General features: G+C 75.5%; 100 protein-coding genes, 1 tRNA gene and 1 pseudogene (1 of these 102 cut by a window edge). 75 read left to right on the top strand and 27 right to left on the bottom strand.

Annotated features, from left to right (window positions below; all coding sequences use genetic code 11):
* Positions 1-168 precede the first annotated feature (168 nt).
* Positions 169-867, top strand: a complete 699-nt coding sequence (gene cmk / locus ACI8AK_RS13590) for a (d)CMP kinase (RefSeq protein ID WP_456956638.1) — start codon at positions 169-171, stop codon at positions 865-867.
* Positions 864-2,210: a ribosome biogenesis GTPase Der gene (gene der, locus ACI8AK_RS13585; protein ID WP_387988070.1), complete on the top strand. Its 1,347-nt coding sequence runs from the start codon at positions 864-866 to the stop codon at positions 2,208-2,210. Before cmk ends, der begins: the two co-directional genes overlap by 4 nt.
* A gap of 5 nt (positions 2,211-2,215) precedes the next feature.
* Here the strand turns inward: der and ACI8AK_RS13580 are convergent, their stop codons facing one another.
* Positions 2,216-3,739: an MDR family MFS transporter gene (locus ACI8AK_RS13580; RefSeq protein WP_387988071.1), complete on the bottom strand. Its 1,524-nt coding sequence runs from the start codon at positions 3,737-3,739 to the stop codon at positions 2,216-2,218.
* 175 nt (positions 3,740-3,914) lie between these two features.
* Between ACI8AK_RS13580 and ACI8AK_RS13575 the strand changes: the two genes are divergently transcribed.
* The 7 genes from ACI8AK_RS13575 (at position 3,915) to ACI8AK_RS13545 (ending at position 13,432) form a co-directional block, all read left to right on the top strand.
* A complete protein-coding gene (locus ACI8AK_RS13575; RefSeq protein WP_387988072.1) occupies positions 3,915-5,339 on the top strand; it encodes a cytochrome ubiquinol oxidase subunit I in 1,425 nt (474 codons plus the stop codon).
* Positions 5,340-5,341: 2 nt separating this feature from the next.
* Positions 5,342-6,376, top strand: a complete 1,035-nt coding sequence (cydB, locus tag ACI8AK_RS13570) for a cytochrome d ubiquinol oxidase subunit II (RefSeq protein WP_387988073.1) — start codon at positions 5,342-5,344, stop codon at positions 6,374-6,376.
* A 2-nt stretch (positions 6,377-6,378) separates the two neighbouring features.
* On the top strand, positions 6,379-8,031 hold the full coding sequence (gene cydD / locus ACI8AK_RS13565; RefSeq protein ID WP_456956637.1) for a thiol reductant ABC exporter subunit CydD: 1,653 nt from the start codon (positions 6,379-6,381) through the stop codon (positions 8,029-8,031).
* The gene (cydC, locus tag ACI8AK_RS13560) at positions 8,028-9,659 is read left to right on the top strand and encodes a thiol reductant ABC exporter subunit CydC (RefSeq protein ID WP_456956635.1); all 1,632 of its coding nucleotides are present in this window, start codon (positions 8,028-8,030) and stop codon (positions 9,657-9,659) included. The genes cydD and cydC overlap by 4 nt, the downstream gene beginning before the upstream one ends.
* Before the next feature lie 77 nt (positions 9,660-9,736).
* Positions 9,737-9,810, top strand: a tRNA-Pro gene (locus ACI8AK_RS13555).
* A gap of 248 nt (positions 9,811-10,058) precedes the next feature.
* Entirely contained in the window at positions 10,059-10,361 is a 303-nt protein-coding gene (locus ACI8AK_RS13550) for an alpha-L-rhamnosidase C-terminal domain-containing protein (protein ID WP_456956633.1), read from the top strand.
* A gap of 32 nt (positions 10,362-10,393) precedes the next feature.
* Complete coding sequence (locus ACI8AK_RS13545) at positions 10,394-13,432, top strand: ATP-binding protein (RefSeq protein ID WP_456956631.1); 3,039 nt, start codon at positions 10,394-10,396, stop codon at positions 13,430-13,432.
* 507 nt (positions 13,433-13,939) lie between these two features.
* On the opposite strand, the gene ACI8AK_RS13540 is transcribed toward ACI8AK_RS13545, so the two are convergent.
* Complete coding sequence (locus ACI8AK_RS13540) at positions 13,940-15,649, bottom strand: IlvD/Edd family dehydratase (protein ID WP_456956629.1); 1,710 nt, start codon at positions 15,647-15,649, stop codon at positions 13,940-13,942.
* Positions 15,650-15,880: 231 nt separating this feature from the next.
* Here ACI8AK_RS13540 and ACI8AK_RS13535 point away from each other — a divergent pair, with 231 nt between their 5' ends.
* The 4 genes from ACI8AK_RS13535 to ACI8AK_RS13520 all read left to right on the top strand — a co-directional run bounded on the left by ACI8AK_RS13535 (position 15,881) and on the right by ACI8AK_RS13520 (position 19,092).
* Positions 15,881-16,732 carry a fumarylacetoacetate hydrolase family protein gene (locus tag ACI8AK_RS13535; protein WP_456956642.1) on the top strand — a complete coding sequence of 284 codons (852 nt, stop codon included), beginning with the start codon at positions 15,881-15,883 and terminating at the stop codon, positions 16,730-16,732.
* Positions 16,729-17,760: a zinc-dependent alcohol dehydrogenase gene (locus ACI8AK_RS13530; protein ID WP_387988080.1), complete on the top strand. Its 1,032-nt coding sequence runs from the start codon at positions 16,729-16,731 to the stop codon at positions 17,758-17,760. Before ACI8AK_RS13535 ends, ACI8AK_RS13530 begins: the two co-directional genes overlap by 4 nt.
* A gap of 74 nt (positions 17,761-17,834) precedes the next feature.
* Positions 17,835-18,260, top strand: a complete 426-nt coding sequence (locus ACI8AK_RS13525; protein WP_456956627.1) for a nuclear transport factor 2 family protein — start codon at positions 17,835-17,837, stop codon at positions 18,258-18,260.
* Between the two features lie 91 nt (positions 18,261-18,351).
* Positions 18,352-19,092, top strand: coding sequence for an SDR family NAD(P)-dependent oxidoreductase (locus ACI8AK_RS13520; protein ID WP_456956625.1), 741 nt, complete (start codon positions 18,352-18,354; stop codon positions 19,090-19,092).
* A 447-nt stretch (positions 19,093-19,539) separates the two neighbouring features.
* Here the strand turns inward: ACI8AK_RS13520 and ACI8AK_RS13515 are convergent, their stop codons facing one another.
* Positions 19,540-20,268: an enoyl-CoA hydratase/isomerase family protein gene (locus ACI8AK_RS13515; protein ID WP_456956623.1), complete on the bottom strand. Its 729-nt coding sequence runs from the start codon at positions 20,266-20,268 to the stop codon at positions 19,540-19,542.
* Positions 20,269-20,435: 167 nt separating this feature from the next.
* On the opposite strand from ACI8AK_RS13515, the gene ACI8AK_RS13510 reads away from it, so the two are divergent.
* Positions 20,436-20,963 carry a hypothetical protein gene (locus tag ACI8AK_RS13510; protein WP_456956622.1) on the top strand — a complete coding sequence of 176 codons (528 nt, stop codon included), beginning with the start codon at positions 20,436-20,438 and terminating at the stop codon, positions 20,961-20,963.
* Between the two features lie 32 nt (positions 20,964-20,995).
* Positions 20,996-21,964 (top strand): SDR family oxidoreductase, encoded by a 969-nt coding sequence (locus ACI8AK_RS13505; RefSeq protein WP_387988085.1) that lies wholly within the window; start codon positions 20,996-20,998, stop codon positions 21,962-21,964.
* Between the two features lie 20 nt (positions 21,965-21,984).
* Here the strand turns inward: ACI8AK_RS13505 and ACI8AK_RS13500 are convergent, their stop codons facing one another.
* A complete protein-coding gene (locus ACI8AK_RS13500; protein ID WP_456956620.1) occupies positions 21,985-22,845 on the bottom strand; it encodes a helix-turn-helix transcriptional regulator in 861 nt (286 codons plus the stop codon).
* 234 nt (positions 22,846-23,079) lie between these two features.
* Between ACI8AK_RS13500 and ACI8AK_RS13495 the strand changes: the two genes are divergently transcribed.
* From ACI8AK_RS13495 to ACI8AK_RS13345, 31 genes and pseudogenes are all read left to right on the top strand, one after another.
* The gene (locus ACI8AK_RS13495; protein WP_456956618.1) at positions 23,080-24,117 is read left to right on the top strand and encodes a zinc-binding dehydrogenase; all 1,038 of its coding nucleotides are present in this window, start codon (positions 23,080-23,082) and stop codon (positions 24,115-24,117) included.
* 383 nt (positions 24,118-24,500) lie between these two features.
* On the top strand, positions 24,501-26,342 hold the full coding sequence (locus ACI8AK_RS13490; RefSeq protein WP_456956616.1) for a GMC family oxidoreductase: 1,842 nt from the start codon (positions 24,501-24,503) through the stop codon (positions 26,340-26,342).
* A gap of 114 nt (positions 26,343-26,456) precedes the next feature.
* Positions 26,457-26,864 (top strand): YciI family protein, encoded by a 408-nt coding sequence (locus tag ACI8AK_RS13485; RefSeq protein WP_387988089.1) that lies wholly within the window; start codon positions 26,457-26,459, stop codon positions 26,862-26,864.
* Positions 26,861-28,018, top strand: a complete 1,158-nt coding sequence (locus tag ACI8AK_RS13480; RefSeq protein ID WP_456956614.1) for an RNA polymerase sigma factor — start codon at positions 26,861-26,863, stop codon at positions 28,016-28,018. Before ACI8AK_RS13485 ends, ACI8AK_RS13480 begins: the two co-directional genes overlap by 4 nt.
* Before the next feature lie 116 nt (positions 28,019-28,134).
* The gene (locus ACI8AK_RS13475; protein WP_456902409.1) at positions 28,135-29,400 is read left to right on the top strand and encodes an ROK family transcriptional regulator; all 1,266 of its coding nucleotides are present in this window, start codon (positions 28,135-28,137) and stop codon (positions 29,398-29,400) included.
* A gap of 109 nt (positions 29,401-29,509) precedes the next feature.
* Complete coding sequence (locus tag ACI8AK_RS13470) at positions 29,510-30,778, top strand: ROK family transcriptional regulator (protein ID WP_456902410.1); 1,269 nt, start codon at positions 29,510-29,512, stop codon at positions 30,776-30,778.
* 266 nt (positions 30,779-31,044) lie between these two features.
* A complete protein-coding gene (locus ACI8AK_RS13465) occupies positions 31,045-32,286 on the top strand; it encodes an ABC transporter substrate-binding protein (RefSeq protein WP_456956612.1) in 1,242 nt (413 codons plus the stop codon).
* A 76-nt stretch (positions 32,287-32,362) separates the two neighbouring features.
* Positions 32,363-33,304 (top strand): carbohydrate ABC transporter permease, encoded by a 942-nt coding sequence (locus ACI8AK_RS13460; RefSeq protein WP_456902411.1) that lies wholly within the window; start codon positions 32,363-32,365, stop codon positions 33,302-33,304.
* A 13-nt stretch (positions 33,305-33,317) separates the two neighbouring features.
* Positions 33,318-34,151, top strand: a complete 834-nt coding sequence (locus ACI8AK_RS13455) for a carbohydrate ABC transporter permease (protein WP_387988095.1) — start codon at positions 33,318-33,320, stop codon at positions 34,149-34,151.
* Between the two features lie 177 nt (positions 34,152-34,328).
* The gene (locus ACI8AK_RS13450) at positions 34,329-35,408 is read left to right on the top strand and encodes a Gfo/Idh/MocA family protein (RefSeq protein WP_456902412.1); all 1,080 of its coding nucleotides are present in this window, start codon (positions 34,329-34,331) and stop codon (positions 35,406-35,408) included.
* Positions 35,405-36,304: a thioredoxin family protein gene (locus tag ACI8AK_RS13445; protein ID WP_456902413.1), complete on the top strand. Its 900-nt coding sequence runs from the start codon at positions 35,405-35,407 to the stop codon at positions 36,302-36,304. The genes ACI8AK_RS13450 and ACI8AK_RS13445 overlap by 4 nt, the downstream gene beginning before the upstream one ends.
* Positions 36,305-36,332: 28 nt before the next feature.
* Positions 36,333-37,454, top strand: a pseudogene (locus tag ACI8AK_RS13440) (ABC transporter ATP-binding protein); the annotation flags it as partial.
* Positions 37,455-37,575: 121 nt separating this feature from the next.
* Positions 37,576-38,583, top strand: coding sequence for a sugar phosphate isomerase/epimerase family protein (locus ACI8AK_RS13435; protein WP_456902414.1), 1,008 nt, complete (start codon positions 37,576-37,578; stop codon positions 38,581-38,583).
* Positions 38,583-38,969 (top strand): C-glycoside deglycosidase beta subunit domain-containing protein, encoded by a 387-nt coding sequence (locus ACI8AK_RS13430; protein WP_387988100.1) that lies wholly within the window; start codon positions 38,583-38,585, stop codon positions 38,967-38,969. Before ACI8AK_RS13435 ends, ACI8AK_RS13430 begins: the two co-directional genes overlap by 1 nt.
* Positions 38,970-38,980: 11 nt before the next feature.
* Positions 38,981-39,391: a C-glycoside deglycosidase beta subunit domain-containing protein gene (locus ACI8AK_RS13425; RefSeq protein WP_387988101.1), complete on the top strand. Its 411-nt coding sequence runs from the start codon at positions 38,981-38,983 to the stop codon at positions 39,389-39,391.
* A complete protein-coding gene (locus tag ACI8AK_RS13420) occupies positions 39,388-40,419 on the top strand; it encodes a sugar phosphate isomerase/epimerase family protein (RefSeq protein WP_387988102.1) in 1,032 nt (343 codons plus the stop codon). Before ACI8AK_RS13425 ends, ACI8AK_RS13420 begins: the two co-directional genes overlap by 4 nt.
* Positions 40,416-41,969: a GMC oxidoreductase gene (locus tag ACI8AK_RS13415; RefSeq protein ID WP_456902415.1), complete on the top strand. Its 1,554-nt coding sequence runs from the start codon at positions 40,416-40,418 to the stop codon at positions 41,967-41,969. The genes ACI8AK_RS13420 and ACI8AK_RS13415 overlap by 4 nt, the downstream gene beginning before the upstream one ends.
* Entirely contained in the window at positions 41,966-43,492 is a 1,527-nt protein-coding gene (locus tag ACI8AK_RS13410; RefSeq protein ID WP_387988104.1) for a GMC oxidoreductase, read from the top strand. Before ACI8AK_RS13415 ends, ACI8AK_RS13410 begins: the two co-directional genes overlap by 4 nt.
* 45 nt (positions 43,493-43,537) lie before the next feature.
* On the top strand, positions 43,538-44,320 hold the full coding sequence (locus ACI8AK_RS13405) for a nuclear transport factor 2 family protein (RefSeq protein WP_387988105.1): 783 nt from the start codon (positions 43,538-43,540) through the stop codon (positions 44,318-44,320).
* Complete coding sequence (locus ACI8AK_RS13400; RefSeq protein ID WP_456902417.1) at positions 44,320-45,789, top strand: MFS transporter; 1,470 nt, start codon at positions 44,320-44,322, stop codon at positions 45,787-45,789. Before ACI8AK_RS13405 ends, ACI8AK_RS13400 begins: the two co-directional genes overlap by 1 nt.
* Before the next feature lie 108 nt (positions 45,790-45,897).
* A complete protein-coding gene (locus tag ACI8AK_RS13395) occupies positions 45,898-46,866 on the top strand; it encodes a sugar phosphate isomerase/epimerase family protein (protein WP_387988107.1) in 969 nt (322 codons plus the stop codon).
* Positions 46,863-47,837 carry a sugar phosphate isomerase/epimerase family protein gene (locus ACI8AK_RS13390; protein ID WP_456956611.1) on the top strand — a complete coding sequence of 325 codons (975 nt, stop codon included), beginning with the start codon at positions 46,863-46,865 and terminating at the stop codon, positions 47,835-47,837. The genes ACI8AK_RS13395 and ACI8AK_RS13390 overlap by 4 nt, the downstream gene beginning before the upstream one ends.
* Positions 47,834-48,799 carry a sugar phosphate isomerase/epimerase family protein gene (locus ACI8AK_RS13385; RefSeq protein ID WP_387988109.1) on the top strand — a complete coding sequence of 322 codons (966 nt, stop codon included), beginning with the start codon at positions 47,834-47,836 and terminating at the stop codon, positions 48,797-48,799. Before ACI8AK_RS13390 ends, ACI8AK_RS13385 begins: the two co-directional genes overlap by 4 nt.
* On the top strand, positions 48,796-49,788 hold the full coding sequence (locus ACI8AK_RS13380) for a sugar phosphate isomerase/epimerase family protein (protein ID WP_456902419.1): 993 nt from the start codon (positions 48,796-48,798) through the stop codon (positions 49,786-49,788). Before ACI8AK_RS13385 ends, ACI8AK_RS13380 begins: the two co-directional genes overlap by 4 nt.
* A complete protein-coding gene (locus tag ACI8AK_RS13375) occupies positions 49,788-50,198 on the top strand; it encodes a C-glycoside deglycosidase beta subunit domain-containing protein (protein ID WP_456902420.1) in 411 nt (136 codons plus the stop codon). Before ACI8AK_RS13380 ends, ACI8AK_RS13375 begins: the two co-directional genes overlap by 1 nt.
* Complete coding sequence (locus ACI8AK_RS13370; protein ID WP_456956609.1) at positions 50,195-51,253, top strand: sugar phosphate isomerase/epimerase family protein; 1,059 nt, start codon at positions 50,195-50,197, stop codon at positions 51,251-51,253. The genes ACI8AK_RS13375 and ACI8AK_RS13370 overlap by 4 nt, the downstream gene beginning before the upstream one ends.
* 1 nt (position 51,254) lies before the next feature.
* On the top strand, positions 51,255-52,031 hold the full coding sequence (locus ACI8AK_RS13365; protein ID WP_387988113.1) for a TIM barrel protein: 777 nt from the start codon (positions 51,255-51,257) through the stop codon (positions 52,029-52,031).
* Positions 52,028-52,945, top strand: coding sequence for a ThuA domain-containing protein (locus tag ACI8AK_RS13360; protein WP_387988114.1), 918 nt, complete (start codon positions 52,028-52,030; stop codon positions 52,943-52,945). The genes ACI8AK_RS13365 and ACI8AK_RS13360 overlap by 4 nt, the downstream gene beginning before the upstream one ends.
* A gap of 26 nt (positions 52,946-52,971) precedes the next feature.
* The gene (locus tag ACI8AK_RS13355; protein WP_456956608.1) at positions 52,972-54,237 is read left to right on the top strand and encodes an ROK family protein; all 1,266 of its coding nucleotides are present in this window, start codon (positions 52,972-52,974) and stop codon (positions 54,235-54,237) included.
* Positions 54,234-55,343: an FAD-dependent monooxygenase gene (locus ACI8AK_RS13350; RefSeq protein ID WP_387988116.1), complete on the top strand. Its 1,110-nt coding sequence runs from the start codon at positions 54,234-54,236 to the stop codon at positions 55,341-55,343. Before ACI8AK_RS13355 ends, ACI8AK_RS13350 begins: the two co-directional genes overlap by 4 nt.
* Positions 55,344-55,787: 444 nt before the next feature.
* Positions 55,788-56,165 (top strand): amphi-Trp domain-containing protein, encoded by a 378-nt coding sequence (locus ACI8AK_RS13345; protein WP_456902423.1) that lies wholly within the window; start codon positions 55,788-55,790, stop codon positions 56,163-56,165.
* A 34-nt stretch (positions 56,166-56,199) separates the two neighbouring features.
* Here ACI8AK_RS13345 and ACI8AK_RS13340 read toward each other — a convergent pair whose 3' ends face one another.
* Positions 56,200-56,508 carry a hypothetical protein gene (locus ACI8AK_RS13340; protein WP_456902424.1) on the bottom strand — a complete coding sequence of 103 codons (309 nt, stop codon included), beginning with the start codon at positions 56,506-56,508 and terminating at the stop codon, positions 56,200-56,202.
* Positions 56,509-56,705: 197 nt separating this feature from the next.
* Here ACI8AK_RS13340 and ACI8AK_RS13335 point away from each other — a divergent pair, with 197 nt between their 5' ends.
* Positions 56,706-57,191 (top strand): universal stress protein, encoded by a 486-nt coding sequence (locus ACI8AK_RS13335; protein WP_387988119.1) that lies wholly within the window; start codon positions 56,706-56,708, stop codon positions 57,189-57,191.
* A 25-nt stretch (positions 57,192-57,216) separates the two neighbouring features.
* Here the strand turns inward: ACI8AK_RS13335 and ACI8AK_RS13330 are convergent, their stop codons facing one another.
* Entirely contained in the window at positions 57,217-57,714 is a 498-nt protein-coding gene (locus ACI8AK_RS13330; protein WP_387988120.1) for an Lrp/AsnC family transcriptional regulator, read from the bottom strand.
* 155 nt (positions 57,715-57,869) lie between these two features.
* Here ACI8AK_RS13330 and hppD point away from each other — a divergent pair, with 155 nt between their 5' ends.
* Positions 57,870-59,075, top strand: coding sequence for a 4-hydroxyphenylpyruvate dioxygenase (hppD, locus tag ACI8AK_RS13325; protein WP_387988121.1), 1,206 nt, complete (start codon positions 57,870-57,872; stop codon positions 59,073-59,075).
* An 87-nt stretch (positions 59,076-59,162) separates the two neighbouring features.
* A complete protein-coding gene (locus ACI8AK_RS13320) occupies positions 59,163-60,368 on the top strand; it encodes a cupin domain-containing protein (RefSeq protein ID WP_456956606.1) in 1,206 nt (401 codons plus the stop codon).
* Here the strand turns inward: ACI8AK_RS13320 and ACI8AK_RS13315 are convergent.
* Together ACI8AK_RS13315 and ACI8AK_RS13310 are read right to left on the bottom strand one after the other, a co-directional pair.
* Complete coding sequence (locus ACI8AK_RS13315) at positions 60,329-60,859, bottom strand: hypothetical protein (protein ID WP_456956604.1); 531 nt, start codon at positions 60,857-60,859, stop codon at positions 60,329-60,331. The two genes, ACI8AK_RS13320 and ACI8AK_RS13315, sit on opposite strands and share 40 nt — an antisense overlap.
* 262 nt (positions 60,860-61,121) lie before the next feature.
* Positions 61,122-61,694, bottom strand: coding sequence for an N-acetyltransferase family protein (locus tag ACI8AK_RS13310; RefSeq protein ID WP_456956602.1), 573 nt, complete (start codon positions 61,692-61,694; stop codon positions 61,122-61,124).
* Between the two features lie 93 nt (positions 61,695-61,787).
* Between ACI8AK_RS13310 and ACI8AK_RS13305 the strand changes: the two genes are divergently transcribed.
* The 17 genes from ACI8AK_RS13305 to ACI8AK_RS13225 all read left to right on the top strand — a co-directional run bounded on the left by ACI8AK_RS13305 (position 61,788) and on the right by ACI8AK_RS13225 (position 76,789).
* A complete protein-coding gene (locus ACI8AK_RS13305) occupies positions 61,788-62,039 on the top strand; it encodes a hypothetical protein (protein ID WP_387988125.1) in 252 nt (83 codons plus the stop codon).
* 92 nt (positions 62,040-62,131) lie between these two features.
* Complete coding sequence (locus ACI8AK_RS13300; protein WP_387988126.1) at positions 62,132-62,635, top strand: copper chaperone PCu(A)C; 504 nt, start codon at positions 62,132-62,134, stop codon at positions 62,633-62,635.
* 90 nt (positions 62,636-62,725) lie between these two features.
* On the top strand, positions 62,726-63,694 hold the full coding sequence (locus ACI8AK_RS13295; protein ID WP_456956600.1) for an NADPH:quinone oxidoreductase family protein: 969 nt from the start codon (positions 62,726-62,728) through the stop codon (positions 63,692-63,694).
* A gap of 108 nt (positions 63,695-63,802) precedes the next feature.
* Positions 63,803-64,258: an RDD family protein gene (locus tag ACI8AK_RS13290; protein ID WP_387988128.1), complete on the top strand. Its 456-nt coding sequence runs from the start codon at positions 63,803-63,805 to the stop codon at positions 64,256-64,258.
* A gap of 299 nt (positions 64,259-64,557) precedes the next feature.
* Positions 64,558-64,704 carry a LapA family protein gene (locus ACI8AK_RS13285; RefSeq protein WP_387988129.1) on the top strand — a complete coding sequence of 49 codons (147 nt, stop codon included), beginning with the start codon at positions 64,558-64,560 and terminating at the stop codon, positions 64,702-64,704.
* A gap of 7 nt (positions 64,705-64,711) precedes the next feature.
* Positions 64,712-65,137 carry an ester cyclase gene (locus tag ACI8AK_RS13280; protein ID WP_387988130.1) on the top strand — a complete coding sequence of 142 codons (426 nt, stop codon included), beginning with the start codon at positions 64,712-64,714 and terminating at the stop codon, positions 65,135-65,137.
* A 79-nt stretch (positions 65,138-65,216) separates the two neighbouring features.
* Complete coding sequence (locus ACI8AK_RS13275) at positions 65,217-66,083, top strand: MEDS domain-containing protein (protein WP_456902430.1); 867 nt, start codon at positions 65,217-65,219, stop codon at positions 66,081-66,083.
* Positions 66,080-67,015, top strand: coding sequence for an anti-sigma factor RsbA family regulatory protein (locus tag ACI8AK_RS13270; RefSeq protein ID WP_456956598.1), 936 nt, complete (start codon positions 66,080-66,082; stop codon positions 67,013-67,015). Before ACI8AK_RS13275 ends, ACI8AK_RS13270 begins: the two co-directional genes overlap by 4 nt.
* A 94-nt stretch (positions 67,016-67,109) precedes the next feature.
* Positions 67,110-68,327, top strand: coding sequence for a Gfo/Idh/MocA family protein (locus tag ACI8AK_RS13265; protein ID WP_456956597.1), 1,218 nt, complete (start codon positions 67,110-67,112; stop codon positions 68,325-68,327).
* A 133-nt stretch (positions 68,328-68,460) separates the two neighbouring features.
* Positions 68,461-69,435 (top strand): substrate-binding domain-containing protein, encoded by a 975-nt coding sequence (locus ACI8AK_RS13260; RefSeq protein WP_387988134.1) that lies wholly within the window; start codon positions 68,461-68,463, stop codon positions 69,433-69,435.
* 72 nt (positions 69,436-69,507) lie between these two features.
* Complete coding sequence (locus ACI8AK_RS13255) at positions 69,508-70,560, top strand: ABC transporter permease (protein ID WP_387988135.1); 1,053 nt, start codon at positions 69,508-69,510, stop codon at positions 70,558-70,560.
* A gap of 2 nt (positions 70,561-70,562) precedes the next feature.
* Positions 70,563-71,378, top strand: coding sequence for an ATP-binding cassette domain-containing protein (locus ACI8AK_RS13250; protein ID WP_387988136.1), 816 nt, complete (start codon positions 70,563-70,565; stop codon positions 71,376-71,378).
* A 151-nt stretch (positions 71,379-71,529) separates the two neighbouring features.
* A complete protein-coding gene (locus ACI8AK_RS13245) occupies positions 71,530-73,803 on the top strand; it encodes a cytochrome P450/oxidoreductase (RefSeq protein WP_456956595.1) in 2,274 nt (757 codons plus the stop codon).
* Positions 73,800-74,819 carry a Gfo/Idh/MocA family oxidoreductase gene (locus tag ACI8AK_RS13240; protein ID WP_456956594.1) on the top strand — a complete coding sequence of 340 codons (1,020 nt, stop codon included), beginning with the start codon at positions 73,800-73,802 and terminating at the stop codon, positions 74,817-74,819. The genes ACI8AK_RS13245 and ACI8AK_RS13240 overlap by 4 nt, the downstream gene beginning before the upstream one ends.
* Positions 74,816-75,592: a TIM barrel protein gene (locus ACI8AK_RS13235; RefSeq protein ID WP_456956592.1), complete on the top strand. Its 777-nt coding sequence runs from the start codon at positions 74,816-74,818 to the stop codon at positions 75,590-75,592. The genes ACI8AK_RS13240 and ACI8AK_RS13235 overlap by 4 nt, the downstream gene beginning before the upstream one ends.
* A gap of 139 nt (positions 75,593-75,731) precedes the next feature.
* Positions 75,732-76,460, top strand: a complete 729-nt coding sequence (locus ACI8AK_RS13230; protein WP_387988140.1) for a GntR family transcriptional regulator — start codon at positions 75,732-75,734, stop codon at positions 76,458-76,460.
* 125 nt (positions 76,461-76,585) lie between these two features.
* On the top strand, positions 76,586-76,789 hold the full coding sequence (locus ACI8AK_RS13225; protein WP_387988141.1) for a hypothetical protein: 204 nt from the start codon (positions 76,586-76,588) through the stop codon (positions 76,787-76,789).
* A 17-nt stretch (positions 76,790-76,806) separates the two neighbouring features.
* On the opposite strand, the gene ACI8AK_RS13220 is transcribed toward ACI8AK_RS13225, so the two are convergent.
* Both ACI8AK_RS13220 and ACI8AK_RS13215 read right to left on the bottom strand, forming a co-directional pair.
* A complete protein-coding gene (locus ACI8AK_RS13220) occupies positions 76,807-77,397 on the bottom strand; it encodes a hypothetical protein (protein WP_456956590.1) in 591 nt (196 codons plus the stop codon).
* Positions 77,398-77,470: 73 nt separating this feature from the next.
* Positions 77,471-77,731, bottom strand: coding sequence for a hypothetical protein (locus tag ACI8AK_RS13215; RefSeq protein ID WP_456949251.1), 261 nt, complete (start codon positions 77,729-77,731; stop codon positions 77,471-77,473).
* Positions 77,732-77,827: 96 nt separating this feature from the next.
* On the opposite strand from ACI8AK_RS13215, the gene ACI8AK_RS13210 reads away from it, so the two are divergent.
* Together ACI8AK_RS13210 and ACI8AK_RS13205 are read left to right on the top strand one after the other, a co-directional pair.
* A complete protein-coding gene (locus tag ACI8AK_RS13210) occupies positions 77,828-78,547 on the top strand; it encodes an MBL fold metallo-hydrolase (RefSeq protein WP_456956588.1) in 720 nt (239 codons plus the stop codon).
* 84 nt (positions 78,548-78,631) lie between these two features.
* A complete protein-coding gene (locus tag ACI8AK_RS13205; protein WP_456956587.1) occupies positions 78,632-79,447 on the top strand; it encodes a DUF899 family protein in 816 nt (271 codons plus the stop codon).
* A 10-nt stretch (positions 79,448-79,457) separates the two neighbouring features.
* Here the strand turns inward: ACI8AK_RS13205 and ACI8AK_RS13200 are convergent, their stop codons facing one another.
* The 12 genes from ACI8AK_RS13200 to ACI8AK_RS13145 all read right to left on the bottom strand — a co-directional run bounded on the left by ACI8AK_RS13200 (position 79,458) and on the right by ACI8AK_RS13145 (position 91,904).
* Positions 79,458-80,951 (bottom strand): CoA-acylating methylmalonate-semialdehyde dehydrogenase, encoded by a 1,494-nt coding sequence (locus ACI8AK_RS13200; protein WP_456956585.1) that lies wholly within the window; start codon positions 80,949-80,951, stop codon positions 79,458-79,460.
* Positions 80,952-80,974: 23 nt separating this feature from the next.
* Entirely contained in the window at positions 80,975-81,928 is a 954-nt protein-coding gene (locus ACI8AK_RS13195) for a sugar phosphate isomerase/epimerase family protein (protein ID WP_456956584.1), read from the bottom strand.
* Positions 81,925-82,998 carry a Gfo/Idh/MocA family protein gene (locus ACI8AK_RS13190; protein ID WP_387988148.1) on the bottom strand — a complete coding sequence of 358 codons (1,074 nt, stop codon included), beginning with the start codon at positions 82,996-82,998 and terminating at the stop codon, positions 81,925-81,927. Before ACI8AK_RS13190 ends, ACI8AK_RS13195 begins: the two co-directional genes overlap by 4 nt.
* Entirely contained in the window at positions 82,995-83,957 is a 963-nt protein-coding gene (locus ACI8AK_RS13185) for a TIM barrel protein (RefSeq protein WP_387988149.1), read from the bottom strand. Before ACI8AK_RS13185 ends, ACI8AK_RS13190 begins: the two co-directional genes overlap by 4 nt.
* A gap of 20 nt (positions 83,958-83,977) precedes the next feature.
* Positions 83,978-85,903, bottom strand: a complete 1,926-nt coding sequence (iolD, locus tag ACI8AK_RS13180) for a 3D-(3,5/4)-trihydroxycyclohexane-1,2-dione acylhydrolase (decyclizing) (RefSeq protein WP_387988150.1) — start codon at positions 85,901-85,903, stop codon at positions 83,978-83,980.
* Positions 85,900-86,877, bottom strand: a complete 978-nt coding sequence (gene iolB, locus ACI8AK_RS13175) for a 5-deoxy-glucuronate isomerase (RefSeq protein WP_456956582.1) — start codon at positions 86,875-86,877, stop codon at positions 85,900-85,902. Before iolB ends, iolD begins: the two co-directional genes overlap by 4 nt.
* The gene (locus ACI8AK_RS13170) at positions 86,874-87,809 is read right to left on the bottom strand and encodes a class I fructose-bisphosphate aldolase (RefSeq protein WP_456956580.1); all 936 of its coding nucleotides are present in this window, start codon (positions 87,807-87,809) and stop codon (positions 86,874-86,876) included. The genes iolB and ACI8AK_RS13170 overlap by 4 nt, the downstream gene beginning before the upstream one ends.
* A complete protein-coding gene (gene iolC / locus ACI8AK_RS13165) occupies positions 87,802-88,803 on the bottom strand; it encodes a 5-dehydro-2-deoxygluconokinase (RefSeq protein ID WP_456956578.1) in 1,002 nt (333 codons plus the stop codon). Before iolC ends, ACI8AK_RS13170 begins: the two co-directional genes overlap by 8 nt.
* A gap of 129 nt (positions 88,804-88,932) precedes the next feature.
* Positions 88,933-89,313 carry a hypothetical protein gene (locus tag ACI8AK_RS13160; protein WP_387988154.1) on the bottom strand — a complete coding sequence of 127 codons (381 nt, stop codon included), beginning with the start codon at positions 89,311-89,313 and terminating at the stop codon, positions 88,933-88,935.
* A gap of 191 nt (positions 89,314-89,504) precedes the next feature.
* On the bottom strand, positions 89,505-90,704 hold the full coding sequence (locus tag ACI8AK_RS13155; protein ID WP_456956576.1) for an MFS transporter: 1,200 nt from the start codon (positions 90,702-90,704) through the stop codon (positions 89,505-89,507).
* Between the two features lie 58 nt (positions 90,705-90,762).
* A complete protein-coding gene (locus ACI8AK_RS13150; RefSeq protein WP_387988156.1) occupies positions 90,763-91,317 on the bottom strand; it encodes a TetR/AcrR family transcriptional regulator in 555 nt (184 codons plus the stop codon).
* The gene (locus ACI8AK_RS13145; RefSeq protein ID WP_387988157.1) at positions 91,314-91,904 is read right to left on the bottom strand and encodes a sugar O-acetyltransferase; all 591 of its coding nucleotides are present in this window, start codon (positions 91,902-91,904) and stop codon (positions 91,314-91,316) included. The genes ACI8AK_RS13150 and ACI8AK_RS13145 overlap by 4 nt, the downstream gene beginning before the upstream one ends.
* Before the next feature lie 120 nt (positions 91,905-92,024).
* Here ACI8AK_RS13145 and ACI8AK_RS13140 point away from each other — a divergent pair, with 120 nt between their 5' ends.
* Positions 92,025-92,903 (top strand): alpha/beta fold hydrolase, encoded by an 879-nt coding sequence (locus ACI8AK_RS13140; protein WP_456956574.1) that lies wholly within the window; start codon positions 92,025-92,027, stop codon positions 92,901-92,903.
* 86 nt (positions 92,904-92,989) lie between these two features.
* Positions 92,990-93,187 carry a DUF1918 domain-containing protein gene (locus ACI8AK_RS13135; protein WP_387988159.1) on the top strand — a complete coding sequence of 66 codons (198 nt, stop codon included), beginning with the start codon at positions 92,990-92,992 and terminating at the stop codon, positions 93,185-93,187.
* A gap of 399 nt (positions 93,188-93,586) precedes the next feature.
* Here the strand turns inward: ACI8AK_RS13135 and ACI8AK_RS13130 are convergent, their stop codons facing one another.
* From ACI8AK_RS13130 to ACI8AK_RS13120, 3 genes are all read right to left on the bottom strand, one after another.
* Positions 93,587-94,366 carry a PadR family transcriptional regulator gene (locus ACI8AK_RS13130; RefSeq protein ID WP_456956572.1) on the bottom strand — a complete coding sequence of 260 codons (780 nt, stop codon included), beginning with the start codon at positions 94,364-94,366 and terminating at the stop codon, positions 93,587-93,589.
* Between the two features lie 59 nt (positions 94,367-94,425).
* Positions 94,426-94,881: a hypothetical protein gene (locus ACI8AK_RS13125; protein ID WP_456956570.1), complete on the bottom strand. Its 456-nt coding sequence runs from the start codon at positions 94,879-94,881 to the stop codon at positions 94,426-94,428.
* Positions 94,882-94,945: 64 nt separating this feature from the next.
* On the bottom strand, positions 94,946-95,935 hold the full coding sequence (locus ACI8AK_RS13120) for a serine hydrolase (RefSeq protein WP_456902449.1): 990 nt from the start codon (positions 95,933-95,935) through the stop codon (positions 94,946-94,948).
* Between the two features lie 248 nt (positions 95,936-96,183).
* On the opposite strand from ACI8AK_RS13120, the gene ACI8AK_RS13115 reads away from it, so the two are divergent.
* Complete coding sequence (locus ACI8AK_RS13115) at positions 96,184-96,771, top strand: hypothetical protein (RefSeq protein WP_456956568.1); 588 nt, start codon at positions 96,184-96,186, stop codon at positions 96,769-96,771.
* A gap of 180 nt (positions 96,772-96,951) precedes the next feature.
* Positions 96,952-97,536 carry an AAA family ATPase gene (locus ACI8AK_RS13110; protein ID WP_456956566.1) on the top strand — a complete coding sequence of 195 codons (585 nt, stop codon included), beginning with the start codon at positions 96,952-96,954 and terminating at the stop codon, positions 97,534-97,536.
* Here the strand turns inward: ACI8AK_RS13110 and ACI8AK_RS13105 are convergent.
* Positions 97,484-100,042, bottom strand: a complete 2,559-nt coding sequence (locus ACI8AK_RS13105; RefSeq protein ID WP_456956565.1) for an HAD-IC family P-type ATPase — start codon at positions 100,040-100,042, stop codon at positions 97,484-97,486. The genes ACI8AK_RS13110 and ACI8AK_RS13105 overlap by 53 nt on opposite strands.
* A 114-nt stretch (positions 100,043-100,156) precedes the next feature.
* On the opposite strand from ACI8AK_RS13105, the gene ACI8AK_RS13100 reads away from it, so the two are divergent.
* Entirely contained in the window at positions 100,157-101,677 is a 1,521-nt protein-coding gene (locus ACI8AK_RS13100; protein WP_456956563.1) for a sensor histidine kinase, read from the top strand.
* Positions 101,678-101,754: 77 nt separating this feature from the next.
* On the opposite strand, the gene ACI8AK_RS13095 is transcribed toward ACI8AK_RS13100, so the two are convergent.
* Positions 101,755-101,964, bottom strand: a complete 210-nt coding sequence (locus ACI8AK_RS13095; protein ID WP_387988167.1) for a hypothetical protein — start codon at positions 101,962-101,964, stop codon at positions 101,755-101,757.
* A gap of 158 nt (positions 101,965-102,122) precedes the next feature.
* Between ACI8AK_RS13095 and ACI8AK_RS13090 the strand changes: the two genes are divergently transcribed.
* Entirely contained in the window at positions 102,123-103,022 is a 900-nt protein-coding gene (locus ACI8AK_RS13090) for a PP2C family protein-serine/threonine phosphatase (RefSeq protein ID WP_456956561.1), read from the top strand.
* Between the two features lie 125 nt (positions 103,023-103,147).
* A protein-coding gene (locus ACI8AK_RS13085; RefSeq protein ID WP_456902455.1) for an elongation factor G-like protein EF-G2 crosses the window boundary here: on the top strand, positions 103,148-104,504 show its 5' portion. It continues 713 nt past the right edge of the window; only the first 1,357 of its 2,070 coding nucleotides appear in the window; its start codon is at positions 103,148-103,150; its stop codon lies beyond the right edge, outside the window.

Here is a 104,504-nt window from a genome sequence, read left to right as displayed (position 1 = left end):
ACCACTGCGCGGAGCGACAGCGCAGTGAGCGAGCGTCAGCGAGCGGAGACCACTGCGCGGAGCGACAGCGCAGTGAGCGAGCGTCAGCGAGCGGAGACCACTGCGCGGAGCGACAGCGCAGTGAGCGAGCGTCAGCGAGCGGAGACCACTGCGCGGAGCGACAGCGCAGTGAGCGCGCGGGGGTTCCGGGGGCAGGTGACCCTCGACGGGCCGTCGGGCACGGGCAAGTCCAGCGTCGCGCGCGCGGCGGCGACCCGGCTGGGCGCGGCCTACCTCGACACCGGTGCGATGTACCGGGCCGCGACCGTGGCCGTCCTCGACGCCGGCGTCGACCCCGAGGACGCCGAGGCGGTGGCCCGCGTGGTCGCCGGTGCGCGCATCGAGGTGGGGACCGCGGCGGACATCGAGCGGGTGGAGGTCGACGGCACCGACGTCGCGGTGCGGATCCGCGGCGCCGAGGTGACCCGCAACGTCTCGGCGGTCTCGGCGGTGCCCGCGGTGCGCCGGCAGCTGGTCGACCAGCAGCGCGCCCTGGTGGCCGCCGCCGACGCCGTCGTCGTCGAGGGCCGGGACATCGGCACCGTGGTGCTGCCGGACGCGACCGTGAAGGTCTACCTGACCGCCGCGCCGGAGGCGCGCGCGCAGCGGCGCGCCGCCCAGCTGGGGTTGACCACCCCGGACGAGATCGCCGGCCTGGCCGCCGACCTGCGCCGCCGGGACGAGTACGACAGCAGCCGCGCGGACAGCCCGCTGCGGCCGGCCGCCGACGCGGTGGTCGTGGACAGCACCGACCTGGACCGGGAGGGCGTCGTCGACCGCATCGTCGAGCTGGCGCTCTCGGCGGTCGGTGCGGGGGAGAGGGCATGAGCGAGGAGGGCACCGGCGGCCCGCTGCCGGTGGTGGCGATCGTCGGCCGGCCCAACGTGGGCAAGTCGACGCTGGTCAACCGCGTCCTGGGCCGGCGCGCCGCGGTGGTGCAGGACGTCCCCGGGGTCACCCGGGACCGCATCTCCTACGAGGCGCTGTGGAACGGCCGGCGGTTCACCGTCACCGACACCGGCGGCTGGGACCCGAAGGCCGAGGGGCTGGGCGCGTCGATCAGCCGGCAGGCCGAGCACGCCATGCGTACCGCCGACGTCATCGTGTTCGTCGTCGACAGCCAGGTGGGCGCCACCGACACCGACCTGGCCGCCGCGCGCATCCTGCGGCGCAGCGACCGGCCGGTGATCGTCGTCGCCAACAAGGTCGACGACGAGCGCAGCGAGGCCAACGCCGCCGAGCTGTGGTCGCTGGGCCTGGGCGAGCCGCAGCCGGTCAGCGCGCTGCACGGGCGGGGGAGCGGCGACCTGCTCGACCTGGTGCTCGACGCCCTGCCCGAGGCGCCGCGCGAGCAGCCCGAGGAGGGCGGCCCGCGGCGGGTGGCGCTGGTCGGGCGGCCCAACGTGGGCAAGTCCAGCCTGCTCAACCGGCTGGCCAGGGAGGAGCGCTCGGTCGTCGACTCGGTCGCCGGCACCACCGTGGACCCGGTCGACTCGATCATCACCCTCGGCGGTGAGGAGTGGCGCTTCGTCGACACCGCGGGGCTGCGCCGCAAGGTGAACACCGCCAGCGGCACTGAGTACTACGCCAGCCTGCGCACCGAGGCCGCCATCCAGGCCGCCGAGGTCGCCGTCGTGCTGCTGGCCGCCGACGAGGTGATCAGCGAGCAGGACCAGCGGGTCATCACCCAGGTCATCGAGGCCGGGCGCGCGCTGGTCATCGCGTTCAACAAGTGGGACACCCTCGACGAGGACCGGCACGCCCAGCTCGAGCGCGAGATCGAGCGAGACCTCGCCCGCGTCAGGTGGGCCAGCCGGGTCAACATCTCGGCTGCCACCGGCCGCGGGATCGGCAAGCTGCCCGACCACCTGCACGCCGCGCTCGCCTCGTGGGAGACCCGGGTGCCGACGGCGGAGCTCAACGCCTACGTCCGGCAGCTGGTGCAGGAGACGCCGCCGCCGGCCCGCGGCGGTCGCGCACCGAAGATCAAGTACGTGACGCAGGCCGACGTCCGGCCGCCGCGGTTCGTCGTCTTCTCCACCGGGTTCCTCGAGGCCGGCTACCGCCGGTTCCTCGAGCGCAAGCTGCGCGAGCGGTGGGGCTTCCAGGGGACGCCGCTGGACATCTCGGTGAAGGTCCGCGAGGGCCGGGGGAACGACCGGCGCGGCTGACCGCGTCAGCCCGCCGGGGCCGGGTCGTCGTCGAAGCGCAGCGGCTCGGTCCGGCGCGGCATGGCCAGCACCGCCAGCGCGATGACGACGGCGGTCACGGCAGTGGCGACGAACACGCCGTGCGAGGCCGCGTGCAGGCTCTCCCGCGCGAACTCCGCGACGGCGCCGCCCTGCGACAGCGCCGCGGTGGTGCTGTCGACGTCGGTGGGGACCTCGCCGTCCAGGCCCGGCGGAGGTGAGGCGAACCGGGCGGCCAGCGTGGTGTTGGCGATCGCTCCGAACACTGCCGCGCCGACCGCGGACCCCATCGACCGGGCGAACATGTTGGTGGCGGTGACGACGCCGCGCCGGTCCCAGCCGACCACCGACTGCACCGCGACGATGAGCGGCGACGACGACAGCCCGAGGCCCGCGCCGGTGACGAACATCCACGCGCCGACCTGCCACAGCCGGGCGTCCGCGCCGAGCAGCGCCGTCCCGGCGGTCCCGGCGACGGCGAGCGCGACGCCGAGCAGCGCGGTGTTCCGGAAGCCGATCCGCAGGTAGAGCCGGCCGGCGAGGCTCGCCGCGACCGGCCACCCGAGGGTCAGCGCGGCGAGCGCGAAGCCCGCCTCGAGCGCGCCGGCGCCGAGGACGCCCTGCGCCCAGGTCGGCAGGTAGGAGCTCAGCCCGATCAGCAGCGCGCCGAGGCCGAGCGCGGCCACGTTGCCGGACAGCAGGATGCGGCGGCGCAGCACCCACGGCGGCAGCACCGGCTCCGCGGCCCGCCGCTCGACGAACGCGAAGGCCGCGAGCAGCACGACCGCCGTCGCGAGGACCGCGATCGAGGTCCCCGACGTCCACGCCCACGCGCTGCCGCCCTGCAGCAGCCCGAGGATGAGCAGCGCGAAACCGGCCGACAGCAGCACGGCGCCGGCGACGTCGAAGCGGTGGGTGCGGCGCTCGACGCGCTCGTTCCACCGGCGCAGCAGCGCGACGAACGCCAGCGCGCCCAGCGGCAGGTTGACCAGGAAGATCCAGCGCCAGGACAGGTAGTCGCTGAAGACGCCGCCCAGGGTGGGCCCGAGCACCGAGGAGACGCCCCACACCGAGGCGAGGTAGCCCTGGACCCGGGCGCGCTCCTCGACGGTGTAGATGTCGCCGATGACGGTCATGCCGATCGGCTGGACGGCGCCGGCGCCGATGCCCTGCAGCGCCCGCCCGACGATCAGCGCCGGCATCGACCAGGCCAGGCCGCAGAACAGCGAGGCGGCGACGAACACCGCGATGCCGAACAGCAGCACCGGCTTGCGCCCGAGGACGTCGGCGAGCTTGCCGTAGACCGGCACGGTCACCGCCTGGGTGAGCAGGTAGACGCTGAACAGCCAGGGGAACTGGCTGAACCCGCCGAGGTCGTCGACGACGGCGGGGACGGCGGTGGCGATGATCGTGCTGTCGAGGGCGATCAGCGCGGTGCTGAGCATGACGGCGCCGAGCACGGGGCCGCGCTCGGAACGGAGCCCGACGGAGGCGCGGGTCACGGTTGTCACGGACAACCACCAACGCGGGCCGGCGCGGGGCATTCCCGCGGGGCCCGGCCCGGGCGCCACCACTCGCCGTCCGTGGTGCAGGTCACAGAGTTGCGTGCAACCCTGAGGCCCGGGAGCCCGGCCCGCGCCAGCCCGGCGCGCTTCCCCACCGGGCCCCGACCGAGGTGGTGTCCGCGTGGACGTGGTCGAGCTCTCGCGCTTCCAGTTCGCCTCGACCAGCATCTTCCACTTCTTCTTCGTCTCGCTGACCGTCGGTCTCGCCTTCCTCATCGCGGTCATGGAGACGATCGCCTACGCGCGCCGGGACCGGCGCGAGGTCTACGGGAAGATGACCAACTTCTTCGGTCACCTCTTCCTGATCAACTTCGCCGTCGGCGTGGTGACCGGGATCGTGCAGGAGTTCCAGTTCGGGATGAACTGGAGCGAGTACTCGGACTTCGTCGGCAACATCTTCGGCGTCCCGCTGGCGCTCGAGGTGCTCATGGCGTTCTTCCTCGAGAGCACCTTCATCGGGCTGTGGTGGTTCGGGAAGGACCGGCTGCGGCCCTGGATGCGGCTGGCCAGCATCTGGCTGGTCGCGATCGGCACCCAGATCAGCGCGTTCTGGATCGTGCTGGCCAACGCCTGGATGCACCACCCCGTCGGCTACGAGGTCGTCGACGGCCAGGCCCGCCTGACCGACTTCGGCGCCGTCGTCTTCAACTACAAGGCCTGGCTGTACTTCGCCCACGTCCAGGGCAGCGCCTGGGTCGTCGCCGCGTTCTTCGTGCTGGGCATCAGCGCCTTCCACCTGCTGCGCCGGCAGGACACCGACGTCTACTCCCGGTCGCTGCGCATCGGACTGGTCTTCGCCGCCGTCGGCACCGTGTTCTCCGTGGTCAGCGGGCACACCGAGGCCCAGGTCGCCCGCGAGGACCAGCCGATGAAGTTCGCGGCCATGGAGGCCCAGTGGGAGACCTCGGACTCGCCGGCCCCGTGGTCGTTGTTCGCGGTCATCGACCAGGGGCGGCGGGAGAACCCGTTCAACGTCGAGATCCCCTACGTCGGCTCGATCCTGGCCTACAACAGCCTCGAGGGCCGCTACGACGGGATCAACCAGATCGAGGAGCAGTACGACGAGGCCTACGGGGAGGACGACTACACCCCGCCGGTGGCCTGGGTGTACTGGTCGTTCCGGATCATGGTCGCGATCGGCTCGCTGCTGCTGGCCACCGCGTTCCTCGGGCTGTTCCTCTGGTGGCGGCGCAAGCGCGGACTGGACACCACCCGCTGGTTCCTCCGGGCGCTGGTCCTGTTCATCCCGCTGCCCTGGATCGCCAACTTCACCGGGTGGATGGTCACCGAGATGGGCCGCCAGCCGTTCATGGTCTACGGCGAGCTCACCGTCACCGAGGGCGTCAGCCCCAACACCGCCGGGGAGGTGCTGGCCGGACTCGTCGGCCTGTGGGTGGTGTACCTGGCCCTCATCGGCCTGGACGTCTACCTGCTCAGCGTCACCGCCCGGGCGGGCATCCACCGCAGGCCGGAGGCGCAGCTGGTGGCCGCGCCGGCGCCGGACTACGAGGGTGCCGGCTTCCAGGGGTACGAGAAGAGGGACTGACGGTGGACCTGGTCACGCTGTGGTTCTGGCTGATCGCGCTGACGTTCACGCTCTACTTCTTCCTCGAGGGCTTCGACTTCGGCGTCGACATCCTGCGGCCGACGCTGGCCCGGACCGAGGCCGAGGAGCGGGCGCTCACCGGCACGATCGGGCCGTTCTGGGACGGCAACGAGGTGTGGGTCATCGCTGCGGCCGGGCTCATGTTCTCGACGTTCCCGGTCTGGTACGGCGCGGTCTTCAGCGGCATGTACCCGCTGTTCGTGCTCATCCTGCTGGCGCTGCTGCTGCGCGGTGTCTCCTTCGAGTACCGCAACCAGGTCGACAGCGAACGGTGGCGGGCGTTCTGGGACTGGATGTCCTTCGGCGGCAGCGTCGTCCCGTCGTTCCTGTGGGGCGTCATCATGGCCAAGCTCATCGAGGGTCTGCCGGTGAACGCCGACGCGCGGGTCGAGGGCGGGTTCGCGGCGATGTTCACCCCGTTCTCCCTGGTCGGTGGGGTCACCACGCTGCTGCTGTTCACGCTGCACGGCGCGAACTTCCTGCTGCTGCGCCTGCACACCGACACCGTCCTCTACAACCGCGCGCGCAAGGCCGCGCTGCGGTGGGGGGCGCTGGCCACGGCGGCGATCGTGGCGTTCGTCGTCATGGGCTACGTGACCGAGGACCTGTTCGAGGACTTCGGCGTCGTGCCGTGGGCGTTCCCGATCGCCGCGTTCCTGACCCTGGCCAGCATCTGGCTGGCCCTCGTCCGCCGCCGGGACACCCTGGCCTTCACGATGAGCGGCCTGACGGTCCTCTTCGCCACCGTGACGGTCTTCATCGCGCTGTACACCCGCGGCGAGGTGCTGCCCTCCACCCTCGACCCGGACTTCGGCCTGACGCTGGAGGAGACGGCCAGCCAGCAGTACACGCTGGTGCTGATGACCTGGGTGGGCGGGATCTTCCTGCCGCTGATCATCGGCTACCAGATCTGGAACTACTACGTCTTCCGCGAACGCGTCCGCCCCGACGAGGGCGCCCTGAACCACGGCTACTGACCGTGCGGGGACCCACCGGGCGCCTGCTCGCGCTGTCCGGGCCACGCCGGCTGGTGCTGCTCTGCGCCCTGCTCGGGGTGCTCACCTGGGCGCTGCTGGTGGTGCAGTGGTCGCTCGTCGCGGCCTTCGTCGCCGCGGTCGTCGGCGGTGGGGACCCGGCCGGGCACGCCGGTGTCCTCGCCGGCGTGGTCGCCGCCTGGGGAGCGCGCGCCGCCGTGGCCGCCCTCCGCGACCGGGCGGCGCGGCTGGCCTCGGCGCGGGTGCGGCGGACACTGCGCGCGGCGCTGCTCCGGAAGCTGCTCGACCTCGGTCCCGCGCGCACCGCCGGGGAGCGGGCCGGGGAACTGGTCACCACGGTGACCGAGGGCGTCGCGAAGCTCGACGGCGTGGTCGGCCGGCTGCTGCCCGGGGCGGCGACGGCGGCCGTCGTCCCGCCGCTGGTGGCCGCCACGGTCCTGGTGCTCGACCCGGCCAGCGGCGCGATCCTGCTGCTGACCGGCCCGCTGGTGCTCGTCTTCCTGTGGCTGACCGGTGCCCTCGCCGCGCGGTCGGCCCGCGCCTCCTGGGAGGCGCTGGGCCGGCTGGGGGCGTCGCTGGTCGACACCCTGCGGGTGCTGCCGACCCTGGTCGCGTTCGGTCGGGCGCGCAGCACCGCCCGCTGGCTGACCGACGTCAGCGAGGCCCACCGCGTCAGCACGATGCGGCTGCTGCGGGTCGCCTTCCTGTCCGGCTTCGTCCTCGAGTTCGGCGCGGTGCTGTGCACGGCGCTGGTGGCGGTGACCGTGGGTGTGCGGCTGTTCCAGGGCGGGATGGACCTGGAGCGGGCGCTGCTCGTGCTGCTGCTCACGCCGGAGTTCTTCGCGCCGCTGCGCGCGCTGGGGGCCGACCGGCACGCGAGCCTGGAGGGCCGGCCGGCCGCCGAGCGGGTGTTCGCGCTGCTCGACGCCCCCGGGCCGCCGCGCGGCACCCGGCCGGTCCCGGACGGGGTCCCCTCGGTCGCGCTGCGCGGGGTGACGCTGCGGTACGGCGGGCGCACCGCGCTCGCGGACGTCGACCTCGAGCTGCCGCCGCGGTCCAGGACCGCGCTGGTCGGCCCGAGCGGGGCGGGCAAGAGCACGCTCGCCCGGCTGCTGCTCGGCCTCGCCGCCCCGGACGAGGGCGCCGTGCTGGTCGGGGGCGTGCCGCTGACCGAGCTCGACCCCGACGCCTGGCGGGCCCGCGTGGCCTACGTGCCGGAGCGGCCGTGGCTGCTGCCCGGCACCGTCGCCGACAACGTGCGGCTCGGGCGCCCGGCCGCCACCGACGCCGAGGTCGAGGAGGCGCTCGCGCGTGCCGGGCTCCTCGACGTCGTCCGCGGGCTCCCCGACGGCGCCGCGACGCGGCTGGGGGAGGACGCCGCCCGGCTCTCCGGCGGGGAGCGGCTGCGGCTGGCCCTGGCCCGCGCCTTCGTCAAGGACGCGCCGCTGCTGGTCCTCGACGAACCCACCGGGCAGCTCGACGAGGCGACCGAGCGGCAGGTGCTGGCCGCCCTGGACGGGCTCGCCCGCGGCCGCACCGTCGTCACGGTCACCCACCGGCCCGGTCCACTGGCGCTGCACGACCGGGTCGTGGACCTCGACGCCGGACGGCTGCGGGCGCCGGAGGCCGCGCGGTGAGGGAGCTGCTGGCGCTGGTCCGGGGTCCGCGGACGGCGCTCGCCGTGGTCCTGGGATCGCTCACGGTGCTGTGCGGCGCGGCGCTGCTGGCCACCGCCGGGGCGCTGATCACGGGCGCGGCGCAGCGGCCCTCGACGCTGCTGGTCCTCATGCCGCTGATCACGGGGGTGCGGCTGTTCGGCGTGTCCCGCGCCGCGGTGCGCTACGCCGAGCGGCTGGTCACCCACGACGTCACGCTGCGCCTGGTGGCGCGGGTCCGCGCCCGGCTGCTCGAGCGGCTCACCCCGCTCGCGCCGGCCGCGCTCACCGGCGCCCGCGGCGGCGAGCTGCTGACCCGGGTGCGTACCGACGTCGACGAGCTCCAGGGCGTGGTCGCCCGGCTGGTCGTGCCCACGGGCGTGGCCGTCCTCGCCGGCGGGGTCGCGGTGGTCCTCACCGCCCTGGTGTCGCCGGCCACGGCCGTCGTCCTGGCCGCCCTGCTGCTGGTGCTGGGGGTGGCCGTCCCGGCCGCGGCGGCCCGGGCGGGGAGGGCGGCCGCGCTCGCCGCGGCCCGGGCCGACGCCGACCTCGCCGCCGACTTCCTGGACCTGGTGCGCGGCCTGGCCGACGCGCTCAGCGGGGACGGCGGCGCGACCGCCCTGCGCACGCTGGGCGCCTCCCTCGACCGGCAGGAGGAGGCCGAACGGGCGGCCGCGCGGCTGACGGCGGTGACCACGCTGGCCCGGGAGGGCGTGCCCGGGGTGGGCCTGGTGGCGGCCCTGTGGCTGGTGGGGACCGGCGTCGCCGCCGGCACCACGTCGCCGCTGCTGCTGGCCGCCTGCGCGCTGGGGGTGCTCGGCGCGTTCGAGGCCGTCGCCGGGTCGGGAGCGGCCTGGAGCGTCGCCGGCGGCATCCGCGCCGCCGCGGAGCGGGTGCGGGCGCTGGGGGAGCAGCGGCCCGCGGTGACCGAGCCGGGCGACCCGCAGCCGCTCCCGGCCGGCTCCGCGCTGCGCCTCGAGGGCGTGACGCTGCGGTACCCCGGTGCCGCCGCGCCCGCCCTCACCGGCCTCGACCTCGCCGTCGCCGACGGGGAGAAGGTGGCCCTGACCGGGCGCAGCGGCGCAGGCAAGAGCAGCGTCCTCGCGCTGGCGGTGCGGGCGCGCGACCCCGACGCCGGCCGGGTCACCCTCGACGGCACGGACCTGCGCCGGCTCCCGCTCGACGGCGTCCGGTCGCGGCTGGCCTGGGCGGCGCAGGCGCCCCAGGTGCTCGGCGGCACGCTGGCCACCAACCTCCGCCTGGGCCGGCACGACGCCACCGACGACGACCTGCTCGCCGTCCTGGTCGACGTCGGGCTGGCGGACGTCGCCGCCACGCTCGGGCTGCACGGCTGGGTGGGGGAGGGCGGCGAGCGGCTGTCGGCGGGGGAGCGGGCCCGGCTGGCCCTGGCGCGGGCCCTGCTCAGCCGTGCCGACGTGCTGCTGCTCGACGAGCCCACCGCCCACCTCGACCCCGCACTCGCCGCGTCCGTCCTCGACCTGCTCGGTCGCGACCCGCGGACCGTCCTGCTCGTCACGCACGACGGCGCTGCGCTGGACGGACGGTGGCGGGTGGTCGACCTCGACGCCGCGGTCCCGGCGCGCGGGTGACCACCGGGCCGGAGGGGCGAGCGGGTGCGGTAACCTGCTCCACGCAGCGATCGGGCGGTGCGAGCCGCCCGGGCGCTCGGGCTGTAGCGCAGCTTGGTAGCGCACTTGACTGGGGGTCAAGGGGTCGCAGGTTCAAATCCTGTCAGCCCGACAGTGCAGGTCAGGGGCCGTCCCGGAGTGATCCGGAACGGCCCCTGACTGCTTCCTGGGGCGGTTGACCACCTCATCGACCACCACCGGGCCACCCTCGCTCGCCCAAGGCGCCGCCCAGGACGTCCATCGCCTCGCGCGCGACGCCAGGGGCGACGTGCCCGGAGACGTCGCGGGCGGTGGCGATCGACGCGTGGCCGAGCATCCCCGGCACCTCGTCGAGGGCACTCGGGGATCGTCGTGGCCCCCATGGTCACGGGGTACAGCCCCCGGCCCGGCGGCCGGCTGACCTCCGCGTCCACCGCCCACCTCACGCCCTACGGGCGCGCGGCGGTCGCCTGGCGTCGGGAGGGCGGCCGGCTCACCGTCGACGTCGCCGTCCCGACCGGGACCACCGCCGTCATCACCCTGCCGCAGGAGGGGGCGCGGCCGGAGCGGGTCGGGCCGGGACGGCACCGGTTCGAGTGGGCCCTCCGGGCGCCCCGGTGGCGAGAGCCGCCCTCGGTGTCGCTGGCGCCGAGACCTTCCTCGGTGAGTGATACCCGTGTTTGACTTCGGGTGCGGGGACGCGGCCGGAGGTCGATGTGCTTCCCACGGGAACGGTCACCTTTCTCTTCACGGACATCGCCGGGTCGACGAGGCTGCTGCGCGAGGACGCGCTGGGCTATGCGGATGCGCTCGCGGAGTACCGATGTCTGCTCCGGGCAGCCTTCACCGCGCACGGTGGCCATGAGGTGGACACCCAGGGAGATGCGTTCTTCGTCGCCTTCCCCACGGCCGGACAGGCAGCGGCGGCGGCGGCTCAGGGCCAACGGTCGCTCGCGGCGCACCGTTGGCCTGATCGCCAACGCGTCCTGGTGCGGATGGGGCTGCACACCGGCGAGGTCATGGCCACCGAGGACGGATACGTGGGCCTTTCCGTGCACCAGGCGGCGCGGATCGCGGCGGCCGCCTCGGGCGGACAGGTGGTGCTGTCGGAGGCAACCGCGGCTCTTCTGGCTCGGGCGCTTCCCGGAGGCAGCGCCCTGCGCCGGCTCGGCGACTACCGGTTGAAGGACTTCCCTCAGCCAGAGGTGCTGTACCAGCTCGACATCGCCGGGCTACCCACCGACTTCCCGCCGCTGCACACCCTGGAGGTAGGTCAGCGGCTGCCGTCCCCGACCGGAACGCTGCTGGGCCGCGGTCGTGAACTCGCGGCCCTCACGTCCCTGCTGACCGATGTCGAGACACGGCTCGTGACCCTCACCGGCCCAGGAGGCATCGGCAAGACACGATTGGCGCTCGAGGCATCCTCCGACGTCGTCGCCGCCTTCCGTGACGGCGTGTTCTTCGTGGACCTGAGCGTGGAGCACGAACCGGAACAGGTCTTCGCCGCCATCGTCCGGACCGTGTCGCTTCCCGGCGTGACCGAGGACGAACCGCTGGAGGCGCTCCGACGCGGTCTGCGCACCGCCCGGATGTTGTTGGTGTTGGACAACTTCGAGCAGGTGGCCGAGGCGGCCACCGGTCTCAGTGACCTGCTCCAGCACTGTCCGCACCTCACGGCGCTGGTCACGAGCAGGGAGTCGCTGCGGGTGCGCGGTGAGGCCCTCTTCGCGGTCCCTCCTCTGTCGCTACCGGAGCGAGAGACGGTGACGGTCGGGGAGGCGGAGGCATCCGAGGCCGTGCGCCTGTTCGTCCAGCGAGCTGCTGCCGTGGTCATGGGGTTCGGACTGACCGACGAGAACGCCACCGACGTGGCGGCCATCTGCCGGCTGCTGGACGGCCTGCCTCTGGCCATCGAGCTCGCCGCGGCGCGAGTGAGGCTCTTCGCGGTCGACGAGTTGCGCGCACGCCTCGAGCTGCAGCTGGACGAGCTCCGGGGCGGGCCGCGCGACCTCCCGGAGCGCCAGCAAACGCTTCGTCGCGCCATCGAGTGGAGCACCGAGCTGCTCCGCGATGCGGACCGTGCCGTGCTGAGCGTGCTGTCGGTGTTCGCTGGGGCCCGCCTGGCCGATGTGGAGGCGGTCATCGGGCGTGTGCCGAGCCTCGGCGGGCTCGACGTCGTCGAGAGCCTGGGCTCGCTGGTGGACAAGAACCTCGTGCGCAGCACGCAGGCAGGCGATGGTCGGCCCCGTCTGTCCATGCTCAACACCATCCGCAACTACGCGGCCGAGCAGCTCGCGTCCTGGCCGGACGTCGCGGCGGCCGCACGTCGCGCTCACGCTGAGCACTACACGGAGCAGGCGCGCGCGTGGGGGAGCCCGTCCGGTCACGCCGATCGAGCCGAGGTGCTGGCCGCGCTGTCCCTGGAGCTCGGCAACTTCCGGGCGGCCTGGTCCTACTGGGTCCGCGAGGGCGCCGTCGCGCGGCTCAACGACCTGCTGGAACCGCTGTGGGGTTACTACGATGCGCGTGGCAACTACCGAGGGGCGGTGGAGCTGGGGAGCGACCTCCTCGCTGTGCTGTCCGTCCAGCCGGAGACGCCGGAGCGGATCCGGGATGAGATCGCCGTGGAGACGAGCCTGGCTCGGTCGATGATCGCCGTCAGCGGCTACACGGCTGAGGTCGAGCGGCGCATCCGAGCCGCCCTCGATCGGTCGGATGCTGCGGGTGGTGTGCCTCAACGCTTCTCGGTGCTCCGGACCGTGGCGACGCTGCACCTGCTCCGGGCCGACTTCGAACGCGGTGCTGCCGTGGGGCGTGAGCTGTTGGCTCTGGCCGAGCAGAACCGGGAGCCCGCCCTGCTGGCCGATGCGCACCTCGTCGTCGGTGCCGTCGCGACGGAGGACCTCACCGGGAGCCTGCGACACCTCGACGAATCCATCGAGCACTTCCTCGAGCAGCGGACGTCCCGGGTGCAGTTCCGCGTCGGTCCGAACCCCGGGGTGGTCGCCTACGTCGTCTCCGGGTTGCTGCTCTGGGAAGCGGGCTTCCCGGACCGTGCCGAGGTGCGCATCGAGCGGGGGATCGAGCTCGCGGGGCAGATCGGCCATCCCTACTCGGTGGCCTACGCCTACTTCCACGCGTCGTTCGCGGCGCTCGGCCAGCAGGACCTCGGGCGCGTGGCCGAGTACGCCGGGGAGCTGCTGCGGATCGCCGAGGCGCAGGACTACCCGATCTGGCGGGCACTGGCCTTCGTCATGCGCGGAACTGCACGAATAGGGTTCGGAGAGCTGGACGAGGGACTCGCCGACGTCGAGCGCGGCTTCGGCCTCTACGAGGGACTGTCGACCCCGCCGGTCTTCTGGAGCAGCCTGCTCATGGTCCGAGCGGCTGGGTGCCTGATGGCCGGTCAGCCGGAGCGTGGCGCGGCCTTCGTGGAGGAGGCGGTGTCCACGGTGTGGAGCCAGGGCCTCCAGGACCCGCAGCTCGACATCCTGTGGGGAGACCTGCTCCTCGCGTCCCCGGTCGCCGACGTCTCCGCCGCCGAAGAGCTGTTCGAGCGCGCCGCGGCATCCGCGGAAGCGTACGGCGCGCGGATGATCCATCTCGTCGCGGCGACGCGACTCGCGACCCTACGACGTTCGACCCCTCGTCGCGACGAGGCACTCGCCGACCTTCGCGCCGCGTACGACGGTTTCACGGAGGGTTTCGACACCCCACAACTCGTCGCCGCACGCGCCCTCCTCGACGGAGCTTGACGGCCCTGGCGCACGCGCTCTCGGACGACGAGCGGCCCCTTCGTCGTGGCGCGGGCGCCATCGGGGGCGCACACCCCAGCGACCGGGACGCGGACCTGCGGGTGACGGAGACCGCGCGAGGCGGCTCCCACCCCGTCGACCCCGCGTGCTCATCCCCGCAGCCCCGGCCGCGCCGCGTCAGCGGGTCGCCGGCCACCGTCGTCACGGCTCCCGCACCGACCTCAGCCGAGCTGTCGGCGGTCGCTGAGTCCTCGATCTCCGCTCCCGCCCGGATCCGCACGGCGACACGCGCGACCGCCGGGCGACCCGTGGCGACGGGTGCAGCAACCAGCCTCGGACGAGGGCGGATGAGCGGGAGGTGGGACGTACGTGCCCCGTCGTCGATCCACGCGGACGACTCGAGGCGAACGAGCGTGGACCCCACGCAGGTGGCCGGGGGCGAGGGGGCGCAGGTTCGCATCCTGTCGGCCCACAGTGCGGAGCAGGGCCGTTCGAGAGGTGCGGCGGTCAGTGCGACTCGCGGCTGACCCGGGAGCCGCTGGAGCCGACGAGGAAGTCCAGGTCGGCGCCGGTGTCGGCCTGCAGCACGTGGTCGACGTAGAGCCGTTCCCAGCCGCGCCGGGGGTTCGCGAAGCCGTCCACGGTGGCCTGGTCCGGCGTGCGGGCCGCCAGCTCGTCGTCGGGGACCTCGACGTCGATGCGCCGGGCCCCGACGTCGAGGCTGATGACGTCGCCGGTGCGGACCAGCGCCAGCGGCCCGCCGGCGGCGGCCTCCGGGGCGACGTGCAGGACGACGGTGCCGTAGGCGGTGCCCGACATCCGTCCGTCGCAGACGCGGACCATGTCGCGCACGCCCTGCTCCAGCAGCTTCCTCGGGATGGGCGTGTTGGCCACCTCCGGCATGCCGGGGTAGCCCCGGGGCCCGCAGCCGCGCAGCACGAGGACGGAGTCGGCGTCGACGTCGAGGCCGGGGTCGTCCAGCCGGGCGTGCAGGTCCTCGATCGAGTCGAACACCACCGCCCGGCCGCGGTGCCTGAGCAGGTGGGGGGAGGCGGCGGCCGGCTTGATCACCGCGCCGGAGGGCGCGAGGTTGCCCCGCAGCACGGCGATGCCGCCGTGCTCGACCAGCGGCTCGCGGCGCGGCCGGATGACCTCCGGGTCCCAGATCGGTGCGTCGTCGAGGTGCTCGACCAGCGGCTTGCCGGTGACGGTGAGCGCGGTCGGGTCCAGCAGGTCGCGGACCTCGCCGAGGACGGCGAGCAGCCCGCCGGCGCGGTGGAGGTCCTCCATCAGGAACCTGCCGGCCGGCAGCAGGTCGACCAGCACCGGGACGCCGGAGCCGATCCGGTCGAAGTCCTCCAGCGTCAGGTCGACGCCGAGCCGCCCGGCGATCGCGAGCAGGTGGACGACGGCGTTGGTGGACCCGCCGATCGCGGCCAGCGCCACGATCGCGTTCGCGAACGACGCCTTCGTCAGGAACGTGGACGGACGGCGGTCGGCGGCGACCATCTCCACCGCCAGCCGGCCGGTGCCGTGCGCGGCCTCCAGCAGCCGGCTGTCGGCGGCCGGGGTGCCGGCGAGGCCGGGGACGACGGTGCCCAGCGCCTCGGCGACCAGCGCCATCGTCGAGGCGGTGCCCATCGTGTTGCAGTGACCGCGGCTGCGGATCATCGACGACTCCGAGCGCGTGAACGCATCCTGGGACAGCGTCCCGGCCCGGACCTCCTCCGACAGCCGCCACACGTCCGTGCCGCAGCCCAGCGGCACGCCGCGGAAGGTGCCGGTCAGCATCGGCCCGCCGGGGACGACGACGGCGGGCAGGTCGACCGAGGCGGCGGCCATGAGCAGCGACGGGATGGTCTTGTCGCAGCCGCCGAGCAGTACGACGCCGTCGATCGGGTTGGCCCGGAGCATCTCCTCCGTGGCCATCGCGGCCATGTTCCGCCACAGCATCGCCGTCGGCCGCACCTGCGTCTCACCCAGCGACACCACCGGGAGCTCCAGCGGGATGCCCCCGGCCTCGTGGACGCCGTTCCGCACCGACGCGGCGACCTCGGTCAGGTGCGCGTTGCACGGCGTCAGGTCCGAGGCGGTGTTCGCGATGGCGATCTGCGGCCGGTCGAACGCGTCGCCCGGTACACCGCGGCGCATCCACGCGCGGTGGATGTAGGCGTTGCGGTCGTCCCCCGCGTACCACTGGGCGCTCCGGAGCTCCACGGCCGTCCGCCTTCCGACTGTCGACCCGACGGTCTAGCTTCTGGAACCCGATGGACGGTAACCACCCCGCCGCGGGAACGACAGCACCCGGCACGGGCAGCGGGGCCCGGCTCGGCGAGAGCCGGCTCGTCGGTTCCGACCGGGTGCCCGGCGTCCGCCCGGCGACCCGGACACGCCCCTGACCTCCGCGGTCACCTCCGACGACCCCTGGAGTCCCCGCCCGTGCACCTCATGCGCATCGGCGCGCCCGGCGCCGAGAAGCCCGTCGCCCGCATCGACGACGCCACCTACGTGGACCTCTCCGACGCCGTCCGCGACGTCGACGAGGCGTTCCTCGGCAGTGGCGGCCTCGACCGGATCCGCCCCGTCGTCGCCGAGCGGGCGGCCGCCGGCCGGGTGTCCCGGTTCGCCGGCGAGCGGATCGGCGCGCCGATCGCCCGGCCGCACCAGATCCTGTGCATCGGGCTGAACTACCGCGACCACGCCGCCGAGACCGGCCAGGCGGTGCCCGCCGAGCCGATCCTGTTCACCAAGTCCCCGAACACGCTCATCGGCCCGGACGACGACGTGCGCATCCCGCGCGGTTCCACCAAGACCGACTGGGAGGTGGAGCTCGGCGTCGTCATCGGCCGGCGCACCAGCTACCTGGACGCGGTCGAGGACGCCCGCGACGCCATCGCCGGCTACTGCGTCGTCAACGACGTCAGCGAGCGCGCCTTCCAGATGGAGCGCGGCGGGCAGTGGACCAAGGGCAAGTCCGCCGAGACGTTCAACCCCGCCGGCCCCTGGCTGGTCACCCCGGACGAGATCGACGACGTCCTGGACCTCGACATGTGGCTGGACGTGAACGGCGTCCGCCGGCAGACCGGCAACACGAGGACGATGGTCTTCGACCCGTGGTTCGTCGTGCACCACCTGAGCCAGTTCATGGTGCTGGAGCCCGGGGACCTGATCAACACCGGCACCCCGCCCGGCGTCGGCATGGGGTTGTCCCCGCAGGTCTGGCTGCAGCCGGGGGACGTGGTGGAGCTCGGCATCACGGGACTGGGCCGCCAGCGACAGCGCGTGCTCGCCCCCCGGTGAGCGCATCGACCGTGCGGGCCCTCGTCGTCACCGGCCCGGGACGGGCCGAGGTGCAGGAGGTCCCGGCGCCGGTGGCGGTGCCCGGGGAGGTGGTCGTCGACGTCGAACGGGTCGGCGTCTGCGGCACCGACGTGGAGTTCTTCACCGGCGAGATGGCCTACCTGCACCAGGGGCACGCCGCCTATCCGATGCGGCTGGGCCACGAGTGGGCCGGCACCGTCTCCGCCGTCGGCGGCGGCGTCGACCCGTCCTGGGTCGGCCGGCGGGTCACGGGCGACACCATGCTCGGCGACCGGACCTGCCGCCGCTGCCGCAGGGGACACCAGCACGTCTGCGCGCAGCGGCAGGAGGTGGGCATCCGCGGCGGGCGTCCCGGGGCGCTGGCCGAGCAGCTCGCCGTCCCCGCCCGGTCGCTGCACCCCCTGCCCGGCGCGGTGGACGCGGTGCTCGGCGCGCTGGTCGAGCCGGGCGGCAACGCGCTGCGCGCCGCGCAGGCGGCAGCGGTCGGCCCGGGGGACCGGGCGCTGGTGCTCGGGCCGGGGGCGATCGGGCTGCTGACGGCGATGTTCCTGCGCGCCGGTGGTGCCGACGTGCACCTGATGGGCCGCACCGAGGAGTCGCTCGCCTTCGCCCGCGACCTCGGCTTCGCGCACACCTGCACCGAGGACACCCTGCCGGACCTGCCGTTCGACGCCGTCGTCGACGCGTCCAACGCCGCGCACCTCCCGGCCCTGGCGCTGGACCTGGTCGAGCCGGCCGGCCGGGTGGTCTACATCGGCCTGGCCGGCAGCCCCAGCCGCATCGACACCCGCACGCTGGTGCTGGAGGACGTCACCGCGGTCGGCGTCCTGTCCGCCTCCCCGGGACTGGCCGACACCATCGCCGCCTACGCGAGCGGCGCGGTCGACCCCCGCCCGCTCGTGGCCGCCACCGTGGGCCTCGACCAGGTCGGCGCCGTGCTGGCGGGGGAGCGCGTCGAGGGCGCCGGCCCGGGACCCAAGATCCACGTCGACCCCACGAGGATCTGAGCCCGGCAGATGAGAGTGATGACGTGGGTCCTCCCCGACGAGGACCCGGCAGGGCTGCCGGGTAGCACCCCGGCATGACGCAGGCGGAGTCCAACCTCGAGACCATCGAGCGCATGGTGGCGGCCTACAACGCAGCGGCCACGGCCGGTCTGAGCGCCGAGGAGACAGCGGCCCGGACCCTGCGGGTGTTCGGCGAGTTCTACGCACCGGACGTGCGGTGGGTGGAAGCCCCGACACCCTTCTTCCCCAGCGGCCGGAGCGGCGGCCGGACAGAGCTCGAGGCTGCGGTGCGAGGGGTGTCAGGGCTGCTGAGCGAACGCCGTTACACCCTCGTGGACGCCTTCGCGGTGGCTGACCGGGTTGCTGCCGAGTACCTGTGGGAGGCCACGTACCGGGAGGACGGTCGACGCCTCCGGATCCGCATGGTGACGTTGTACCGGCTGCAGGACGGCCGGTTCACCGAGCTCCACGAGTACCCCTGCTCCGAACCGCCTGCCTGAGCGTGACTCCAGCCAGCCGGCGCCGCCACACGTGGGAGGCGCGGACAGGCCCATCTGCCACCCTCATGTGCCCTACTCAGGAGGAGCTGACATGGCCGAGTTCGACGGGCTCGTCGCCGTCGTCACCGGCGGCGGCAGTGGCATCGGGGCGGCCACCGCCCGGCTGCTGCAGGAGCGCGGCGCCCGCGTCGCGGTCCTCGACCGCGCGACCGACGCGGCCCCGGAGGGCGTGCTCGCCGTGCCGTGCGACGTCACCGATCCCGCCGCCGTCGACGCCGCGGTCGCGACGGTGGCCGAGCGACTCGGCGGCCTGGACGTGCTGGTCAACAACGCCGGCATCGGCGCGACCGGGCACGTGGGCGAGAACGACGACGCCGAGTGGGCACGCGTGCTCGACGTCAACGTCACCGGCATCGCCCGGGTCACCCGTGCCGCCCTGCCGCACCTGCGGCGGTCGCAGCACGCGGCCGTGGTCAACACGTGCTCGGCCGTTGCGTTCCTCGGCGTCCGGCAGCGGGCGCTCTACAGCGCCAGCAAGGGAGCGGTCCTCGCGCTCACGCTGGCCATGGCCGCCGACCACGTGCAGGAGGGGATCCGGATCAACGCCGTCGCGCCCGGCACGGCCGACACCCCGTGGGTCGGCCGGTTGCTCGCCGCCGCCGAGGACCCGGCCGCGGCCGCCGCGGCGCTGCGGGCCCGCCAGCCGCTGGGCCGCCTGGTGACCGCCGAGGAGGTCGCGCACGCGATCACGTCGCTCGCCTCCCCGCTCGCCGCCTCTACCACCGGCACCGTCCTCCGCGTCGACGGTGGCATGACCAGCCTGCGCGTCTGACGGGAGAGCGTTCGCGGCCCGTCCGTCCGGGCCGGGACGTCGGGGAGTCCTCTCCTGGGCCGACGCCGTCGGACGAGGCGGGCCGGCCGTGATGTGGTTCGAGGTGCCGTGCCGGGCCTCGGCCGTCGCCGCCCTGGTGAACGGAACGGGAGGACCAGGCCGGTTCCGGTCGTCCGGCACACCGAGGGGACGCCGGGCCCTCGCTCGCACGTCGACCCGACGCCAGTCCCTGGCCGCGTCCGCTCCGGCGTGGACCAGCGGTGGCGATCCGGCGGGCCGGGGTGTCGGCAGCCGCCCGGGGTGTCCGCCGTGCTGGTCGCAGGTGCGGGCGTGTCCGTGGCAGGGCGCCGGCGTCCGCTCACGTCCGTCATCGCCGGCGACGAGGAACGAGCGACCGCGGATCCCACGGAACTGGAGCACCACGGCCCAGCAGCGATGGGCCGGCGGTCAGCGCCGTGCCAGCGCCGCGAGCGCGGCCTCGATCCGCCGCCGGGTGTCGTCGGCGGTCCAGCCGGCGAGGACGGCCGCGTCACCGCCGGCGGTCGCCTCGATCGCCGCGGTCACCGGGCGGTGGAGCGCGTCCTTGGCCAGCCGGTAGGACTCCGGCGACCGGGCGGCCAGCTCCCCGGCCAGCGCGACCGCCCGCGGCAGCAGGTCGCCGGGCTCGGGGAGCTCGTCGACCATCCCCAGGGTGAGCGCCCGCTCGCGGTCCACGGCCTGCGCGCCGAGCAGCACCCGGCCGGCGCGGGAGCCGAGCGCGTGCCGGGTGATCTCCAGGGCGGCGGTCGGGAAGGGGACACCGACCGCCAGCTCGGTCAACCCGATCCGCCCGGCCGACATCAGCCGCAGGTCGCACGCCAGGGCGAGCACGCAGCCGCCGGCGATCGCGTGCCCGTTGACCGCCGCGACCGTCGGCCGCGGGTGGTCGAACACGGCGCGGAAGGTCCGGGACAGCGCCGTCAGGAGCTGCTCGGTGTAGGACGGGCCGCCGTCGAGGATCCGGCGCAGGTCCACCCCGGCGGAGAACGACGAGCCGGTGCCGGTGACGACCAGCGCCCGGTCGGACGCGGTGACGGCCTCGGTCAGGGCGTCCAGCAGCTCCACGTCCAGGGCGCCGACCCGGCCGTGCTCGATGCGCAGGACGGCGACGCCGTCCCGGTCCTCGGTGACCAGCATCGAGCCATCCTCCACGCACTCGGGCCGGCGGGGGCCCCGGAGCCGACGGCACGTCGCTGGCGGTGCGACCCCGATCGCCGGCGGCAGGAGCCGGCACCTGGGCCGGCTCGTCCGCATGCGACACGATGACCTCCCGCGGCACACCGCCACCGCGGCCGGGAGACCCCATGACGGAGCAGGGGCACCGGGTCACCGGACTCCGCCTGGTGGTCACCGCGACGGACCACGGGGCCGCGGTCCGCTTCCTCCGCGACGTGCGGGGGTTGCCCGAGCAGGAGGCCCGCGAAGCCGACGGCGGCCCCGTCGTCCTCGACGCCGGCCGGGCGACGCCGGAGATCAACGACCCGCGCCACGCCGAGTACCGCCACGCCGAGTACATCGACGAGGTCGAGGTGGGCCACCGCGTCCCGGCCCGGATCCGCGTCGCGTTCGAGGTCCCCGATCCCGGGGCCACGACCGCGGACCTGGTCGGGGCCGGCGCGGCCCCGGTCGGGACGGCTGCTCCTGACCGTCTTCGGTCCCGTGGAGGAGCAGCCGTGGCGTCCCGGGCGCAGCGGCGGCGGCTTGCGTCCTGGCACCGGACGGGAGCCGCGCCGGCCCGCCGGGGCGTGGTGCGTCCCGGCCGGCGTCGCCGCGGCCGGGGACCGGCGATCCGCGGATCGGCCGTCCCTGAACACGGGCGCCTCGCGCGGTGAGGCTGGGGTCCCCACGACCCGAGGAGCACCCGATGCCGCGTTCCCGCCCCGACGTCCCCGTCCCCGACCTCACCGGCCGCCGCGCCGTCGTCACGGGAGGCAGCGACGGCGTCGGCCTCGTGCTGGCCCGCCGGCTCGCTGCGGCCGGCGCCGAGGTGGTCCTGCCGGTCCGCAACCCGCGCAAGGGCGAGGCCGCGGTCGCCCGGATCCGCGCGCAGGTCCCGGACGCCGACGTCTCCCTGCGCGACCTCGACCTGTCCTCCCTCGCCTCCGTCGCCGCGCTCGGCGAGACGCTCCGGGCCGAGAGGCGGCCGGTGCACCTGCTCGTCGCCAACGCCGGCGTCATGCGGCCGCCGGACCGGCGGACCACGGCCGACGGCTTCGAGCTGCAGTTCGGCACCAACCACCTGGGGCACGTCGCGCTCGCCGCCGCGCTGCTGCCGCTGCTGCGGGCCGGCCGGGCGCGGGTGACCTCGCAGACCAGCGTGGCGGCGCGCCGCGGAGCGGTGAACTGGGACGACCCGAACTGGGAGCGGACCTACGACGGGCAGCGGGCCTACGCCCAGTCGAAGGTCGCCGTCGGCCTGTTCGCCCTGGAGCTGCAACGGCGCAGCGCCGCCGGCGGCTGGGGGATCACCAGCGACCTGTCCCACCCCGGGATCGCGCCGACCAGTCTGCTCGCGGCCCGGCCGGAGGTCGGCCGCGCCCGGGACACCACCGGCGTGCGGCTCATCCGCGTGCTGTCGCGGCTGGGCCTCGCCGGCACCGTGGAGAGCGCGGCGCTACCGGCCCTGCTCGCCGCGACCGCGCCGGACGGCGGCGGCCGGTTCTACGGCCCGGACGGTCCCGGCTCCACCGCCGGCGCTCCCGCGGAGCAGGAGCCCTACCGCGCGATGCGCGGTGCCGGGGACGCCGAGCGGATGTGGCGCCTGTCCGAGCGGCTGACGGGGGTGTCCTTCCCCGCGGCCGCGCCCGACGGGGTGCGCCCCCTCCCGCGCTGACCGTCCCGGGCCGTCCCCGCTCAGCCGGGGACGGCCCGGTCCGCGGGCGCCGCGGCGGTGCCGAGGACGGCCAGCAGCTGCAGCCGCTCGGCGCTCTCGCTGCCCGGGACGGCGGTGTACACGAGCAGCCGGTGCGACTGGTCGGGGTCGACCAGCGACTGGCAGGCCAGCTCCAGCGGGCCGACGACGGGGTGGACGAACCGCTTGACCTCGCGCGGGCGGATGCCGACCTCGTGCGCGTCCCACAGCCGCCGCAGCTCCTCGCTGCGGGCGAGCGCCAGCTCGGCGAGGCGCGCGGCCCGCGAGCCGGGGCCGCGCAGGGTGACCAGCTCGCGCAGACCCGAGGCGTAGAGCCGGGACAGGAACGCGTGCTCCTCCGGGGCGTGCAGCGCCCGCGCGGCGGGATCGGTGAACCACCGGTAGCCGAGGCTGCGCGCCGGCCCGGTGCGCAGGGTCGCGTCGCCGGTGAGCACGACGGCGAGCGGGGTCTGCCGCAGCGTCTCGCCCAGCTCCGTGACGATCTCCGCCGGGGTGTCGCCGAGCCGGTCGAGGATCCGCAGCAGGCCGGGGCCGACGTGCTCGCCGTCGGCCCCGCGGGCGGGCGGGCGCTGGCCGGCCAGCCGGAACAGGTGGTCACGCTCGTCGAGCGTGAGGTGCAGGCCCTGCGCGATCGCGGCCACCATCTGCTCCGACGGCTGCGGCCCGCGCTCCTGCTCCAGCCGGGCGTAGTAGTCGGTGGACATGTGGCAGAGGACGGCGAGCTCCTCGCGCCGCAGCCCGCTCGTCCGGCGCCGCGGCCCGCGGGGGAGGCCGACGTCCTCCGGCTGCAGCGCCTCCCGACGGCGGCGGAGGAACTCCGCCAGCCCGGCCCGGTCGATCACGTCGCCTCCCTCGTCGGTGCTGCGTCGTTCCTACCGTCGCCGCGAGCGGTCATCCACGGTCCGCCGGTCCCTCCCTCGGCCGGGACGAGGACCACCGCCGGCCCGGCGACCTCCGGCGCGAACGCGATGGACCTGTCGCTGCGTCCGCCCGCCGCCCGGGCGGCCCCCGACCAGGGCAGGGCGCTCACCGGGCGGCTCACCGGGTTCTGGCGCGACGCCTGACAGCATGTGCCGGTGCGCGCCGTCGTCGTCGACTCGGTCCGGGCCCGCCCCCGGGTGCGGGAGGTGCCCGAGCCTCCGGCCCCGCCCGGCGGCGTGGTGCTGCGGGTGATGGCCACCGGGATGTGCCGCAGCGACTGGCACGCCTGGGCCGGGCACGACGAGATCGCGTTCCCCCACGTGCCCGGGCACGAGCTCGCCGGGGTGGTGATCGAGGTCGGGGCCGAGGTCACCCGCTGGCGGGCCGGTGACCGGGTGACCGTCCCGTTCGTCTGCGGCTGCGGCCGCTGCGCGTGGTGCCGGGCCGGGGAGGCGCAGGTCTGTCCGGACCAGCAGCAGCCGGGCTTCACCCACTGGGGGTCCTTCGCCGAGTACGTCGCCCTGCACGCGGCGGACACCAACCTGGTGCGCATCCCCGACCGGGTGGACTTCGCGAGCGCGGCGAGCCTGGGGTGCCGGTTCGCCACGGCCTACCGCGCCCTGGTCGCCCGCGCGCGGGTCGGCGAGGGGGAGTGGGTCACCGTGGTGGGTGCGGGTGGCGTCGGCCTGAGCGCGGTGGCGATCGCCCGCGCGCTGGGGGCCCGGGTGGTCGCGGTGGACCGCAACCCCGAGGCCCTCGCCGTGGCCGCCGCTCTCGGCGCGGAGCACACGGTGCGGGCCGACGGCCGCGACGTCCCGGCCGCCGTCGCGGAGCTGACCTCCGGCGGCAGCCACGTCGCCGTCGACGCCGTGGGGAGCGAGCAGACCTGCGCCGACTCGGTCCTGAGCCTCCGCCGCAGGGGGCGCCACGTGCAGGTCGGGCTGCTGCCGCCGGTCGACGGTCATCCTCGGGTCCCGATGGCGCGGGTGATCGGCTGGGAGCTGGACCTGCTGGGCAGCCACGGCATGGCCGCGTCGGACTACCCGGCCATGATGGCGCTCGTCGAGCAGGGCTCGCTGCAGCCGCAGCGGCTGGTCGAGCGGACCATCGGCCTCGACGAGGCGGCGGCCCTGCTGCCGGGGTTCGACCGGGCGACCGTCGCCGGGATGACGGTGGTCGACCCCGCCCGCTGACCCCCGCTCCGGGCGCCCGTCCGACGGCGGCTCCCCGGCCCTGCCCTCCGCGGACGGGCCCGGGAGTGCGTTCCCACCGCCGGCCTCCTCGACCCCAGCCGCACGGAGCGACGGCCAGGACCGCGGCGGCGCACGGGGTGACGACGTCGTCAGGGCCGCACACGCCGCGGCTGCGGTGCAGGACGTCCCGGCCCGGCGCGGGCGGGCTCCGCCCGGTCGTGCAGGGCGAGGGCGAGGACCACGGCGCCGGCGTCCAGGAGGGTGACGGCGTGGTCCGGGCTCAGGACCGGCGCCGCGCCGCAGCGCGTCCTGCCCGGTCGCGGGTGCGGGTCCCGTGGCCGAACGCACTGTCGACGTCCGGGTGCCGGTACTACCGTCGCGCGATGGCGGGCAGCGTGGACTTCGTCGTCGTGGGCGGTGGCTCTGCCGGAGCGGTGATCGCATCCCGGCTGTCGGAGGACCCGGACGTCCGGGTGGCGCTGATCGAGGCCGGGGACCGGCCGCCGGCGGTCGAGCTGGTGCCGGCCGCCTGCCCGGTCCTGCAGGCGGACCCCGAGACCGACTGGATGCTCACCGCCGACGCGGGCGCCTGCGGCAAGGGGCTGCGGGGCGGCCGGATGATGGTGCCCCGCGGCCGCATGCTCGGCGGCTCGTCGGGCATCAACTACATGGCCTACGTGCGCGGCCACCCGGGTGACTTCGACGCCTGGGCCGCCGGCGGCGCCGACGGCTGGAGCTTCGCGGAGGTCCTGCCCTACTTCCGGAAGAGCGAGGGGCTGGTGCCGAGCGAGGCCCTCCCACTCGACCTGCCCGCCCACGGCACGGAGGGGCCGCTCGGCGTGTCGGTGCGCAGCCCGGTGCTGCCGGGGGCGCAGGCGTTCGTCGAGGCCGCGGTCGCCGCCGGCATCCCGCTCGGTGACTACAACGGCCGCGACCGGGGTGGCCCGGTCGGCGTCGTCTCGCTGTTCCAGACGACCACGAAGCAGGGCAGGCGCTCGAGCACCTACCACGCGTTCCTCGAGGGCGAGGCCGAGCAGCGGCCGAACCTGACGGTGATCACGCACGCCCAGGCCACCCGGGTGCTCCTCTCGGGCGAGCCGGGTGCCCTGCGGGCGACCGGTGTCGAGTACGTCACGGCCGCCGGCACCACCGAGGTGGTCGACGCTGCGCGCGAGGTGGTCCTCAGCGCCGGCGCGGTCGGGTCCCCGCAGCTGCTCATGCTCTCGGGCGTCGGGCCGCGCGGGCAGCTGGAGTCGCTCGGCGTCCGGTGCCTGGTCGACGCACCCGAGGTGGGCCGCCACCTCAAGGACCACCTGCAGGTGGGCCTGATGCACCCGGCGCCGGGGCTGGGCGTCTCGATGGCCAGTGTGGGCGTGGCCCTGGGGCCGGACGCACTGCGGGCGCCGGCCGGTCCACTGCCGGCCGACCCGGCCGACGACGCGTCCCTGCCGCCGGAGCTGCAGGAGCTGAAGGCGGAGGCGGAGCGCCAGCTCACCGAGTGGTTCACGACCGGCAGCGGGCTGGTGTCCTCGTCGCTCTACGACGCGGGTGCCTGGTTCTCGACCGGCCTCGGGGACGAGCACACCCACGACGCGCAGATCGCCGTGTTCGTGTGTGGCTACTCCGTCGACATCTGGGACTCCTGCCTGCACGTCGACGCGGCGGAGTACTTCGACGACCCGGCCGTCGACCTGTCGCCGACCGCCGAGAACCTCTTCGTGCTCGCGAACCCGGTGCAGCCGCACAGCGAGGGCGAGATCCGCCTGGCGAGCGCCGATCCGCTGGCCGCGCCCGACATCCGGATGAACTACCTCACCGACCCGCACGACGTGGCCGTGATGACGGCGGTGGTGCGCCGGGCGCTCGACGTCGTGGACCGGATGAGGCGCGAGCACGAGATCGGCGACCTCCTGGTGCCGCGGCGGCTGGCCGAGACGCACGGTCACACCCGCGGCGACGTCCCGAGCGACGAGCTGATCGCCGACCTGGCGCGCCACTACTCGTTCACCGTCTACCACCTGACGAGCACCTGCCGGATCGGGTCGGTCGTGGATCCGCGGTTGCGCGTGCTCGGCGTCGGCGGGCTGCGCGTCGCGGACGCGAGCGTCATGCCGAACGTGGTCAGCGGCAACACGAACGCCGCCACGATCATGATCGGCGAGAAGGCGGCCGAGCTGCTCGCGCGGGAGCACGGCGTCGGGCTCCGGGAGTTCGTCGGCGCGTGACCCGCCGCCCGGCGCCAGGAGATCCGGACGGCGGTGTCGAGAACGCGGGACCGGCTCCGTCCCCGGGGTGCGAGCGGCCAGGATGGGCCGCACCGGCACCGAGGAGAGACCACGATGGCCAAGTACCTGCTGCTCAAGCACTACCGCGGAGCCCCGGCGGCGGTGAACGACGTCCCCATGGAGAAGTGGACGCCGGAGGAGATCTCCGCCCACGTGCAGTACATGGAGGACTTCGCGGCCAGGCTGGAGGGGACCGGCGAGTTCGTCGACGGCCAGGCGCTCTCCCCGGAGGGGCTGTGGGTCCGGTACGACGGCGAGGGCCGCCCGCCGGTCACCGATGGCCCGTTCCCCGAGACCAAGGACCTCATCGCCGGCTGGATGGTCATCGACGTCGACAGCCAGGAGCGCGCCGTCGAGCTGGCCGGGGAGCTGTCGGCCGCCCCCGGGGCGGGCGGGCAGCCGATCCACGAGTGGCTCGAGGTCCGTCCCTTCCTGGGCGCACCGCCCACCATCACGGAGTGACCGCCCCGCTGGACGAGGTCCTGCTCCGCAGCCTTACCCCCGGCGTGCTCGGCGTCCTCGTCCGCCGCGGAGCCGACTTCGCGGCGGCCGAGGACGCCGTGCAGGACGCGCTGGTCGAGGCGGTCCGCACCTGGCCGGCCGACCCGCCGCGGGACCCGAAGGGCTGGCTGGTGACGGTGGCCTGGCGCCGGTTCCTCGACGCGACCCGCGCCGACGCCGCCCGCCGCCGGCGCGAGGACGTCGTCGAGGAGGAGCCCGCGCCCGGGCCCGTGCCCGCCGCGGACGACACGCTGCACCTCTACTTCCTGTGCGCCCACCCGTCGCTGACGCCGTCGTCGGCGGTCGCGCTCACGCTGCGGGCGGTCGGCGGGCTGACCACCCGCCAGATCGCCCAGGCCCACCTGGTGCCCGAGGCGACCATGGCGCAGCGCATCAGCCGGGCCAAGCGCACCGTTTCCGGCGTGCGGTTCGACCGGCCGGGCGACGTCGCCACCGTGCTGCGCGTCCTGTACCTGGTCTTCAACGAGGGCTACTCCGGCGACGTCGACCTCGCCGCCGAGGCCGTCCGGCTCACCCGGCAGCTCGCGGCCGTGGTCGACCACCCCGAGGTGCAGGGGCTGCTCGCCCTCATGCTGCTCCACTCCGCCCGGCGCGCCGCCCGGACCGCGCCCGACGGGAGCCTGGTGCCGCTCGCCGAGCAGGACCGGAGCCGGTGGGACACCGGGCTGATCGCCGAGGGGATCGGGATCCTGCAGGCGGCCCTCGCCCGGGACCGGCTGGGGGAGTACCAGGCCCAGGCCGCCGTCGCGGCGCTGCACGCGGACGCGCCCACCGCGGCGGAGACCGACTGGGTGCAGATCGTCGAGTGGTACGACGAACTCGTCCGCCTGACCGGCAGCCCGGTGGTCCGGCTCAACCGGGCGGTGGCCGTCGGCGAGGCCGACGGACCCCGCGCGGGCCTCGCGGAGCTGGCGGCGCTGGACGACTCGCTGCCCCGCCACACCGCGGTCGCGGCCTACCTGCACGAGCGCGACGGCGACCTCGCGACGGCGGCGCGGCTGTACGCCGAGGCGGCCGGGAGGGCGACCGACCTCGCCGAGCGCGACCACCTGCTGCGCCAGGCCGCCCGGCTCAACGCGGGCCGGTCCCGCTGACGGGGTCCCGACCGCTCGCCGGTGACCCCTCGGGACGATCTCGTGCCGGTGGGCCGTCACCGTGCTGCACTTGCGCCGGATGATGGGAGCGACCGGACAGGGGAGGAGACGCAGTCGTGCCGAGTGACCGCTACGCCGGCCTCGCCGCCGTGCTCGGCGCCATCCGCAGCTCGTCGGACATCACGCAGCCGATGCTCGTGGAACAGGTGGGCCTCGGCCGGAGCGTCGTCGCGCAGCGGGTCGCGGAGCTGGAGGCGGCCGGCCTCGTCGTCTCCGACGGGTTCGGGCCCTCCACGGGTGGCCGGGCGCCGCGCCGCCTGCGTCTCCACAGCGAGGCCGGCTACGTGCTCGGCGCGGACATCGCCACGAACGAGCTCGTGGTCGGGGTGGCCGACCTCTCGGGCGCGCTGCTGGAGACGCGGCACCGGGAGATCGACGTCGTCGACGGACCCGAGATCGTCATCGGCGCCGTCGAGCAGCTGGCCGCCGAGCTGGTCGACGAGGTGGGCGCCCACCGCAGCCTGTGGTCCTTCGGTGTCGGCATGCCCGGGCCGGTGGCCTACGACAGCGGCGAACCGGCCACCATGCCGACGCTGCCGGACTGGAGCCGGCACCCCATCAGGGAGCGGCTGGCCGAACGCTTCGGGGTCCCGGTCTGGGTGGACAACCGGACCAACCTCTCGGCTCTCGGTGAGCGCAGGGTCAACCCGGTCGCGGCGCGCTCGCGGCACATGATCTACCTGGGCGGTGGTTACGGCCTCGGCGCCGCGGTGGTGCTCGACGGCAGGATCCACCGGGGCGCCCACGGGCTCGCCGGCGGCATCGACCACGTCCCGGTGCCGGGCGCGGACGACGTGGCCTGTCACTGCGGCAGGACGGGGTGCCTGGAAGCGGTCGCCGGGCGTGCGGCCCTGGTCCGCGACGGCCGGCTGCTGGCCGAGACGGCGCAGAGCCCCGCCCTCGCCCAGGTCCTGGCCCGCACCGGCCGGATCCGCCCGGTCGACGTCACCGAGGCCGCGGGCCGGGGGGACGCCGCGGCCCGTGCGCTCCTGCACCGCAGCGCCACCATGATCGGGCGCAGTCTCGCGATCCTCGTCAACGTGTTCGACCCCGACCTGGTCGTGGTCGGCGGAGGCGTCGCCCGGGCGCGCGCCCACGTCCTGGCCGCGATCCGCGAGGAGATCTACCGGTTGGCCCTGCCCTCGGCGACCCGGGACCTGAGGATCGAGCCGTCGGCCTTCGACCAGGAGATCGCCGGGATCACCGGCGCCGTCGAGTTCGCGCTGGGAGAGCTGTTCAGTCCCGACCACCTCCCGGCGGTGCTCGACGCCCGCAGCGGCGGGGCCACGATCACGGCACTCGACGGGCACGTCCCCGCCTGAACCGGGACGGGTTCCGTCGGGCGGACCCGAACTTCTGCCGCAGAGAGGTAGAAGTTCCGTTACGCTGCGTCCGTGAACGTGGACACCGGCCGCCCGGGCGGTGCCGCCGGTGTCCGGTGACCGGTCGGACGGACTCGTCGCCGTCCTCGACGCCATCCGGACCTCCCCGGGGATCACCCAGCCCCGGCTCGTCCAGCGGGTCGGACTGGGCCGGACCGTCGTGGCCCAGCGTGTCGCCCACCTGGAGGCGGCCGGTCTCGTCGCGCAGGACGGGCTGGCTCCGTCGAACGGCGGCCGTGCCCCGCGGAGGCTCCGGCTGCGGCGGGCAGCGGGGCTGGTCGCCGGCGCCGACATCGGCGCCACCGGGATGGCCGTGGGCCTCGCCGACCTCTCCGGTCACGTCCTCGTGGAGACCCACGAGCCCGTGGACGTCGCCGACGGACCCGACGCGGTGCTCGGTCGGGTCGAGGAGCTGGTCGAGGGGCTGCTCGCCCGGCTGACGGACCCGCCGCCACTGTGGGGCGTCGGGGTGGGCGTCCCCGGCCCCGTCGAGTTCGCCACCTCGCGGCCCGTCGCCCCGCCGATCATGCCGGGGTGGGACGGCTACCCCGTCCGCGAGCGGCTGGCCGGCCGCTTCGCCGCCCCGGTCTGGGTGGACAACGACGTCAACGTCCTCGCGCTGGGCGAGTTGCGCACCAACCCCGCCGCCGCCGCGACGGGCGACCTGCTCTACGTCAAGATCGGCACGGGCATCGGCGCCGGCCTGGTGTCCGGCGGGCGGCTGCACCGCGGGGTCAACGGGTGTGCCGGCGACATCGGTCACGTGGCCGTCGCCGAGGCCGACACGGTCATCTGCCGCTGCGGCAACGTGGGTTGCCTGGAGGCGGTGGCCGGTGGGGCGGCCCTGGCCCGCGACGGGCGCCAGCTGGCGGAGCGCGGAGGCAGTCCGGTGCTGGCCGAGGCCCTCGCGGCCCGGGGCGACCTGACGGCCGCGGACGTGACCGCCGCCGCGGAGCGCGGCGACCCGGCGGCTCGCGCCCTGCTCGCGCGGGCCGGCCGGCTGGTCGGCGGCACGCTGGCGACCCTGGTCAGCTTCTACAACCCCGGCCTGGTGGTCCTCGGCGGGGGAGTGGTGCACGCCGGCGACCACGTCCTGGCGGTCATCCGGGAGTCGGTCTACCGGCGGTCGCTGCCGCTGGCGACGCGCACGCTGCGGATCGAGCCGTCCGCGCTCGGGGCGGCCGCCGGGCTGGCCGGCGCCGTCCACCTCGTCCTGGACAACCTCTTCACGCCGGACCGGCTGGCGCTGTGGCTGCCCTGGGGCTCCCCGTCCGGTCATCCGGAGATCGTGGACACGCCGGACCGCCCGTCCGCGTGACGGCGGACCGCTGTGGTCCACGTCATCACCGCGGCTGATGCCCGGCATCACCAGCGTTACGTCCATGTTGCATTGACTTCCTCCGCTCGATGGCAGAAGTATGTGGTTGCCATCACGCGGACGGCGCTCCAGCGGCCGGACGCGGTGCTCGACATCCAGCGTCGCAGTCGTCGTCCGGTCCCCGGACACGTGGAGAGAGGCAACACATGACCCAGCACCGTCACCGGGGGCTCCGCCGCATCGGGGTCCTCGTCGCCGTTCCGGCCGTGAGCGCGCTGACGCTCGCCGCCTGCGGGGGCGGGGACGAGGAGAGCGGCTCCGGCGGCTCCGGCGGGGCCGCGAACAGCTTCAGCTTCGCCTTCGAGAACGCCTCGGGCGGGCAGGAGAACCCCTGGCAGCTGCTCGCCGACCAGTACTCCGAGGAGACCGGCGTCCAGATCGAGACGCAGGGTCTGCCGCCGGACAGCTACGGCCTGTCCATGCGCACCCAGCTGCAGGGCGGCAGTGCCCCGGACGTCCTGATGTTCTCGCCCGGCGCCGGCAACGCCAACGCGGTGCTGCCCATGGCCGAGGCCGGCTACATCGAGGAGCTCGGCGAGGAGTCGGCGGCCCTCATCCCCGAGGGCAACGAGTCGCTGTTCGAGATCGACGGCAAGGTCTACGCGCAGCCGACCAGCATCATCCCCGTCGGCATGGTCTGGAACTCCAGCGCGGCCTCCGAGGCCGGCGTCGAGGTCCCCGCGGACGAGTCCGCGATGATCGACGCCTGCGGCACCCTGGCCGGGGACGGCAAGTCGTTCCTCGCCGCCGCGGGATCCGCCCCGCCGAACATGGGCCTGATGGCCATGGCCATCTCCGCCACCCGGGTCTACGCCGAGACCCCGGACTGGAACGAGCAGCGCTCGGCCGGTGACGTCAGCTTCGCCGACAGCGAGGGCTGGCAGGCCACCCTGCAGACGATCGTCGACATGAACGAGGCCGGCTGCTTCCAGCAGGGCGCGGCCGGTGGTGGCTTCGACGCCATCACGCAGGGCCTGACGCAGGGCACCTCGCTGGGCGCCTTCGTCCCCGGGGCCGCCGCCACCGAGCTGGCCAACGCCAGCCCGGGGCTCAACCTGCAGGTGCAGCCGTTCCCGCCGGCCGACGGCGGGGAGTCGTTCCTGCTCGCCAGCCCGAACTACGCGCTGTCGATCAACGCCTCGGCCGACGAGGGCGCCAAGGAGGCCGCGCGCGAGTTCCTGGCCTGGATGGCCGAGCCGGAGAACGCCGCCCGGTTCACCGAGCTGCAGGGCGGGGTCGCCATCACCGGCCCGGACGAGAACCTGTCCCCGGTGTACGAGCCGGTCGCCGACCTGCTGGAGAACGGGGACTACGCGCCGCTGCCGAACCTGGCCTGGCCGAACCCGGGCGTGTACGACGCGCTGTCGACCGGCGTCCAGGGCCTGCTCGCCGGCCAGGGCGACGTCCAGTCCGTGCTCGAGTCGATCGACCAGGCCTGGGACCAGTGACCCGGGCCGGCTGATCCCGGCACCACCTCCCGACCGCACCTCCGGACGCACCGAGGGACTGACGATGACCGCAACCATGGGCACCCCGCAGGACACCGGTGCAGTCGTCCGGGGCACGGTCCCGGCCGCCGGGGGCGGGCGTTCCGCCCGCTCCCGGCGGAGCCGGCCGCTCATCACCTACGGCCGCTGGTGGTGGGCGCTGCCCGCCGTCCTGGCGGTGCTGCTGATCCACTACGTCGCCACCGCCGGCGGGGCCTTCTACGCCTTCACCAACTGGACCGGGATCGGCGACTTCGACTTCGTCGGCCTGGACAACTTCCGCCGCATCTTCGAGGACCCCACCCTCATCGGGTCGCTGAAGAACACGCTGTTCCTGGCCTTCGGCTTCCTGATCGCCACCAACGTCGTCGGGCTGCTGCTGGCACTGGCGCTCAACCGCACGCTGAAGACGCGCTACCTGCTCCGGGTCCTGTTCTTCATGCCGGTCGTGCTGAGCCCGCTGGCGGTCTCCTACATCTGGAAGTTCATCTTCGACTTCAAGGGCCCGCTCAACGGCGTCCTGGGCTGGTTCGGCATGGCGCCGAAGACGTGGCTCGCCGACCCGACGCTGGCCCTGTGGGCGGTGCTGGTCGTCATGGCCTGGCAGACGACCGGCATGGTGATGGTCATCTACCTCGCCGGACTGGCCACCGTGCCGGCCGAGATCGAGGAGGCGGCGGCGCTGGACGGGGCCAGCACCTGGCGCCGCTTCCGGTACATCACGCTGCCGTCGATCCGCCCCTCGGTGGCGATCGCGTCGACGCTCATGCTCATCCAGGGCCTGCGCGTCTTCGACCAGGTCATGGCGCTCACCGGCGGGGGACCCGCGGGGGCGACGGAGACGCTGGCCACGCAGGTCTACAAGGAGACGTTCGCGCTGAGCAACTTCGGCTTCGGCGCCGCACTCGCGCTCCTGCTGACCCTCATCATGCTCGTCTTCTCGGTGCTGCAGCAGGCTGCCACCAAGGACCGGTCGTAAGGGATCCGAGCCGATGTTCCGCTACACGAAGGCGACGGCACTGCGCGAGGTGCTCGTCTGGGCCGTCGCCCTGCTGACCCTGCTGCCGTTCTACTTCCTCGTCATCAACGCGCTCAAGCCGGACGAGGAGCTGCTCACCACCGGGTCCTCGACCCCGCCGAGCCGGCCGACCCTCGAGAACTTCACCGAGGTGCTGACCGCCGGCGGTGACTCCAACATCCTGCTCGGCCTGTTCCACAGCGTGGTGATCACCGTGGGCAGCATCCTCGGCCTGGTCGCCTTCGGCTCACTGGCGGCCTACGTCCTGGCCCGCACGACGGCGAGGTGGGGGAGCGTCGCCTTCTACCTCTTCCTCGTCGCCATCGTGCTGCCGACCCAGCTCGGCCTCATCCCGCTCTACATCGGCGCCCGGCAGGTCGGCCTGGTCGGCTCGGTGTGGGGGATGATCGTCCTCTACGTCGGCACGCTCATGCCGCTGGCGGTCTTCCTCTACGCCGGGTTCTTCCGCAACCTCCCCCGGGACTACGAGGAGGCGGCCGCGCTCGACGGCGCCGGCCCGGCACGCGTGTTCCTCCGGGTCGTCCTGCCGCTGATGGCGCCGGCGACCGGGACGGTGGCGATCCTGACCGGCCTCATCGTCTGGAACGACTTCTTCACCGCGCTGATCTTCCTGGGCGGCTCGGACAGCCAGACGCTGACGGTGTCGATGTACTACTACGTCGGCTCGCTGGTCTCGGCCTGGAACAAGATCTTCGCCATCGTGATCATCTCGATGATCCCGATCCTGGCCTTCTACCTCTTCGCCCAGAAGCGCTTCATCCAGGGCTTCGCCGGCGGCATCAAGTAGGGCCCCAGGCTCCTCCCGCCGCCCGCCCGGCGGGAGGAGCGCCCCGCGCGGGCATCGACGGCGCCGATGCGCTCCATCACCAGGAACAGCACTCTCGTCATTGACTTCCTCCGACAATCGGAAGAAGTATGAGTCCCAGGTCACGCAGGTGGCCGCCGCACCACCGAAGGAGATCCCGTGGGCGATCGGATCCGGGCCGGCATCGTCGGTGTCGGCTTCATGGGCACGGTGCACGCCCGCGCCGTCCGGCGCGGCGGCGGTGTGGTCACCCGCGTCGCCGGGTCGACGCCGGAGTCCTCGCGGGCCGGTCGCGAGCGGATCGGGGCGGAGTCGGCCTGCGACACCGTCGAGGAGCTGCTGGCCGCCGACGACGTCGACGTGGTGCACGTGTGCACGCCCAACGCCTCGCACGCCCCGCTGGTGCGGGCGGCCGTCGCGGCCGGCAAGCACGTGGTGTGCGAGAAGCCGCTGGCCGTCGACGCCGCCGAGGCCGAGGAGCTGCGGGCGCTGGCCGCCGACGCCGGGGTGACCGCCACCGTGCCCTTCGTCTACCGCTTCTACCCGACCGTGCGCGAGGCCCGGGCCCGCGTGGCCGACGGGACGGCCGGCCCGGTGCGGCTGCTGCACGGCTCCTACCTGCAGGACTGGCTGGCCGACGGCGCCGACGACGACTGGCGGGTCGACGCCGCCACCGGCGGCGCCTCGCGGGCCTTCGCCGACATCGGCGTGCACTGGTGCGACCTGGTCGAGTTCGTCTCCGGCCACCGGATCACCCGGCTGGCCGCGCGCACGCTGACCGTGCACCCGGAGCGCGGTGGGCGCCCGGTGTCCACCGAGGACGCCGCCGTCGTGCTGTTCGAGACCGACCGCGGCGCGGTCGGCAACCTGACCGTCAGCCAGGTGACCCCAGGCCGGAAGAACCGGCTGTGGTTCTCCGTCGACGGCGCGGCCGAGAGCCTGTGCTTCGACCAGGAGAACCCCGACTCGCTGTGGATCGGCGGCCGCGAGGTCAACCGGCAGCTGCTGCGCGGCTCCTCCGAGCACCCGGCCGCCGCGCGCTACTCCGTCGTCCCCGCCGGCCACCCGCAGGGCTACCAGGACTGCTTCGACGCCTTCGTCGCCGACACGTACTCCGCCGTCGGCGGCGAGGCGCCCGACGGGCTGCCCACCTTCACCGACGGCGCGCGCGCCGCCCGGGTCACGCGGGCGGTGCTGCGGTCCGCGGCGACGCAGGCCTGGGTGGAGGTCGCGGCGTGACCGGCACCCGGCTCACCGTCGGCGACCCCGCGCCGTCGTTCGTCCTCCCGGACACCGAGGGGGCGGCGGTCCGGCTCGACCCCGGCGCGCACACGGCGACCGTCGTCGTCTTCACCGCCAACGGCTGCCCGTTCGCCCGCGCCTGGCACGACCGCGTCCAGGACGTCGCCCGCTCCTACGCCGACCGGGACGTCGTCGTGCTGCAGGTCGTGAGCAACGACGAGACCGACCACCCCGAGGACTCCCTCGAGGGCATGCGGCGCCGCGTCGCCGCCGGCGAGCTCGCCGGTCCCTTCCTCCGCGACGCCGAGCAGTCGGCCGCCCGTGCCTACGGCGCCACCGCGACCCCCGAGGTCTTCGTCGTCGACCGGGCCGGGCTGGTCCGCTACCACGGCGCCCCCGACGGCGACCACGACGACCCGGCCCAGGACGCCGGCTGGCTGCGCGCCGCGCTCGACGACGTGCTGGCCGGGCGCGAGGTGACCCGGCCGCTGACCTCGCCGGCCGGCTGCTCGATCAAGTGGCGGGTGGAGCTGCTCTGGTGGGCCGGCTGCCCCACGCACGACCGGGCCGCCGCCCTGCTCCGGGACACCCTCGCCGAGCTCGGCCGGGCGGACGTGCACGTCGTCGAGCGCGAGGTCCGCACCCGCGAGGAGGCGGCGCAGCTCGGCTTCCCCGGGTCGCCCACCTTCACCGTCGGCCGCCGCGACCTCTTCCCCGTGGACACCCCGCCCGCCCTCACCTGCCGCGTCTACGCCCGCGACGACGGCCGCAGCTCGCCGCTGCCGGACGCCGCCGACCTCGCCGCCCGCCTCCGGGACGCCCTCGCCCGCCCCTGGGACCTCCCGCACTGGGTGGACCCCCGCACGCCCGCCCGCGCCGACAGCCCGTCCTGACCGACCCCCACCCGCAGCAGGAGCAGTCATGGCATCGATCACCTACGACCGGATCACCAAGCGGTACCCGGACGGGACGCAGGCCGTCTCCGAGCTCGACCTGTCCATCCGCGACGGCGAGTTCCTCGTCCTCGTCGGTCCCTCCGGGTGCGGCAAGACGACCGCGCTGCGCATGGCCGCGGGCCTGGAGGAGATCTCCGACGGCCGGCTGCTCATCGGCGACCGCGTCGTGAACGAGGTGCACCCCTCGCAGCGCGACATCGCGATGGTCTTCCAGAACTACGCGCTCTACCCGCACATGTCCGTGCGGGACAACATCGGCTTCCCGCTGCTGTGCGCCGGTGTCGGCAAGGCCGAGGTCAGGCAGCGGGTGGACAGGGCGGCCGAGTCCCTGGGCCTCACCGAGCTGCTGCACCGCAAGCCGAAGGCGCTGTCCGGCGGGCAGCGGCAGCGGGTGGCCATGGGCCGGGCGATCGTGCGCCAGCCGCAGGCCTTCCTCATGGACGAGCCGCTGTCCAACCTCGACGCCAAGCTGCGCGGCCAGATGCGCGCCGAGATCCGCAACCTCCAGCGCGAGTACCGGACCACCACGCTCTACGTCACCCACGACCAGGTCGAGGCCATGACGATGGGCGACCGCATCGCGGTCCTGCGCAAGGGCGTGCTGCAGCAGCTGGGCACCCCGGACGAGCTCTACGAGTCCCCGGCCAACCTGTTCGTCGCCGAGTTCATCGGCTCCCCGCCGATGAACGTCCTGAGCGCCACCGTGACCCGGACGCCCACCGGCGCCGAGATCGTGCTCGGCTCCCAGCGGCTGGTGCTGCCGGCCGGCGCCCTCGACGCCCACCCGGCGCTCGCCGGCGCGGACGCCACCCCGGTCGCCCTCGGCCTGCGTCCCGAGGCGCTGCGCGAGGCGGCCGGCGCCGATCCCGCGTGGCCGCGGCTGGTCGCCGACGTCGAGCTGGTGGAGAACCTCCCCCCGGAGAAGCTGCTCCACCTCCGCGTCGACGCCGACCCCGTCGTCACCGAGGCGACGCTGGAGATCGCCGCCGACATCGACCAGGCCGCCGCCGAGGACCTGCGGGCGCTGGGCTCCGGCTCGGTCCTCCACGCCCGGCTGCCCGGGACCGCGGCCGTCCGCGAGGGCACCCGCGCGCAGTTCGCCGTGCCGCCGTCGGCCCTGCACTTCTTCGACCTGTCCACCGGGCAGGCCATCGCCCCCCCGGTCGCCGCGCCTGGCCGCGGCGACCGCCTGACCGGGAGGGATCCCCGTGAGCGCACCGGCACACCAGATCAAGCGGGGCGTGAGCCTCTACTCGTTCCAGGAGGAGTACTTCCTCCGGACGCTGTCCGTCGAGGACTGCATCCGCGTCGCCGGCGAGATCGGCGCCCGGGGCATCGAGATCATCCCCGAGCAGATGATCCCGGGGTTCCCGCACGTCAGCGACGAGTTCGTCGGGAACTGGTTCTCCTGGATGGAGCGGTACGGCACCACGCCGGTCGCCACCGACCTCTTCCTGGACACCAAGCTGCACCGCGACCGGTGGCTGACCCGCGAGGAGCAGGTCGCCTCGATCTGCCGCGACGTCGACATCGCCGTCCGGCTCGGCGCGACCGTCGTCCGGGCGATCATCAACACGCCGCCGGAGGTCATGGAGGAGGCGGCGCCCTACGCCGAGGAGCAGGGCGTCCGGCTGCTGCTCGAGGTGCACGCGCCCTTCCACTACGAGCACCCGTGGATCCTCGAGCACCTCGAGGTCATGTACCGCACGGGGTCGCCCGCGCTGGGGCTGATGCCCGACATGGGCGTCTACGTCGAGCGGTTCCCGCGCGTGGTCAGCGAGCGGGCGCTGCGGGACGGCGCCAAGCCCGAGCTGGTCGACCTGATCGTCGAGACCTACGACGACCACGGCGACACCCACGCCCTGATGGACATCGTCAACTACCGCGGCGGCGGCCCGGTCGACTTCGGCCTGGCCCGTCAGGCGACGCACTACATCTGGAGCGAGCCCAAGGCGATGCTCGAGCACATGCCCCTCATCGGGCACATCCAGGCGAAGTTCTACGAGATGACCGAGGACGGGGTCGAGTACTCGATCCCCTACGACCGGATCGTCCCGGTGCTGGTCGAGGGCGGCTTCGACGGCCACCTGTCCAGCGAGTACGAGGGCAACCGCCACATCCAGGACGTGCACCCCGTGGACAGCGTCGAGCAGGTCCGCCGCCAGCACGCCATGTTCGCCCGCCTGCTCGGCGAGACCACCGGAGAGGACGCCTGATGTTCGACAGGTACATCGTCTGCGAGGAGGGCTTCCGCGCCCTCGACGACGGCCGCACCGGCGGCGTCGTGGAGGTGCGGATGCCGTACTACCGCGGCCTGGCGCTGTCGATGGTCGAGGCCGTCGACCTCGTCCTCGACGGCCGCCCCGTGCCGCCGGCGCGCACCACCTTCACCGTGCACGGCAACACCTACACCTTCGACCAGCTGCCGCGGACCACCGACGACCGCTGGGAGATGGGGGAGCGGGCCCGGCTCACCTTCGAGACCGACGAGCCGCTGACGCCCGGCGAGCACGAGGTCGCCGTCGCGGTGCGCCTGCGCATCTCGTACATGCCGGTGCCCGGCGGCGGCCGCGACAGCAAGCGCCTGACGCTGGCCGCCTGAGAGGAACGGACATGGGACCCCTCGACGACCAGGTGGTGCGCGCCGACTCGCTCACCGCCACCCCCGACGGCCTGGACATCGCCGTCTACTCGCACTGGTACCGCGCTCTGCCGCTGCCCTCGCTGGCCCGCGTCGACCTCACCGTCGACGGCCGCCGGATCGACCCCGCCGAGCTGTCGGTCACCGTCAACGGCACCCGCCACCCGCTGACCGAGGTGGCCGGGGCCGGCGACGAGTACTGGTTCACCACCGACCCGCTGGTGCTGCACACGCCGGTCGAGACGGCGCCCGGCCGCGAGCACCGGGTCCAGCTGCTGCTGGGCCTGTCGATCCCCTACATCCTCACCGGTCCGGACCGGGTGCCCCTGGTGGCGCCCAGCGCCACCGACAAGACCCTGACCGCGGCGGGAGCACGCTCGTGACGGACACCGCGCCGGGGCTGCCCCGCCTCGGCACCACCCTGTTCAGCCTCACCCTCGAGCAGCGCCGTCCCGGCGGGGACTTCGCCTCGCTCGTCCGCGAGGTCGCCGCCCGCGACCTCGGCCCCGGGCTGGAGATGGTCGCCTTCCAGAGCCTGCGCGGCTGGCCCCGGCTGTCCGGGGACCAGGAGCGGGAGGTCCGCGGGGTCCTCGAGTCCTCGGGGCTCACGCCGTCGTGCCTGGCGATCAACAACGACCTGGGCCTGTACCCGGGCCGGCTGCTCTCGGACGACGAGTCCCACGAGTACGTCGCCGTGCAGCTGCGCGGGGCGGCCGCGCTCGGTTTCCCCGTCGCGCGCGTCGGCATCGAGACCGGCCCGGCGATCCTCGAGCGGCTGCTGCCGCTGGCCGAGGAGCTCGGCGTCAAGGTCGGCGTGGAGATCCACGCCCCGCTGACGCTCGACGCCCCGCCGGTCGCCGCGCTCAAGGAGCTGTTCACCCGGCTGGACACCCCGTGGCTGGGCTTCATCCCGGACATGAGCGCGAGCATGCGGGCGGTCCCGGACGCCGTCGACGACGCCCACCGGGCCGCCGGCATCGCCCCGGAGCTCACCGCGCTCACCAAGGAGCTGTGGGCCGAGCCCGGCCCGACCATGGCGAAGTTCCCGGAGCTGGAGCGGCGGGCGGCCGAGGCCGGCGCCACGCCGCCCCAGATCGGCAACCTCAAGATGCTGTTCACCATGCACGGGCGCATGGCGCCCGAGCGGTGGGCCGACTTCTTCCCCCACGTCGTCCACGTGCACGGCAAGTTCTACGGGATCGTCGAGGGCCCCGACGGCCTCACCGACCCGTCGATCGACTGGCCGGCCGTCGCGCGCGTCCTGCGCGAGCAGGGCTACGACGGCTTCGTCTCCAGCGAGTACGAGGCCCACGCCTACAGCGACCGGTACAGCGCCTTCGACCAGGTCCGCGCGCAGCACGACATGCTCAAGCGGCTGCTCGAGGCCGAACCCGCGGTGGCCGCCCGATGAGCACGTCCCACGACGTCGACGTCGATGTCGACGTCGTCGTCGTCGGTTCCGGGCCGGTCGGCACCGCGGTGGCGCGGGAGCTGGCCGACACCGGATCCGGCCTGCGCGTCCTGGTGCTCGAGGCCGGGCAGGCGCTCGGTGACCCGGCCGGCGGCCACGTGAAGAACATCGCCGACGTCGAGGCCCGCGACGCCGCCCTCGCGGCGCTGGCGACGGGGCCCGGCCCGCTGCCGGGCGGCACGCCGGCCCGGCCGGGCACCGCCCTGGTCGGCGCTCCGGACATGCCCAACGCGGCGATCTCGACCAACGTCGGCGGGATGGGCGCGCACTGGACCGCGGCCTGCCCGCGGCCGGTCGACGACGAGGTGCCCGACTGCGTGGACCCCGACGTGCTGGACGAGGCGCTGACCCGCGCCGAGGCGCTGCTGGCGGTGACGACGCACGCCTTCGACCGGGCGCCGCTGACCGGCGCGGTGCAGCGGGTCCTGGGCGAGCTGTTCGACCGGCCGCACCGCCGGCCGGTCGGCGCGATGCCGGTGGCGGTCACGGTCGGCGAGGACGGCTCGCTGCACTGGACCGGCCCGGCGATCATCGCGGGGGACCTGTGGGAGCGGCCGGGCGTGGAGCTGCGCACCGGCACCCTGGCCCGGCGCGTCCTGCTGGACGGCGACCGGGTGACCGGCGTGGAGGCGGTCGACCTGGCGTCGGGGGAGCGGTACACGATCCCCGCCTGCGCCGTCGTCGTCGCCGCCGACGCCTTCCGCACGCCGCAGCTGCTGTGGGCCTCGGGCATCCGGCCGCAGGCGCTCGGCCGGTACCTCACCGAGCACCCGCAGGTGATGGCCGCCTCCCTGCTCGACGAGCGGTACGTCCCGGCGGACGCGCCCGTCGACGCGGACCTCCCGGTCACCGCCGCCGCCGCGCCGGGCGGCGGGGCGATCGTCCCGGTCTCCGGTGTCTCCTGGGTGCCCTACGCCGCCGACCGGCCGTTCCACGGCCAGGTCATGCAGATGGACGCCTCGCCGGTGCCGCTGGACCCCGGCCTCACCGTCCGGCGCGGCCAGGTGGTGGGCCTGGGCTGGTTCTGCCGCAAGGAGCTCTCGCCGGACAACCGCGTCCGGTTCGACGAGGGCGACCTCGACCCGCACGGGCTGCCGGCCATCCGCATCGACTACGCCCTCAGCGACGCCGACCGCGCCTCCGTCGCCGCGGCCGTCGAGGAGGTCGCCTCGGCGGCACGGGCCCTGGGCCGCCCGCTCGGGGAGCCGTTCGTCATGCCCCCGGGCAGCTCGCTGCACTACCTCGGCACGACCCGGATGGGCCGCACCGACGACGGCACCAGCGTCTGCGACCCGACCGGCCGCGTCTGGGGCACCGCCAACCTCTACGTCGGCGGCAACAACGTCATCCCCACGGCGACCGCCTGCAACCCCACCCTCACCGCCGTCGCGTTCGGCGTGCTCACCGCCCGGGCCGTGGCCGCGCAGCTGGCCGCTCAGCCGGCCGCTCAGCCGGCCACGACCCCCGTCGCCGAGGAGGCGCACGCATGACCGCCCGCATCCTGATCGTCGGCAGTGGGCCGACCGGGGCCACCCACGCCCGGGTGCTGCTCGAGCAGCTGACCGACGTCTCGGTGCTCATGGTCGAGGCCGGGCCGCTCGTCAGCCGCCCGGCCGGCATGAACGTCAAGAACATCCCCGACCCGGAGGAGCAGGCGGCGGCGCGGCTGGCCTCCCAGGGGCGGTCCAGCGAGAGCGGCGTGTCGGGCATCCCCGGCGGCGTCGTCGTCGAGGGGACGATCACCGCCCGGCAGGGCACCCACCTCATCGGCCGCGCCGCCGACGGCTCACCGGGCATGCCCGCGGCGGCCGGCGCCACCTGCGTCGGCGGCCAGGGCGTCCACTGGACCTGCGCCACGCCGCGACCGGTGGGCAGCGAGCGGATCCCGTTCCTCGACGCGGCCGAGTGGGAGGAACTGGTCACCGAGGCCGAGGAGCTGCTGCACGTCCACCGTCCGGACTTCGCGGGCTCGCCGCAGGCGACCGCGATCCTCGAGACGGTCCGCGCCGAGTTCGCCCCCGACGGCATCACCGTCCGTCCGCTGCCGGTGGCCGCCGACCCGCGGCCGGACGGCTCCCTGCGCTGGAGCGGCACCGACGTCGTCCTCGACGGCGTCCCCGCCGACGACCGCTTCACCCTGCGCGCGGAGACCCTCTGCGTCCGGCTGGTCCGCGAGGGGGACCGGGTGGTGGGCGCGGTGCTGCGCGACCTGCGCACCGGCACCGAGGAGGAGGTGCGCGCCGACGCGGTCGTCGTCGCCGCCGACGCCCTGCGCACGCCGCAGTTGCTGTGGGCCTCCGGCATCCGGCCCGCCGCGCTCGGCCGGTACCTGACCGAGCACCCGCTGCTGTTCGGCGTGGTGGCCGTGCGGCCGGACCTGCTGCCCGAGCGGGAGGACCCGACGGCCCCGGTCGACCCGATCCGGGCGATCGTGTCCGTCGGCTTCGACGAGGAGCGGCACCCGTACCACGCCCAGCTGATGTGGAACCCGGTGTCGCCGGCGCCGCTGCCCGAGGGCAGCCGGTTCCGGGACAACCCCGCCGGCTACGTGGGCATGGGCTGGGGCATCCGCAAGTGGCCCCGCCCCGAGGACCGGCTGACCTTCGAGGACGACCGGCCCGACGAGCACGGCCTGCCGGGCATCCGGATCGCCTACGAGCTCACCGAGCGCGAGGAGGCCGAGTTCGCCCGCGCCCGCGTGCACCAGGCCCGCGCGGCCGCCGCGCTCGGGGAGTTCGTCGACGGGATGCCGAAGGTCATGCCCGCCGGCAGCTCCCTGCACTACATGGGCACCGTCCGCACGGGACCGGCCGACGACGGCACCAGCGTCTGCGACCCCTTCTCCCGCGTGTGGGGCGTGCCCGGCCTGGTGCTCGCCGGCAACGGGCTCATCCCGACCGCCAACTCGTGCAACCCGACGCTCACCAGCGTGGCCCTCGCCATCCGGGCCGCCCGGGCGCTCGCGGCCGACCTCGCCGGCGAGCCGGCGGTGGCGGGCGCGGCGAGCGAGTAGCGGCACCCCCAGGACCCCGACGACCCCCCCAGGACAGGAGCCGGCATGACGACCACGGAGACCTCCGTCGAGGCACTCGCCCGACGCGTCGACGAGCTGCAGGAGCAGCTGGAGCAGACACGGCGGGAGGCCACCCGCGCCGCCGACCGCGGCGCGGTGGACAACGTCTTCAACCGCTACATGCACTACCACAACGCCTACGAGGACGAGCGGATCATCGCCGAGCTCTGGGCGAAGCCGGGCACCCCCGGCATGTGGTCCCGCTACAACAACGTCGGCCGCTACACGACCTACGAGTCGGTGACCGCCTACCACCGCGGCCGCCCGCGCCCGGTCGGCAAGCTGCTGTTCCACTACGCGACCACCCCGGTCATCGAGGTCGGCGCCGACGGGCAGACCGCCAAGGGCATCTGGATCATGGCCGGCCTGGAGTCCGGGCTCATGGACCCCGAGGTCGCCGAGAGCGTCCCGCCGTGGGTCTTCTCCGGCGGGGAGGTCGACGGCAAGCCGGTGTGGGCGCACTGGGTGTGGTGCAAGTACGGCGTCGACTTCGTCAAGCAGGACGGCGAGTGGCGGATCTGGCACTTCCGCTGCTACGAGGTCGCCCGGGCGCCGTTCAACCGGGACTGGATCTCCTTCGCCAAGGACAACCAGGAGAGCCACGACTCGCAGCTCGCCTGGTTCGGCGACGACGGCGTCCCCGTCTTCCTGCCGCCGGTCGACGAGCCGGTGGAGACCGTCTACCACCCGTACGCCAACGACCGGGCGCAGACGCTCGACCCGGTGCCGCCGACGCCGTACACCGAGTTCGAGGACACGTTCAAGTAGTGGGCGCCGCGACCCCGGAGCAGGTGGACGCCCCCGCGGCGTCCCCTGCTCCCGGCGTCGCGCGCGCCGGCGAGGTCCGGCGACCCGGGCTGGTCCTCGCGGTGGCGTGCGCGGCGCAGTTCATCTGCGTGCTCGACACCTCGATCGTCAACGTCGCGCTCCCGCCGATGCAGGAGAGCCTCGGCCTCTCGGCCACCGGCCTGCAGTGGGTGGTGAGCAGCTACACGCTCACCTTCGCCGGCTTCCTCCTGCTCGGCGGCCGGGTCGGCGACCTCTGGGGCCGTCGGCGGGCCTTCCTCGCCGGGCTGGCGATCTTCTCCGTGGCCAGCCTGGCCGGTGGTCTGGCCCAGGAGGGCTGGCAGCTGGTGGCGGCGCGCTTCGTGCAGGGCGTGGGTGGCGCGGTCCTGGTGCCGACGACGCTGAGCCTGGTGACCACCGGGTTCCCCGACCCGCGGGCCAAGGCGCGGGCGCTCGGACTGCTCACCGCGGCGGCCGCCGCCGGTGGCGGTCTGGGAGGCGTCATCGGCGGCGTGCTCACCGGCCTGCTGAGCTGGCGGTGGGTGCTGTTCGTCAACGTCCCCCTGGGGGCGCTGCTCGTCGTCGCGGCGGCCGGCGCGCTGGCCGGCCGGCCGCCCGGGCACACCCGGGGGCGCCTGGACCTGCCGGGGTCGGTGTCGGTGACGGCCGGGACCGCCCTCCTCGTCGCCGCGGTGATCCTCGGGGAGGAGCGGGGCTGGCTGTCGGGACCGGCCCTGGCCTGCCTCGGCGGTGCGGTCGCCGCGCTGGCGGCCTTCGTGGTGGTGGAACGCCGGGTGCCGCAGCCGGTGGTCCCGCTGTCGGTCCTGCGCGTCCGGCCGGTGTCGGTGGCCAACGGCCTGGCGGCGCTGACCGGCGGCGTCCTCCCGGCGATGATGTTCTTCCTCGTCCTGTACCTGCAGCAGGTCCGGGACCTGGACCCGCTGACGGCCGGGCTCGCGCTGGCACCGAGTGCGGTGGGCATCGCGCTCGGCGCGCAGCTGGCCCCCCGCCTGCTGGACCCGCTGGGCCCGCGGGGCGTGTTCCTCCTGGGGACGCTGCTGAGCGCGGCCGCGCTCGTCTGGCTGTCGGCCATCGACGTCGAGGGCTCCTATCCCCGGGACGTCCTCGTGCCGCTGGTGCTGGCGATGACCGGCTTCGGCGTCGCCGGGCTGCCGCTCACCGTGACGGCCACCTCCGGCCTGGGGAGCGACCGGGCGGGCCTGGCCTCGGGCCTGCTCACGACGGCCAAGCAGGTGGGCAGCGCCGTGGGGCTCGCCGCCCTGGTGGCGCTGGCGACCGCGCGGACGGCGTCGGCCGGTGACCCCGGGGAGGCCGCCCTGACCGGCGGGTTCGCCGCCGGCCTGCTCGGCGGCACCGCCCTGCTGCTGGCCGCCTGCCTCCTCGGCCTGGCGCTGCCGGGCCGGCGCAGGGGGCGGCATCAGCCCGGCTGATGCCGGGCATCGACCGGATGAGCTTGTGCCGCAGGTCACCGGTCGCCACGATTTCTGTACGGAACATGCATAAATGACCCGCCGGGCTCCGGCAGAGGGGAACCGACCGTGGCATGGACCAAGTGGTCCTACATGGACCACTGGGTGACGGAGACGCCGCAGGGGCCGCAGCCCCCGTCGTTCAACCGCGCCTACATGGACCGGTACGTCAAGCAGCTGTCCGCCCTGGGCTTCACGGGCTTCGACACCTTCTTCTTCTACCTGCACGCGCTCGCCGGGATGTACGGCTCGGTGCCGGGCTTCGAGCGGTTCCTGCAGGACAACGGGTTCGAGAAGATCACCGGGATCTTCTCCGCCTACCCGTCGGCCACGAGGTACACCGCGCCCCACGTCCGGGAGACGCACGACCGGATCGTCGCCGACTGCACGAACACCCTGCGCACCTGCGAGGGCCTGACCGGCGTCGAGAACTTCATCGTCATGCCGACGTCCACCCACTGGCAGACCGAACCGGTCACCGACGACACGATCAAGGTCGTCGCGGACCTGTGGAACCGGGTCGGCAGGCTGACCCTCGAGCACGGGATGAAGACCACCTGCCACTTCGAGTTCTGGGGCGCCATCCGCACCCGCCCGCAGCTCGAGCTGTTCTTCGAGTACACCGACCCGGAGTACGTCTTCTTCTTCTGCGACACCGCCCAGCACACGATCGCCGGCGTCGACCCGATCCAGCTGTTCCGCGACTACCGGGACCGCTGCACCGGGTTCCACTTCAAGGACACCAGGAACGTCGACGAGCACGAGGCCTACCGCACGCCGCCGGACCCGGAGCTGATGGCGCCGCACGTGACCCGGTGGTTCTACGAGATGGGCGAGGGCGGCCTGGTCGACTTCCCGACGCTCATGAAGGAGATCGTCACCTCCGGCTACGACGGCTGGCTGACCGTCGAGCACGACAAGGCCGAGCTCGGCGGCGGCAGCTACGCCGAGGCCACCGCCGTGGCCAAGTGGTACATCGACAACGTGCTCGCCGAGGCCGAGGCCGAGGCGCGCCGCGGACTGGAGAGCGCGCGATGAGGGACACCCTGCGCTGGGCCTACGCCCTCAACCAGTGGAACGTCCGGCTGGACGTCTTCGTCCGGCACGAGGACCAGCAGCGCGCGCTGAAGACCGTCTCCGCCTGCGGGTTCGACCACGTCGAGCTGGCGTCGGGCACCGGCCGCTGGGACAACATCAGCCGCCCCGAGGTCATCCTGCTCAACCACGGCAGCCACGCCGGCTTCCTCGACTTCCTGCGCCGGGCGGAGGTGCGGGGCGTCTCCAGCCTGTTCTGGGACCCGCAGGCGCCCGCGGAGGAGGAGGAGGGGTACGCCTTCCGCTCGACGGCGAACCCGGACGACCACGACGCGATCGTCGAGTGGGCGAAGCCGTTCGTGGACTTCCTCGCCGGCGTCGGCGCGGAGCAGCTCGTCGTCCGCCCGGTCGGCTCGGCCTGGATGAGCCCGCCGCTCGGCGCCGACGGGATCAAGGTCGTCGGCGACGTCTGGAACCGGATCGGCGAGCTGACGTCCGCGGCCGGCCTGGGCCTGGCGCTGCACTACGACTGCCTGGGCGCCGTGCACACCGCCGACGAGCTGACGGCGCTGCTCGACGCGACCGACCCGGCCGCCGTCGGCCTCGCCCTGGACACCGCCGAGTTCACGATCGGCGGCATCGACCCGGTCGCCTTCTACCGCGAGCACGCCGACCGGGTGACCCACGTGCACCTCAAGGACACCCGCTACGCCGACACCGGCGAGGAGTACCTCATGCCCGGGGCCGAGAGCACGATGCTCAAGGGCGGCGCCGGACGGCGGATCGAGCGCTGGTTCTTCGAGCTGGGCACCGAGGGCGGGCTGGTCGACGTCCCCGGCTTCGTCGCGGCCCTGCGCGAGCGGGACTTCCCCGGCTGGGTCGTCGTCGAGAGCGACCACGGCGGCAACCCGGCCGAGCTGGCGATGCTCAACAGCTGGTACCTGCAGCACGAGCTGGGGGTGGCCAAGCGATGAGCGCACCCGGGACGGACGCCGGCGAGCGGCGCGTCAAGTGGAGCTACATGGACCACTGGCGCAGCAACGGGCCCTCGGGGCCGGTCGACCAGTGGCACTCGCACAGGACGATGTCGGCGTTCCTCAAGCAGGTGAAGGCGACCGGCTTCGACGCCATCGACACCTTCGACTTCCGCATCTGGCAGATCCTCGGCGACTACGGCGGTCCCGCGAAGTACCAGGAGATGGTCCAGGACCACGGCCTGGAGCGGATCGTCAACACCTTCCACGCCGCCGACTACGACCTGCGGAACTACGCGCCCCACCTGCCGGAGACCCACGAGAACATCCTCGAGGACTTCCGGGTAACCATGGGCCGCTGGTCGGAGATCCGGCTCGACAACATCATCGTGATGCCGGCGACGCTGTACTACGACATGGAGCCGGTCACCGCGGACAAGATCAAGACCACCGCGGAGCTGTGGAACAAGGTCGGCGAGATCACCGCGAGCCACGGCGTCCGGCTCACCTGCCACCACGAGTTCTTCTGCGGCATCCAGAGCGAGCCGGACATCGAGCTGTTCTACGAGCACACCGACCCGCGGTACGTGTCGCTGTTCGTCGACACCGCGCAGCACTGCATCGCCGGCGTCGACCCGGTGGCCCTGTACCGGCGGCACGCGCACCGGGTCAGCGGCTTCCACTTCAAGGACACCCGCAACGTCGCGACCGGGGACGACCACCGGCACCGGCCGGACTCCGAGATCATGGCGCCGACCACCGGGAAGTGGTTCTACGAGATGGGCACCCCGCACGGGCTCGTCGACTTCGAGGCGATGATGACCGCGGTCCGGGACAACGGGTACCGCGGCTGGATCTCCGTCGAGCACGACAAGGCCAACAAGGAGGGCGGCGACTACTCCGAGAGCACCGCGATCTCCCGCTGGTACGCGAAGAACGTCCTCGAGGAGATCTACCGGTGAGCGGCGTCCGGTGGTCCTACGCGATCAACCAGTGGAAGCCCCAGTTCGACGACTTCGTCCGCCGCGAGCAGCACGAGCGGGCGCTGAAGACCCTCTCGATCGCCGGGTTCGAGGGCGTCGAGCTCACCTCGGGCAGCGGCCGCTGGGAGCCGCTGGGCAACCCGCAGCAGCTGGAGGCGAACTTCGGTTCCCTCGCCGGCTTCCGCGCCTTCCTCGCCGACTGCGCCGTCGACTGCGTCTCCAGCTGGGCGTGGGACCCGATGCAGCGCTCGACGGAGCACCTGACCGGCCCGCTGTCGCCGCTGTCGGCGGACGACGCCCCCGCGCTGGCCGAGCGGGCGGGGGAGTTCGCCGCGGCCCTCGCCGAGCTCGGCGGATCGGTCCTGCTCGTCCGGCCGGCACCGTCGGCCGGGGCGGCGGAGCCCCTCGACGACGACGCGATCGGCCGGCTGGCCGCCTGCTGGGAGCGGGTCGCCCGGACCACCCGGCAGCACGGCGTCGAGACGGCGCTGCACGTGGACTTCCTGTCCGCGCTGCGCCGCGGCGACGCCCTCGAGCGGCTGCTGGCGCGCACCGACCCCGACCTGGTCGGCCTCGCCGTGGACACCGGCGAGGACGCCGTCGCCGGGGTGGACTCGGTCCGGGTGATCGAGCAGCACGGCGACCGGATCCGGCACGTCCAGTTCAAGGACGCCCTCGCCGTCGACGCCGAGGAGGAGTACCTGCAGCCGGCCGCCGAGTACACGGTCCGGGCCCGCGGCGGCGTCCGCGAGGTGCCCCGCTGGTTCGGGGAGCCGGGCGTGGACGGCGGACTCGTCGACTTCGCCGCGGTCACCCGCGCGCTCCTGGCGGCGCGGTACTCCGGCTGGATCGTCGTGGAGAGCGACCAGAGCCCGCACCCGGCCGCGAGCGCCCTGCTCGCCGGCTACCTCGTGCAGCGCGAGCTGCGGCCGCTCGTGGAGGGCGCCGCACCGGAGGGCGTCTCCTGATGGCCACCGGCGACACCGTCCTCACCGCCGACAGCCTGGTCCGGCGGCCGGAGGGCCTCGGCATCGCGCTCACCCTGCCCTGGTACCGCAGCCTCTGGCTGTCCAGCGTCAGCGACATCGCGGTCTCCGTCGAGGGCCGCGCGGTCCCCGAGGACGACCTGCGGGTCGAGCTGGGGGAGCGGGTCTTCGGGGTCGGCGAGCTCCGGGAGCAGTGGGACGTCCTCTGGTTCGTCCAGGACCGGCTCGTGGTCGTCGTCCCGCTCGACGAGCCGCCGGCCGAGGGGCAGGAGGTCGACGTCGAGGTGACCGTCGACCTGCGGCTGCCCTACATGCAGATCGCGCCGACGACGTACGTCACCAACCACGCCCGCGACCGCCGTTCCCTGATCGCGCACGGAGCCGCCCGATGACCGCCACCGCTCCCGCGCGTGCCGCGGAGCCCGCCGTGCCGGGCAGCGGCATCACGCTCGGGCTCACGCTCTACTCGCTGACCAGCGAGTGGGCCGCCGGCCGCTACGACCTGGCCGGCCTGCTCGACGTCGTCGACGCCGCGGGCATCGGCCCCGGGATCGAGATCGTCGCCTCCCAGACGATCCGCACCTACCCGGAGGTGACGCCGGAGTTCGTCCGGGACTGGCGGGACGCGTTCGACCGGCACGGCTTCGTGCCCAGCTCGTTCGGCTGCAACCTCGACACGGGTCGCCGCCGCGACCGGGACATGACGCCGGACGAGGAGTTCGAGTTCACCGTCGCCCAGTTCCGCAGCGCGCACGCGCTCGGCTTCCCGCTGGTGCGCATCCAGAGCGCGAAGCCGGAGCTGATCCGCCGGCTGCTGCCGGTGGCCGAGGAACTCGACCTCACCATGGGCTGGGAGCTGCACGCCCCGCTCGGGCCGAACTCGCCGAAGGTCCTGGAGATCCGCGAGACGTACGCGGAGATCGGCTCGGAGCGGCTGGGCTTCGTCGCCGACTTCAGCTCCACCATGCGCGCCATGTCGCCGACGATCCTGCGCAAGCTCGGGAGGATGGGCCTGTCGCAGCAGGACCTCGACGAGCTGCAGCGGATCTGGGCCACCGACGCGGACATCAACGCCCGCCACGGGGAGTTCGTCGAGTACCTGCACTCCCGCGGCACCGCCCCGGAGTCGCTCGGCTCCTTCGCCCGGCTGGCGTTCAACATGCACGGCCACGTCGACCCCGCCGAGTGGGCCGACATCATGCCGCAGATCACGCACGTGCACGCCAAGTTCTACGACATCGACGAGCACGGCGACGAGCCGGCCATCGACTACCCGGCGATCGTGCGCGAGTTCGTCCGCGGCGGGTACTCGGGCTTCTTCTCCAGCGAGTGGGAGGGCCACGCCTTCGCCGACCTCGACGAGGCCGACCCGGTCGACCTCGTCCGCAAGCAGCACGACCTCATCCGCCGGTCGATCACGGCCGCCCTCTTCGAGAAGGACTCCTGACGTGTACCAGCTCTCCGCCAACATCGAACTGCTCTTCACCGAGGCCGGTGCCGACGCCGGCGACCGGGTCCGCGCCGCCGCGGCCGCCGGCTTCGACGCCGTCGAGATGTGGTTCTCCACCGACAAGGACCTCGACTCGCTGAGCAAGGCGCTGGCCGACACCGGCGTGCAGCTGACCTCGCTGCTCGCCGGCCCGCGGATGGGCTTCACCTTCCCGGGCACCGACCTCGCGCCGGCCCACGAGGGACTGGACGTCGCCGTCGAGCACGCGAAGCTCCTCGGCTGCCCGCGCGTGGTGCTCGCCTCGGGCGTGGGTTTCCCGGGCATGAACCGGCAGCGGAACCACCAGGTGATCATCGACATGTACGGGGAGGCGGTGGAGCGGCACAGCGACTCGGGTGTCGACTTCGTCCTCGAGCCGGTCAACTCCCGGGTGGACCACCCGGGCGCGCTCACCGACCGCACCGAGGACGCCGTGTACGTCGCTCGCGCCATCGGCAGCGACCGGTTCGGGATCCTCTACGACCTCTACCACTCGATCGCCCAGGGCGAGGACCCGGCGACCGAGCTGGCGAACGCCGCGGGCCACGTCAAGTACGTGCAGCTCGCCGACGCGCCGGGCCGGGGCGAGCCCGGCAGCGGCGCCGTCGACTGGCCCGCCCAGCTGGCCGTCCTGCGCGCCTCCGGTTACGACGGCCCGATCGGTCTCGAGTACTTCCCGACCGTCGAGACCACGAGGTCGGTCGAGTACATCCGGTCGGTCGCGGCGCAGGCGTGAGCGGGGACAAGCTCGACGTCCTCATCGCGACCGGCCGGGTCACCGTCGAGCACGACAACGAGCACCGCAGCTTCCGGCACCACACCGGCATGCTGACGGCGCTGCTGGAGTCGACCGGCCGGTTCCGCGTCCGGGTGCTCGAGGAGTTCCGCGGCGTCGGCGACGAACTGCTCGACCGCTTCGACGTCGTCCTGGTCATGTACGAGGGCCGGGACGACTACCACTCGCCGGCCGAGCGGCTCGGGGACACCACCGAGCAGGCGCTGATCCGCTTCGTCCGCGACGAGGGCCGCGGGGTGCTGTGGTTCCACGGCTCCTCCGTGCAGGAGCCGGAGTGGGGCTGGCCCGAGGAGTTCGACCGGATGCGGGGGGCCACGCTCAGCAGGACCACGGGCCTGCGCCCCCGCCCCCAGGCGGAGGTGACCGTCCGGTTCCCGGAGCCGCGCCACGCCATCACCGAGGGCCTGCCCGCGGAGTGGTCCGTGGTCAACGACGACGTGCTGACCGGCGCGCGGATGGACCCGTCGGCGACGGTCCTGCTCACCGTGTTCGACGACGTGGCGACCTACCGGCGGGCCGGCTGGCCGAACGCGCACACCCCGGTGGACATCCCGCCCGGCGGGATCGAGGACCTGCCCGGCATGGACACCGACCAGCCGCTGGCGTGGGCCAACGAGTGGGGTGCGGGGCGGAGCGTGAGCATCGTCCTCGGGCACGACTGGGACACCTTCCGCAAGGTCCCCTTCATGACGCTGCTCGTGCGCGGCGTCGAGTGGGCGGCCACCGGGCAGGTCACACTCGGACCGCCCGAGCGGACCGGCGCGGCGCGGTGGCGGGTGTGGCCCTACTACGCCGGTGACCCGTCGCGGTTCGACCGGGCCACCCCCGCGGCCGCGGCCGCCGCCCGGCACTGACCCGTCGTCCCCCTCCAGGAGGGCCCGTGACCCGGCCGCCGTCGGCGCGCGACGTCCTCGTCCTCGCGCAGATCGTCGACCTCGTCCGCACCGGCGTCGCGGTCACCCGGCCGGAGCTCGAGGCGGTGACCGGGCTGGGCCGGACCGTCGTCAACGACCGGCTGCGCGAGGGGGTCGACCTCGGCGTGCTCGCGGAGGTCGACCCCCTCGCCACCGGCAGCCGGGGCCGCCCGTCACGGGCGGTGCGGCTGCGCACCGAGGCCGGCCTGGTGCTCTCGGCGTCCCTGGGGGCGGTGTCCCTGCACGCGGCGGTCAGCGACCTCGCCGGCACCGGACTCGCCCACCGGTTCGAGCGGATCGACGTCCGCGACGGGCCCGAGCGCGTCCTGTCCCGGGTCGAGGCGCTGTTCGGGGACCTGCTGGCCGCGGTGCCGCAGCGGCCGGTGTGGGGGGTGGCCGTCGGCCTCCCCGGGCCGGTCGACGTCGCGACCGGCCGGGTCATCGCCCCGCCGATGATGCCGGGCTGGGACGGCGCCGACGTCCGGAACCGGTTCGGCGTCCGGTACGACGCGCCGGTCTGGGTCGACAACGAGGTCAACCTCATGGCGCTGGGGGAGTGGGAACGCGGCACACCCCGCGAGCGCCGCGACCTGCTGTTCGTCAAGGTGGCCACCGGCATCGGCAGTGCCCTGGTCACGGGTGGGCGGCTGCACCGGGGGGACAGCGGTGCCGCCGGCGACATCGGCCACGTGCGGGTGACCGACGACCCGTCCGCGGTCTGCCGGTGCGGGAAGACCGGGTGCCTGGAGGCGGTCGCCGGCGGCTGGGCGCTGGTCCGGCGGCTGACCGGGGAGGCGCGGGCCGGCCGCAGCCCGGTGCTGGCCGAGTGCCTGGCGCGCACCGGTCGGATCACCGGGGAGGACATCGGTGCCGCCACCGCCGCCGGCGACGAGGCCGCCCGGGCCGCGGTGGCCCGGGCGGGGCGCGTCACCGGCACCGCGGTGGCCGGCATCGTGAACTTCGCCAACCCGGGCACCCTCGTCCTCGGCGGTGGCGTGCTGCGGTCCGGTCCGCAGTTCTTCGCGGAGTTCGAGCGCGCGGTGTACGACGGCGCCATCGAGCTGGCCGCCCGCGCCCTGACCGTCCGCACCTCCTCCCTCGACCCGCGCGAGGGGACGACCGGCGGCGCGCTGCTCGTCGTCGACGCGCTGTTCCGGCCGTCGGTGATGCCGCTGTGGCTGGGCGCCGGATCGCCCCGGACCGCGGCGCCGCGACTGCAGGCGGCGACGTGAGGGCCCTGGTCGTCGGCGCCGGACCGGCCGGGTGCACGGCCGCGGTCGCCCTGGCCGGCCGGGGAGCCGACGTGGTGCTGGTGGAGGCGCACCCGGTGATCCGCCCGTCGGGTCCGGGGCTGGTCCTGCAGAGCGCGCCGCTGCGGGCGCTGGACTCCCTCGGGCTGCTCGAGGCCTGCCTCGAGCGGGGCCGCGCGCACGAGGAGATCGACCTGTGCGACGCGAGCGGCACGGTGCGGACGGTGCTGAGGCCGCCGTCCCTGCTCGAGGGGAGGCCGGCCTCGGTGGCCATCTCGCGGGCGGCGCTCGGCGAGGTCCTGGTCGCCGCGGTGACCGCCTCGGGCACGGACCTGCGGCCGGCCACGACGGTGACCGCGCTGGCCGACAGGGGGGACCGGGTCGAGGTCCGGCTCTCCGACGGTACGACCGAGGTCGTCGACGTGGTCGTCGGCGCGGACGGGCTGCACTCGCGCACCCGGGCCCTGGTCCTGCCGGCCGCGCCCGAGCCCCGGCCGAACGGGCAGCTGATCTGGCGCGCGCCGGCCCCGCGGCCACCCGAGGTGACGCGGTACTCGATGCTCGACGGAGGTCCGGAGCGGGGGAAGGTCGGCGTCGTCCCGGTGTCGGACTCCTCGCTCTACGTCTGGCTGCTGGAGCCCGACCGCGGCGTGGAGCGCCCGCACCCCGACCGGCTGGCCGCCGCCTTCCGCGAGCGCCTGCGCCCCTTCGGCGGCGCGGTGCCGCTGGTCGCGGACCGCGTGGACGACGTCGACGTGCGGTCGCTGCAGTCGCTGCTCGTCCCGCTGCCGTGGTCCCGCGGCCGGACGGTGCTGGTCGGGGACGCCGTCCACACCACCACGCCGCAGATGGCCTACGGCGTCGGCCTGGCGATCGAGGACTCCGTCGTCCTCGCCGACGTGCTGGCCGAGGACGACGACGTGCCGGCCGTCCTGCTCGGGTTCGGGGAGCGGCGGTTCGACCGCTGCCGGCTGGTCGTCGAGACCTCCGTGCGGCTGGGGGAGTGGGAGCAGCGCCCACCCGCCGACCCGGCGCTCCCGGGACGCCTGACCGGACGGGTCCTGGCCGAGCTCGCCCGGCCCCTCTGACCGGCACCCGCAGCTCGCGCACGCGCGTCGGCGTCCCGCCCTGCGGTCCCCGACCGGCGACATCCCGTCCGTCGGGACGACCCCGGCCGGCGGACCACCCCGGCGCCGCCGGTGCCCACCGCCTCAGCCGTGCGGTGCCCGCACGGCGGCCACCGCGGCCCCAAGCACGGCTCCGGTGCCGATGCAGCCGGCGAGGAAGCGCGCCGCGTCCCGGTGCCACCCCGTGATCCTGGAGTCGCTCCTGCGAGGGGTCGTACGCACTGCTGCGTCCATGCCCGACACGGTCCCGCTGCGGTCGTCACGCCGGACTCATCCCGGAGGGATGGGGGACCGGATCGTCCGGATGCCGGGTCCCGGGACCGTCGACGCCGCCGGCCCGGCGTGCCACCGTGGTCGGCAGGTGCGGTGCACCGTGCGGCGCGCCCGGGGAGGACGGAGAGGGCCGTGGCGGACGTGAAGATCGAGCAGGAACTGACGCTCAGCCGCCCGGAGGTCGCCCGCCTCCTCCGGTCGCTGGCGGAGGGGCTGGAGTCCGACGACGGCGAGGTCGCCGTCCGGCTGGGGACCAGCACCGTCGAGCTGTCGGTCGGCGACCGGCTCCGCTGCGAGCTGGAGGTGGAGGTCGACGGCGACGAGATCGAGCTGGAGCTGGAGCTGACGTGGCCGACCTCCTGCGGCGCGGCCTCCGCCGCGCAGCAGGACCGCGCGGACGAGGAGGTGCCGACCGCCGCGGAGAGCTGGGCGGAGCCGGCTCCTCCCGCGCCGCGGAGTGCACCGGAGACCCGGACGAAGCCGGAGAAACGCCGCTCGTCGCCGGCCTGACCGCGCGGGCGGTGCGGTCGGCGCGGGCGGCGGGTCAGGGCCGGCGGGCGGCCCGCCGGCCCTGCGCCGCGTGGTGCCGGATGACCCGGGCGACCGTGCGGTAGGTGGCGGCGCGGTCGGCCCGGCCGCGCTCCACCGCCTCGGCGGTCAGCCGGTCGAAGGTCGCGGCGATCCGGGTGTCGGTGTCGGCGAGGAGCCGGCCGAGGTCGCGGGCCTGCTGGGCGGCCCGCTGCACGCGCTCGGCCGGCGGCAGCAGCGGGGGCGGCGGGGAGCCGAGCCACGCCCGGACGGTCTTCCGGTCGCCGGCGGCCTCCCAGCCGTGCGCGGCCGACAGCCGGGCCACCGCCCCCCACGACGCGACGGGGCCGCGGGACGTCCGTGGCCCCCGTCCGTGGAACTCCGCGGGCCGGCGGGCAGTTGCCCGTGTGACGGCGCCGTGCCCCTGCCCCCCGCGGTGCCGCTGCCGCCCGCGACCGGCGGGCGGGTGCGGGGCACCGATCGCGAGGAGGGACCGGGCCGGTGGCCGAGGTGTGCGAGTCCGTGACCATCGACGGAGGGGTGCTGGTCGGGCACGACGGCTCCGCCGGCGCCCAGGAGGCGCTGGTGTGGGCGGCCGGCCTGGTCGGGCGGACCGGACTCCCGCTGCACGTGCTCCGGGCGTGGAGCCTGACCACCGCGCCGCGGCCGTCCACCTGGGAACCGGGCTACGTCCCGCCCCTGGAGGACTCCGAGCAGGCCGTGCGCGACGACCTGGAGCGCTGCGTCGCCGCGGCCGGCCTCGACCCGGCGGTGCGAGTGCGCACGCACGCGGTCCACGGCCCGGTGGCCCGGGTCCTGGTGCAGGCGGCCGGGGGCGCGGACCTGCTCGTCGTCGGCGCCCGGGGCGGCGGTGGCTTCGCCGGGCTGCTGCTCGGGTCGACCAGCGACCAGCTGGTCCACCACGCGCCGTGCCCGGTGACGGTGGTCCGCACCGGCACCGGACGCCCGCTCTCCTGGACCGCGGCGCCCGGGGAGGCCACCGCCTGACGTCGCCGCGCGTCCGGGCCCCCGTTCAGGCGCGGGGCATCCGCGAGCGGCCGGCGTCCGGGGCGGCCCCGGTCCGCAGCAGCGGCAGGGTCCGCCGCGGCACCAGCTCCGACAGCGCGACGACGCTGGTCGACCGGACCACCGACGGCGACCGGTTGAGCTCGACCAGCACCTGCTGCAGCGCCTCGTGCGACGCCGCGCCCACCCGGCACAGGACGTCGCCGCTGCCCGTCGTCGCGTGCGCCTCCAGCACACCGGGGATGGCCTCGAGGTCGGCGCGGACCGCCTCGATCGCGCCCTGCGCGATCTCCAGCGTCACGAACGCCTGGACACCGAACCCGGCCGCGGCGACGTCGACGTCCGGGCCGTAGCCGGTGACGACGCCGGACCGCTCGAGGCGCGCGACGCGGGCGGTGACCGTCGCCCGGGCCACGCCGAGCAGGCGGGACAGCTCCAGCGCGCCGGCACGGGGGTGCTCCCGCAGCGCCTCCAGCACCGCGACGTCCAGCGCGTCGAGCGTCATGCGTCCTCCCGGGGCGCGAGCTGTGCAGTCTGCCCAGTCGACAGGCCGGTCCGCTGGGCCAGCGGTGCAGCCGGACCAGCACCTGCGGTCAGGGTTGCACAGCACGGCCTCCCGCAGTGGGCTCTCCCCACGTCCCCGCGCAGAGGAGGCCTCCGGTGTCGATCGAGCAGACCCTCAACGACGAGGAACGCCTGGCCGGACTCGACCTGCGGCAGCTGGAGCAGCTGGTCGGCCTGGTGCAGTACGACGAGTCGGCCGACCCGTTCCCGGTCTCGGGCTGGGACGCGCTGGTGTGGGTCGTCGGCAACGCCGTGCAGACGGCGCACTTCCTCCAGTCGGCCTTCGGCATGGAGCTGATCGCCTACTCCGGCCCCGAGACCGGCAACCGCGACCACCGCGCCTACGTGCTGCGCTCCGGCGCCGCCCGCTTCGTCGTCACCGGCGCCTACGACCCCGCCAGCCCCCGCGCCGACCACCACCGCGCGCACGGCGACGGCATCGTCGACATCGCCCTCGCCGTGCCCGACGTCGACCGGTGCGTCGCCCACGCCCGCGCCCAGGGCGCCACCGTCGTCGCCGAGCCGCACGACCTCACCGACGAGCACGGCACCGTCCGGCTGGCCACCATCGGGGCGTACGGCGACACCGTGCACACCCTCGTCGACCGCTCCCGCTACACCGGCCCCTACCTGCCCGGCTACGTCGCCCGGACGTCGTCCCACCGGCCGCGGCCCGGCCGCCCGCGCCGGCTGTTCCAGGCCGTCGACCACGTCGTCGGCAACGTCGAGCTCGGCGCCATGGACCGCTGGGTCGACTTCTACAACCGGGTCATGGGCTTCACCAACATGGCGGAGTTCATCGGCGACGACATCGCCACCGACTACTCCGCGCTGATGAGCAAGGTCGTCGCCAACGGCAACCACCGGGTCAAGTTCCCGCTCAACGAGCCGGCGGTGGGGAGGAGGAAGTCGCAGATCGACGAGTTCCTCGAGTTCTACCGCGGTCCCGGCGCCCAGCACGTGGCGCTGGCCACCGACGACATCGTCGCCACCGTCGACGCGATGCGCGCCGAGGGCGTCGAGTTCCTCGCGACGCCGGACTCCTACTACGAGGACCCGGGGCTGCGGGCCCGCATCGGCGAGGTGCGCGTGCCGATCGAGGAGCTGCAGGCCCGCGGGATCCTCGTCGACCGCGACGAGGACGGCTACCTGCTGCAGATCTTCACCACGCCCACCGGCGACCGGCCGACGGTGTTCTTCGAGCTCATCGAGCGGCACGGCTCGCTCGGTTTCGGCAAGGGCAACTTCAAGGCACTCTTCGAGGCCATCGAGCGCGAGCAGGAGAAGCGCGGCAACTTCTAGGAGGGCCACCCTTCCCCCCAGGCCTCGCTCCGCTCGGCGCGGGCCCCTGAAGGGTGGCGGTTCGAGTCCCTCACCAGGAAGGCCACCATGGCGTTCTACCGGAGGGTGGGCGAGGTCCCGCCCAAGCGGCACACGCAGTTCCGGCGTCCCGACGGCGGCCTGTACGCCGAGGAGCTGATGGGGGAGGAGGGCTTCTCCAGCGACTCCTCGCTGCTCTACCACCGCGGCCTGCCCTCGGCGCTGGTCGACGCCCGCCCGTGGGAGCTGCCCGACCAGACCCTGACGCCGAACGCACCGCTCGTGCCGCGCCACCTCAGGCTGCACGACCTGTTCCCGGGGGAGGAGCCCAAGGGGGTCGACCCGGTCACCGGCCGACGGCTGGTGCTGGGCAACGCCGACGTCCGCATCTCCTACGCCGTCTCGTCGCTGCCCAGCCCGTACTACCGCAACGCGGTCGGCGACGAGTGCGTGTTCGTCGAGCGCGGCACCGCCACCGTGGAGACCGTGTTCGGCGCGCTGGAGGCCGGCGCGGGCGACTACGTGGTGGTCCCGCGGGCCACCACCCACCGCTGGGTCCCCACCGGCGACGAGCCGCTGCGCACCTACGCGATCGAGGCCAACTCCCACATCGCGCCGCCCAGGCGCTACCTGTCCCGCTACGGGCAGTTCCTCGAGCACGCGCCCTACTGCGAGCGCGACCTCCGCGGCCCGGACGCCCCGCTGCTGGCCGAGGGCACCGACGTCGAGGTGTACGTCAAGCACCGCGGCCCCGGGCCCGGCGGGCTGGCCGGCACCGTCCACGTGACGCCGGAGCACCCCTTCGACGTCGTCGGCTGGGACGGCTGCCTCTACCCCTACGCGTTCGCCGTGGCGGACTTCGAGCCGATCACCGGGCGGGTGCACCAGCCGCCGCCGGTGCACCAGGTGTTCGAGGGCGCGAACTTCGTCATCTGCAACTTCGTGCCGCGGAAGGTCGACTACCACCCGCTGGCCGTGCCGGTGCCCTACTACCACTCCAACGTCGACAGCGACGAGGTCATGTTCTACGTCGACGGCGACTACGAGGCGCGCCGGGGCTCGGGGATCGGCAGGGGGTCGGTCTCGCTGCACCCCGGCGGGCACAGCCACGGCCCGCAGCCCGGCGCGGTGGAGCGGTCGCTCGGCGCGGAGCGGTTCGACGAGCTGGCGGTCATGGTCGACACCTTCCGCCCGCTCGAGCTCGGCGAGGCCGGCACCGCCTCCGACGACGGCCGCTACGCCTGGAGCTGGTCGGGCCGGGGACCCGGCACGTGAGCTGACGGGACCGGCCCGCCGGTCACCGGCGCGCGGGCGGCGGCGACGGCCGCGGCCAGCGTGGCCCGCAGGGCGGCGTCCCGCCGCGGTCCGGGCAGGTCCCACAGCGCGGCGACCGCCGCCTCCAGGCGGTGGCGCCCCGGCCCCTGCCGGTACAGCGGGTCCAGCCACCGGGCGAGGCCCGCCCGCGGCCCGGTGCCGGCGACGCGGACGCACCGCCGCCCGGCGCGGGCGAGGTGCCGGCGCAGCAGGGCCGGGTGCTCCGCCGCGGCGGCGGCGGCCCGCACCGCGGCGTGGACGACGGCGGCCGTGCGGCGGGCGTCCCGGAAGCGGGCGGTGCCGGCCAGGGCGGGGGCGAAGGCGGCCAGCAGCGGCCGCCCGTCGTCGGTGGAGGCGTCGTTCACCAGCCGGGCCAGCGCGGCCAGGGTGGGGTCGGTGCAGCGGGGGTGGTCGTCGAAGGAGGTCCCGGCGAGCACCGAGACGTACTCCATGAGACACGCGCCCTGCTCCGGCGACGCGTGCCACCCGGCCCTGAGCCGGGGGAGCCCGTCGGGGACGACGGGCCGGTCGGTCCTCCCCATGGTCCACCACCGGTTCGGTCGACGGACGGCGACGGCGCGGTCAGTGTCGCGCGCACCGCCGCCGCTGGGGGCGGGCCGGCGCGCGCGGGCTCGTCCGGGGCGCCCGCCCGCGCGTCGCCCGGACCGGACGGGTCGCGGCGCGCGCCGAGCGGCGCCTGCTGCGCGCCCGGGGTCAGGGGACCGGGGGCAGGTCGGTCACCTCGACGGTGAGCTCGCCCCCGCCCTCGTGCCGCGCGGTCAGCCGGCCGGCCCGGCGCAGCATCCCCAGCGAGGCGCGGTTGTGCGCGGCCACGGTCGTGCGCAGCCGGACGACGTCGCGGGGCCGGCGGGCCAGCACGGCGTCCAGCAGCGCCCGGCCCACACCGCGGCCCTGCCAGGAGTCGAGCACGGTGACCGCGACGTCGGCCGTCTCCGGCTCGCCGGGCCAGCGCACCAGCCGGGCCACGCCGACCGGGCGGGCGCCGCCGTCGACGGGGAAGGCGGTGAGGACGACGGCGACGTGGTCGACGCCGTCCACGCCGTCGACCAGGAGCCGCAGGAGGGAGTCGGACAGCTCGGGCAGGTCGGTGAGGAAGCGGGAACGCCGCGACTCGGGCGAGAGCTCGGCGTAGCCGGCCCGCAGCGCCTCGCCGTCGGTGTCCAGCAGCGGCCAGACCAGGGCCGGGGTGCCGTCGGCGAGGACGGCCTCCGTCAGCGGGCCGGCCGCGTCAAGGGCCCGCTCGGTGGTCGTGCTCGGGGTGCTCACGACGGGTACAACGCCCGCGGGGGTCGCAGGCGTCCGGGATGTGCGCGGTAGCACGTCGTTGCCACGGGGCGCCGCGGCCCGCACCCTCGCTGCATGACGCGCAGGGGGACGTCCACCGGCACCGTGGTCCGCTGGGACGAGCAGGCGCGCGGCGCCGTCGTGGAGGTGCCCGGCCTGCCCGGCGACTGCTGGGCCGACGCCGCCGCCGTCGACCCGGCCGGCGGCACGCTGCGCGCCGGGCAGGTGGTCACCGTGGACTGGGTCGAGGAGCCGGCGCACGGGCGGCCGTTCCGCGCGGTGCGCGTCCGGCGGCGGGAGGACCTGCAGGCCACGCCCGGCGCCTGAGCCCGGACCCGCGCGCGACCCGCTGGGCGCGAGCGGTCACGCGGAGCACGATGACCGGTACGCCACAGTCCGTGCCGGCGTCAGGAGGGCCCGTGGAGCAGCGGACCGGAGCACGCGCACCCCTCGGGACGGCGACGGGCGCCGCGGTCCTCGTCCTCCTCGCCGCCGCGTGCGGCACGGGGCAGGACGCGGAGACCGCCCGGGAGACGCCGGACACCCCGGGCGTCGACGGCTCGGTCGGGCAGGTGGCCCTCAGCGACGTGTACCTCGACGCCGACGCGACGATCGCCGCCGGCGACTCGGTCGCCCTCCGCGGCGCGCTGACCAACGACGGGGACACCGACGACCGGCTGGTCTCGGTGAGCACGCCCGCGGCCGGGTCGGTCACGCTGCTCGACGAGCAGGGCGACAGCAGCCCCGACGGCATCGACCTGCCCGCCGACGGCTCGGTCGACGCGACCCGGGGCCAGGTCCGGATGCAGCTCGACGACGTGACCGCCGACATCACCACCACGGACACCGTCCAGGTCACGTTCGCCTTCCAGGAGGCCGGGCAGGTGCAGCTGGACGTGCCCGTCGGGACGGCGGGGTCGTAGGGCCGGCGGGGACCCGGCTCGGGCCGGCGGCGCCGCGGGCGTGCTCTGACACACTCGCCGCACCGTCTCCCGAGCCCTCCAGGAGGACCCGTGCGCGCCGCGCAGATCACCAGCCTCGACGGCCCCTCGGCCATCTCCGTCGTCGACGTCCCCGAGCCCGACGCCGGCGGCAAGGTCGTGATCGACGTGCACGTCGCCGGCGTGACCTTCCCCGAGGTGCTGCTCAGCCGCGGCGAGTACCAGCTCAAGCCGCCGGTGCCGTTCGTGCCCGGCAGCGAGGTGGCCGGCGTCGTGCGCAGTGCCCCGGAGGGCAGCGGGCTCGCCGCCGGGCAGCGGGTGGCGGCCTTCCCCGGCTTCGGCGGCTTCGCCGAGGTGGCCGCGGCCGACCCGGGCTTCGTCTTCCCGCTGCCCGACGGCGTCTCCTTCGAGCAGGGCGCCGCGCTGCCGATGAACTACCTGACCATGCACTTCGCGCTGCGCCGGCGGGGGCAGCTGCGCGAGGGCGAGACGGTGCTCGTGCACGGCGCCGCGGGCGGGCTGGGGACGGCGGGCGTCCAGCTCGCCAAGGCCTACGGCGCGCGGGTGCTCGCGGTGGTGTCCAGCGAGGCCAAGGGCGAGGTGGCCCGCGCCGCCGGCGCCGACGAGGTCGTGCTCGCCGACGGGTTCCGCGAGCGGGTGAAGGAGCTCACCGGCGGCCGCGGCGTCGACGTCGTCGCCGACCCGGTCGGCGGGGACCGGTTCACCGACTCGCTGCGCAGCCTCGGCCGCGAGGGCCGGCTGCTGGTGCTCGGCTTCACCGGCGGCGAGATCCCGACCGTCAAGGTCAACCGGCTGCTGCTCAACAACGTGTCGGTGGTCGGCGTCGGCTGGGGCGCGTTCTGGACCGGCGACCCCGGCTTCGTGCGCGAGCAGTGGGCCGACCTGCTGCCGCTGCTCGAGCAGGGCCGCCTCCGGCCGGTGCTCGGCACGGTGCACGACCTCGCCGACGCCGCGGCCGCGGTCACCGAGCTCGACGAGCGCCGCGCCACCGGCAAGGTCCTGCTGCGCGTGCGCGACTGACCCGGGGCCGAAGGGCCCCGCGCGCCCGGGCCGTCCGGGCGTGGGGACGGGACGGGCCACCCCGCGAGGCTGGGGCGGTCCGTCCCGCACCCGACGCAGGAGGCAGCCATGACGGCGCTCTCCGCCCCGTACGCCGCGACCACCGACGTCCACGTCACCGGCCGGCGCGTCCTCGCCACGCTCATCGACAGCGTGGTCGTCGGCGCCGCCTTCACCCTGCTGGCCGCGGGCACCGACTCCATCGAGCAGGTGGGCCCGTGGGAGTGGGTGTCCGACGCCCCGCCTTGGGCCAGCGTGCTCTACGCCGTGGCGGCCCTCGCCTACTTCGTCCTCATGGAGGGGGCGCTCGGGCAGACGCTGGGCAAGATGGCGACCGGGATCCGGGTCGTCGACGAGCGGACGGGCGCCACGCCGCCGGGCTACGCCGCCGCGGCGATCCGCACCGTGCTGCGGGTGGTCGACGGTCTCCTCGGCTACCTGGTGGCCTTCGTCGTCGTGCTGTCCAACCCCCGCCGGCAGCGGCTCGGGGACATGGCCGCGCACACCCTGGTCGTCCGGACCTGACCGGCGCCGGTCACAGCGGCTTCGGCGAGCGGGCGGCGCGTGCCCGGACCCGGGCCCGGGTGCGGAGGGTCGGGACGGGCCGCGGTCCCCGACGGCCCGCCTCGTCCGCCCGGGGTGAGGCGGGGCCCGCCGCCGCGACGGGACGGTGGCGCGTCCGGCCTCGACCGTGCCACTCCCGACCGGCGGAGGACCCCATGGCCACGACGACACCCGCCAGGACCCCACCCGCCGCCCCGTCGTCCCGCCCGGCGCGGCGCCGGGTCCGGCCAGCACAGGTCCTCGCGCCGGTCCTCGCCGTCGTGACGGTCGCGTTCATCCCGCAGAACCGCGACCGGGTCACCGTCGACCTGTTCACCGTCGACGTCTCGTCGCCGCTGTGGCCGATCCTGACGATCGTGCTGCTGGTCGGCGTGCTCCTGGGGACGATCCTGCGCACCCGGCGGTGACGGGCCGATGACCTTCGACGTCGACCGGCTGCTGCGGCTGTGGACCGACCCGCTGCCCGGCGGACCCGCCGCGGAGGAGGCCTTCCGCGCGGTCTACACCGACCCCGTCACGGTCAACGGCCGGCCGCTGACCGCCGCCGACCTGGTCGCCCGCGCCCGGGCGGTGCAGGGCACCTTCGAGCGGGTGGAGCGGCAGGTCGTCGCCGTGGTCGAGGACGGCGACCGGGTCGTGGTCGCCTTCCGGATGGGCGGCCGGCAGGTGGGGCCGCTGCAGACCGCGGCCGGCCCGCTCCCGCCCACCGGCCGGGACGTGCGGCTGCGGGTGGTCGACGTCCTCACCCTCGACGGCGGCCGGATCGCCGACGTCTGGATGGTCGCCGACGAGCTCGGGGCGCTGGCCGCCGTCGACGCCGTCCGCCTCGTGCGCGCCTGACCAGGGCCTCCGCGAGCGCCCCCGGAACGGATCCGTCCGGGTCCTGACACCGGCGACGCGGGTGGGTAGCGTCACCGGGGTGACCACCCCGCAGGGTCTGGGCACCCCGACCGGACTCCGGCCGGGGGACCACGCCTGCTGGTCCTTCGGCGACGGCGCCGACCTGGCCGCGGCGGTCGTGCCCTTCCTCGAGGAGGGGCACCGGCGCGACGAGCAGCTGGTCGTGGTCGGCCCCTCGCGGTCCGCCCTGCTGGCCGCGGTGTCGGGGCTGCCGCACCGGGACGAGCTGTTCGCCGCCGGCCGGCTCGACCTGCAGACGACCGGCGACAGCTACACGGCCGCGGGCGGCCTCACCCCGGCCGAGCAGGTGGAGCACTACCGCGCCGCGACGCGGGCGGCGCTCGCCGGCGGGCGCACCGGCCTGCGGGTGGCCGCGGACGTCACCGAGCTGGTCCGCGGCGGGCGGGCCGGCCGCCGCCTGCTGCACGCCTACGAGCAGCTCGCCGACGAGCTCATGGCCGCGGTCCCCATGACCGCGCTGTGTCTCTACGACGCGTCGGTGGGCCCGGAGGTCCTCGGGCCGGTCGCCGTCCTCCACCCGCTGCAGCACCTCGGCGACCGGCTGCCGCTGGCGCACCTGTCCGGCCGCGGACCCCGGCTGTCGCTGCACGGCGAGGTGGACCTCACCGAGGCCGCGCACGTGGCGACCGCGCTGGTGGACGTCGCCGGCGACACCCCCGGCGAGCTGGTGCTCGACCTCGCGGACCTCGACTTCCTCGACGTCGCGGGCGCCCGGGCGCTGGCCGGCGCGGCGCGGGAGCTGGCCGCCCGCGGGATCGACCTGCGGCCGGTCGCGGCGCGCCGGAACGTGCTGCGCTGCCTGGAGCTGTTCGGCCTGGAACCGTTCGGCCGGGAGCCGTCCGGCACGGCCCCGGGGCAGCCGTGACCTGGCTGCACCCGACCGGCGACTGGGACGGCGCCGGCCTCGCCCACGAGGGGTTCGTCTTCTCCTCCGACGCCGAACTGGTCGAGCGGGTGGTGCCCTTCGTCCTCGAGGGCTTCCGCCGGGACGAGCCGGTGCTCGTGGTCGCCGGGGAGCGGGTGCGCAGCCTGCTGGCCGGGCAGCTGGGGACCGACCTCGGCCGGCTGGCGGTCTTCGCCGCCGCGGAGACCTGGTGGCGCGGCGGCCACGGCACGCTGCAGGCCTACGACCGCGACCTGCGCGCCCTCCGCGCCGAGGCGCCGAGCTGGCGGCTGGCCGCCGAGCCGGTGTGGCTGGCCCGGGAGGACGGGCGGGAGTGGAGCCGCTTCGAGGCGGTGGCCAACCGCTGCTACGACACGATGCCGTACTACAGCCTCTGCCTGCACGACGCCCAGCGGCTGCCCGCCGACGTCCTCGCGGCCGTCGCCCGCACCCACCCGCTCACCTGGGACGGCGCCGCCCCGGCACCCCAGCCGGCGTACGAGGACCCGGCCTGCTTCCTGCACCGGGCGCAGCCGGCCTGGACCCCGCGTCCCGAGGCCGCGCCCGTCCTGCCGGTGACGTCGCCGGGGCAGGGCCGCCGCGCGCTGAGCGTGCTGCTGCCGGCCGGCCGGCGCGCGCGGCTGGGCGACGTCGTCCTGGCCGCCCACGAGCTGCTGGTCAACGCGCTGGGGGCCGCCCCCTTCGCCGAGCTGTCGACCTGGACCGACGGGGACGCCTTCGTCGTCGAGGTGGCCGACGCCGGGCCCGGCCTGGCCGACGCGACGCTCGGCTACGTGCCCCCGGACCCCGCCGACGGCGCGCGCGGCATGTGGCTGGCGTGGAGCCTGGCCGACGACGCCGCCGTCTGCACCGGGCCGGCCGGCACCACGGTCCGGCTGTTCTTCCGCGCCTGACCCGGCGGCTCCCGACCCCACGGCACGGAGCGGTCCCCGCGGGCCGGTCCGGGCCTACGCTCGCTCCCACTCACGGGGCCGAGGGGGGCGTGCCGTGGGCGGGAACGGGCCGGGGACCGGGCGTCCGGTCGGGGTCGCGGTCGTCGGGTTCGGCTGGATGGGCACCGTGCACGCGCGCGCACACGCCCGGGTCGGCCACCACTTCCCCGGCCTGCCCGTCGTCCCGCGGCTGGTCGCCGTCGCCGACGACGTCCCCGGCCGCGCCGAGGCCGCCGCCGCCGGCTACGGCTTCGCCACGGCCACCACGGACTGGCGGGCGGTGCTCGCCGACCCGCGCGTGGAGCTCGTGTCGGTCACCGCGCCCAACTGGCTGCACCGGGAGATCGGCGTCGCCGTCGCGGGGTCCGGCCGGCACCTGTGGATCGAGAAGCCGGTCGGCCTGACCGCCGACGACGCCCGCGCGGTGGCCGGCGCGGCCGCCGCGGCCGGCGTCCAGGGCGTCGTCGGGCTGAGCTACCGCAACGTGCCCGCGGTCGCCCTGGCGCGGGAGATGGTCGCCGCCGGCGAGATCGGCCGGGTGACCCACGCCCGCGTCGCGTTCCTCAGCGACTACGCCGCCGCGCCGGAGGGGGCGCTGACCTGGCGGTACGAGCGGGCCCGCGGCGGCAGCGGGGTCCTCGCCGACCTCGGCTCGCACGCCGTCGACCTGGTCCGCCACCTGCTCGGCGACGAGGTCGAGTCCGTGCTCGCCGACACGGCGGTGTTCGTGCCGCAGCGGCCCCGACCGGCCGGGCCGACGTCGGGGCACGCGCTGGCGGCCGGCGGCGTCCCGGGGCCGGTGGAGAACGACGACCACGTCGCGGCGCTGCTGCGGCTGTCCTCCGGCGCGCGGGTGGCGCTGGAGGCCAGCCGGGTGGCGGCGGGGGAGCAGAACGCCTACGGCTTCGAGGTGCACGGCAGCGCCGGGCGCCTGGCGTGGGACTTCCGCCGGATGGGCGAGCTGCAGGTCAGCCGCGGCCCGCTCGCGCAGGACCAGCCCGTCGCGACCGTGCTGGTCGGTCCCGGGGCGGGGGAGTACGCGGCCTTCCAGCCCGGGCCCGGCAACCCGATGGGCTTCGACGACCTGAAGGTCGTCGAGGCGCGCGACGCGCTGCTGGCGGCCGCGACCGGCGAGCCGCACGGCGCGACGCTGGCCGACGCGGTGCGGGCGGCGGACGTCCTGGACGCGATCGCCGACTCCGCCGCCCGGGGGGAGCGGGTGGCGGTCCCCGCGGACCGCGCAGTCCCGGTCGGGGGCACGCCGGACCCTTGACGCCTCTGGTGCCCCATGTCACATTCCACATGTCACTATGTCCAGACATAAGGACGTCGTCGTGACGGGGGGTCCGGCGTCTGGACCGGCCGACGGCCGCCAGGAGGGTGGCCATCCCGACGAGGAGACGCCCATGAGGAGGACCCGCAGGTCGCTGCAGCTGGCGGTGGCGGTGAGCGCGACGGTCGTGGTCGCGAGTGCGTGCAGCAGCGAGGGCGGTGCCCAGAACGAGGGCGGCGGTGCGGACCAGGGCGACTACACGATCGCGATGATCACGCACGAGACGCCGGGGGACACCTTCTGGGACAAGATCCGCGCCGGCGCGGAGGCCGCCGCCGAGGCCCACGGCCTCACGCTCAACTACTCGAACGACCCGGATTCGAGTGAGGAGGCCACCCTCGTCCAGAACGCCGTGGACCAGGGGGTCGACGGCATCGCGGTCACCCTCGCCTTCCCCGACGCCGTCGGGCCGGCGGCGCAGTCGGCGATGGAGGCCGGCATCCCGGTCGTCGCCTTCAACTCCGGCATCGACGACTACGCCGACTACGGCGTGCCGATGTACTTCGGGTCCAACGAGGACCTCGCCGGCCAGACCGTCGGCACCCGGATCGGCCAGGAGGGCGGCGGCAAGGCCCTCTGCGTCATCCAGGAGCAGGGTCAGGTCGCGCTCGAGACCCGGTGTGCCGGCGTGGCGAAGACCTTCGCCAACACCGAGAACATCAACGTGCCCGGCGCCGACCTGCCCGCGGTGCAGCAGACGATCGGGGCCAAGCTCCAGCAGGACCCCGCGATCACCCACATCGTCACGCTGGGTGCGCCGATCGCCCTGGCGGCGCAGCAGGCCAAGGCCGACTCCGGCAGCCAGGCCCAGGTCGTCACCTTCGACCTGAACTCCGACGTGGCCGAGTCGATCCAGAACGGTGACATCGCCTTCTCCGTCGACCAGCAGCCCTACGTGCAGGGCTACATGGCCGTCACCGCCCTGTGGCTGAACATCACCAACGGCAACGACATCGGCGGTGGTGGACCGGTGCTCACCGGCCCGTCGATCGTCGACGAGCAGAACATCGGCCCGATCGTCGAGTACGCGGCCAACAACACCCGGTAACCCCGCTCGGGGGGAGCCGGGGCCGCCCGGCTCCCCCCGCCCTCCCCCTGGAGTGCAGACATGAGCTCATCCGTGGCGACACCCCCCTCGGCGGCGCCGCCGTCGTCCGCCGTCCAGGCGCGCCCCCAGCGGTCGGTGGTCTCCCGGCTGCTGGCGCGTCCCGAGATCGGCGCGTTGGCCGCCGCGATCGCGATCTTCGTCTTCTTCTACGCGGTCGCCGCACCCTTCCGGAGCCTGCCCGCCTTCGCCACCGTGCTCTACGCCAGCTCGACGATCGGCATCGTCGCGGTCGGCGTCGCGCTGCTCATGATCGGCGGGGAGTTCGACCTGTCGTCCGGCGTCGCGGTGACCACCTCCGCCCTGGCCGCGGCGATGCTCACCTACCAGCTCAGCCTGAACATGTGGGTGGGCGTTCTGTTCAGCCTCGCGGTCGCGCTGGTCATCGGGTTCGTCAACGGCTACCTGGTGGTGCGGACCGGCATCCCGAGCTTCCTCATCACCCTGTCCACCTTCTTCGTCCTGCAGGGCGTCAACCTCGGCGTCACCAAGATCGTCACCGGGACGGTGGCGACGCCGAACGTCAGCGACATCGACGGGTTCGACTCGGCACGGGCGGTGTTCGCCAGCGACATCGACCTCGGGTTCATCACGGTCAAGATCACGGTGCTGTGGTGGCTGCTGTTCGTGGCCGTCGCCTCGTGGCTGCTGCTGCGCGCCCGGGCCGGCAACTGGATCTTCGCCGCCGGCGGCAACCAGGCCAGCGCCCGCGCGGTCGGCGTCCCCGTGCCCAAGGTCAAGATCGGGCTCTTCATGGGGGTCGCCTTCCTGGCCTGGTTCCTCGGGATGCACCTGCTGTTCAACTTCAGCTCGGTCCAGTCCGGCTTGGGCGTGGGCAACGAGTTCATCTACATCATCGCCGCGGTCGTCGGCGGTGCCCTGCTGACCGGCGGCTACGGCTCGGCGGTGGGGTCGGCCCTCGGCGCCTTCATCTTCGGCATGACGACGCAGGGGATCGTCTTCGCCGGCTGGGACCCGAACTGGTTCCGGACCTTCCTCGGCGTGATGCTCCTGCTCGCCGTGCTGGTCAACCTGTACGTCAAGAACTACGCCTCGCGGAGGAAGTGACGATGACCGACACCATCGCGGAGCACGCCGCCCCGGACCTGAAGGCCGGCACGCCGCTGGTCGAGATGGAGGGCGTCGGCAAGTCCTACGGCGCCATCCGCGCCCTCGAGGGCATCGACCTGCGGGTCAACGCCGGCGAGGTGGCCTGCGTCCTCGGGGACAACGGCGCCGGCAAGTCGACGCTCATCAAGATCATCTCGGGGTTGCACCCGCACACCGAGGGCACCCTGCGGGTCGACGGCCAGGAGCGGCACTTCAGCTCGCCACGGGAGGCGCTCGACGCCGGCATCGCGACCGTCTACCAGGACCTCGCGGTGGTCGGCCTCATGGAGGTCTGGCGCAACTTCTTCCTCGGCTCGGAGATCCGCAAGGGCAAGTACCCGATGGCGCCGCTGGACATCAAGGCCATGCGGGAGATCGCCGACACCGAGCTGCAGAAGATGGGCATCGTCGTCAAGGACATCAACCAGCCGATCGGCACGCTGTCGGGTGGTCAGCGCCAGTGCGTGGCGATCGCCCGGGCGGTGTACTTCGGCGCCCGGGTGCTCATCCTCGACGAGCCGACCGCGGCGCTCGGCGTCAAGCAGTCCGGCGTCGTCCTCAAGTACACGGCCGCGGCCCGCGACGCCGGCCTCGGGGTCGTCTTCATCACCCACAACCCGCACCACGCCTTCATGGTCGGGGACCACTTCGTGATCCTGAAGCTGGGCCGGCGGGTGCTGGACAAGAAGCGCTCGGAGGTCACCCTCGAGGAGCTCACCGGCGAGATGGCCGGCGGCCAGGAGCTCGCCGAGCTCTCGCACGAGCTGAAGCGCTGACCGCGCCCGGGTCCCCCCGCGCCGTCCCGCGCGGGGAGGACCCGGCCGTGCCCACCTCCCGCCGCAGCCGGACGGCCGGGCGACGCCGCACGTCCGCGTCGGCCCGGCCGGACCGGCGACGGCACCGCCCGCACCGCGCAGGGAGCCCGCCGTGACGACCACCGCCCCCCGCACCGCCACCGCGATCGACTACGACCCGTTCCGGCCGGACTTCTACACGTCCGACCCCTTCGCCCTGTACCGCCGGATGCGCGACGAGGCACCGGTGTGGCACAGCGAGCGCTGGGGCTGGTACGTGCTGACCCGCTTCGAGGACGTGCGGGCGGCGGCGCTCGACGCGGACACCTTCCGCAGCTTCGAGGGCATGGACATCGACGACAGCCGCCTCGAGCAGGCGCCGCCGGGGTCGATCGGCAGCATGGACAACCCCCGGCACGACCAGGTCCGCTCGGTCGTCCAGCCGTACTTCGTGCCCCGCCGGATCGCCGACCGGGAGGACGGCATCCGCGCCGTCGTCCGCGGGCTGGTCGGCACCTGGCGGGACCGCGGCACCGGCGGGCGGGGCACGGTCGACATCGCCCAGGAGCTGGCCTGGCCGATGCCCTTCGACGTGTTCTTCCACCTCATGGGCCTGCCGGGCCGGCACGACCCCGACCCCCTCGAGCAGGCGCGCCGCGAGCAGCTGGAGCACTGGACGCACGAGCTCAAGGACCGCGTGCCCGGCACCCCGCACCTCACCCCCGTGGCGCGGGCGGCCACCGCCGGCGTGCAGCAGTTCTTCATCGACCTGCTCGACGACCGCCGCCGCGCCGCCCGCGACGACCTGGTCACGCGGTTCGTGCAGGCCGACGTCGACGGCGTGCCGTTCGTCCCGGAGCGGGTGACGACGGAGTCCGAGGTCAGCGGCCTGATGATGATCCTGTTCCTCGGCGGCGTGGAGTCCACCGCCGGGCTGACCGGGACGCTGTTCCAGCTGCTGGCCGAGAACCCGGACCAGCGGGCGCTGCTGCGGGCCGACCCCTCGCTGATCCCGGCCGCGGTCGAGGAGGCGATGCGGCTGGTCACCCCGCTGCAGCTCACCGCCCGCACCACCTCCCGCGAGGTGACGCTGCACGGCGTGACGATCCCGGCCGGCGGCCGCGTCGTCCTGGTCATGGGCGCGGCCAACCGCGACGAGCGGCAGTTCCCCGACCCCGACGCGTTCGACGTCACCCGGCCCCGCGGCCGCCACCTCGGCTTCGGCGAGGGCGTGCACGGCTGCCTGGGCGCCCCGCTGGCCCGGCTCGAGGCGCGGATCGCGCTGGAGGAGGCGCTGCCGGTGCTCGGCGACTACGAGCTGGCCGGCCCGCCGGTCTTCTACCCGAGCTCCCCGAACATGTACGTCTGGAAGAACCTGCCGATCAGCTTCGGCGGGGCCGCCCGGCACCGCCCGCACGTGGAGGAGGTCCGGCACCGCACCACCAGCGTCACCCTCGCCGCCACCGAGTTCGAGGCGCCGGCCCGGGTGGCGGCCAAGCGCGAGGTCGCCGACGGCGTGGTGGAGCTGGTGCTGCGCGCGGCCGACGGCTCACCGCTGCCGGCGTGGGAGCCGGGCGCGCACGTCGACCTGGTCCTCGACGGGGCGCCCACCCGGCAATACTCCCTGTGCGGCGACCCCGCCGACCACTCCGCGTACCGGCTCGGCGTGCTGCGCGATCCCGACGGGCGGGGCAGCTCCCGGTACGTGCACGACACCCTCCGGGAGGGCGACCCCGTGCGGGTGCGCGGCCCGCGCAACAACTTCCCGCTCGCGCCCTCGCCGCGGTACCTGTTCATCGCCGGCGGCATCGGCATCACGCCGGTCCTGCCGATGGTCCGGGCGGCCGAGGCGGCCGGCGCCGACTGGCGGCTGGTCTACGGCGGCCGGCGCCGCGCCTCGATGGCCTTCCTCGACGAGCTGGCCCCCCACGGCGACCGGGTGTCGGTCCGCCCGCAGGACGAGACCGGCCTGCTCGACCTGCCCGCGCTGCTCGGCACCCCGCAGCCGGACACCCTCGTCTACTGCTGCGGCCCCGAGCCGCTGCTCGCGGCGGTCGAGCGCGCGGTCGCCGGCTGGCCCCCGCGGTCGCTGCGCGTGGAGCGCTTCGCGCCGCGCCCGCAGACCGGGCCGGTGCGCGACGAGCCGTTCGAGGTGGTGCTGCGGCGCAGCGAGCTGACCCTGCCCGTGCCGGCGGACCGCTCGATCCTGGCGGTGGTGGAGGCGGCCGGGGTCGGGGTGCTGTCCTCCTGCGCGGAGGGCACCTGCGGCACCTGCGAGACGGCGGTGCTCGCGGGCACCCCCGACCACCGCGACTCCGTGCTCAGCGACGACGAGCGGCAGGCCGGCGACTGCATGATGATCTGCGTCTCCCGCGCCGCGGGGCCGCGTCTGGTGCTGGACCTGTGACCGCCGGCCCGCTGGGCGTCGCCCTCCTGGGGTCGGGGCGGATGGGCGCCTTCCACGCGCAGACCCTGGCCCGGCGGCTGCCGTCCGCGCGGCTGGTGGCCGTCGCCGACCCCGCGCAGGGCGCCGCCGAGTACCTGACGGGGGTGCTCGGCGCGGGCCGGGCCTACACCGACGCGGCGCAGGTGTGGGACGACCCGGACGTCGACGCCGTCGTCGTCGCCGCGCCGGCCCGCGCGCACGCCGACCTCGTGGTCGCCGCCGCGGCCGCCGGCCGGCACGTGTTCTGCGAGAAGCCGATGGCGGTGACGCTGCCCGACGCCGACCGCGCCATCGACGCCGCCCGCGCCGCCGGCGTGGTGCTGCAGGTGGGCTTCAACCGCCGCTTCGCCGCGGACTGGGCCGCCGCCCGGGCGCTGCTCGACGACGGCACGCTCGGCACGCCGCGGCTTCTGCGCTCGCTCACCCGCGACCCGGGCGGCTTCTCCCCGGCCCGGGTGCGGCCGGACACCGTCTTCCTGGAGACGCTGATCCACGACTTCGACACGCTGCGCTTCCTGCACCCCGGCGCGGAGGCGGTGGAGGTGCACGCCGTCGCCGACGCGCTGGTCGAGCCCGCCTGGCGCGACCGGGGGCTGCTGGACACCGCGGTCGTCGTCGTCCGCTTCGCCGACGGTGCGATGGGGGTCGCCGAGGCCTGCTTCGAGGCGGCCTACGGCTACGACGTCCGCGGCGAGGTGCTCGGCTCCGGCGGCATGGCCACCGTGGGCGACGGCCGCCGCACCGGCATGGTGTTCTCCGGCGCCGGTGGCCGGGTGGCCGAGACCGTCCGCAGCGACCAGGAGCTGTTCGCCGAGGCCTACACCGCCGAGCTCGCGGCGTTCGTCGACGCCGTCCGCGGCCGGACGCCGCCCCCGGTCACCGGGGAGGACGCCCGCGCGGCGCTGGCGATCGCGCTGGCCGCGGCGGAGTCGGTCCGCGCCGGCCGCCCGGTGCGGATCGACGAGGTGGAGAAGTGAGCCGGTACCGGCTGGCGGCCTCGGCGGAGATGCTCTTCCTCGACCTGCCGTTCGCCGAGCGGGTGCGGCGGATCGACGCGGCCGGCCTCGAGGTCGAGATCTGGGACTGGACGGCGAAGGACCTCGACGCGCTCGCCGGCACCGGCGCCACGTTCTCCTCGATGACCGGCTACGTCACCGGCACCCTCGCCGACGACGACGGCGCGGCCGAGCTGCTGCGCACCGCCGAGCTGTCGCTGGCGGCCGCCGAGCGGCTGGACTGCCCCCGGCTCAACGTGCACGGCACCGGGCTGGACGCCCGCGGGCTGCCCGTCGTCCCCGCGGTCGTCGTGACCCCGGCGATGTGGCTGACCGCCGCCCGCACGCTGACCCGGCTGGCGGGGCTCGGCGAGCGGGCCGGGCGGGTGTTCACCCTGGAGAACCTCAACACCGCCATGGACCACCCGGGCACACCGTTCGCCCGGGCCGCGGACACCATCGCGCTGGTCGAGGCCGTGGGCAGCCCGCACCTGCGGCTCAACCTCGACCTCTACCACGCGCAGATCGGCGAGGGGAACCTGGTCGCGCTGGTGGAGCGGGCGCTGCCGCTGGTCGGCGAGGTGCAGGTGGCCGACGTCCCGGGGCGGTGCGAGCCGGGCACCGGCGAGATCCGCCACGAGGCGGTCGCGGCCGCACTCGACCGGCTCGGCTACGACGGCGTCGTCGCGCTGGAGGGCTGGGCGTCCGGCGACCCGGACGACGCGCTGAAGGCGTTCCGCGCCGCCTACGGCTGACGTGATTTGTCCGGACGTCCTAATGTCCGGCTGCCCCGATGTGGGGACGACAGGAGGTGCCCGCCCGGGTGCGATCATCGGGGACGCGGGAAGCGGGTCTCCGGACCGACCCGCGGTGCTCGCTTCCCGGGAGGCAGACGTGCTCACCTTCGACATCGACCGCTCCAGTCCCACGCCGCTGTACTTCCAGCTGGCGCAGGCCATCGAGGGGGCGATCACCGGCGGCTCGCTGCCCCCGGGCTCGCGGCTGGAGAACGAGCTGCTGCTGGCCCAGCGCTACGGGCTGTCCCGGCCGACGGTCCGCCGCGCGGTGCAGGAGCTGGTGGACAAGGGCCTGCTGGTCCGCAAGCGCGGCGTGGGCACCCAGGTGATCCAGCCGCACGTCCGCCGGTCGGTGGAGCTCACCAGCCTCTACGACGACCTGTCCCGCGCCGGCGAGGCGCCGACGACCGAGGTGCTGTCCCTGGAACGGCGGCCCGCGCCGGCCGACGTCGCCGGGGAGCTCGACCTCGCGCCGGGGGAGGAGATCGTGGTGGTCCGCCGGCTGCGCCGCTCGCACGGCGAGCCGCTGGCGCTGATGACCAACCACCTGCCCGGCCGGTTCGACCCGTCGGTGGAGGACCTCACCGAGCGGGGGCTCTACCAGTACCTGCGCGCGCAGGGGGTGCACCTGCGGGTGGCCCACCAGCGGATCGGCGCGCGCCTGGCCCGGGCCGACGAGGCGCGGCTGCTGCAGGAGCCGCCGCGGGCGGCGCTGCTGACCATGGAGCGGACGGCGTTCGACGACAAGGGCGGCGCGGTGGAGCTCGGCCGGCACGTCTACCGCGCGTCCCGCTACGACTTCGAGACGACGCTCGTCGGCCGCTGACGGCGGCCGGTGTGCCCGGTCACGGTGCGCACACTCACAGGCCGGATGCCGCACCGCCGCGCCGCGCGCGAGGACGATGGAGTCGGTACAGAGAAGACGACGCAGACGCAGCTCGGAGAACCGCCATGTCCACCCTCCTCACCCCCTCCCGCCGCGGCTCGGTGTGGCAGCGGTCCCGCCGCGCCCTCGAGCGCGAGCTGGCCGACTACGCCACGACCGCCGACCGCGACGACCTCACCGCCCTGCTCGAGGGCCGCGGCTCCGGCGAGAGCCTCGCCGCCGAGATCCTGGGCCGCCAGGCGCACCGGGCGCTGTTCGCCCGCGCCTGACCCGTCCGGCGGGCGGGCTAGGGCAGCCGCTCGAGCTCCCCGCCGTCCCACTCCCAGCGGACGGTCATCCGCCCGGACGGCCCGCCGGCGTGGGTGTCGCCCGGCTCGTACACCCGCATGACCGCCACCACCCGGCCGTCCTCGACCGAGAGCCCGTCCGGGTCGTAGACCGGCGGCAGGACGTCGGCCCGCGGCAGCGTGCGCGGGCTCGGCAGCACGGCCAGCCGGCGGCCGCCGGCGTCGAGGACGTGCACCTCCTCGACGATCCCGTTCGACGGCTGCGGGGAGCACCGCAGCAGGACGACGGTGTCCGGCCGGCCGTCGCCGTCGACGTCCCCGCTCACCGCGGCGCCGAGGGAGACGTCGAACCAGTCGTAGGGACCCGCGGCGGCCGGCACCCGCGCCGACCCGTCCCGCAGGGTCGCCGCGAACCCGTCCGGGACGACGCCGTCGCAGGTCACGGTGTAGGTGGTGTTCCGCCAGTCGGGGACGCGCGTCGCCGGAGCCGCCGGGGCGGGGGAGGCGCCCGGGTCACCGGCGCAGCCGGCCATCAGGAGGCACGCCCCCACACCGGCCGCGCTCAGCCGGCGGATCGCCGCGTCGGACATCGGGCCTCACCTCGGCCGGGGCGGAGGAACGGGGGAGCACCCCTCCGGACCGAGCGTCCCACCGTCCGGGCCCTCAGGCGAACGGGTTCTCGCCGGCCTCGACCTGCGCCGCGAGCTCCCGCAGCGCCGCCCGGTCCGGCGTGCCGCCGGCCTCCCGCACCGCGGCCTCCAGCGCGGCGGCCACCTCGTCCGCCGGCCGGCCCGCCATGCGGTCGGCGACCGCGGCCAGCGTGGGCGCGACCCGCTCGCTGAGCAGCTGCTCCCGCCGCGGGTCCGGCGGGCGCAGCAGCCGCAGCAGCTCCTCCTGCAGCCCGCTCCGGGGTCGGCGTCCCACCGGCTCCCTCCCTCCGACGGCCCGGCCAGTCGACACCCCGCCGGGCGGCCGGGCAAGCCCCGCGGCGCTACCGTCCGGGCGAGGGAGGGAGCGCCGGTGCACGAGGTCACCGAGGACGTCTTCTGCGTGCCGGGCACCGCGGTCAACCGGGTGCTGGTCCGCGACGGCCGCGACCTGACCCTGGTCGACGCCGGGTACCCGGGCGACGCCGCGGGCCTCGCCGACGCCGTCCGCGCCCTGGGCTCCCGGCCGGAGGACGTGCGCGCCGTCCTGGTCACGCACGCCCACGTCGACCACGTCGGCGGGCTGTCCGCCCTCACGCCGGGCACCACCGTGCTCGTGCACCCGGACGAGCTGCCGAACGCCCGCGGGGAGCGCCGCGAGCAGGCCACGCCGCTCGACGTCGCCGTCCGGGCCTGGCGGCCGCGGGTCGCCCGGTGGGCGCTGTCGATCGTGCGGGCCGGGGCGACCGCGCACCCCGTCGTCGCCGCGGCGCGACCGCTCCCCGGCGGCGGCCCGCTGGACCTGCCCGGCGGGCCGGTCCCCGTGCCCACGCCCGGCCACACCTCGGGCCACACCGCCTACCTGTTCCCCCGGCACGGGGTCGTGGCGACCGGCGACGCGCTGGTCACCGGGCACCCGACGTCGCGGGTGCGCGGACCGCAGCTGCTGCCGGGGTTCTTCTCCGCCTCGCCGGACCGCGCCCGGGACGCCCTCGGCGCGCTCGCCGCACTGCCGGCCGACCTGCTCGTCCCCGGCCACGGCGACCCGTGGCGCGGCGACCTCGCCGCCGCGGTGGCCCTGGCCCGTCGGTGACGGGGGCTCCCGCCGCGATGAGTTCCGGCCGGGGCGTGGGTCCTCCCTGGGAACCGCCGGCGACGAGATCCCCCGGAGGACGCCATGACGACCGTCCCGGACCGCCCCGCCCCCGCGCCCACCGGCCGCCCGCCCGTCGTCGACCGGGCCACCTGGCAGGCCGCCCGGGACGAGCTCCTGGTCCGCGAGAAGGCGCACACCCGCGAGGGCGACGCCATCGCCGCGGCCCGCCGCCGGCTGCCGATGGTGGAGGTCGACGGCGCGGCCGAGGTCGTCGGACCCGGCGGCCCGGTCCCGTTCCCCGACCTGTTCCAGGGCCGCGCCGAGCTCCTCGTCTACCACTCCATGTGGTACGACGGCGCGCCGCACCAGGGGCAGTGCGAGGGCTGCACCTTCAACCTGTGGCACCTGCGGGACGCCGTCTACCTCCACGCCCGCGGCGTCTCGTTCGCCGTCCTGACCTCGGGCCCCTGGGACGAGGTGGCGCCCTTCGTCGAGTTCATGGGGTACGCCCAGCCCTGGTACTCGGTGCGGGGCGCGGAGGAGCGGATCGCCACGGAGGAGGGGCACCTGTCCTGCTACCTGCGCGACGGCGACCGCGTCTTCCTCACCTACTCCACGACCGGCCGGGGCAACGAGCCGGCCGACGGGACTCTCGGCCTGCTCGACATGACGTCCTACGGCCGCCGCGAGGCGTGGGAGGACGTCCCCGAGGGCTGGCCCGCGGCCCCGCAGGTCGGCTCACCGGTCGGCGGGCACGGCGCGCCGATCTGCTGGTACTGGCGCTCGGACGCCGACGGGAACGCCGCCTGGGGCCCGACCAGCCGCCCCGTGCCCCAGTGGACCCGCCCCGGCGCGACCCCCGTGGACACCCTCGGCCGGCACGCCCACCACCACTGACCGGGCGCGCTCAGGCGTTCTGCGGGAAGCCCAGGTCCACCCCGCCGTGGCTCGGGTCGAGCCAGCGGGAGGTGATGACCTTGCCGCGGGTGAAGAAGTGCACGCCCTCGGCGCCGTGGGCGTGGGAGTCGCCGAAGAGGCTGTTCTTCCACCCGCCGAAGGAGTAGTAGGCCATCGGCACCGGAATCGGCACGTTGATGCCGATCATCCCGACCTCGACCTCGTGCTGGAACCGCCGGGCGGCGCCGCCGTCGTTGGTGAAGATCGCGGTGCCGTTGCCGTACTCGTTGCGGTTGACCAGCTCGACGGCGTGCTCGTAGCTGTCCACCCGCAGCACCGACAGCACCGGGCCGAAGATCTCGTCGGTGTAGACGCTCATGCCCGGCTCGACGTGGTCGACCAGCGTCGGGCCGAGCCAGAAGCCGTCCTCGGCGCCGTCGGGCTGCACCTGCCGGCCGTCGACGACCAGCTTCGCGCCCTCCTCCTCACCGGCCTCGACGTAGGACTCGACCCGGTCGCGGTGCCGCTTGCTGATCAGCGGGCCCATGTCGCAGCCCTTGCGCCCGTCGCCGGTGCGCAGCGTCCGGGTGCGCTCGGCGATCCGGGCGACCAGGTCGTCGCCGATCCCCCCGACGGCGAGCACGGCGCTGATGGCCATGCAGCGCTCGCCGGCCGAGCCGAACCCGGAGTTGACCGCGGCGTCGGCGGCCAGGTCCAGGTCGGCGTCGGGGAGGACGACCATGTGGTTCTTGGCTCCGCCCAGGGCCTGCACCCGCTTGCCGTGCCGGGTGCCGGTCTCGTACACGTACCGGGCGATCGGGGTGGATCCGACGAAGGACACCGACCTGATCCCGGGGTGCTCGAGCAGCCGGTCGACCGCGACCTTGTCGCCCTGCAGCACGTTGAAGACGCCGTCGGGCAGCCCCGCCTCCTGCCACAGCTCGGCCATCCACAGCGACGCGGAGGGGTCCTGCTCGCTGGGCTTGAGGACGACGGTGTTGCCGGTGGCGATCGCGATGGGGAAGAACCACATCGGGACCATCGCCGGGAAGTTGAACGGGCTGATGACCGCCACCGGGCCGAGCGGCTGGCGGACGGAGTGGACGTCGACGTTGGTCGAGGCGTTCTCGGTGAACCCGCCGCGCACGAGCGAGGGCACGCCGCAGGCGTACTCCACGACCTCCTGGCCGCGGGAGACCTCGCCGAGCGCGTCGTCGAGCACCTTGCCGTGCTCGGCGGTGATGATCGCGGCCAGCTCGGGCTTGCGGGCGTTGAGCAGCTCGCGGAAGCGGAACAGGACCGCGGTGCGCCTGGCCAGCGAGGTGTCGCGCCAGGCGGGGAAGGCCGCGGTCGCCGCGGCGACGGCCGCGTCGACCTCCTCGGTCGAGGCCAGGGCGACCTCGCCGAGGACCTCACCGGTCGCCGAGTCGGTCACCTCTGCGGTGCGGCCGCTGGCGCCCTCGCGGCGGGCGCCGTCGATCCAGTGGGGGATGGAGGTGGGCATGGCTGCTACTCCCGGGGTGGGTGTCACGGAGCGGTGTCGTCGGGGAGCGGTGTCTGCGGGAAGTTCGGCCGTCCCGACGCGCCGGTGTCGGGTCGGGCGGCGCCGCGGCCGGCGTCGTCGGGGAAGTGCTTGGCGACCAGCTCGCGGATGGCCTCGAGCATGCGCGTCCCGGACTCGCGGGCCTGGTCGTCCCAGCCGAACACGCAGGTGGTGAGGACCCCGTCGAAGCCGGTGCCGGCCAGCGCGGCGAAGGCCTCGTCGAAGTCGACGTCGCCACGGCCGATCTCCATGTGCTGGTGGACGCGGGTGGTGTTACCGGGCGGGTTGGTGATGTAGCGCAGCCCGTCGGAGGCGCGGTGGTCCATCGAGTCGGCGACGTGCACGTGGGTGAGCAGGTCGCCGGCGTGCGCGATGATCCCGGCGGCGTCGTCGCCCTGGTGGAAGGTGTGCGGCGTGCAGTAGAGGAACGACACGCACGGCGAGTCGATGCCGCGGACCATGTCGACCGCGGGGTGGCCGAGCTCGATGAAGTCGTCCGGGTGCGGCTCGAGGGCCAGCCGGAGTCCCTCCCGCTCGAGGACGGGCAGCAGCTCCTCCATCGACCGCCAGAACATCGCCTCGGCGAGCTCCGGCGCCTCGGGGCGGCCGTTGAACTCCGAGTTCACTGTGTCCACGCCGAGCTCGACGGTGATCTCGATCGCCCGCCTCCAGTAGCGCACCGCCGCCTGCCGCTCGTCCTCGCCGGGCCCGGACCAGCGCATGACCGGCAGCACCGAGGTGACGCCGACGCCGGCGTCGGCGAGCCGCGACCGGAACGCGCGGACGGTGGCCAGGTCCACGCGGGGGTGCTTGAAGAACGGGACGAAGTCCTCCCGCGGGGACAGCTCGATCCACTCGTAGCCCATCGCGGCGACGACGTCGGGCAGCTCCAGCAGCGGCGTGGTCCGCAGCATCTGCGGGTCCAGGGCGATCCTCACCGCTGCTCCAGCCGGACCTCGGTGCGCCGTCCGGTGCGCAGCGCCTCGACGCCGGCCGCGCACACCGCCTGGGCCGCGTAGCCGTCCCACGCGCCGGGGCCGTCGATCCCGCCGCGGCGGGCGGCGTCGGCCCACCGCTGCAGCTCGACGTCGTAGGCCCGGCCGAAGCGCACGCGGAAGTCCGGCGCGATGCCGGCCGACCGGGACGGGCCCGCCGCCCCGCCGGACGTGCGCAGCAGCCCGGCGTCGAGGCCGATCACGGCGCTGCCGTCCTCGCCGACCACCTCGGTGCGGACCTCGTAGCCCACCCCCGTGCTGACGAAGACCTCGACGTCGACCAGCCGGCCGCCGGTGGTCTCGAACAGGACCAGCAGCGGGTCGGACTGGCCCGCGACCGCGTGCCGGGTCGCCCGCGGCCGCAGCACGGTGACCGCGGCGATCTCCTCGTCCAGGAGGAACCGGGCGACGTCGACCTCGTGGACCACCGAGTCGTTGACCATCATCTCGCTGGTGAAGTGCGGCGGGACCGCGGCGTTGCGGTGGGCGCAGTGCACGATCAGCGGCTCGCCCAGCCCGCCCTCGGCGACCAACGCCCGGAGCTGGGCGTACTCGGGGTCGAAACGGCGCATGAAGCCGACCTGCACCAGCCGCCGGCCCGTGCGGGCGGTGTACGCGTCCTCCGCGCGCACGACGGCGATGGAGCTGTCGGCGTCCATCGTGAGCGGCTTCTCGCACAGCACCGGCTTGCCGTGCTCGATGCAGGCGAGCACCTGCTCCTCGTGGAACTGCCCGGGGGTGGCGACGAGGACGGCGTCGACGCCGTCGTCGGCGATCGCGGCGAGCGGGTCGCCGACCACCCGGCAGCGGGGCACGCCGGCGGCCACCTGCTCGGCCTTCTCGGCGGAGGCGTCGCTGACCGTGACCACCTCCGCGCCGGAGATGCGGCTGTGGAGGCGGGCGACGTGGTCGGCGCCCATCATGCCGACCCCGAGCACGGCGACCCGGAGCCCGTGTGCCGGGACGTCGGCCATCGCCGGGAGGACACCGGCCTGCGTCTCCGTGGTGGTCACGCCCGGGCCTCCGATCCGGGTGCGGGGGTCCTCGGGGCGCCGATCTGCAGCGACGGCAGCCGGCAGCCGGCGATGTGCCGGTGGGTGCGCCGGGCGATGGGGAGGGGCCGGTCGGGCGGGCAGGGGTACATGTCCTGCTCGACGATCGCGAAGACGTCCAGGCCGAGCTCCTCGATCGCCTCGAACAGCGGCGGGTAGGCGGGCACGCCGTGGGGCGGTTCCACGAAGGCGTCCATCCTGACCGCGTCCGGCCAGGTCACGTCCTTCTCCAGCACCTCGTCGATCACCTGCGGGTCGACCTGCTTGAGGTGCAGGTAGCCGATCCGCTCCGGGTAGCGGTGGATCAGGTCGAGGTTGTCGCCGCGGTAGTAGCTGACGTGCCCGGTGTCCAGGCACAGCGGCACGTACCCGGGATCGGTGTCGGCGAGGAACCGCTCGATGTCGCGCTGCCAGCCGACGTGGCTCTCGGCGTGGGGGTGGTAGGCGATCGTGAGCCCGTACTCCTCCCGGATCGCGCGGGCCAGCCGGTCCACCCCGCTGGTCTTCGCCCGCCACGCCTCGGGGGTGAGCTCGCGCGGCTCGACGTCGGCGCCGGTCTTCTGGTCGCGGAAGGTGTCGGGGATGACCACCACGTGGGTGCCTCCGGTGGCCCGGGTCAGCGCGGCGACGTCCTTGACCTGGCTCCACACCGCGTCCCAGGAGTCGGGCCGGTGCAGGTGCTCGAAGACGGTGCCGGCGGACACCTGCAGGCCCCGCGCGGAGAGCTCGTCGGAGAGCCGCGCCGGGTCGGTGGGCAGGTAGCCGTAGGGACCCAGCTCGATCCACTCGTAGCCGCAGGCGCTGACCTCGTCGAGGAAGCGCTGCCACGGCACCTGTTCCGGGTCGTCGGGGAACCAGACGCCCCACGAGTCGGGAGCCGAGCCCACCCGGATCCGCGCGCGGCCGTGCTGCTCTGTCATGGGTGCTCCTCCTGGCTGGATCAGGGCTGGGCAGGAGTGAGGTACGGGCGCTGGCGCGCCTTCTCCTCGGCGTAGACGGCGCGGGCGCGCCGGGTGCTCTCGAGCGTGGAGACCTCGCTGACCGGCACGTCCCACCACGACTCGCTGGAGGGCGCGTCGACGAGCGGGTCGGTCTCGACGTGCACGACCGTCGTCCGGTCGCTCGCCTTGGCCTTGCGGAGGGCGGCCTCCAGGCTCGGTCCGTCCTGGGCGGAGAGGACGTCGACGCCGAGGCTGGCGGCGTTGGCGGCCAGGTCGACCGGCAGCACGTCCCCGTCGAGCCGGCCGGAGCCCGACCGGTACCGGTAGCGGGTGCCGAACCGCTGCGACCCGAGGGACTCCGAGAGCGCGCCGATCGAGGCGAAGCCGTGGTTCTGCACCAGGACGACGACCACCTTCACGCCCTCCTGGACGGCGGTGACCAGCTCGGTCGGCATCATCAGGTAGGAGCCGTCGCCGATCATGACGAACACGTCACGGTCCGGGCTGGCCATGCGGACGCCGATGCCGCCGGGGATCTCGTAGCCCATGCACGAGTAGCCGTACTCGACGTGGTAGCCCTTGGGGTCCCGGACCCGCCACATCTTGTGCAGGTCCCCGGGCATCGACCCGGCCGCGCACACCACCACGTCGCGCGGCGCGGACACCTCGTTGACCAGCCCGATGACCTCGTTCTGGGTGAGCCGGCCCCCGCTGCCGGGTGCGGCCGGGTGGTAGGCGGCCTCGACCGTGGCCTCCCACGCGGCGGCGAGCTCGGCGGTGCGGGCGCGGTACGCGTCGTCGACCGACCAGCCGGCCAGCGCCCCGGTCAGCGCGGTGAGCGCCTCGCGGGCGTCGGCCTGCACCGTCACGCCGGCGTGCTTGGCGGCGTCCACCGCCGCGACGTTGACGTTGACGAACCGCACGCCCGGGTCGGCGAAGGCGGTGCGCGAGGCGGTGGTGAAGTCCTGCCAGCGGGTGCCGACCCCGATGACGACGTCGGCCTCGCGGGCCAGCGCGTTGGCCGCCGTGGTGCCGGTGGAGCCGATCGCGCCGACCGACCGGGGGTGGTCGAAGGGCAGCGCGCCCTTGCCGGCCTGGGTCTGCGCGACCGGGATGCCGGTGGCCGTGGCGAACGCGTCCAGCGCCGCGGTGGCGGAGGAGTAGACGACGCCGCCCCCGGCGACGAGCAGCGGCCGGCGGGCCGTCCGGACCACCTCGACGGCGCGCTGCAGGGCGGCCGGCTCGGGCTGCGGGCGCCCGACGTGCCAGGTGCGCGGGGCGAACAGCTCCACCGGCCAGTCGAACGCCTCGGCCTGCACGTCCTGCGGGAGGCAGACGGTGGCCGCGCCGGTCTCGGCGGGGTCGGTGAGCACCCGCATCGCACCGAGCAGCGCGGCGGGCAGCTGCTCGGGCCGCTCCACCCGGTCGAACCACCGCGACACGGGGCGGAGGGCGTCGTTGACCGAGACGTCGCCGCTGTCGGGGCGCTCGAGCTCCTGCAGCAGCGCGCCGGCGGCGCGGGTGGCGAAGGTGTCGGCGGGCAGCAGCAGCACCGGCAGCCGGTTGACCGTGGCCAGCGCCGCGCCGGTGACCAGGTTGGTCGCCCCGGGCCCGATGCTGGTGGTCACCGCCCAGGTCTGCAGCCGGTCCTTCGCGCGCGCGTAGCCGACGGCGGTGTGCACCATCGCCTGCTCGTTCCGGCCGAGCACGTAGGGCAGCGCCCGCGGGGACTCCAGCTCGGCCTGCAGCAGCGCCTGGCCGAGGCCGGCGACGTTGCCGTGGCCGAAGATGCCCAGGCAGCCGGCGAACAGCCGCTGCCGGTGCCCGTCGCGCTCGGTGGACTGCTGGGCGAGGAAGCGCACCACGGCCTGGGCGACGGTCATCCGGGCGGTCCCGGGACGGGCCTGCGGCGGGGTCTGGCTCACGAGGGGGACGCTCCCTCCGGGTCGGGGCGGTGGGTGGGCAGCGGCAGCCGGGGGTCGACGTCCTCGTCGGCCCACGTGCCGCGGACCCAGGCGTGCGCGGGGTCGTCGACGATCCGCCACGCCCGCTCGGGGCCGGGGCCGGCCATGACGTTGAGGTAGTAGAGGTCGTGGCCGGGCGCGGCGATCGAGGGTCCGTGCCAGCCGTGCGGCACCAGGACGACGTCGCGGTCGCGGACCTCGGCGAGCACGTCGACCGGCCGCTCGGGGGTGCCGTACACGCGGTGGTAGGCCAGGCCGGGCTGGCCCTGGGGGCCGGTGGCGACCTCGAAGTAGTAGACCTCCTCGAGCTCGGTCTCCACCGCGGAGGTCTCGTCGTGCTTGTGCGGCGGCCAGCTCGACCAGTTGCCGCCGGGGGTGAGCACCTCGCAGGCGATGACCGAGTCGGCCTCGAGGACGTCGGCGGTGGCGAAGTTGTGCACCTGCCGGCTGCTCCGGCCGGCGCCGCGCAGCTCGACCGGCACCGCGGCGGCCGGGCCGTAGCGGACGGGGTACCGGCGCCGCGCGCGGGCGCTGCACAGGGCGAACCGGCCGCCGTTGCGGCTGGTCAGCTCGGCGGTGGCCCCCAGCGGGAGGTAGGCGAAGTCCGTCGGCCCGGCGAAGACGCAGCTGCGGCCGGCCAGGGGGAGCACCTCCCCGTCGCAGGCGACGGTGACCCCGCCCTCCAGCGGGACGACGACGACCTCGTCGGGCCCGGTGTCCAGGACGTGCCGGCCGCCGGCGGGCAGCTCGAGGACGCGGAGCCCGGTGTGGCCCCAGCCGGCCGACTCTGGCGTGACCTCCAGCGCGTACCGGCCGGCGGCGGCGGACCCGGCGGGCAGGTGCAGGGAGCGGGAGCCGGGGGCGGTGGAGCCGGGGGCGGTGGTCCGCGAGCCGGTGGTGCTCGGGGCGGTGGTGCGCGGGGCGGTGGCGGTCACGGCCGGCTCCCTCCGTGGACGAGGGCGACGGCGGTGTCCACCGCGGCCTCCACGTCGTCGTCGGGCGGGTAGAGCAGCGTGCGGCCGACCACCAGGCCGCGCACCGGCGGCAGCGCGAGCGCGTCGCGCCACTGCGCGTAGGTCTCCTCCGGCCGGCGCGAGGGGTCCCCGCCGAGCAGCAGCGTGGGCAGCGTGGTCGCGTCCGACACCCGCTCCATCTCCGCGACCACCGGCAGCTTCAGCCAGGTGTAGGCGGAGGTGGCGCCCAGGCCCTGCACGACGTGCACGCTCTTGATCACCGCGTCGGGGGACAGGTCGTTGACCACCCGCCCGTCGACCCGCCGGGACAGGAACGGCTCCAGGATCGCGACCAGCCCGGCGCGGGCCAGCGCGGTGACCGCGCGGCCGGCGGTCTCCAGCGAGACGACCGTGGCGGGGTCGTCGAGGTCGACGCGGTTGAGCATCTTGGCCGCGTCGAACCGGGCGTCGACCACGCCCTGCACGTCGTAGCCGGTCATCCGGTCGTCGATCTCGAACACCGAGCCGGCCAGGCCGCCGCGGTTCATCGAGGCGACGACCACCTTGTCCTCCAGCGCGCCGAGCAGCAGCAGGTCCTCGGCGACGTCGGCGGTGGCCAGCAGCCCGTCGACCCCGGGTCGGGCGAGCGCGGCGCGCAGCCGGTCGAGCATCTCCGTGCGGCTGTGCATCGCGGTGGGCCGGCCCTGCGCCGACAGCGCGCCGCGGGCGGGGTGGTCGGCGGCGATCAGCATCAGCCGGCCGTCGTCGGGGAGGAAGGCCGGTCGCCGGCGGCGGGTGGCCAGGGCCTGCGCGACCGCCTGCGGGGAGCGGCTGCGCAGCTCGGTGACCTCGGCGTAGGTGGCGCACACCGGCGCGGTCCCGACGGCGGGCAGGTGCACGGCGGTGTCAGACACGGGTGCCCTCCAGGCGGGGGGTGGGGACGGCCGGGCGGGCGGCGGCGACGTGGGCGGCCACCTCCGCCGCGGTGGGCATCGCGGTCGAGCACTCCAGCCGGGAGGCGACGATCGCGCCGGCGGCGTTGGCCTCGCGCAGCAGCTGCTCCAGCGGCAGGCCGGTGAGCAGCCCGTGGATCAGCGAGCCGCCGAAGGCGTCCCCGGCGCCGAGGCCGTTGACGACCTCGACCGGGGTCGGCGGGACGACGACCCGCTCGTCGCGGGTCGCGCCGAGGACCCCCTCCGGGCCCTGCTTGACGACCGCCAGCTCGACGCCGGCGTCCAGCAGCGCGTCGGCGGCCCGGTCCGGGTCGCTCTCACCGACGGCGACCTCGCACTCCTCGCGGTTGCCGACCGCCACGGTGACCGAGGGGAGCGCGGCGCGGACCTGCTCGGCGGCCGCCTCCCGGGAGGGCCAGAACACCGCCCGGTAGTCGAGGTCGAGGACGGTGTGCCGGCGGCGCCCGCGGGCCGCCCAGGCGGCGTGGTGGGCCGAGCGGCTCGGCTCCTCGGACAGGCCGGTGACCGTCGCCCACAGCAGCCGCGCGCCGCGGACCGCGTCGAGGTCGAGGTCCTCCGGCCGGATCTGCAGGTCCGGCGCGGTCGGGCGGCGGTAGAAGTAGATCGGGAAGTGGTCGGGCGGGAAGACCTCGCAGAAGGTGACCGGCGTGGCGTGGTGGGGGTCGACGACGACGAACCGGTCGTCGACCCCGAGCTCGCGCAGCGCCCGGCGCACGAAGCGGCCGAACGGGTCGTCGCCGACACCGCTGACCAGCGCGGGGGAGTGCCCGAGGCGGGCCGCGGCGACGGCGACGTTGGCCGCGCTGCCGCCGAGGTACTTGCCGAAGGACTCGACGTCCTCGAGCCCCACGCCGATCTGCAGGGGGTAGACGTCGACGCCGCTGCGCCCCATCACCACGACGTCGGGGGCGACTGCGTCGGGGGTGTCGTCCACGGTCCGCTCCGTCCTGTGCGTCGTGCCCCGTGGGACCCGACTGTGCGCCGCGACACCTTCCGGCGTCAAGGCTTTGTCAGGACATAGCGACATCTTGTCGTGAGCGCGGCACCCCGGTGGCCGCCCGGCTCAGCGAGGGTCGAACAGGACCACCTCGCCGGGCGTGACCGGGAACGGGTTGGCCCACCCCGAGGCGGTGCCGGTGATCGGCTGGGCGTCGGTGACCACGTGGTACGGCGTCCCCGGGTAGACGGCGAGCACGCGGGCGGGGTCGGTGAGCTCCTCGGTGTGCTCGAGCAGCTCGCCGCGGCGCAGCAGCCGCGTCGTCCGCCGCCCGCGCAGCTCGCGGCCCACCTCGGCCACCCACCGGGCGCCGTCCTGGTCGAAGGCGACCGAGCGCACCCGCGCGCCCGGCGGCGCGGGCTCGCAGCCGGCGAACTCGGCGAGGGCCTCGTAGAGCCGCTCGGCCTGGTCGTCGTCGGTGGCGCGGGGGAGGAAGAAGGCGGTCACCGGCCGATCCTGACCCCCGGTACCGACAGCCCGGGATGCGGACCGTGCACCGGGCGTGCACCCTGGGTGCACGTGCTCCGCCCCGGCCGAGTAGAGGGGGACTCCTCGCCGGGGCACCGGGCCAGGTTCCGAGCTCCGCTCCCTGGCCCGGCCGCCGGGACCCCGGTGGTGCACCACCGGATGCCGCGCCCTCAGGTCGTGCGGCTCACCGACGCCTTCAGCACCCGGCCGCACAGCACCGTGGCCACCCCGGCGACGACGGCGGTCAGGAGCCCGACCCGCAGGCTGGTCGCGTCGGCGAGCGCGCCCACCAGCGGCGGGGACACCAGGAAGCCGATCCGCAGCAGCCAGTTGACCAGCGTGAGCCCCACGCCGTGCCGCAGCCCCGGGAGGTCGTCGGCCGCGGCGTAGACGGCGGGGACCAGCGTCGCGACGCCCAGCCCGGCCAGGGCGAACCCGGCCAGCGTCGTGGCCAGCGACGGCACCGCCAGCGCCAGCCCCATGCCGGCGGCCACCATCGCGCCGCCGACACGGGCCACCCGGCGCTGCCCGAACCGGTCGACGACGCGGTCACCGGTCAGCCGGCCGACTGTCATCGCCAGCGACAGCGCGACGAACCCCAGCCCCGCGGCCGCCGCGCCCGTCCCCACCTCGGTGCGCAGCCACAGCGCGCTCCACGAGGAGCCGGCGTCCTCGACGAACGCCCCGCACGCGGCGAGCACGCCGAGCGCGGCCAGCGGCAGCGCGACCGCCCGCAGCGTCCCCCGCCCGCCCGCGGGCACGGCGTCGCCGGGCACCTCCTCCTGGTCGGGACCGGGCAGCATCGACCGGTGCGCCACCAGCGCGACGACGGCGAAGACGGCCGCGACCACGCCCAGGTGCACCCCGAGCGGGACGCGCAGGCCCGCCGCGGCGGAGCCCAGCAGCCCGCCCGCCACCGCGCCGATGCTCCAGAGGCCGTGGAAGGAGTTGAGGATCGACCGGTCGTAGGCCCGCTGCACCCGCAGGCCGTGCGCGTTCTGGGCGACGTCGACGACCGCGTCCAGCGCGCCGGCGACGAACAGCGCCCCGGCGAACAGCCACCACGAGGGCGCGACGGCGGCCCCCCAGACGGCGGCGGCCAGCGCCACCAGGCCCCAGGAGGCCACCCGCGCCGAGCCGAACCGGCGCATGAGCGCGGCCGAGGCCAGCGCGGACACCAGCGCGCCGAGCGGCAGGGCGGCCAGCGCCGCGCCGAGCTCGGCGTTGGAGACGCCCAGCCGGTCCTTGACCTCGGGCAGCCGGGGCACGAGGTCGGCGAAGAGCACCGCGTTGACGAAGAAGCAGGCGGCGACGGCGGCGCGGGCGGCGCGCAGCCGGGGCGGGGCGGGAACCGGGAGGGTGTCCGACACGGGTGTCCTGTCTGGAGGGGCGGGCGGTCAGGGCGGGTGGTCAGGGGTCGGGGGCGGGTCAGGCGGCGAAGCGGAGGATGGCGGCACGGATCTGGGCGCGGTCCATCGGGTCGGTGGACAGGGCGCTGTGCAGCACCAGCCCCTCGACCAGGGCGTCGAGCTCGCGGGCGGTCACCGGGTCGAAGTGGCGCTCCAGGCTCGCCCGGCTGCGCTGCATCCAGTCCTGGGTGACCGCGCGCAGCGCCGGCCGGCGGGCGGCGGCGACGTAGAGCTCGACGGCGAGCACGAGGTCCCGGCCGGAGCCGAGCAGGTCGCCGGTGAGGTGCTCGACCAGCGCGTCCAGGGCGGCGGCCCGGTCGGGAGCGGCGCACATGCGCGCGTCGAACCGGGCGGCCACCTCCTCGACGTGCCGGGTGAACGCCGCGGCGTGCAGCTCGTCCAGGCTCGCGAAGTGGTAGGTCATCGACCCCAGGGGCACGTCGGCGGCGCGGGCGATGGCCCGGTGCGTGGCGCCGGTGACGCCGGCGTCGGCGATGACGTCCAGCGCCGTGGCCACCAGCCGGTCGCGGCGGCCGGGGTCGTGCCGCCGCGGCCGCCGGACGGGGGTGCTCACCCCCGGTCCAGCTCGCGGACCACCCGGGCCGGGTTGCCGACGGCGACCACGCCGGCCGGCAGGTCCCGCGTCACGACCGACCCGGCGCCGACGACGGTGTCCGCGCCGATGCTGACGCCGGGCAGCACGATCACCCCGCCGCCGAGCCACACGTTGTCGCCGATGGTGATCGGCCGCGCGGCCTCCCACTTGTCCCGCCGGGGCCCGGGCTCCACCGGGTGGGTGGGGGTGAGCAGCTGGACGTTCGGCCCGATCTGCACGTCGTCGCCGATGGTGATCGCCGCGACGTCGAGGGCGACCAGGCCGACGTTGGCGAAGCAGCGGGCGCCGACGCGGATCCGGCTGCCGTAGTCGACGTACAGCGGCGGGCGGATCTCGGTGCCCTCGCCGACCGAGCCGAGCAGCCGCCCGAGCAGCTCCCGGCGCAGCGGCCGCTGGCGGACCGAGGTGGCGTTGTAGGCGGCCACCAGGTCCAGGGCGGTGGCGCTCTCCTCGCCGATCTCGGGGTCGTCGGCGACGTAGAGGTCGCCGGCGAGCATCCGCTCGCGCATGGTCCGGCCGTCGTCCGGGGCGGGCAGCGAGGTCATGCGGACGAGCGTACACATCCATGCGGACGCCCGTACGCATCGCCGGGGGGCGGCGCGCCGATGACTTCCGTCCGCCGCGACGGTCCACCTCTCGACACCACCGCTCCCGGGAGGCCCCAGATGACCAGCACCGCCCCCGCGCTCGAGACCCGCACCCTCGAGGTGCCCGGCGCCGTCCTCGCCTACGACGTCCGCCCCGGCCCGGCCGGCGCGCCGGTGCTGCTGCTGGTCGGCTCGCCCATGGCCGCGGCCGGCTTCGGCACGCTGGCCGGGTACTTCGCCGACCGCACGGTGGTCACCTACGACCCGCGCGGCTCCGAGCGCAGCCGCCGCACCGACGGCGCCGCGACGAGCACGCCCGAGGAGCACGCCGACGACCTGTCCCGCGTCGTCGCCGCGGTCGGCGGCGGTCCGGTCGACGTCTTCGCCAGCAGCGGCGGCGCGGTCAACGCGCTGACCCTCGTCGCCCGCCACCCCGGGCAGGTGCGCACGCTGGTCGCGCACGAGCCGCCGTCGGTGCGGTACGTGCCCGACGCCGCGGAGGCCTCGGCCGCCACCCACGCCGTGGGGGAGGCCTACCGGCGGTCCGGCTTCGGCGCCGGCATGGCGGCCTTTATCCGGCTGGTCGCCCACCGCGGCCCGGTGACGCCCGACCTCGCCGGTCCCGCACCCGACCCCGCCCTGTTCGGCCTGCCCACCGAGGACGACGGCTCGCGCGACGACGTCCTGCTCGGGCAGAACCTCGTCTCGTGCACCCACCACGAGCACGACGTCGCGGCGCTGCGGGCCGCGCCCACCCGGGTCGTGGTCGCCGTCGGCGCCGGGTCCGAGGGAGAGCTCGCGCACCGCGGCGGCGTGGGCGTCGCCGAGGCGCTGGGGACCGCCCCGGTCGTCTTCCCCGGCGGGCACGCCGGCTTCCTCGGCGGTGAGTACGGCCAGACCGGGGAGCCCGCGGCGTTCGCGGCCCGGCTGCGCGAGGTGCTCGACGGGGCGGCCTGAGGGCCTTGTCCCGTCCCGGCGGCAGCGGGAGGCTGGGTCCGCCAGGACGAGCTGTGAACAGGGCCAGCCACCGCCGGGAGGTCGCCGTGGAAGCGCGCGTGGGGGACAGGATCGTCGTCCGCTCGACCCACCAGGGGGAGCCGGACCGCACCGGACGGGTGCTCGAGGTCCGCGGACAGGGCGGGGCGCCGCCGTACGTCGTCCAGTGGGACGCCGACGGGCACACCGGCGTCTTCTACCCGGCGGGCACCTGCGCCGTCGTCCCCGAGCCGGCCGAGGCGTAGGAGCGGGGGCCGTCCCCTCGCGGGACGGCCTCCCCGCAGGTCGGCGGCGGACGCCCGTCCGGCGTGCCCGCTCGGCGCCGCCCACCCCTCCGGCGGCCGCGGGTGGCCCCGCGCGCCTGCCCGGTCGCGTCCGGGCTCGAGCACGGCCCGACCGGCCGCGGCAGGCGCGCGGCAGGCGTGCCGCCCCTCGTGGAGCCGGCGGGCGCCCGCGCCGTCCCCACGACCGTTATCCCCAACTGTCGCCGCGATCGGGCGGGACCGGCACAGAAGCGCACGGCGAGACGGGCCCCGGCCACGCCTCGTGCACGTCCCGACGTCCCGGGGCAGGACGAGGCGACCCCCGGCGCGCCGGTGCTCCCGCCGCGGGACGCCGCGACGGGAGCACCGGAGGTGGGGAGGTCAGGCCTGCGGGGTCTCCGGCGTGCCGGCGTGCGGCGTGCCGTCGGGCCCCTCGGCGAGCAGCAGGTACAGCGCGCGGCGGGCCTCGGCGAGGACGCCGGCCGCGGCGGTGAGCTGGGCCTCGGTGCCGGTGCGCGCCACCTGGCGGACCGCGCCGTGCAGCTGGTCGAGCAGGCCGCGCAGGTCCGCGGTGGGGGCGCCCGCGGTGCCGCCGCCGAACGGGTCGTTCCCGGTGCCGCGCAGCTCCTCGACGGCGCTGCGGCCGGCGTCGGTGAGGGTGGCGAGCTTGCGGCCGGCGTCGGCGGTCACCGTGACCAGGCCCTCGTCCTCGAGCTGGCTGAGGGTCGGGTAGATCGCACCGGGGCTGGGCGTCCACCGCCCGCCGCTGCGCTCGGCGACCGCCTGCATGAGCTGGTAGCCGTGCATGGGCTGCTCGGCCAGCAGCAGCAGGACGGCGGCGCGGACGTCGCCGCGCGGGGCCCGCCCGCGGCCGCCGCGGCGCCGCCACCCGGCCGCCGGGTCGGAGCCCGGGCCGAAGCCGGGGCCACCGGGTCCTCCCGGGCCGCCGAAGCCGGGGCCGAAGCCGGGGCCGGGGCCGAAACCGGGGCCACCGGGGCCGCGCGGGCCGCCGAAGCCGGGGCCACCCGGGCCGCCGAAGCCGAAGCCGGAGGGCCCGGAGCCCCCGCCGCCGGGCCCGCCCGGGCCGAACCCGCGCGGCCGCTGGCCGCGCCCGTGCCCGCGGCCGCCGGGCCGCCATCCCTCGGATCGTGGGTCGTGCACCGTGACCGCCTCCTGACGTATCGGATGACAGTAACGATATATCGTGATGCGACGGTCGTCTAGGAGCCGAAGGAGTGCGCCGCGACCGCCTGGACGGCCGCCTCGCCGAGTGCGTCGACCTCGGCGGCGAGCACGCGCAGGGGGACGGGCTCCCCGGAGCGGAGCCGGTCGGTGAGCCGGCGGGCGACCTGGCCGATCCGCCCGGCCGGGTCGACGCCGGGCTCGGCGGGCGCGGGCGGGACCACCGACCAGGGCTGGTCGATCTCCGCGCTCAGCGCCGGCAGCCGGCGCAGGAGGGCCGCGCTCTCGGCGGCCAGCCGCCACCAGGTGCCCGGCCGCAGCTCCGGGGGCCCGGACCCGCCGGCGGCCGCCCAGCGCAGCAGGCGCACCACCTCGCCCCAGACCACGTCGGAGACGACGTCGCCGACCGGCCCGCCGCCGGGGGAGCGCCGGGCGAGCACGAGGGCGCGGGTCGCTGCGGGGTCGAACAGCCAGGGCGCGGTGTCGACGTCCATGGCGGCACGCTGCCCCCGCACCCTCCGCAGGGGCTGGGGCCGGCCTGTGAGCTCCCTGGGGACCTCAGCCCAACGCGGCCAGCACCGCCGCGGCGGCGGAGTCGAGGGCGGCGCGGGCCCGTCCCCACGACGTCGCGGCGGGGAAGTCGCCGAGCAGGACGACGGCGGTGCCCGAGGGCAGCACCCCGGCCGAGTGCAGCTGCCGCCGGCCGTCGACGCAGCACATCCAGCCCTGCTTGGCCGCGATCCCGGGGCCGCCGGCCAGCAGGCCGAAGGTCTGGGAGAACCCGTCGGCCGCGGTCGGCGCGGTCTCCCGCATCCAGCCGAGCAGCGTCGCGGCCGGTCCCTCGCCGAGCGTGTCGGCCAGCCCGGCGAGCAGGGCGGCGACGTCGGCCGCGCTGAGCCTGGCCTCGCCCCACTGGCCGGCGACCCGCGGCGGGGCGGTGGCGGTCAGGCCGGCGTCGGCGGCGGTGGCGGTGACCAGCGCGGCGCCGTCGTAGCGGTCCCACAGGGTGCTCATCGCGCCGTCGTCGGAGGTCACGATCGCCCGCTCCATCAGCGCGAGGTCGTCCTCGCCGAGGTCGAGCGCGCCGGCCGCGTCGAGGGCCAGCAGCCGGCCGACGACGTGCAGCTTGACCACCGACGCCGACAGGAGGGCGTCCCCGGCGGCGGGACCGGTGACCAGCGGCCGGCCGAACGCGTCGAGCACCGCCACCGCGACCGTGCCGTCCGCCGCGCCCGCGGCCGCGTCGACGGCGGCCAGCACCGCGGTGTCGTCGACGGCGACCGGCGGCGGGACGGGGGCGGCGGCCTCCCCGACGACGCCCATGCCGCGGATCTCGGCCGGCGTCCCCGGGTCCGGCGCGACCGTGGCCCGCTGCGCGTCCGGTACCTCCGGACGCGAGGCGCCCTCCGGGGCCCAGAGGACCACCGCCAGCAGTCCCGCCGTGGTCACCACCAGCACCGACGCGAGCACGATCGTGAGCGCGCCGAGGACCAGCCGCTCCAGCGGGCCCCGGCGCGGGCGTCCGGGTGAGGGGCGGACGGCGCGCACGGGCACAGGGTGGACCCGATCGGGGTCGTGCGGGGAACGTCCGTGTTTCCCCCGCCGGACCGGCCGGCGACGCGGTGCAGGTCAGACGGGTCCGGACCCACCCCGACCGGCCCGTCGGGCCCGGCGGCGGACCCGGACGCAGCGGTCCACAGTCGCGGCACGGGCGGTTGACAGCCGGGTCACAGCTTCGTGCCCGATCCTCGGAACCAGGGCCGGATCGACCGGTCACCCGAGCGAGGAGTGTGCCCGTGCGGAAGAAGATCCTGCTCGCCACCGCGGCCGGTGCCCTGGCCGTGGGCGGCCTGGCCTTCGCCGTCCCGGCCGTGGCCGACGACGACACGACCACCACGGACTCGGTCACCTCGGCCGAGGAGCGCATCCGCGACGCCCTGTCCGGCCTGGTCGACGACGGGTCGATCACCCAGGAACAGGCCGACGAGGTCGCCGCCACCCTCGGCGACGCCGGGGTCTGGCACGGTGGCCGGGGTGGCTGGCACGGTGGCTGGGGCGGTGGCTGGGGCGGCGGCTTCCCGGTCGTCGCCGAGACCCTGGGCCTGTCCGAGGAGGAGCTGCGCACCGCCCTGGAGGCCGACGGCGCCACCCTCGCCTCGGTCGCCGAGGACCGCGGCGTCGCCGTCGAGGACCTCGTCGCCGCGCTCGTCGCGGCAGCGGAGGAGCGCATCGCCACCGCCGTCGAGGAGGGCCACCTCACCCAGGAGGAGGCCGACGAGCGGCTGGCCGACCTGGAGGCGAGGGTCACCGAGTTCGTGCAGTCCGCCGACGGGGACGGACCCTGGTGGGGCGGCCGCGGCGGCCCCGACGACGAGGGCGACTGACCGTCCCGGCACCTCGCGGCGCCGTCCTCCGTTGGGGAGGGCGGCGCCGCACTGCACCCCGGTCCCCGCGCACGCCGGTCCCCGCGCACGCGGGCCGCTCCGCGGCACGCCGCACCGGTACCGTCCGCCGCTCCGCCGGAGTGCACACCCCGCGACGGCGGCGCCCCGAGGAGGAGACCCGTGACCACCACGCTGCCGTCGGCGCGGCCCGACGGCCGCCCCCCGGCGCCGGCCCGCACGCTCGTCGTCGTCGGCGGCCTGCCCGGCAGCGGCAAGACCACGCTGGTGCGGCGCGTGCTCGGCGACGGCGTCCCGGGCGTCGCCGCGGTGGACTCCGAGGACGTCGCCGCCCGGTGGCGCACCGGCTCCCGGGTGCCCTACCGCCTGGTGCGCCCGCTGGTGCACACCGCGCACCGGCTGCGCGTCCTCCGCGTGCTCGCCGGTCCGGCGCCGGTCGTCGTCCTCACCGACCCGTGGACCAGCCGCTGGTGGCGCCCGGTGGTGCTGCGGGCGGCCCGCCGGGCCGGGCGCGCGGTCCGGCTGGTGCTGCTCGACGTCTCCGCCGACGACGCCGCCGAGGGCCAGCGCGCCCGCGGCCGCCGCATCCCCGAGGGCCGGATGCGCCGGCACGCCGGCCGCTGGGACCGCTACCGCGCCGCGGACCCGGCGCCCGGCGAGGTCCTCGTCGTCGACCGGCCGCGGGCCGCCGCGCTCACCCTCGCCGGGCTCCTGGGTCCCGTGACCCCGGCGGCTGCAGCGGGCTGACCACCCCGGTCAGGCCCAGCGCCCGCTCGAGCAGCCGGAACCGGTAGGCCGCGGTCAGCGCCGCGAACCAGAGCAGCAGCGCCGGCACCACGGTCTCGAAGACCGGGTCGGCGGCCTCGGTGAGCCCGAAGTAGGTGGTGAACGCCGGCCAGAACAGCCCGGCGGAGAACACGACCACCAGCGCGAGGACCAGCCACGCGGGGCGGCGGTCGCCGTCGGGACGGGTCCAGGCGGCGAACCACCGGGTGGGCGGCTTGAGGAACAGGATCAGCAGGAACGCCGCGTAGGAGACGAACGTCGACAGCGCCGTCTGCGCGCCGATGGTCGCGGCGGCCTCGGCGAAGCCGACGTCGTCGGAGGACACCCCGGTGTAGTCCTCGAAGGCGTCGACGACGAACGAGGGGACGGCGTCGTCGGTGAACCCCTGCAGCAGGTCGGTGTAGTGCCGGGCGTAGACGGCGACCCCGCCGGCCGCGGTCACCAGCACCGCCGGCACGACGAACCGCCACAGCGTGGTGAGCAGGTGCGGGTCGGGCGGGGTCGGGCGGGCCCACGCGGTGAGGAACAGCGTCGGGACGCCGACGGTGAGCAGGGTCAGCCCCACGTTGGCCGGGGAGTAGGGGAAGCCGAGCCCGAGCATGGTGACGGCGAGGATGACCAGCCCCTGGGTGCCGACGCGGGCCAGGAACACCTGCATCGACGTGCTGATCCCGGTGATGATCCGGCGGCCCTCGTGCGCCGCCGGCAGCAGCGCGGCCAGCGAGTCGCCGGTCAGCACGATGTCGGCGACGTCACGGGTGACCGCGCTGCCGCCGGCCATCGCCACGCCGACGTGCGCCCGCTTCAGCGCGCGGGCGTCGTTCACGCCGTCGCCGACCATCGCCACGTGGTGCCCGGCCCGGCGCAGCGCGTCGACCAGCCGCTCCTTCTGCTCCGGGGCGATCCGCCCGAACACCGTCGTCCGCGCGACGACCTCGTCGAGCTGCGCCTCCGACAGGCCCTCCAGTGCCGGGCCGGCCACCGGCTCGCCGGGCTCCAGGCCGGCCTGTCGCGCCAGCGCCGCCACCGTGGCCGGGTCGTCGCCGGAGACCACCTTGACCGTGATGCCGTCCGCGGTGAGCCGGGCGAGGGTGTCGACGACGCCGGGGCGCAGCTCGTCGGCCAGCGCGACGACGGCCAGCGGCTCCAGGGCGGGCAGCCGCGACCGGCCGGCGCCGTCGCGCAGCGGTGCGTCCCGGTCGGCGCGGGCGAGCACCAGCACCCGCAGCCCGCGCCCGGTCAGCTCCCGCACGGGGACGCCCAGCGGCTCGCCGGTCAGCCGCGGCGCCAGCGTGTCCGGGGCGCCGAGCACCAGCACGCCGTCGGCGGTGCGCAGCGCGCTCCACCGCAGCGCGGAGGAGAACGGCACCTCCTCGGCGACGGGCACCGGGTCGCCGGGCAGCGCCTGAGCCAGTGCCGCCGTCGTCAGGTTGCCCGCGGCGGTGCTGCGGGCCATCGACCCCAGCAGCCGCTCCACCTCGCCGGCCGGCAGCGGTCCGACCGGCCGCACCTCGGCCAGCGACAGCCGGCCGGTGGTGAGCGTGCCGGTCTTGTCGGTGCAGACGACGTCGACGTTGCTCACCGACTCCACGGCGTTCACCTGCTGCACCAGCGCGCCGCGGCCGGCGCTCCTGGCCGCGCCGACGGTGTAGGCGACCGCGACGAGGAAGAACAGCCCGTAGGGCACCAGCCCCGACAGCACCGCGGTGGTCTGCACGGTCCGCACCAGGGTGAAGCCCTCCAGCGCGGCCTGCGCCAGGATCGTCACGCTCATCAGCAGCACCAGGAGCATGACCAGCCGGACGACGAAGTCGATCCGCCGCTGCAGCGGCGTCCGGTCGGTGGAGACCCGGCGCGCCTCGGCGGTCAGCCGGCCGGCGTAGGACGCCGCGCCGACCTCGCGGGCCAGCTGCGCGCCCTCGCCGCCGACGACGAACGAGCCCGACAGCAGGTCGTCCCCGGGCTCCTTCGGCAGCGCCTCGGACTCGCCGGTCAGCAGCGACTCGTCCACCTCCAGCCGCCCGGCGAGCACCGGCCCGTCGACGACGACCTGCCCGCCCGGGCGCAGCCGCAGCACGTCGCCGAGCACGACCTCCTCCGGCGGCACCTCGGTGTCGGCGCCGTCGCGGACCACCGTCACCGTGCCCCGCGCGAGCAGCTGCAGCCGGTCGAGCTTGCGCTTGGCGCGGATCTCCTGCACCGCGCTGATCGCGGCGTTGACCAGCCCGAGGCCGACGCTGGTGAACGCGTCGCTGTACCGGCCGAGCGCCAGCAGCGCCGCACCGATGGTGAACAGGATGACGTTGAAGAAGGAGAAGACGTTGGTGCGCAGGATGACCGCGTAGCTGCGCGAGGACGCGCTGACCGCGACGTTGCCCTCACCGCGCCGGTGCCGGGCGCGGGCCTCGGCGGCGGTCAGGCCCGCCGGCGCCGCGGGAGGGGTCAGGCCGGTGGTCCCCGTCGTCATCGCCCCCGACTGTGACAGGCGGGACGGCGGGCGGCACGGCGTGGCGCGCCGGGCACAGCCGACTCCCGCCCGGCGTCCTGGCGACGCGCAGCCGCGGCGCGGACCGTGGTCGCCGTGACGACGCGTGCCCTCCCCGGGCGAGCCCGGCCCCGCTCGCTGCGGGCGCGGCTGCTGTGGGTCTTCCTCGTCCCGCTGGCCCTCGTGCTCGTCGTGGTGGGGGTGGCGGCGACCGCCGCGGTCTGCGGTGAGCTGCTCGGCCAGGTCGAGGACCGGCTGGCCGCCGCCGTGACCCGCTCGGCGCACGCGGACGGCGGCCCGGGCGCGCCCGGGGACGGCGACCCGGGGGGCGGGCCGGACTTCCTGCTCGTCCCCGGCCAGGGCGACGGCACGCTCGGCGCGCGCGTCGTCGACGGCGCGGTGACCGAGGCCGCCGTCATCGGCAGGGAGGGCGACGGCGAGGCGCTGACCGCCGCGGAGGCCGCCGCGCTGGCCGGCGTCCCGGCCGACGGGGCCGCGCGCACCGTCGGCCTCGGCCCGCTGGGGGACTACCGGGTGGTCGCCTCGCCCGCCGGCGACGGCGAGGTGCTGGTCACCGGCCTGCCGCTGGCCTCGGCCGAGGCCGCGCTGGTCCGGCTGGTCGCCGTCGAGGTGGTCGCCGGGCTGCTGGGTCTGCTCGCCGCCGGCGTCGCCGGGTCGCTGGTGGTGGGCCGCACGCTGCGCCCGCTGCACCGGGTCGCCGCCACCGCCGGGCGGGTCGCCGCGCTGCCGCTGTCCAGCGGCGAGGTGCGGCTGCCCGACCGGGTGCCGGCCGCCGACACCGACCCGCGCACCGAGGTCGGCCGGGTGGGCGCGGCGCTCAACCGGCTGCTGGACTCGGTGGAGTCGGGCATCGCCGCGCGGCAGGCGTCGGAGACCCGGCTGCGCCGGTTCGTCGCCGACGCCGGCCACGAGCTGCGCACCCCGGTCACCTCCATCCGCGGCTACACCGAGCTGGTGCACCGCCGCGGCGGGCTGCCCGAGGACGCCGACACCTCGCTGCGCCGGGTGGAGGCGGAGGCGGTGCGCATGTCCGGCCTGGTCGACGACCTGCTGCTGCTCGCCCGCCTCGACGCCGGCCGCGAGCTCACCGTCGGCACCGTGGACCTCACCGGGCTGGTCGTGGACGCCGTCAGCGACGCGCACGCCGCCGGCCCCGGGCACCGCTGGCGGGTGGACCTGCCCGGCGCGGCCGTGCTCGTCCCCGGCGACGCCGCCCGGCTGCACCAGGTGCTGGCCAACCTGCTGGCCAACGTCCGCACGCACACCCCGGCCGGGACGACGGCGACCACCCGGCTGCGCGCCGAGGACGGCACCGCGGTGCTCGAGGTCGCCGACGACGGCCCGGGCGTGCCCGCCGACCTGCGGGCCGGGGTCTTCGAGCGGTTCGCCCGCGGCGACTCCGCGCGCTCGCGGGCCTCCGGCAGCACCGGCCTCGGGCTGGCGATCGTCGCGGCCGTGGTGGCCGGGCACGGCGGCACCGTCGGCGTGGCCGGCCGGCCCGGGCGGACGGTGTTCACCGTGCGGCTGCCCGGCGCCACCGTCGCCGAGTTCGAGGACGACGACGCGCTCGAGGGAGCCGGCGGCGTCCGCGCATGACCAGCCTGCCTGATCGTGCTGCGTCCGGGCTCGGCGCCGACCGTGAGCCGGGACGCGCGGCGGTGAGCCAGGACGCCTCAGGCGGGGACCAGCCGGCGGCACTCCGGGCAGACGTCGTCGGAGCCGAGCCCGCGCCGGCCGTCCCACGCCCCCTGGACGACGGCGACCGGCGTCCCGCACGCGGCCACCCACGGCGGCGGCCCGTCGGCGGCCTCCCGCGGCACCGCGTGCGCCCGGCTGCTCTCCTGGTCCCGCCCGGCCGCGTGCCCGCCCGTCGCGCTCGTCACCGCCCCAGTCTCCCGGCCCGGCCCCGCCTCGCGGTGCCCGGCCTCGCGCTGCGGGGTGGGGCCGGGCACCGCGGGACGGGGTCGGGGCCGGCCGGCACCGGGGGCGGCGCGCGCCGTTCCCCTCCGGAAACCGGGCACGGCAGTCCATGCTGTCGCCCGTGACCGCCCCCTCGACGCCGCTGCCGTGGTTCCCCGCGGCCGAGGCGCCGGGCGGGCGCCGGGTCCCGCCGCCGGACGGGGCCGGGCAGGACCGGCTGGTCCTCGACCCCGCCGCGGTCTCCCTGGCCGGCCCCCGCGGCGCCGACCAGGACGCCGGGTCCGCCGGTCCCGCGCTGCTCGTGGTCGCCGACGGCGTGGGCGGCGGGCGGGGCGGGGCCACCGCGGCCCGCCTGGTCGTCGAGGAGGTGGTCGCCCGCGCGGCCGCCGCCCGCGCCGACGGCACCGAGGCCGCCCCGGACGCCGGCCTGGCCGACGCGCTCGCCGCCGCCGACGCCGCCGTGCGCGCGGCCGCCGCGGCCGACCCCGCGCTGACCGGCATGGCCACCACCTGCACCGCGGCCGTGCTCACCCGCGACGGCCGGCTGGTGGTCGCGCACGTCGGCGACAGCCGCGCCCACCTGATGCGCGCCGGCGTCCTCACCCGCCTCACCACCGACCACTCGCTGGTGCAGGCGCTGGTCGACTCCGGCGACATGACCCCCGAGGAGGCCGCCGCCTCGCCCATGCGCTCGGTGCTGCTGCGCGCCCTCGGCGGCTCGGCCGACCCCGGCCGGGCCGACCTGATCGCCGTCCGCGCCGAGCCCGGCGACCGGCTGCTGCTGTGCTCCGACGGGCTGTCCGGCGTCGTCCCGGCCGCCACCCTGCAGCGCGTCCTCGCCGCCGAGCGGCGCCCCGCGGCCGCCGCCTCCCGGCTGGTCATGGCCGCGCTGGCGGCGGGCACCCGCGACGACGTGACCGCCGCCGTCGGCGACGTCATCCCCGCCGGGTGGGCCGGGTGCACCGTCCAGGTCACCGTCGGTGCGGCCGCCGGGACCGCGACCGGGACCGCCGCCGACTGAGGCCCGGCAGGGGCTTGCCCGGCCCGCGCGTCCGGGGGCAGGGTGTGGTGCACACCACATCCCGTGAGCCCGGGAGGTCCCCGTGCGCATCCCCCTCCAGGACAACGACCGGCCCGGCGGCCGCCGTGGGTAGGGACGTCGTCCCGGCGCCGGAGCCGCGCGAGGCGGCCCGGGTGCGCAACGTGGCCCTCGTCGGCCACGCCGGCGCCGGCAAGACGACCCTCGCCGAGGCGCTGCTCGTGGCCACCGGCGCCCTCGTGCGCGCCGGCCGGGTCGAGGACGGCACCACCTGCCTCGACAGCGACGACGTCGAGGTCCGCCAGCAGCGCTCGGTGACCCTCGGCGTGGCCACCGTCGAGCACGACGGCACCCGGATCACCCTGCTCGACACCCCCGGCAGCCCCGACTTCGTCGGCGAGCTGCGCGCCGGGCTGCGCGCCGCCGACGCCGCGCTGTTCGTCGTCTCCGCCGTCGGCGGCGTCGACGCGACCACCGTGCAGCTGTGGGAGGAGTGCGCCGCGGTCGGCATGCCGCGCGCCGTCGTCGTCACCCAGCTCGACCGCGCCCGGGCCGACGTCGAGGAGACCGTGCGGCTGTGCCGGGCGGCGCTCGGGGAGGGGGTGTACCCGGTCCACCTCGTCGACCGGGCGCCCGACGGGACCGTGCGCGGCGTGGTCAACCTGCTCGAACCCGGCGCGCAGGCCCCCGACGCCGAGCGGCTCCGCAGCGAGCTGATCGAGGGGATCATCGGCGAGAGCGAGGACGAGGCGCTCATGGAGCGCTACCTCGCCGGTGACGAGCTGGTCCAGGGCGACCTGATGGCCGACCTCGGCACCGCGGTCGCCCGCGGCCACTTCCACCCGGTGCTCTGCGCCGCCCCGCTGCAGGGCATCGGCCTCGACGCGCTGCTCTACCTGATCGTGCGCGGCTTCCCGAGCCCCGCGGAGCACGGCTGCCCGCCGGTCACCCGCCCCGACGGCTCGAAGGCCCCGGCGCTGGCCTGCGACCCCGACGGCCCGCTGGTCGCCGAGGTGGTCAAGACGACGACCGACCCCTACCTCGGCCGGGTCTCCCTGCTGCGGGTCTTCTCCGGCACCCTCACCCCGGACACCCCGGTGCACGTCTCCGGGCACGGCGGCGCCGACCGCGGCCACCCCGACCACGACGCCGACGAGCGCATCGGCGCGGTGTCCTCCCCGCTCGGGTCGGCGCTGCGCCCGGTCGCCGCCTGCCCGGCCGGCGACGTCTGCGCCGTCGCCCGGCTGAGCACCGCCGAGACCGGCGACACCCTGTCCGCGCCCGGCGACCCGCGGCTGGTGCCGCCCTGGGACCTGCCGGTGCCGCAGCACCCGGTCGCGGTCGAGGCCGCCTCCCGCGCCGACGAGGACCGGCTCGGGCCCGCGCTGGCCCGGCTGGCCGCCGAGGACCCGACGGTGCGCGTCGAGCGCTCCCGCGACACCGGCCAGCTGCTGCTGTGGTGCG

The sequence above is a fragment of the Geodermatophilus sp. SYSU D00867 genome, assembly GCF_054050315.1.
This window is presented reverse-complemented; position numbering and strand designations above follow the sequence as displayed.

What these genes read in the sequence shown, in the direction of transcription:
- der (WP_387988070.1), top strand. Translation starts at nt 864, where the DNA reads ATGAGCGAGGAGGGCACCGGCGGCCCGCTGCCGGTGGTGGCGATCGTC.
- ACI8AK_RS13550 (WP_456956633.1), top strand. Translation starts at nt 10,059, where the DNA reads ATGGTCACGGGGTACAGCCCCCGGCCCGGCGGCCGGCTGACCTCCGCG.
- ACI8AK_RS13535 (WP_456956642.1), top strand. Translation starts at nt 15,881, where the DNA reads ATGCGCATCGGCGCGCCCGGCGCCGAGAAGCCCGTCGCCCGCATCGAC.
- ACI8AK_RS13525 (WP_456956627.1), top strand. Translation starts at nt 17,835, where the DNA reads ATGACGCAGGCGGAGTCCAACCTCGAGACCATCGAGCGCATGGTGGCG.
- ACI8AK_RS13520 (WP_456956625.1), top strand. Translation starts at nt 18,352, where the DNA reads ATGGCCGAGTTCGACGGGCTCGTCGCCGTCGTCACCGGCGGCGGCAGT.
- ACI8AK_RS13515 (WP_456956623.1), bottom strand. Translation starts at nt 20,268, where the DNA reads ATGCTGGTCACCGAGGACCGGGACGGCGTCGCCGTCCTGCGCATCGAG.
- ACI8AK_RS13510 (WP_456956622.1), top strand. Translation starts at nt 20,436, where the DNA reads ATGACGGAGCAGGGGCACCGGGTCACCGGACTCCGCCTGGTGGTCACC.
- ACI8AK_RS13505 (WP_387988085.1), top strand. Translation starts at nt 20,996, where the DNA reads ATGCCGCGTTCCCGCCCCGACGTCCCCGTCCCCGACCTCACCGGCCGC.
- ACI8AK_RS13490 (WP_456956616.1), top strand. Translation starts at nt 24,501, where the DNA reads ATGGCGGGCAGCGTGGACTTCGTCGTCGTGGGCGGTGGCTCTGCCGGA.
- ACI8AK_RS13485 (WP_387988089.1), top strand. Translation starts at nt 26,457, where the DNA reads ATGGCCAAGTACCTGCTGCTCAAGCACTACCGCGGAGCCCCGGCGGCG.
- ACI8AK_RS13460 (WP_456902411.1), top strand. Translation starts at nt 32,363, where the DNA reads ATGGGCACCCCGCAGGACACCGGTGCAGTCGTCCGGGGCACGGTCCCG.
- ACI8AK_RS13455 (WP_387988095.1), top strand. Translation starts at nt 33,318, where the DNA reads ATGTTCCGCTACACGAAGGCGACGGCACTGCGCGAGGTGCTCGTCTGG.
- ACI8AK_RS13430 (WP_387988100.1), top strand. Translation starts at nt 38,583, where the DNA reads ATGTTCGACAGGTACATCGTCTGCGAGGAGGGCTTCCGCGCCCTCGAC.
- ACI8AK_RS13425 (WP_387988101.1), top strand. Translation starts at nt 38,981, where the DNA reads ATGGGACCCCTCGACGACCAGGTGGTGCGCGCCGACTCGCTCACCGCC.
- ACI8AK_RS13415 (WP_456902415.1), top strand. Translation starts at nt 40,416, where the DNA reads ATGAGCACGTCCCACGACGTCGACGTCGATGTCGACGTCGTCGTCGTC.
- ACI8AK_RS13410 (WP_387988104.1), top strand. Translation starts at nt 41,966, where the DNA reads ATGACCGCCCGCATCCTGATCGTCGGCAGTGGGCCGACCGGGGCCACC.
- ACI8AK_RS13405 (WP_387988105.1), top strand. Translation starts at nt 43,538, where the DNA reads ATGACGACCACGGAGACCTCCGTCGAGGCACTCGCCCGACGCGTCGAC.
- ACI8AK_RS13390 (WP_456956611.1), top strand. Translation starts at nt 46,863, where the DNA reads ATGAGGGACACCCTGCGCTGGGCCTACGCCCTCAACCAGTGGAACGTC.
- ACI8AK_RS13385 (WP_387988109.1), top strand. Translation starts at nt 47,834, where the DNA reads ATGAGCGCACCCGGGACGGACGCCGGCGAGCGGCGCGTCAAGTGGAGC.
- ACI8AK_RS13375 (WP_456902420.1), top strand. Translation starts at nt 49,788, where the DNA reads ATGGCCACCGGCGACACCGTCCTCACCGCCGACAGCCTGGTCCGGCGG.
- ACI8AK_RS13370 (WP_456956609.1), top strand. Translation starts at nt 50,195, where the DNA reads ATGACCGCCACCGCTCCCGCGCGTGCCGCGGAGCCCGCCGTGCCGGGC.
- ACI8AK_RS13330 (WP_387988120.1), bottom strand. Translation starts at nt 57,714, where the DNA reads ATGACGCTCGACGCGCTGGACGTCGCGGTGCTGGAGGCGCTGCGGGAG.
- ACI8AK_RS13320 (WP_456956606.1), top strand. Translation starts at nt 59,163, where the DNA reads ATGGCGTTCTACCGGAGGGTGGGCGAGGTCCCGCCCAAGCGGCACACG.
- ACI8AK_RS13315 (WP_456956604.1), bottom strand. Translation starts at nt 60,859, where the DNA reads ATGGAGTACGTCTCGGTGCTCGCCGGGACCTCCTTCGACGACCACCCC.
- ACI8AK_RS13305 (WP_387988125.1), top strand. Translation starts at nt 61,788, where the DNA reads ATGACGCGCAGGGGGACGTCCACCGGCACCGTGGTCCGCTGGGACGAG.
- ACI8AK_RS13290 (WP_387988128.1), top strand. Translation starts at nt 63,803, where the DNA reads ATGACGGCGCTCTCCGCCCCGTACGCCGCGACCACCGACGTCCACGTC.
- ACI8AK_RS13280 (WP_387988130.1), top strand. Translation starts at nt 64,712, where the DNA reads ATGACCTTCGACGTCGACCGGCTGCTGCGGCTGTGGACCGACCCGCTG.
- ACI8AK_RS13260 (WP_387988134.1), top strand. Translation starts at nt 68,461, where the DNA reads ATGAGGAGGACCCGCAGGTCGCTGCAGCTGGCGGTGGCGGTGAGCGCG.
- ACI8AK_RS13250 (WP_387988136.1), top strand. Translation starts at nt 70,563, where the DNA reads ATGACCGACACCATCGCGGAGCACGCCGCCCCGGACCTGAAGGCCGGC.
- ACI8AK_RS13225 (WP_387988141.1), top strand. Translation starts at nt 76,586, where the DNA reads ATGTCCACCCTCCTCACCCCCTCCCGCCGCGGCTCGGTGTGGCAGCGG.
- ACI8AK_RS13220 (WP_456956590.1), bottom strand. Translation starts at nt 77,397, where the DNA reads ATGTCCGACGCGGCGATCCGCCGGCTGAGCGCGGCCGGTGTGGGGGCG.
- ACI8AK_RS13205 (WP_456956587.1), top strand. Translation starts at nt 78,632, where the DNA reads ATGACGACCGTCCCGGACCGCCCCGCCCCCGCGCCCACCGGCCGCCCG.
- ACI8AK_RS13200 (WP_456956585.1), bottom strand. Translation starts at nt 80,951, where the DNA reads ATGCCCACCTCCATCCCCCACTGGATCGACGGCGCCCGCCGCGAGGGC.
- ACI8AK_RS13185 (WP_387988149.1), bottom strand. Translation starts at nt 83,957, where the DNA reads ATGACAGAGCAGCACGGCCGCGCGCGGATCCGGGTGGGCTCGGCTCCC.
- ACI8AK_RS13145 (WP_387988157.1), bottom strand. Translation starts at nt 91,904, where the DNA reads ATGACCTCGCTGCCCGCCCCGGACGACGGCCGGACCATGCGCGAGCGG.
- ACI8AK_RS13140 (WP_456956574.1), top strand. Translation starts at nt 92,025, where the DNA reads ATGACCAGCACCGCCCCCGCGCTCGAGACCCGCACCCTCGAGGTGCCC.
- ACI8AK_RS13125 (WP_456956570.1), bottom strand. Translation starts at nt 94,881, where the DNA reads ATGGACGTCGACACCGCGCCCTGGCTGTTCGACCCCGCAGCGACCCGC.
- ACI8AK_RS13105 (WP_456956565.1), bottom strand. Translation starts at nt 100,042, where the DNA reads ATGACGACGGGGACCACCGGCCTGACCCCTCCCGCGGCGCCGGCGGGC.